Genomic DNA, 114523 nt, shown 5'->3' with positions numbered 1-114523 from the left:
GGCAGCGCGATGCTGACCTTTGGCGGCGATCACTTCATTACTTACCCGCTGCTCAAGGCCCATGCGCGAAAGCACGGGGCATTGTCGCTGATCCACTTCGACGCCCACAGCGACACCTGGCCGGACGAAGAGGGCAAGCGCATCGACCATGGCACCATGTTCTGGCACGCGGCCAGGGAAGGGCTGGTGGACCCGTCGCGCTCGGTACAAATCGGCTTGCGCACCACCAACGATGATCATCAGGGCTTTCAGGTGCTCGACGCACGGCAGGTGCACCGCCGTGGCTGCGAGGCGATCGTCGAGGCGATTCGCGCCCGGGTCGGCGACAACCCGGTGTACCTGACCTTCGACATCGACTGTCTCGATCCGGCATTCGCTCCGGGCACCGGAACACCTGTATGCGGCGGCTTGAGCACGGTGCAGGCGCTGGAGATTCTCGGCGGTTTGCGCGGGATCAATCTGGTGGGCATGGACGTGGTGGAAGTGGCACCGGCCTATGACAGCGCGGAGATCACCTCACTGGCGGCGGCGACGCTGGCGATGGAGATGCTGTGTCTGTATGCGGCAAGGCATAAGGTCGATAAGTAATACGCCTGACCCTGTGGGAGCGAGCTTGCTCGCGATGGCGGTCGATCAGCCGACATGGATGTTGAATGTTCCGCCCTCATCGCGAGCAAGCTCGCTCCCAAAGTTTTGATTTGTGTCAGGCCACCGGAATGATTGGCAGGTCGAGGATCTGACCACCGCTGAACCGTGCGAACGAACCGGAAATGGATTCGTGCGGCACGCCTTTGTCCACGTCACTGACGCCATCCAGTCGTGCCAGTTGTTCGCTGCTCAACTGCACATTCAGCGCGCCCAACGTCGCATCCAGCTGCTCACGGGTCCGGGAACCGAGGATCGGAATCAGCGCCGTGGTCGAGCGTCTGGCTTTTTCCCGCAGCCAGGCGATGGCTACGTGGGTAGGGCTGGCGTCCAGTTCTGCGGCGACATCGATCAAGGTGTCGAGCAGGGCGGTTTCGCGGGCGCTTTTTTCGGCGTGGATCAGCACGCCGAGCTTGTTCGCACGGTTGTCGCCCTCACTGTTGCGGTACTTACCGGTCAGGAAGCCGCCACCCAGCGGCGATCACAAGGTCGCGGCCAGGCCCAGGGCTTCGGCCATTGGTAGTTGTTCACGCTCGGCGGTGCGTTCGGCAAGGCTGTACTCGACCTGGATCGCGGCAATCGGCGCAAAACCGCGTACCTCGGCCAGCAGGTCGGCGCGGGCGATGCGCCAGGCGGGGAAGTTCGAAAGCCCGGCGTAATGAATCTTGCCGGCACTGACCAGATCGTCGAAGCCGCGCAGGATCTCTTCCATGGGCGTGACGCCGTCGCTCATGTGCGCCCAGAACAGGTCGATATGCTCGGTCTTCAGCCGTTTCAGGCTTTCTTCGACGGCGCGCACCATGTTCTTGCGGCTGTTGCCAGTGTGGGAAATGCCGGCTGCCGGTGTAGTCCCGAGGGTGTATTTGGTGGCGATGACCAGGCGATCCCGTTCTGCGGCGATGAATTCGCTGAGCATGGTCTCGGACTGCCCGCCCTGATAGCCATTGGCGGTATCGATGAAATTGCCACCGGCTTCCAGATAACCATCAAAAATCCGTTTGGCTTCGTCACGCTCGGCGCCATGGCCCCAACCGGTACCGAAATTACCCGCGCCCAGCGCCAGTTCGGAAACACGCAAGCCGGTTTTACGACCGAAAACTTTGTAATGCATGGGATGACTCCAGAGGGATGGCGACAAGGTTTAATAGATTATATAAAACATCTATTAAATATGATGCTGGTAATCTAAAGCGTCAAGGGGCTTTTCCTGTCAGCACAAAACTGCCGATCACCGGTCGCGTTATCCATACACAATGGCATACTGCCGCCCATGACTATCGATTCCCCTTTAAGCGCCTGGCAGCATGCCATCGAACAAAAGGGCTTCGTCCAGGACGAGGCCCAGGAACATGCGGTGTGGGCGCTGCAAAAGTGCCACGAAGCGTTGCACGCAGGCCGCGCGCCCATTTCCGGCGTGTACCTGTGGGGGCCGGTGGGGCGGGGCAAGACCTGGTTGATGGACCAGTTCTACCAAAGCCTGCGAGTACCGGCGCGGCGCCAGCACTTTCACCACTTCATGGGCTGGGTGCACCAACGCTCGTTTCAACTGACCGGCACTGCCGATCCGCTCAAGGCGTTGGCCCGTGAATTGGCTGAAGAGGTTCGCGTGCTGTGTTTCGACGAACTGTTCGTCAATGACATCGGCGACGCGATCATTCTCGGGCGCCTGTTCCAGGTGATGTTCGAACAGGGCGTGGTGGTGGTCTGCACGTCCAATCTGCCGCCGGACCAGTTGTACGCCGATGGCTTCAATCGCGACCGTTTCATGCCCGCCATCGCGGCGATCAAGCAGCACATGCAGGTGATTGCGGTGGATGGCGGGGAAGACCATCGCCTGCATCCGGGGGCCGGTTTGCAACGTTATTGGGTGGCCGAGCCCGGTAACCCCTGCGCGCTGGGTGAAGTGTTCCAGTTGTTGAGCGTCGGCCAGTCAGTATCGATCGAGCCGGTCAAGGTCGGTCACCGTTCCCTTGAGGTGGTCAAGGCCAGCCCGACGGTGCTCTGGACCCGTTACGCCGCGCTGTGCGAGCAACCCTTCGCGGCCATGGATTTCATCGCCCTGTGCGATACCTACGGCGCTATCCTGTTGAGTGACGTGCCCAACCTCAGCGCACAGAAACGCGCAGGGCGCATTGCCCGCGGCACCGAGGACGGTGTCGAGCGGGTGGAGGCGGGAGATCGCGAGTTGCCGCAGTTGTCGGTGCATGACGATGGTGTGCGACGGTTCATTGCCCTGGTGGACGAGTGCTACGACCGCAAGGTGCCGCTGTACCTTGAAGCGCAAGTGCCAATGGCATCGCTTTACACCGAGGGTTATCTGGAATTTCCGTTCCGCCGCACCCTCAGTCGATTGCAGGAAATGCAACTGCAGCGGTTTGCCGAAGTTTGATCGGGATTTGATCGGGAGCAGCGAACATGAATCAGCCCCTGTCACACCATTTGCTGACCATGGCCTATCAGAACGCCTGGGCCAATCACCGACTGGCCAAGGCCTGGCGACAGTTGAGCCCGCAGGAACTGAGCGCATCCCGGGTCAGCTTTTTCCCCACGATCCGCGCCACCCTCAACCACATCCTCACCTGTGACTGGTTTTATGTAGACGCCCTGGAGCGCGAACTGCGCGGCGACGATCCGCATCCCGATTGCCGCGTGTTTTTCAAGGAAGACGAACCCTGCCTCATGGCAATGGATCTGGTTGGCGAACAGGCCCACGTCGACCGCCGGTTGATCGCCTACTGCGAGCAGATGCGCGACGCCGACCTGGGCAAAATCGTGACCATCGCCCGCGACACCCCGCAACACGACAGTCGCTTGCGCCTGCTGTCCCATTTGTTTGAACACCAGATCCATCACCGCGGCCAGATTCACGCCATGCTCAGCGGCACCTCGGTCCAGCCACCGCAACTCGACGAGTTTTTCTGCGCCGGTGAGTCGCACTTGCGGGCCGAGGATTTTGCCGAACTGGGGTGGACGGAAGCCTTGATCTGGGGCGCTTGAGGCCAAAGATTTTCTCGGTTGCGATTGTCGTTGGCACATTGCTCGCGCTATGGTCTGCCGGCACTTCAGCGTGAGTACATGCTGGGGGCTACTTCATGTGTGATCGAGGATGGAAATGGACTCCGCAGAAATTCTTGTGCTTCAGGCCAGTTACACCAATCCGGTGCACGCCGAGGCTATTTGCCTGGTGCTGAACCACTACGCCGAGGACCCGATGGGGGGCGGCCAGCCGTTGCCGGCCAATGTACTGGAGCAACTCCCGGGCGAACTTGCCCGGCGCCCCCACGCATTCAGTGTGCTGGCCTTTGTCGGTGGCGAGCCGGCCGGGCTGGTCAATTGCTTCGAGGGGTTCTCGACGTTTGCCTGTCGGCCGCTGGTCAATGTGCATGATGTGTCGGTGGTGAAAAAATTTCGCGGCCTGGGCTTGAGCCAGAAGATGCTGCAAAAGGTCGAAGACATCGCCCGTCAGCGTGGCTGCTGCAAGCTCACCCTGGAAGTGCTGGAAGGCAATGCCGTGGCCCAGGGTTCCTATGAAAAAGCCGGTTTCGCCGCCGGCATGTTCGACCCGGCCCATGGACGGATGCTGTTCTGGACCAAGAGCCTCTGATTCAACAGGCAAAAAAAGGGCGTCCATCAGGACGCCCGACAGTCTTCTACCTAGAACTGCAATCAGACGGCCATGGATCATTTCGGTCTGTAGGTTTCAGTCATTTGTGCGGTTTGATCGTCCGGAACCCGCAGTTCAGTGCTTTGGATGGGGTGGCCCAGGGCTTCTTGCTGGGCCAGTCGCAGGCTTTCGTAGTAATAGCGCATGCGTTCGGCTCCACCTTCGGCAAAAGCACTGGTTGAGCCCAAGGCCATCAGGCCGGCGAGAATCATTGCGGTGCGTTTCATGGTTTGCCTCCCACTACAGATGTCGGATGCCTTTCGTCCATGAATCAATGAAGCAGTGTCGAAATGGCATTATCCGCCGATTCGGTCAATTGGGAATCAACTTCACCAACGACCTGCATGGCTGCAACGGGAGCATGAAAAAGGGGCCGGAACCGGCCCCTGAAAGGATTACTGCTGAACGACAGTCGGTGGCGTTTTAGGCTTCATCAGGCTGAAGTCGATCAGCGCACGCTGTTGACGCTCATACGGGTTGCCGATCATCAATGGCCGGGCCTTGAAGCTGTCGCTGACTAGGCTTTTGCTGCGATCGAGTTCGTCGAAGCTCAGGCCCGCCAGGTCGGCCCAAGTGTGAATCAGGTGCGAGCTGCTGTAAGGGCGCGAGAGATCACCCACGAGGTTCCAGTCATGGGTTGCGCGCCATTTCGGCGATGCCCAGGCCATGAACGGAATGGTGTACATCGGTGCTGTCGGCTTGTTCTCGTTGCGCCCCAAGGTGTTGTGGCCCACGGAATCGAACACGTCCTCGCCATGGTCGGACAGGTACAGCAGGAAGCCGTTCGGATCGGTCCTGGCGTAGTCCTTGATCAGGCTGGACACCACGAAGTCGTTGTACAGCACGGCATTGTCGTAGCTGTTGTACGTCGGCAACTGGTCATCGCGAATGCCGGCAGGCACGCCCTCACGGTCCTGGAACCTGTCGAAGGTCGACGGGTAGCGGTACTGGTAGCTCATGTGCGTGCCGAGCAAATGCACGACGATGAGTTTGCGCGGTGCACCGTCGGCCAGGGCCTTGTTGAAGGGCTCGATCACGTCTCCATCGTACTGGGCGGCGTTCTGGTTGCGGTTGTTGTTCAGGTACACCTGTTCATCGGCCTGTTCGGAAAAGGTCGTGAGCATGGTGTTGCGCTTGGTCATGGTCTGCTGGTTGGTGATCCAGAAGGTCTTGTAACCTGCCTGTTTCATCATGCTGACCAGCGATGGCGTCGACAGGTACAGGTCGGGGTTTTCTTCGTCGGCGAAGGTCAGGACCTGCTGCAGCGCCTCAATGGTGTAGGGGCGCGGCGTAATGACGTTGTCGAAAACGTCCAGTTGATCCTTGAGCTTGTCCAGTTCCGGCGTGGTTGCCCGGGGGTAGCCGTACAGGCTCATGCGCTGACGGTTGGTGGACTCACCGATCACCAGGACCAGGGTCGCAGGCGTGTTGGCCATTGCGTCCTTCAGGTTGTGCAGCGGTGGAATCTTGCTGGCGCTATTGAGCATGTCCTGCATGCCGGCCAGGGTTTCCAGGTAGCGGTGATAGGCCACGGCCATCTGCCATGGCACCGCCGGCTCGATGCGGGTTTCGAACTTGTCGAAGCCTTCGGCGAAACTGCCGGTGCGTGCGGTTTGCTTGATCAGCGGATAACCGACGACCGCCACGACAATGGCCACCGCGGCCACGATTGCCTTGCCACGGGATAGGTACACCGGGCGCAGGCGTGTCCACAGGAACCAGGAAAAAGCGGTGTGGGCCAGGAACGCCGGCACCATCCACCAGGCAAAGTACTGGGTCATGTATTCGCCGGCTTCAGCCACGTTCGACTCAAACATGATGAAGATGACGCTCTGGGAAAACTCCTGCTGATAAATGAAGAAGTAACCCAGGCTCGCCATGGAGCACGCCCACAGTACGACGCCGATCACGGCAGCCATGACGCGGGTTTGCCGGGGGAACAGCAACATCGGCGCCAGCCAGAAGGCGCTCATGACGAAGGCCTGGCGGAATCCGCTAAAGCCGGAGGTGCCAGTCAACTGGATCAGTAGTTGGGTGATGCCGGAAAAGTACCAGAAGAATACAAACAGCCAGACAAATCCGGCCCAATCAAAACCTGCCGCAGTCGTGTTGCTGCGTTTCAACAAAGACATTCAGCGCTCCAGCCGAGAGTTCACTACCACCGCCGCGACTTGGATATCACGGACGACGAACGAGGGCCGCGCGGAATCGGGCGACCTAAACGAGTAATTGTCGTGTAACAATTGTGAAAATTTTGTGAGTTGCCAGGGGTGGCAAGGCGTGAGCCGGTGCGGAAGCAGTGCAGACTGCTCCCGCTTCAAAGGAGGGGGTCAGGCGAATGGGGTGTGTTGCACCACAGCCAGGGGCTGCGCTTGATTGGTTTGCAGCAGCAGTCGCAATTGCGCCAGTTCCTGCTTCAACTGATCGCGTTCGTCTTTCAACTGGCGCAATTCGTCACGACGGATTGTGACGTAAAGGGTTTGTGCTGGCAGTGCGGTATGTACTGTGCCCATTGCTCACCTCGCAAATGGCGTGTCTCAACTGTAGGTACGCCTCGAAATCCGGGGCTGACCTACTATCGGCGCCAATTTTGATTTCTTTTGCCCCAGAAGGGAACTTTTTTATTTTTCATGGTCGTTGTGTCTTCGGTTTGATTCCCGACGTTATCCATCAGGATCGGGCACAATGCCCGGAAACTTCGTGCCAACGCTCTGGACTAACCTCATGAGTCGCGTTGGGCTATAACCTTTGACACACTTTAATTTGTAGTAGGGAGCATCAGCACATGCAACTCGGGATTATTGGACTGGGCCGCATGGGCGGCAATATTGCGCGGCGCCTGATGCTCAACGGGCACACCACCGTTGTTTACGATCGCAATACCGCCTTTGTCGAAGCCTTGGCTACAGAGGGCTCCACGGGCGTCACCGATCTGCCGGCGCTGGTCGCCGGCCTGGCCAGGCCGCGTGCGGTCTGGGTCATGCTGCCAGCTGGCGCGCCGACCGAAGAAACCATCGACACCCTGAGCACCTTGCTCGACGCCGGCGATACCATCATCGACGGCGGCAACACCTTCTATAAAGACGATATCCGCCGGGCGAAGACCCTGTCGGAAAAAGGCCTGCACTACATCGACGTCGGTACCTCCGGCGGTGTCTGGGGCCTGGAGCGCGGTTACTGCATGATGATCGGCGGCGATGCCGAGACTGTTAAGCGCCTCGACCCGCTGTTCGCAACCCTGGCCCCTGGCCTGGGCGACATCCCGCGCACCAAGGACCGCAAGTCCGAAGACGATCGTGCCGAGCGTGGTTACATTCATGCAGGTCCGGCCGGTTCCGGGCATTTCGTGAAGATGATCCACAACGGCATCGAATACGGAATGATGCAGGCGTTCGCAGAAGGCTTCGACATCCTCAAGACCAAAAACAGCGAGAGCCTGCCGCAAGACCAGCGTTTCGATCTGAACGTCGCCGATATCGCCGAAGTGTGGCGCCGTGGCAGCGTGGTGTCCTCGTGGTTGCTGGACCTGACTGCCGACGCCCTGGCCAGCGATCCGAAACTCGACGGTTTCTCCGGGTCCGTGGCCGACAGCGGTGAAGGTCAATGGACCATCGAAGCCGCCATGGAACAAGCGGTGCCGGTGCCGGTGCTTTCGAACTCGCTGTTCTCGCGCTACCGTTCCCGTGGGCAAGGCACCTTTGGTGACAAGATTCTCTCGGCCCAGCGCTTCGGCTTCGGCGGCCATGTGGAGACCTCGAAAAAATGACCCACGCGATCCGCAGGAAATCCAAGGCTGAACCCGCGCCGCCGACCACGCTGTTCCTGTTCGGCGCCCACGGCGATCTGGTCAAGCGCCTGCTGATGCCGGCGCTGTACAATCTCAGCCGTGACGGTTTACTCGGGAATGGACTGCGGATCATCGGCGTTGACCACAACGCCATCAGCGATGAAGGCTTCGCGAAAAAACTCGAAGACTTCATCCGCAACGAGGTGGCCACCAGGACCGGCAAGGGCGATCAAGCCCTTGACCCGGCGCTGTGGGCCAAACTCGCCAAAGGCATCAGCTACGTTCAGGGCGATTTCCTGGACGACAGCACTTATCAAGCGCTGGCGGCAAAAATCGCCGACAGCGGTACTGGCAATGCGGTGTTCTATCTGGCTACCGCGCCGCGTTTCTTCAGTGAAGTGGTGCGCCGTCTTGGCTCGGCCGGCTTGCTGGAAGAAACCCCCGAGGCCTTCAGAAGGGTGGTGGTCGAAAAACCCTTCGGTTCAGACCTGCATACGGCCGAAGCCTTGAACGCTTGCCTGCTCAAGGTGATGACCGAAAAGCAGATCTACCGCATCGACCATTATCTGGGCAAGGAGACCGTACAGAACATCCTGGTCAGCCGGTTCTCCAACAGCCTGTTCGAAGCGTTCTGGAACAATCACTACATCGACCACGTGCAGATCACCGCCGCCGAAACCGTGGGCGTGGAAACCCGTGGCAGTTTCTATGAGCACACCGGCGCGCTGCGGGACATGGTGCCCAATCACCTGTTCCAGTTGCTGGCGATGGTGGCGATGGAACCGCCCGCCGCGTTCGGCGCCGATGCGGTGCGCGGCGAGAAAGCCAAGGTCGTTGGCGCGATCAGGCCCTGGACGGTGGAGGAAGCCCGCGCCAATTCGGTACGCGGCCAATACGCCGCGGGTGAGATCGACGGCAAGGCACTGCCGGGCTACCGCCAGGAAAACAACGTCGCACCCGACAGCAATACCGAAACCTATGTGGCCCTCAAGGTCATGATCGATAACTGGCGATGGGTCGGCGTACCGTTCTATCTGCGAACCGGCAAGCGCATGAGTGTGCGTGACACCGAGATCGTGATCTGTTTCAAGCCGGCGCCCTATGCGCAGTTCCGCGATACCGAGGTCGATGAGCTGCAGCCGACCTATTTGCGCATTCAGATCCAGCCGAACGAAGGCATGTGGTTCGACCTGCTGGCCAAGCGTCCCGGTCAGGCCTTGAAAATGGACAACATCGAGCTGGGGTTCGCCTACAAGGACTTCTTCGAGATGCAGCCTTCCACCGGCTACGAAACCCTGATCTACGATTGCCTGACGGGTGACCAGACGCTGTTCCAGCGCGCCGATAACATCGAAAACGGCTGGCGCGCCGTTCAGCCGTTCCTGGATGCCTGGCAGCAGGATTCCAGCGTGCAGAGCTACGCTGCCGGGGGAAACGGCCCCAAGGCCGGCGAAGAACTGCTCACCCGTGACGGTCGCGTCTGGCACCGCCTCGGATAGCACCTATCTCCAGTGGGAGCGAGCTTTTGTGGCGAGGGGGCTTGCCCCCGTTCGGCTGCGAAGCAGTCGCCATTTCATCACTCGGTGTACCTGCTACAGCGTAGTAGTAGGTTTTGGGGCCGCTGCGCAGCCAACGGGGGCAAGCCCCCTCGCCACAAAGGCTCGGCGGTGTCAGAGCCAGTAACTCACCGCATACCAGCCCAATGTCCCCATCACCACGGTGTACGGCAGCGCCATCCAGACCATCCGCCCGTACGACAGACGCACCAGCGGTGCAATTGCCGAGGTCAGCAGGAACAGAAACGCCGCCTGACCGTTGGGCGTCGCCACGCTCGGCAGGTTGGTACCGGTATTGATCGCAATGGCCAGGGTTTCGAAATGCTCACGGGTCATCTCTCCCGCCATGAACGCGCGCTTCACTTCGGTGATGTAAATGGTTGCCACGAACACGTTGTCGCTGATGGCGGACAGCAGGCCGTTGGCAATGAACAGCATGCCCGGTTGTTGGTCTGCCGGGAGCGTCAGCACCCAGTGGATCAGTGGGGCGAACAGTTGCTGGTCGTGAATCACCGCGACCACGGCGAAAAACACCACCAACAATGAGGTGAACGGCATGGCGTCCTTGAACGCTGTGCCCAGGCGGTGTTCGTCGGTGATGCCGGTAAAGGCGGTAATCAACACGATCACCATCAAACCGATCAAACCCACTTCGGCGATGTGGAACGCCAGCCCGGCAATCAGAATCAATGCGGCAAAGCCTTGCACCAGTAGCGCTGCACCTTGGCGCGTGGTGCGCTCGGCATTGTCTTCGGCGGCGTAGTTGGCCAGCACCGCACGAACGTTATCCGGCAGCAGCGTGCCGTATCCGAACCAGCGTAGCTTTTCCAGGAGGACGCAGGTTACCAGCCCGGCAACCAGTACCGGCAGGGATACCGGCGCAACCCGGGTGAAGAACTCAGCGAAGTGCCAGCCCATTTCATGGCCGATCAGCAGGTTCTGCGGTTCACCGACCAGCGTACAGACACCGCCCAGCGCGGTGCCCACGGCGCCGTGCATCAGCAGGCTGCGCAGGAAGGCGCGGAACTGTTCCAGATCACCGTGATGCAGGGTGGGCAGATGTTGGTCGTCGCTGAACTCGCTGTCCTGGCGCGGATCGTTGCCCGAGGCGACGCGGTGATACACCGAGTAAAAACCTACGGCGGCACTGATGATCACGGCGGTCACAGTCAAGGCATCGAGGAACGCCGACAGAAAGGCCGACAGAAAGCAGAACATCAGGGACAGCAGGGCTTTGGAGCGGACCCCGAGCAGCAGGCGCGAGAACAGGTAAAGCAACAGGTCCTTCATGAAATAGATACCCGCCACCATGAACATCAGCAGCAGGATCACCGGGAAGTTGTGCAGCAACTCGTCGTACAGCGCCTGGGGCGTGGTCATCTTCAGCAGCAGGGCTTCAATCAACAACAGGCCGCCGGGCATCAGCGGATAGCATTTGAGTGCCATGGCCAGGGTGAAGATGAACTCCAGCACCAGTAGCCAGCCGGCAGCCACCGGGCCTGCGGTCCAAAGCACCAGGGCATTGAGGATGAGAAAGCCGACGATGCAGGCCTTGTACCAACGGGGCGAGTGCCCGAGAAAGTTGTGCGCGAACGCCTGGGCCATTGAACCGGACATCGGCTGCTCCTTGTCTTGAGAAGCGCGCAAGTTGCCGCAAGCGCGCGAGAAGATCAAGCGCAGGAAAAATGCCGGTGTTTATCCCTGGAAACGAGCGATGACCGCCTTGTAGTTTCCGTGCAGCGAATAGCCTCCCACTACAATGTTTCCATCGGCGTGCGCGGCGACACAGGTGGCGGTATCCAGGCTGGGGCCCAGGCGCGTACGTGTATAGCCGCTGCCTTTGCCAAAACGGCGATCGGGAAGGCCGTTGGGCAGGTATCGCCCGAGAATGAAGTCTGCTTCGACGCCGCCGATGGTGGCGCCCGCCGTGAGCACACTGCCATCAGGTTGTAACTGTGCGGCGGTCCACTGGCATCCGCTGTAACCGATTTCCCGCCGCTGCGGATGTCCTCCGTTGCAATGACTGTCGGGGCGCCCGTTGCTGTGCATTTTAAATGTCAGGCAGTGCATCGGCTCGCGACTGCTGCCAAAACACAGGATTTCGCCTTCGTTTTGCTGGACCACCCGGCTGACCCGGGCGCCATGCCCTTGCGCCTTGAAGGTCATGAATCCATCCACGGCAAATCGGTCGTCGAGGCGCCCGTCCGGGTGATAGCGTGCCAGTAAGCCTTCCTCGGGAAAATTGATCGATCCACCGACCAGGATTCGGCCATCACGTTGTACCGTCAGGCTGCTGAGCCAGGTATTCATCAGCAGGTGCCTGACCATCACGAAGCCGCGGTCGTTGAACGAGCAGTCCAGCGAGCCTTCGACATCCAGGCGTATCAACATGCCGACGTGATCGGCCAGTTCGTAGTGATGGTTGGCCAGGATCAGGATCCGGCCGTCTTGCTGTATGGCCACATCGCAGGCTTCTGCACCCGGCACACCGAGAGGCAGCCGGATATCGCGCATGCCCAGGGACAGATCGCCAGGCAATCGCACGACACGGCGGCCATTATCGCCAAAGCCTTGCACCAGGCGGCCATCCTGATCCAGCAATGCCAGGGCCGGGAGCGTGCGGTGCGCGTTTTCGTATTGCAGGCCAGCCAACAGGATGTTGCCGTCGGGCAGGATCAGGACCTTGGTGCCCATGGCTTCGAACCCCGGTTCGAATTGCCCGATGACACTGCCTTGTTTACCGAACGTCAGGTCTGCGCAACCATCCGCCAGCAAGCGGGCCAGGCCAAAGCGGGTGCCATCGGCCATGCCGACTTTTGCGGCTACCAGCAAGCGACCTTGCGCATCGATCGCAACGTCATTGGCCAGGCTGAAAAGGCTGTCGGCGAAATAGACCTGGGTTTTGCCGTTGGCGGCAAACGTCGTATCGAGGGCCCCGGCGTTTTTCCGGGCTGCGGAGTAGGCAAAAGCGGACTGGCTTGACATGCACCGCATCTCCTTGCGAGTCGTCCTGATCCGGAAGTTTGGGTGGCGACTTGATAGGAAGATTATTCAATCCCTGAATGAAGGGATGCACAACGGTAAGAACTAACAGACGGAGGGTCGCTGTGTGCCACAACAGTGTCTTTTCGAACCAATGGCGAGCCTGCAAAGTATCAGGCGTATGTGAAGTTCGAATTAAACAGTGTCACGTAGTGTGCGCGGCCAGAAAAAACTGCGAACTAAAGACAGGAAAAAGGCGCGGATTACCCCGGAGTAATCCGCAAAACGATTAGTGCGGCATCGACCACGACTGCAGTGTGTAACCTTCCTCGCTCAATTCGGCGCGAGCCTGTTCCAGCAGCAGTTCGAGTTGCGCGGGATCGGAATAGGCGCTGCTTGGGATCTGCTTGCGGCCAATGCGGGTGCTGGTGCGGTCGATAACGGTCAGGCTGAGTTCGCCATTGCCGTCTTGTGGGGCCCAGGCTACGCATTTGAATGGTTTAAATGCGCGGTCGGCAATCAGAAGTGCTTCGTTGATACGGAGCGGGGCGTTCATAGGGTCTTCTCTCTGTATGCCCAATCAAGTGATAGGCCGACGGTTGGGCTTACCGTTCAGCTGGTTACTTGTACTGATGCCCGCAACCGGGGTTCGGGTCACACACAATCAAAAGAAATTTCCACTTTATTTCACAGATTCAAGGAAGAGCCTGACATTGAAAGCTGAATGAAAGGAAAGAGTCGTTAGGCAACTAACGTAATCGCAACTTATAACTGGTTTTGTGACATCCCTATAGTCAAACAGTACAAGGCCCTGTCAAATTCTTGCTAATGTTACAGCCAGGTCTGCCAAATGACTGTTTTTATTAAATTTTCATAAATTTGGCGCCAAGGATCAGTCATGAGTGATGCGCCTGCCTTACGACGTTTGTTAGTGGTGGACCCCTGTGACGATTGCTATCGCCTGGTCCCTGGATTGCGCGCCATCGGTTGGGACGTTGACAGCTGCACGCTGGAGAACGCCGTTGACCGAACCTGTGACGTGGGCTTGCTGCGCTTGCAGCCTTATCACCTTGAGCACCCGGAGGCCGTCAAAGAGCTGATCAGCCGCAGCGGCACCGAGTGGATAGCCGTACTCAACCAGGAAGTACTGCGGTTGCAAAATGTCGGCGACTTCGTCTGTGAGTGGTTTTTTGACTTTCATACCTTGCCGTTCGATGTGTCCCGGGTTCAGGTAACACTGGGCCGGGCGTTTGGCATGGCGCGTTTGCGCGGGCAGGGCACGGTCTATGTCGACCAGCCCGAGCACGAATTGCTGGGCGACAGCAAACCTATTCGTGAGCTGCGAAAGCTGTTGAGCAAACTGGCTCCGACCGAATCTCCGGTGTTGATTCGCGGTGAAAGCGGCACTGGCAAGGAACTGGTCGCACGAACCCTGCATCGTCAGTCCCAGCGTCACAACAAACCCTTCATTGCGATCAATTGTGGTGCGATTCCCGAGCATTTGATCCAGTCCGAGTTGTTCGGCCATGAGAAAGGCGCATTTACCGGCGCGCACCAACGCAAGGTCGGACGGATAGAAGCCGCCAACGGTGGCACCCTGTTTCTCGACGAGATCGGTGACCTGCCACTGGAGTTGCAGGCCAACCTGTTGCGGTTCCTCCAGGAAAAACACATCGAGCGGGTCGGTGGCAGTCAGCTGATTCCGGTGGATGTGCGGGTTCTGGCGGCAACGCATACCGACCTTGAAGCCGCCATCGAGAAGAAGCGCTTTCGCGAAGATTTGTATTACCGCTTGAACGTACTGCAAGTGGCGACTGTTCCGCTGCGCGAGCGCCATGGCGACCTGGCGGTGTTGGCCAACCATTTCTCCCATTTCTATAGCCATGAAACCGGGCGCCGCCCACGCAGTTTCAGCGAAGACGCGTTGATTGCCATGGGCAAACACGACTGGCCAGGCAATGTTCGCGAACTGGCCAACCGCGTTCGTCGCGGGCTGGTGTTGGCCGAAGGCCGGCAGATCGAGGCCCGTGACCTGGGGTTGATCAGTCAGCATACGCTCGCAGCGCCGATGGGCACCCTCGAAGAATACAAGTCCCGGGCCGAACGCCAGGCGTTGTGCGATGTATTGAGTCGCCACAGCGATAACCTGAGTGTCGCCGCCAAAGTATTGGGTGTGTCGCGACCGACCTTCTACCGGTTGTTGCACAAGCACCAGATTCGCTGAACCCCGGCCGCAAACCAAAACCCCGCTGCGATTGCAGTTGCAGCGGTTTTTTTGTTCGGGTCAGAAGTAGTAGGGGAGTTTCAGGCTGAACTGGAAGTCCGGGGCATCGTCCGTCATGCCGATGGACAGGTTGGGCACGATGGTCAGGCTGTCGGTGGCCGCAATGGTCATGCCGATGTTGAAGTAACCGGCGTTGGCATCGCTGGAGACCACCGCTTGCCAATCCCCGCCATCTTCCTTGAGCTTGCTTTTGCGTTGCACCAGGTCAGAGACCGAGAACGACATACTCATCTTTTCGTTCAAGGCGAACGCAATGCCGGCGCCGATCTGGAAGCTGTCGCCAATGCGGACTTTGCCCGGTGTCTCGACCGCCGGGTTGGAGCTGATGTCGTCGAAAGACTCTTCCATGTTGTACGTGTAGGACAGGCTGCCGAACAGCACCGCCGGGTCGAACGTCTTGACCAGGGAGATCCCCGGCGTAATCGACCAGACGCCGTTACCGGTAGGCAAGGATTCAGGCACGGCCAGGTTTGAGTTATCGGCCACCCGAACCAGCTTGATGCCGAACGGGTCTTTGCCGGTAGGCGCCTTGACGCGCAAGGTCACCACGGCATCCGGCGTGTTGGCCGATTCGTCGAGGAATTTGTAGGCGACACCGAAGTTGACGTCGCCTATGGTCGGGTCTTCCTTGACGGTGTCTTCGGTCGTGACGTTTGCGGCGCCGCTATTGCCGCCACCGGACTGGTACGTGGACTCACGGTAGACAACCGGTACGTTCAGGTCGAACTGCCAGCGATTGTTGAAGTTGTAGCGACCGGTGAGGTCAAGCGTCCAGGTGTCGGCCTTGATCCGGTCCAGGTTGATAGCGCCCAGGAAGATCGAGTCCAGGGCTAGAAAACCGTTGAGGACCAGTTGGCGGGAATCGTAGCGGGAGTAGGTTATCCCGGTTTCGACGCTGAACTTGCCACCGCCGAAAAACCCGCTGGCCTCGTCATACAGGTTCGAAACGCTTTGCGCCGGTTGCGAGTCATTGGCCAGCGATTGTCCATAAGAGCTGCCGCTCCCCCCCGAGGCGGCTGCGGCGCCGGTGCCGACGCCTGGATTGCCCTTGAGATCCGCTGGCGACTTGGCCAGGCGTTTGGGAGCGGGCGAGGCGGGCTGCTCTTCGACCTGGCGGACCCGTTGTTCGAGAACCGCCAGGGCTTTTTGCTGTACTTCGTATCGTTGTTTCAACTCCAGGAGCTCTTGTTTGAGAGCCTCCAGTTCCGGGTCAGGTGCTGCCTGCAACATCGCCGCCGGGAGTAGAGCACTCAAGCATGCAACTGCACGCAGTGATACTGATCGGTACATGAAATATGCCGTCCATTTGTGCCCAATGGTCCAGACTCAGCGTAGTTCAATAGCCCATGGTCCGTAATGCAGCGAGTTGGTTGAGGTTGCAGTCCAATGCCCCCGCACTCGGGCCATTATTGTTGAGCACTACGTTGAGTTGAGTCATGTTGTCGACCACATTGCTGCTGCCCAGCAACCGGGTGTTTTGCAGCAACCCGCCCTGGGCGACTTGTTGCAGGCTGGTGCCCTGGTTGTTGTTGGCGGTAATGGCCATCTGAACGCCGCCGCTGGTCGCGGATACCGCGACACTGCCTGCGGCATTGCTGCCGGTGATGGTTTGACCGGCTATCAGCGCCTGGCCCTGGCCCGCCACCAGTGCCGGGGCCGTGCTGGCCTCTTTGACGTTGATGGCGATGTTGTTGTTTGCGCTGTTGCCATCACCTGCGGCCCGTGTGACCTGGGTTATGCCCCGGGAAGTGCTCAGGGCTGCGCCCCCCGACACGTGACCGCTGCCTGACCTGGACGTACCGCCATGACCCGATTGCTTGATGGTCGAAACATAGAACTCGGGCTTGACCGTTGCGGCTTGAAGCTGCATCGAGGTGGAGGCTCCGATCAGGTCACCACTGGCATTGCGCCAGGTACTGCTCATGACGACACCGAAGCTGATGACCCGCCCCGGCATCACATATCGGCCACGCAACTCGGCCAGTTCCTCGTCCTTGATTTCGATGGGTCTGAACTCATCAGCAAAACCTGAAGTGTTCGCTGCCAGAAAGGCAGCGACCACCCAATACGAGGTTTTCATTTGCTGCTCCCGGAGCATCCTGCCCCCTATCATCTTGTTGGCGATTAAAAGAAGTCGCTCTGTATGAAACCAAAATCCATCAATTCGGCATCTTTGACCGGGTTGAAGTTATCCATCTTGTTCTTGGCTGTCAGCGGTTCCGGTGGACTGCGTAACGCATTGGTCTTGTCGTAACCGGGACCGACGATAGCGAAAATAATGCCATTCCAGCCTTTGACAAAGTCATCATGGGAGTAGCGTTTGTGACCGAGTACCGGATCGCCGATATACACCCAGTTCTTGTCCGCCCGCTGCAACACCACGAAGTGCTTGTAGCCGCGAATTTCCATCAATACCACCACCGGAATCGTCACGGATTCGAGTCTTTCCGGCGGGATCCTGTAGCCCCGGGCGCGCATGCCGATGCGCTCTATGTAGCGCTTCATGTCCAGCATTGAAAAACCCTGGGTACGCACAAGGTCCTGGTCTGCGGTGACCAGCATGCCCTTGATGATGTGCTCCTCATCGACGTCGAGCCAATAGGCCTGGCGCAGTATCGTTGCCAGCGCGGCGGCGCCACAGCTGAAATCGGTTTTTTGTTCGACGATGTCGCTGAACTTGCGCTCGCGCAAACTCTGTACGTGCTTGTACACCAGCACGCCGCCCGGCAGGGCAGCAACCGGCATCTGTGCAGCCTGGGTCAGGCCAGACAGGCAGAGCAGGGCGAAAAGGACAGTCTTACGCATGATCGATACGCCTTGGGACTGTGGAAAATCCCCGTCGCCGGGGCTTTCATTGCAATCGCGATTACAGACAGGACTTGCAGCCCGCGGCGATGGACAGCGAGTTGCTTTGCTGGTTGCCCACACCAGACGATACGTTGGCTCCGCCGTTGCCGGAGAAGTTGTTCATCGAGCCCGTTATCGACGCATTGTTGGTTACAGGGGCTTTCCAGCCCTCTGGCGTGATCACTTGTTGAGTGGTTACACCCGCCAGACCGAGTACACCCACGGTAGCGAAATCAGTCTGGGTGCTGTCGTCATGGTTGGCGTTGTTGGTGACGTTCAGCCCGGACGTGCTTTGGTTGGCCGCCGCCGCCGCTTGCGCTACACGACCGCCCGAAACGGCAATCGCCAGGTTGTTTTTCTGTTGGTTGAAGTCGCCGGTGGTCACGTTGATGCCGATGTTGCCGGAACCGCTGTTACCTGCGTTGTTGAGCGTTGTGTTGTTGGTGCTGGAGTGTTTCCTGGCGGTGTTGCCGGTGCTCTTCTGAGTCGCGCTGGAGGCGGCGACCGCGGTGCCGAAGATGAAGCTTTCGTCAGCCGTGGCAAGGGCGGCGGCGTTGTCTTGCTGGTTGCCGTTACCGGCTGCAACGTTGGCGCCCATGTTGCCGTTGGAGTTGTTCAGGGAGTTATCGACTCTAGCGTCGTTCCTGGTGTCCCGGCTCAATACGCTGCTGTCACTGCTTTCCTGCGAGTCCAGCACGGCGGCCCCGGCGCCTGCTGTAATCTGCAGAATTTGTTCCAGCGTCGGGCCTTTAGGCTGATGGTTGTTGCTCTGGCCGTCGCTCTGGCCGTTGCCTTGATCATCATCAAGGCTGCCTGCTTGTGCTGCGAATGCCATCACTGCTGCCAGAGCGAAAGCCAGAGGTTTGAGAGCAGTTGTCGGGTTCATGGTGTTTCTCCGTGCTCATTAGTTGGTCAGGTGTTGGTACTTCCCTAATCGCACTGTTTCGGGTCAGTCAGCGACCCGGATGCTCAAGGTGTTAGCCATTCGGTTTCCCACCCCGGCACTCTGGTTTACCTGGATCACTCCCCGGCTGCCGGTGAAGGCCTGATCGCTTGTCACGACCTGGCGACTGCCATTTGGGGCGCCAGTTGCTCCCGAGTTCGGTAACAACGCCACGTTCTGTTGAGAAAGGGCACTATCGTCGATGGCTTGCGGTGCGGCGCTGATGCTGATGCGCATGGCGTTGGCCATCTGGTTGTTCGCCCCGGCGCTCTGGTTGACGCCCAGTACGCCGTTGCCATTACTGAAGGAGGAGCCGCCGATAGTGGCCGTCGCGTCCATCGACGGATTGGCGGGCGTAGTGATTTTCTGCCGGACGCTGGTGATCGCACCGGCTTGGGTGCCAATGGCGATCGCGCGGACGTTGGCCTGCTGTTGTTGATCGCCAGCCGCCTGGTTGACGTTGAAGTTGCCGCGGTATTGAGTACCCGAATCCTGGAGGGTGGCGTTGTTCACCGAACTGACGCCCGAGTCGGCCATCACACTGGTGCAGCCGAGCAGGGCAAGTAACAGCAGGGATCGACTCATCTCATTGGCCTCCCGCCATTCTGCCCAGTGAACCGAGGCCGCTGCTCATGGCGCGGTTGATGGTTCCGGAAATGGCGCTGCCACTGCCACCACCGTGACCGACAGACATGCCGGGCATACCGTTGGGGTTGGTGACGGCGTTGAGGCCTTGCAGGCCACCCAGGCTTTGCCCGTTGTTGTGGCGAAGGGCGGTTCCGGTGGTGACCCCGGCGATGTCGGCATCACTGAGTTCGCCGGTGACGCGGGCCGATGGGTTGGCATTGAGGGTGTTGGGGTTTGGATCCCTGCCGCCGCTGCGACCGATGGGCGTCGGGTGAATGGTTCGATCAAGCACGATGACGCCGTTGCCTTCGGCTTGAACGTCAAAACTGATAACCGCGCCTGCAGCGCTCGCGAAAAGCAGCAGGCACGTCAAGGCATGTTTATCGAGTATCCCCACGACGGTCTTTCCTTCTCATGTGGGCTGGCTCTGGTCGGCTTTTTGAAGGAGAGAGCGAAAGCTGTGCCGGTTTTTGAATATCTCGTTGATTCAATGGCTTATGGAAATTGTCCGGATAGCCTTTGCCGAGAATGTTTCAAAGGTGAGACGAAACCCTGCGCAGGCAGCCCTTATTTGCGGATAAATCGCTCTGGAACAAGGGTTTCAGCGGTGCTGTATCAATGACTTAACAAATCCGATGATCCAGCGGTGAAGGGCGCTTAAACAGGCGGTTTGAGGCGGGAAGGGTGTTTCAGGACCGGACACTTTTCCCCCGGGACAGGGGGGGATAGTGGGGAAGTTGCCCCAAAAGGCCGGTCAGGCGCCGAGCAATCGGGTCACGGCGTTCAGTGCCTGGAATCGGCGTTCTGCCCAATCTCCGCGCAGTACTTGAACCGGTTGGGCGTGGTGCTCAAGCCAGGCCAGGGTCTGCTCGAAAAATGCCTGGCGCTCACACAATCGGGGTTGGCAACGCTGGCCATCATCCGTCCATTCGACGTGTTCCGGCGACAGCAGCAAGTGCAAGTCGTAATGCCGGGCCAGTAGCGCTTGTTCGAGCCAGGCGGGGCAGTCGCCAAACAGGGTTTGGCTCCAGAGGATATTGCTCAGCAGGTGCGTGTCGAGGATGAGCAAAGACGGTTGTTGCGCACGGGCTTCGTCTTCCCATGCCAATTGACCGCGGGCGATGTCCGGAATGTCGGCCAAGGTGGTGTCCCGGGGATTGTGCTCGATGAACCAGCGTACATACTCGTCCACCAGGATCCCGCCGAAACGCTGTTGCAACTCGGCCGCCAGCCAGCTTTTACCGCTAGATTCAGGGCCTGTGAGTACCAGGACTTTCATGCGCGCAACGCCGGATCGGCGCGCCATTGGCGCCAGCCCTGCACGGCGATAACGGCGAACAGCCCGTACAGGGTGGCGGTCAGGTACAGGTCCTTATAGATGAACAGCCCGACGAAAATCACATCCAGGGCGATCCATAGCGGCCAGCACTGGACACGTTTTTGCGCCATCCAGACCTGCGCCACCAGGCTGAATCCGGTCAGCGCCGCATCGAGCCAGGGTTGCGCGGCGTCGGTCCAGTGGGCCATGGCCGCCCCCAGCAACAGGCTGCCGAGTGCGCCGATGGCCAGGCTCAACGCCACGGAACGGAAATCGAGCCAACTGACTTCGCGGCCATGGGTCGTTTCGCCACCCCGTGTCCACTGCCACCAGCCGTAAAGCTGCAAGGCGGCATAGACGACTTGCAGCAACATGTCCGAATACAGCTTCACCTCAAAAAAGATCCAGCTATAGAGCAGCACCATGACCAGACCGATGGGCCAGCACCAGGTGTTCTGTTTGACCGTCAGCCAGACGGCAATGACACCGAGGGTGGCGGCAAACAGTTCAAGCCCGGACATGGAGGTTCCTTGGTGAAATCGAAGAGGGGCCGATTGTAACCGGATTGGCGTCGGGAATCCCGTGGAGCAGGGTGTGCTTCGTTGGTGCGCGATAACGCGGCAGCGCCAATCGGACTTGTCTGATAGGATTTCGGCCCCGCGCGGGTAAACCCGGATCAGGATTGTTTTTTCACAGGATTTTGACGGTTCCGTGGTGATCCTTGATGCGCGGGGCTTCAGCTAGGCTGATCGCAATTCAAGCTTTGGAAAAATATTAACGGGGCATGCCGGCGCGCATAGCCTTTTGGGGGATTGATGGATCTTTGGACCGCCTTTCAGGCATTGATACTTGGGGTTGTAGAAGGGCTGACCGAGTTCCTGCCCATTTCCAGTACCGGCCACCAGATTATCGTGGCCGACATGCTCGGCTTCGGGGGCGAGCGGGCGATGGCGTTCAACATCATTATCCAGCTGGGTGCCATCCTGGCGGTGGTATGGGAGTTTCGACGCAAGATCTTCGATGTGGTCATCGGCCTGCCGACCCAGCCGAGCGCTCGGCGGTTTACCGCGAACCTGTTGATTGCGTTCTTCCCGGCCGTGGTGCTGGGCGTGATCTTCGCCGACATGATCCACGAGTACCTGTTCAATCCGATCACCGTGGCAGCGGCGCTGGTCGTGGGCGGGTTCGTCATGTTGTGGGCCGAGCGCCGGCAGCATGAAGTCCACGCCGAAACGGTGGATGACATGACCTGGAAAGATGCCCTGAAAGTCGGCTTCGCCCAATGCCTGGCCATGATTCCGGGCACTTCGCGTTCGGGCTCGACGATCATCGGCGGGTTACTGTTCGGCCTGTCGCGCAAGACCGCTACCGAGTTTTCGTTCTTCCTGGCGATGCCAACCATGGTCGGCGCAGCGGTGTACTCGGGCTATAAGTACCGTCACCTGTTTGTCCCGTCCGATTTCCCGGTGTTCGCGATCGGCTTCGTCACGGCGTTCGTCTTCGCGATGATCGCGGTCCGCGGGCTGCTCAAGTTCATCGCCAACCACAGCTATGCGGCGTTTGCCTGGTATCGCATTGTGTTCGGCCTGATCATCCTGGCGACCTGGCAGTTCGGTTGGGTCGACTGGAGCGCGGTCAAGTCGTGAGTGACTCAAGCTCGCGCAATAACCCCGGGCGCCAGCCCGGGGGACAGATCCGTAATCCACGGCTGAAGTGGCTGCTGTTTGCAATCCTGTGTGCGTTGCCGCTGTCGGGGTCGGTGTCTTCATGGCTGCACGGGGTGTCGCTGATTCCCTTGGCAGCCTACGGCATCGTCAGCGTCGTGACGTTTTTCCTGTACTGGAGCGACAAGCGCAAGGCCCGCGCCGAGCAATGGCGTACGCCGGAGAATGTCCTGCATGCGCTGGAGCTCGCTGGCGGCTGGCCCGGTGCCTTGCTGGCGCAGCAAGCGTTCCGGCACAAAACCCGCAAAATCTCCTACCAGTTGGTGTTCTGGATCATCGTGCTCATGCACCAGGTGTTCTGGATCGACCACCTGTTCCTCGGCGCACACCTGTTCGCCTTGTTCTGATCGACAAGGCCCTAGAGCAACAAGCCGACTTGAGTGCGTTTGGGCAGTTTGCTCACCACCAGCTGGTGGGAGCGCTGCAACAAGCCCTGCAGTTCTTCGCTGGCGAGCGGGTAGGGCGTTTCCATGATGATCCACTGGGCGCGCGCCAGATAAGGCGCCGGATGAATCCCCGGGCGGTCGCAATGACCGAGAAACAGATCCTTGTCGACCTTGAAGGCCAGGGAATCACCCCGCAGGCCCTGCAAGGCGAACATCTTGTTCCCGGCAATCGAAAACACCCGCACGCCGCCCCATTTATAGTCTTCCCGTGCTCCGGGCAGGGTAAGGCAGAATTTCGCGACATCCTCTTCGCTCATCCGTCCGGCTTTCATAACAATCGTTCCCCACAGGCATTGAATGACTCGACCAGATGGTCAATCCAGGCGCGTACCGCCGGCATGACCCCGCGCCGATGAGGATAGACCGCTTGCAGCCAGCCACCGGGCAACGACCAGTCGGGCAACAACTGCACCAGTGCGCCGTTTTCCAGTTCCTGCTCGCAATACATCATGGGCAGCATCGTAAAGCCCAGGCCAGAGAGGGTGCTGGCCTTGCGCACGATAAAGTCATCGATGCCCAGCCGGGCCTCGAGCGCCAGTTCGCAACTTTTGCCTTTTTGATCCAGCATGCGGATGTGCACCATACGGTCGGCCTCGAGGGCGCCGAGCACCGGCAGGTTTTTCAGATCGTCGGGATGGTTGATCTCACGGCCAACGAGGAAGCCGGGACTGGCGACCATCAGCATCTGCGCCTGACGCAGGCGGCGGGTCACCAGCAGCGGGTCTTCGTCGCCCAGCTCCCGCACTCGCAGGGCCACGTCAATGCCTTCGTTCACCAGGTCGACCCGGCGGTTGAGCAGCATGACCTCCAGCTGGACTTGTGGAAACCTTTCCAGAAAATCGCTGATCACCCCCGGCAATATTTCATGGGCCAGCCCAACCGGGCAGGACACCCGCAAACGCCCGCGGGGCTCGCTGGACATGCTGGCCACGGCCTCGTCGGCCATTTCCGCCTCCAGCAGCATCGCCTGACAGTGCCTGAGGTAACGCTCACCGACGGCAGTCAGTTTCAGTTGTCGGGTGGTGCGTTGCAGCAATCTTGCGCCGAGGCGCTCTTCCAGTTCGGCGATGCGCCGTGACAATCGGGACTTGGGGATGCCCAGCAAACGTCCGGCCGCGGCGAACCCCCCGGCTTCCACGACTTTGGCGAAGTAATACAGGTCGTTGAGGTCTTGCATGATGTGAATCCAATTGTCCTATCTGTGGGACGAACTATCGCATTGTTACCGTCTAATCAGCTATTGGTTTCGTGTGTAGGATTAGTCCCATCAGATCGCCCTTGTGGGCGATCCTCACTTGGAGATCCCACATGAAACTGCTGCATATCGATTCGAGCATCCTGGGCGACAACTCGGCTTCCCGTCAGTTGAGCGGTGAAGTCGTCAAAGCCTGGCAAGCCGCCGAGCCAACCGCCGTGGTGACTTACCGCGACCTGGCCGCCGACGCCATCAGCCATTTCTCCGCCACCACCCTGGTCGCCGCCGGCACCACCGCTGAACTGCGCAATGCCGCACAACAGCACGAAGCCGAACTGAGCGCCTCGACCCTGGCCGAATTCCTGGCTGCCGATGCCGTGGTGATTGCCGCACCGATGTACAACTTCACCATCCCGACTCAACTCAAAGCCTGGATCGACCGTATCGCGGTGGCCGGCCAGACCTTCCGCTACACCGAAGCCGGCCCTGAAGGCCTGTGCGGCGGCAAGAAAGTCGTGATCGTTTCGACCTCCGGCGGCATGCACGCCGGTCAGGCAACCGGTGTTGCCCACGAAGAGTATTTGAAGTTGCTGTTCGGTTTCATCGGTATCACCGACATCGAAATCGTCCGTGCCGAAGGCCTGGCTTACGGTGACGACGTGCGCAGCAAGGCCATGAGCGCCGCCCATTCACAAATCAGCGAGCAGTTGTTCGCCGCTGCGTAAGGCTTGGGTAAAAGTAAGCAACCGTTCAGGTAAAGCCCAAAAAACTCTGTATTCTGGCTACGCAAGTACCAGTTACGGAGTTTTTTGTTTCTGGTCGTTTCAGATTGTGGCCCGACTCATGCAGTCCAGGGTGTACGTCTCAAGTCCGGTAACAAGGCGGGGCATCCATGATGCGTCTTTGTGCAACTTTACTGATTTGCCTGCTCAGCAGCTTGAATACAGTGCACGCCGCGCCTGCACCGCATCCTCACTGGAGCGTCGGCTTCCACGAGATGACTTTTCTCGACCCGCTGGACTTGCAGCCGATGCGCGCCATTGCCTTCTATCCTTCCAGTGATCGGGAGCACTCCAGCAAGCTCGAGGGTTACACCGTCGAAGCCGGGGAGGACACCAAGGTCGCCATCGGCCGGTTCCCGATGCTGATGCTGTCCCACGGAAATACCGGTACCCCGCTGGCCCTGCACGACCTTGCCACGTCGCTGGCGCGCAAAGGCTTTGTCGTGGTGGCGGTGATTCACCCCGGTGACAACTCCAGGGACCACAGCCGACTCGGTACTTTGAGTAACCTGTACGGCCGGCCGATCCAGATTTCCGAAGCCATTACCGCGACCTTGGGCGACCGTATGCTGTCGCCGTTCGTCAATGCCGATCAGGTGGGGGTCATTGGCTATTCGGCCGGTGGCGAGACCGCATTGATTCTGTCCGGCGCGACCCCGGACCTGGATCGCCTGCGCCGTTACTGCCAGGAGCGCCCGGATGACCGCGATGCCTGTAACACCCAGGGCGAATTGATTGTCGACCGCGATGACCTGCAACCGGTGGCCGATCCACGCGTCCACGCCTTGATGCTGATGGCACCGTTGAGCCTGAAGTTCGGCCGCCACACCCTGGCCGATGTGCATGTGCCGGTGCTGCTTTACAGCGGCGATGGCGACAAGCTGGTGGCTGTCGACAAGAATGCCGCGGCGCTGGCGCGCAAACTGCCGACCGCGCCCGACTTCAAGTTATTGGCGGGGGCAGGGCACTTTGTTTTCATGGCGCCGTGCAATGACGAGCAGATCGTAATCATGCTTGCGCTGTGCACCGATGCCGATGGCGTCGACCGGCAGGACATTCATCGCAATCTGATCTCCGAAGCCGGACGCTTCTTCACGCGTACCCTGGGCAGGCCGACCCGGGCCGGAATGCAGACCGCCGATCAGTAATGCGCCACATATTCTGTGGGAGCGGGCTTGCTCGCGAATACGGTGTGTCAGTAGACATAAGTACTGCCTGACACGCCGCCTTCGCGAGCAAGCCCGCTCCCACATCAAGCCATCGCGCGGCGCTTGAGCAGCAGCGTCAGCCCCAAACCCGTCACCGACAACAACGCAGCACTGAAGAAAATCCACGCATAACCCAGGTTCAACGCCACTGCGCCCATCAACGGGCCGGCAATCGCCAGCGCCAGATCGAAAAACACCGCATAAGCACTCAAGCCCGCCCCCCGGCTGGAGTTGGGCACCTGTTTGATGGCCTCGACACCCAGCGCCGGATACACCAGAGACAGGCCAAATCCAGTCAGGCCGGCGCCAATGAGCGCATACCCGGTCGAAGGGGCCAGCCACAACAGCACCAGGCCAACCGTCTCAATGCACATGCAGGCAATGGCCGACGTGAACCCGCCAAACCGACCGATGGCGGATATGAACAGCAGCCGCGACAGAATGAAACACACGCCGAACACGGTCAGGCAGTAGGCCGCGCCGGTCCAGCCACGATTGATATAGTACAGAGTGATAAAGGTCGTCAGGGTGCCGTAGCCAATGGACGCCAGGCTCAAGCTCGCGCCGAACGGCGCAATGCGTCCGAACACCGCCCAAAACGGCAGGCGCTCGCCGCGCACCACGGGCACCGAGGGCTTGTTGCGAATCAGCAACAGTGCGGCCAGGGCCAGCAGCGACAGGGCGATACCCAGGCTGGCGAAGCCCAGTTGTTGCACCATGACCACACCCAGCGGTGCGCCAATGGCAATCGCCCCATAGGACGCGATGCCGTTCCAGGAAATCGATCGAGCGGTATGCTCGGCGCCCACCTGGCCCATGCACCAACTGATGGTGCCGACACCGATCAACCCTTGGGCGATCCCCAGTAGCAGGCGCCCGGCGATCAGGATCAGCAGGCTGAGCAAGGGAAAGCCTTGCAACAGGGTCGACAGCAAGGTCAGCACGCCGCTGAGCACAATCCCCGCCAAGCCATAGATGATTGCGCGCTTGGTGCCAACGCTGTCCGACATCCGCCCGGCCATGGGCCGGCTGAGCAGGGTGGCGAGGTATTGCGAGCCGATGGTCAGCCCGGCCACGATGGCGCTGAACCCGAGTTGCTCGTGGACATAACCCGGCAATACCGCAATCGGCAAACCGATGCAGAGGAAGGCAATGAAGGTATAGAAAACGATGGAGACGATCTGCAGGGTGATCGCCAATGAGCTTTGCGGAGCAACTTGCTGCACAGACATGAGGGCTCGTTCGCGGGCGGCGGTGGGAGACCTGCATCATGGCGCGGCGTTGGGATAAAAGAAAGCAGGCTAACTACTTTTGCCGTGACATTATCGTTGTTCCTCATGGCCTCATCGCGAGCAAGCTCGCTCCCACATTTTGAAATGCATCCCCCTGTGGGAGCGAGCTTGCTCGCGATGATTCATGTACCAACAAGAAACCTTGGCCCGGAATGCAAAAAGCCCCGTCACCAGGACAGGGCTTTTCACTTGAAGCTTGTAGCTAAAGGCTTGTAGCTACCTTTAGAACACCACACCCTGGCTACGCAGGTAATCGTCGTAGGTGCCGCTGAAGTCGGTCACGCCGTTAGGGCTCAGCTCGATGATGCGGGTGGCCAGGGACGATACGAACTCACGGTCGTGGCTGACGAAGATCAGCGTGCCCGGGTAGTTCTCCAGCGCCAGGTTCAGCGCTTCGATCGATTCCATGTCCAGGTGGTTGGTCGGTTCGTCCATCACCAGTACGTTCGGCTTTTGCAGGATCAGCTTGCCGAACAGCATGCGGCCTTGCTCACCACCGGAGATGACCTTGACCGACTTGAGGATCTCGTCGTTGGAGAACAGCATGCGGCCCAAAGTGCCGCGAATGATCTGCTCGCCCTGAGTCCACTGGCCCATCCAGTCGAACAGGCTGACGTCGTCTTCGAAGTCGTGGGCGTGGTCCTGGGCGTAGTAGCCCAGCTCCGCGCTTTCGGTCCACTTCACGGAACCGGCGTCCGGGGTCAGTTCGCCCATCAGGGTGCGCAGCAGGGTGGTCTTGCCGATACCGTTCGGGCCGATGATCGCCACGCGCTCGCCGGCTTCTACGGTGAAGCTGAAGTTCTTGAACAGGGTCTTGCCGTCGAAGCCCTTGGACATCTGCTCGATGGTCACGGCCTGGCGGTGCAGCTTCTTGGTCTGTTCGAAGCGGATGAACGGGCTCACGCGGCTCGATGGCTTGACTTCGGCCAACTGGATCTTGTCGATCTGCTTGGCGCGGGAAGTGGCCTGCTTGGCTTTCGAGGCGTTGGCCGAGAAGCGGCTGACGAACGTTTGCAGTTCGGCGATCTGGGCTTTCTTCTTGGCGTTGTCCGACAGCAGTTGCTCGCGGGACTGGGTCGCCGCAGTCATGTACTCGTCGTAGTTGCCCGGGAACAGGCGCAGCTCACCGTAGTCCAAGTCGGCCATGTGGGTGCAGACGCTGTTGAGGAAGTGACGGTCGTGGGAAATGATGATCATGGTGCTGTTACGCACGGTGAGAATCGATTCCAGCCAGCGAATGGTGTTGATGTCCAGGTGGTTGGTCGGTTCGTCGAGCAACAGCACTTCCGGATCGGAGAACAATGCCTGGGCCAGCAATACCCGCAGTTTCCAGCCTGGAGCCACTTCGGACATCGGGCCGAAATGTTGTTCCAGGGGAATACCCAGGCCCAGCAGCAGTTCGCCGGCACGGGATTCGGCGGTGTAGCCGTCCATTTCGGCGAATTCGGTTTCCAGCTCGGCCACGGCCATGCCGTCTGCTTCGCTCATTTCCGGCAGCGAATAGATGCGATCGCGCTCGGCCTTGACCTTCCACAGCTCTTCGTGACCCATGATCACGGTGTCGATCACGGTGAATTCTTCGTAGGCGAACTGGTCCTGGCGCAATTTACCCAGGCGCACGTTCGGCTCCAGCATGACCTGGCCGCCAGACGGCTCGAGGTCACCGCCGAGAATCTTCATGAAGGTCGACTTGCCGCAACCGTTGGCGCCGATCAGGCCGTAACGGTTGCCACCGTTGAACTTGACCGAAACGTTTTCGAAGAGCGGCTTGGCGCCGAACTGCATCGTGATGTTAGCTGTGGAGATCAATTACCTTACCTATCAATGGGTTAGAGCTGGTCTTTATTGCCTGATACCGATTTGATACCAATCTGGAGCTTTTCCAGCTCCGCCCAGTCTGAGCTTGAGTTGAGCCAACGCGCATACGTCGTCAGCAACATTTGGACGCTGTGGCCAAGCTGCTGAGCGATGAATGCGGGGTTCATGTTGGACATTAAGCATATTGTCGCATAAGTATGACGGCAGTTGTACGGCGGTCGATATAACACCGACAGCGCTTTCAGTGCCGGCCCCCACTGTTTGTGCAGATCGGAGGTCTGTTTGACGTACTCGCTGTTCTTCGACGGCGGGAACACGTAGGGCGTGGTCTTCACCTTGCCAATGCCTTTGGCGCGGCGCTCGGCGTACTGGCGCGCGAACTCCAGCGCGTGCAGAGCTCGCTCGTTCAGCAGCACGAACCGATCCTTTCCGGTTTTTGTGCGCTCTTCTACAACACCCAACGCCACTGTGCGGCAGACATGAACCTGACGTTTCACCTGGTCAACGGCATCCCAGCGGAGCGCGGCGACTTCAGACAGGCGAAGCCCGGTGAAGAACGCGAACTCAAAGAAGGCGGCGTAGATACCGCTCGGCCAGTGCGGTGTCTGGTAGAGGTGATCAATGATGCGGTTGGCTTCTTCCAGCGAAAACGGGCTGATCTCCTTTCGCCCGCGCTTGGGGAGGTCGATCATTTTGGCCGGGTTTTTCTTGATCAGCTCTTCAGCAACGGCCGCCTCCAAGATTGTTGAGAGCTTGACCAAGGCGTTGCGCCGGACACCTGGTGACGTCCACTCCGTGGCCGCAATGATGCGGCGTAGGAGGGTGGTGGTGATCAGGTCGATACGTACCAGTGCCAGCGGCGGAATCCAATACAGGTTGAGCGCACCCTTATAATTGTTCCGCGTGCCTTGGGCGATGACTCGGCCATCAAGCCATAACTGCGCGTACTCATGAAAAGTCGGGATGCCGCCGAGCGATACGGTCGAGTTCGGGAACAGCTCGGCGTACTTGGCGTCATCCAAGAGGCCGAGCTTGATCAGGTTGTCTACTTGATCGCGTAATTGGGATGCAGCTTTAATGCCTTTCTGCGTCGTGGGGAAGGGGAGTGTTTCGCTTCGGCGGGTACCGTTCCAAGTAAAACGAATCCTGAGGGATTTGCGGAAGAGTTCAACTCCATCGGGCAAATCCATTGTGCTTCTTCCCATTCGTAATACCTTTTCCTGCTGTACATGATGCGGTGGCCAAATTTATTCCAGACGCCTTCGGGGATCTGTTTACGGGCGCGCCGGGTTGCGAGTGCTCTGAATGAAATGCCCAGGATGTGGGCCATTACTTCTTCCGATACCTTGTCAACTTCGGGTAGCGGCATCGCTCCCAATTCATTGCCGTCCATTACTGGTCTCCATTGCACTCGGGGCAATCGCCACCGGTTGCGAAGCTTGAACACCGACTTTGGTTGTCTGAAACCATGCGCGCGCCTTCATGCCGCCTCCTTGTTAACTTGGCCTAGAAAGCAGCTCGAATGCTGCTGCTGCCACAAGTGGAACCTGTCCATTGCCAATGGCCTTAAGTCGGTCCACCCGATGGGCCACCCCATCAGCCACTCGACCCATTCCGGGTTCAGATGACCACCATCCAATGCCATCACGGCGTGATCGAGACGATCGTTCGAACGATCTGCTCCCGATCGGCGAGTCAGTGCGGCAGGTGAAGATCCCTTCGCCATGCTCGCCACCGGCGTTGGCCACCGCTTGGCGGGTGTCTTCTGCGATGAGCCAGATACGGTCTCGCTGATGAGGTGCACCGAAGTCAGCCGCTCCGATAACACCCCATCGCGCGTCATACCCCATTTCGGCAAGGTCACCGAGCACCACGGCAAGTCCTCGTCCCACAAGCAATGGTGAGTTCTCCAGTTCGAGGTAGCGGGGTCGTACCTCATCGGTAATGCGTGCCATCTGCCGCCACAGCCCGGAGCGGGCGCCTGCGATGCCCAGACCGTTGCCTGCAGCCGAGATGTCCTGGCAAGGAAACCCTCCCGAAACCACGTCAACAAGGCCTCGCCATGGTCGTCCGTCAAAACTGCACACGTCAGACCAAATCGGGAAAGGCGGGAGCAGTCCATCGTTTTGTCGTTGCGCCAGAACTTGTGCGGTGTAGGCATCACGCTCAACGGCGCAGACGGTGTGCCAACCGAGGAGGTGGCCGCCAAGTATTCCGCCACCAGCGCCTGCGAAAAGAGCCAACTCATTCACGCCGCCTCCTGGATAGACGGAAAGTCTGTAAATGGGCATGCTCTGCTCCTTTTTCTGGGTGGGAGCCCTGAGGCATGATGAATTGTAGAGTTCCGGAGAAGATGGTCACTTTGACCTTGTGGGCATTGTGGGTTTTGTTCTTTGGGACTGCCGCATTTTGGCTTTTGGTAGGGTCGGTTGCTTACTGGGTAAAACATGGGTGGCTTCCGCCCGACACATCTGGATGGGTGCAAGGTTTGAGCGCGATCGTGGCTATAGCAATTGCTATCGCTGTTCCTTGGTACCAAAAGCGTCATGATCTGACTCTTAAGGAACGGGAAAAGAGACTTTTGGAGGTGGCTAGGTCTGAACAATTGCTTTGCTTGTGCCAGGAGGTTCAGATATTTGTGGATAGTCAGCCTTATGACGATGCGCATGCTGACTACAAACCGTCTAACGAAATGCGCCGTACGATTCTCACCGATCAATTGGCCCGTTTGACCGAAACCCAGAAAGGAGAACTGAATGCTGAGAGGATGCGGATCGGCCTTAAATTGAGGTTTGAAATTCACGATTGGCTGAAGTATTTCGCAGGAGATGTACCTCCAGCACTGGGTGATTTTTTTGACCGAACATGGAAGCGGCAGCCTCGCCTCGAACGTATTCGAGATGAAGCTGAAAACGAAGTGCGCAAGCTTGATGGAAGGCCATTGATTGAACCTCCCCAGCCAGCCGTTAAGGAAGAGGAAGATCTTCCTTGGTAACGAAGGGGCGAAAAGCAGGATCAGAACGATCAGTGCGCATATCTGAAGTGCGGTCATGTGCTGTGTTCCTAGTGAGAGCCCGCCGCCGGGATTTTTGGTGAGAGGCCGGCGGCAGGGTGTTTTAATGGTTAGATAACCGTTGAATCAGGCCACTTGTACCGCCGCTTGTGCGTCGAGGAAGTCGGCCAGGTCGTGCAGGTAAACCACGCGCTTCGCCCGTTCCGAGTTGTGCAGGCGTTTGACGACAAGTGCGATGCGGCCGGCTTTGATCTCTTCGAGCATGTAGCGGTCGGTGCGGATGTGCGAGAAGTAGTGCTCGCGAACTGCTGCCAGCGTCGGGCATGGTGTTGCGAACTGGCGCCGAAGTTGGTCAAGGGTGTTGCTCATGCCGCGTCCTCCCCGAACCCCTCCGATGGGGGCAGCAACTTGAGGCGGATCAATTCGGCGAGACCTTCTTTGCTTTTGCCCATGGCGGCCGCGCAGACGTTGCCGCGTTGGTCTGCGACGACGGCACCGTAGGGATATTCCGGCGATTTGGTCGGGGTGACGTAGGCGATTTGCCCCTCACCAATGACCGCGTCGACGCAGCGGAATACCTCAGCCAGTTCGGCGCTGACCGGTGGCAGAGACTCCAGAAGCTGTACCGCTTCGGCTGAAGCGCCAATTAGAGTGGCGCGACTGATGACCGTCGGGTGGTTGAGAAACATCGGGACCAGCTTCAGTGCACCGATGGCTTGGGTAATGGCGTTCTGGCTCATGCTGCGGCGTCCTTGTGCGTAATGGTGATGTTTAGTTTTTTGGCGATCCACTCGACGCCTTCTTCTTTCACCATCACTACGGCGTAGTGCCGATAGCGGTTGGTGTTTCCGACCTGAGCGCTGCGCGGATCCGAGAACAGGTAGCCCCGGTCGCGGTGATGGCTGGCCAGATCGCCGTCATTGGTCAGGATGCGAAGTTCTCGCAACCTGGCGCGGAAGGCGCGCGGCTTGAGGCCGAGCACGGCGGCCGTTTGATCCAGAGTGCGATTCACGGCGCTGTCCTCAGGCTGCGAGCAGTTTTCGAACGTTGTTCAGCAGTGCTTCCGACTCAGCCAGCATCTGCTGTATTTGCGCTGCGCTACCGGGTTGCTCTGATGGCGGCGTAGGCTCTGCCGACTCAATGCGACCGTTCGCGATGTCCTGAATGAAATCCCGCAGGTGCAGATGATTGGCGCGATCTGAACGCTTGAGGGTCAGTTCGCCGGTGTGGCCACCGAAGTCCACGCTGATGACTGCGCGGTCGTCGGTGAGCTCCACTTCAAAGCTTGCGTGGATGGTTTGCTCTGGCCGTTGAAGAGGGCATACGGCTGCGCCGCCAACCTGAAGCATGTGATGCAGCAGGTCTTGTTTGGCGAGAGGGATGAAGTAGCTGTTCATGCTGCATCGCCTCCAAACGGCCAGGTGCTGTCGTCGGTCGCAGCGCTGTCGAAAGGCTTGATGGCCTCGGAACGGCCTTTTGGGGTGCTGATTACCAGTAGTCCGGTACGACGCTGGATATCTTCGACGGCTGCTCGACTACTGCACACAGATGGGTGCAGGTAGACCGGGCAGCGTGTGTTGCTGTGCTGTGTGGTTTGCATGGCTCGTACTCTTTGGTGAGAGGTAGATACGAGCGCAAAATTAGTATCACTGATTTAATAAGTCAACAGTAACACTTATAAAAAGGAGTGAAATAAATTTGAAGGCGAAAAAAAAGACCCGGCAGGGTCTCTTTTTGGTGGCGGGGAGTCAGAGCATCACTGAGTACCAAAAAACTTTTCCGATTACGCGGATGTGCTCTTGAACGTAGACGCCGTCATAGCGCTCGTCCGGATGTTCTTCAGTGTTGTAACTGCGCAGGCGTAACCCTCCACTAGGAAGGCGGTAAAGCTGCTTTACGCGAAGCTGCCCATCATGATCAATCGCGTACATTTTTCCGTCTTGAATGCTTGTATTCGCGGTGTCCACGCCAACCGTACTGCCGTCTGGTAGCACCGGTTCCATACTGTTACCGCTGACTGGCACACATCCAGCCGAATCTGGGTCAATATTTTTTCTCTTGAGAGTTCGCTTGCCGAAACGCAGTTTTCGGCCGTTTGTCTCAAGCATTACCTCGGATCCTTTCCCTGCGGACAATTCCACTTCCTTGAAGAACGGCAGCTCCACCTCATCCGGACCGAGGGGAGTGTTGTCATCCCACACCTCAATTGGATGCACAGACAAATTTAGATTTTTATACGATTCAGCCGAGATGCTTTGCTTTGGTCGGAAATGGGTAATTTCAGTGTATGCAGCTAAGCGTGGGCTGACTTCCTGCGGTTCGAAATTAAGCGCGTTTGCGAGCTTAAGCAGTGCACTGAGATTCAGAGGGATGCGGCCGTTTAGGTACTGGCTGACGACGCTTTGACCGGACCAGTCGCACATGTCGGCAATTTTGTCCTGGGTCAGCGTTGGGTCTTTTCGCTTCCGATCTTGATAAATAGCCTTCAAGCGCAATGCTTCGGCTTTTCTGGTCTCGTCGTCGGAGATGGTGGAGTCTGTATTCATGGACCCTAACTTATAAGCAAGGCTTCTTTTGTCAAAATCGCATTGCGACTTTTTTTCTTGCTGTTTAAAAGAAGTATCACTAATATTCATTCCGCAACGCCCATTCGAGGAAGCGTGGATGGCTAACGAAATTGGTATCCCCTTGGAAGATTTCGCCGAGGGAAAAACTCAGCCAGAGCTGGCTTTGCTTATTGGAGTATCGCAAAGCGCTGTCTCACAGATGCTCAACTCGGCTCGAGATATTCGAGTCCGGGTTGATGAAGCAGGGGCGTGTTCGGCGGTGGAGATTCGGCCAGTCGGGTCGCGCCGCAAACCCAAAGCTGCTTAAAAGGTGCCGGGCTGGGGCCTCTCACCAAAGAATCCCCCAGCCCAGCTACGACGACACACAGCACATGCACATCGGTCGTGGTTGTAGGATAAGGTTTGACCCGTCCTATGGCTACACCGTAAACAGGGGATTTACGGTTATGAGTCGAACAGATCTTTTGCCGGACGCGGGTCCGGTCCTTCCTTTGCGCCAGGCGATTTACCGCGCTGGTCGTGACTACAAGGGCGGAATCACCGCCCTTGCCTTTGACATGGTGTTGGAAAACGACACCCTTCAGAAGAAACTCAAACTCGATGAAGAGCGCCGTTGGCTGAATCCCGATGAGCTGGAAGAGCTGATCAGGCTGACTGGCGATTCGCGCTTGCTCGATGCGCTGATGCGCCCGGCAGGGGCTGTCTGGTATCGCCCTGTGCCAGTACCAGCAACGCGGGATGCCTTGAAGGCCGTCGGTAAGTTGCTCGGCGAAACCGGTGAATTCGTGGCCGCGATGCACGATGGTGCTGCCGACCACGTCTGGAAGCTTCAGGAAGTTCTCGATCTTGAAAAACAAGGGATGGATGTAATCCGTGAAGTCCTTGGCATCATGGCGGGTGCCCGTCAGGCGATGGAGGATCGTATCCATGGCTGACGAAATCGACCGCGCCAACGACCAGGCGCAATACCTGCTCGACCTTGCGCTGCAGAGCCGTCGTCGTGCGCCATCAAACCGCGTAAGCGCTGAATTTTGCGATGATTGCGACGATCCTATCCCGTTGCTTCGTCGGCAGACGATTGTAGGTTGCCAAACCTGCGTCGATTGTCAGGGGTTGCGGGAGGCTCGGCGATGACTGAACCGGCAAAAGGAATAGCCATCGCCACTTGGGCAAAGCGTTACATCAATACCTTCGACCTCGCCCTGGTTTCCATTGAGCCAGGTGAGAAAGCCCCAAAGGGACTGGGGTGGAACAAGCCGGGCGGTTACTTCACTGATGCCGCTGCGGCTGAAGCGTTCTGGCAACGAAATCCTAAACACAACCTTGGCGTCGTGCTCGGGCCGAGCCGTGTCTGCTCGTTGGACGTCGATGACGTTCAGTGGACACGGCATGTGCTGTATGAGTTGCTTGGTGTCGATCTGGATGCCATGGCAGTAGTGTACCCGACGATTGTCGGCAACCCTGCGCGCTTCCGGGTGTTGTTCAAGCTCCCGGACGGCGTTGAGCTGACCCGTCATTCTCTTTCCTGGCCAAATGAAAAAGACCCTGACGGTTCGATTCACAGAGGCCTGACGGACAAGGCCAAGGCCGCGAAAGAGCAGGGGGATGCTGCCGGGGAAGCGGCAGCGCGGGCGGAGGCCGAAGAGTACCAGCGCTTCACGGTGTTTGAGCTGCGTGCCGGCCTGGTGCAGGACGTGTTCCCGCCTTCGATTCATCCGGGTACCGGCAAGCCTTACACCTGGAGAACTCCGCCCAATGCTGCGGACGGTTTGCCGACGCTCACCAAAGAGCTGTTTTCAGTCTGGCAAAACTGGGATTTCTTCAAACGTGATGCTGAAGCGGCGTGCCCTTGGGCGATCAAACCCACGGTGGCGCCAGCGAAGGCTGTCAAGCGGCCAGCAGCTGTGGTGGGTCAGCGCCCGTCGGTGATTGATGAGTTTAATCGTTGCCATGACGTTGAAGAACTTTTGCGTACCCACGGTTACATCAAGCGCGGCAGCAAATGGCTTTACCCGCAGAGCAGTACCGGATTGCCGGGGGTAACGATCAGTGAGGGTAAGGTCTATTCGCACCACGGTGCCGACCCGCTCGCGAACGGGCATCAGAACGATGCCTTCGAGGTGTTCTGTTTGCTCGAACATGGCGGCGACCAGTCGAAGGCCGTGAAAGACGCTGCGCGCATGTTGGGTATGCAGCACTCATCGCGTCCTGATCCGCGTGATCTTCCCCCGACCCCATCCGGTGATTCAAGCAGGCCGAACACTGCTGCCGCCGACGCACCCAGCGAGGCTGCTCCTGCATCTGACGGGGGAACGGGGGAGGTAATGACGCTTGACCACTTGCTTCGGCGTTTCGCATTGGTCGAGGGGACCACGCATGTGTGGGACTGCGACCAGTCGCGGGTGATGAAAAAGTCAGCGTTCGAAGCTCGGGTGGGCAAGCCGCTCGCCAAGGCGTGGCTGGATGACACGGGCAAACGGTTGATTGCAGATGATCACGTCCGCGACATCGAGCAGGCACGACGCATGGCGGGCAAGAAGGGCGGTGCGCTGGGCATGCCACCGACTGACCGATACGTGTATATCGATGGCACCAAGGATGTCTGGGATCGGGAAAAGAAGCGGCGTATCGCCGAGGGTGCGGTGAAGATGGCGCTGGGTGACACGTATCCGCTGTGGTTGAACAGTAGCGAGCGGCGCACTGTGGATGTCGAACATATCGTGTTTGATCCGACTATGAGTAAGGATCCTGCGGTGTACATCAACACCTTTGATGGTCTGCCGCTCGAGCCTGTCAGGGATGACGATGCCTGCGCCAACCTGCGTTGGCTGATTTCGTTTTTGTGCAACCACGATGAAGCGGCGGCCCAATGGCTGACCCGCTGGCTGGCGTATCCGTTGCAGCACCTGGGCGCCAAGATGGACACCGCCGTGTTGATGCACTCGATCATGGAAGGCTCAGGCAAAAGCCTGCTGTTCGCCGATGCACTGGGCATGTTGTACGGCCAGTACGCAGCCACGGTCGGTCAGACGCAGTTGGAGAGCAACTTCAACGCTTGGCAAAGCCGCAAATTGTGGTCGGTGTTTGAAGAGGTTGTGAGTCGCGATCAACGATACAACCAGGTGGGCAAGATCAAGCACCTGATCACCGGCAAGACGGTGCGAATGGAATCGAAGTTTATCAACGGGTGGGAGGAAGCCAACCATATGAATGCGGTGTTCCTGAGCAACGAAATTTTGCCGTGGCCGATCAGCGACAGTGACCGCCGGATGTTGGTGATGTGGCCCATGGAAACCTTGCCGGTCGAGCGGCAAAAGGCAATCGGGCGGGAGCTTGAACAGGGTGGTGTTGCAGCGCTGTACGGTTGGTTATTGTCGATCGATCTGGGCGACTTCAACCAGCGGACGCGACCGCCCTCGACTGATGCCCGTGAACGCTTGGTGGCCTTGAGTCGGGCCGGTTGGCAGACGTTCTTGCATCTGTGGCAGACGAGTGAGCTTGGCAATGGTTTATGGGGGCCATGTCTGTCGACGGATTTGTATGCACTGTTCTTGGAGTGGTGTCAGCGAAACAAAGAGCATACGATGAGCCAGACGAAATTCTCCCTCTTTATCAGTTCGGCTGTGGAGAAGACCAGGTCCATCCCGTGGACTGAAGGTAGTAATCGTCGTTTCGGGGCGTTCTTCGTTCCCGATCATCCTGACGCTTCCCTGCTCCCATCATTGAAGGCGGCCGAGCTGGGGAGCACCGTGTCGTTTTGGCGTGCCAAGGCAAAGCTTGCGGGTTGGAATGTGGACGGCTGGGATCACCTCAAGGGGATCGCAGCATGAGTTCACCAAGCATTGTGTTGGGTGTGTTGAGTGTGTGTCGGGTCAATTTCGGCAACTCAACACAGGTCCGAGCCAGCAAATTCAAGGGTTACAGAGAGATGTGTTGGGTGTGTTGGGTTTACGCCCGCGCGCACGCGTGCGCGTGCATTTTTCTCTCTCTCAGTTGTCCTTGCGGCAATAGAAAAAAACTCCATGCGAGGACAGAAAAACCCAACAAACCCAACACACTCAACACAGGTTATTTGAAGCTATTGATTTATAAGGGTTTTATCTGTGTTGGGTTTGTGTCGGGTTGGCTGTTTTTTGTGTCGGGTTCGATTTTCAGGGGAGTGGGGCGATGATCGAGGAAGTTGAAGCGTTGATGCAGCATTGGGGCGTTCAGCACTGCCAGGTTGGCGACGGTGGTGGCTTGGGTAGTCCGATGGCGACGATCATGCAGTATGGCGGATGCGCTCCCCGTGGCACTCCTGGTTCGAGGGATCTGATGATGTCGGCGGGTGGTGGCCTGGACCATGCCAGTGCCGAGGTTGCCGCTGCTGTTGCCCAGCTCGAACGGCAATCAGAGAAGGGCGCCCAACTGGCCCTGTTGGCTCGGAATCGATACTTGGTCCAGCCTCCAATGACCGTGCGTGAGCAGCTGCGGTTGTTGCACCTTGCTGAGGACGCCGACCGAACCTACAGGAACTGGGTTCATCGGTTGCACCAGCAGGTGCTGTTGATTCTGACCGTTCGCAGCGCCACAACGCGTGGACGTGATCGCCGAAGTGGTACGGTGGAAACCAGCTATACGCGTGCTTCGATGAGCAAGCGCACGCAGGTTTGCTGAGTGCCGTTGGTCGGGGTGGTTTGCGCCAAACCAGCGTCAAAGTGGCGTCAATGTTGCGCCGAGTCAAACAACCGAAAATGCCCCCTTTTCGGTTTTTCCGGAGAGGGGTAAAAAGTCCCCACGATATGGAATTTGCGCCTTGGCGCTGACCTCGCACGTGCTGTGCAGCTTCACCCGGCCCCCCCTGAGCCGGTCACCTAACCCCGCTTCGGCGGGGTTTTCTTTTTCGGCTTACGGCGCAACCAATAAGGACAGAAGATGACAAATGAGCAGCAGGCGCTGGCAGAAATGCCGATCTGGTTGGTGATCGTCCTGGCCCTGGTTGGCGGCGTGTCGGGTGAAATGTGGCGGGCCGATAAAGACGGCGCGCGCGGTTGGGCGTTGTTGCGGCGCTTGGCCCTTCGATCTGGCGCCTGCATCGTCTGTGGCGTGTCTGCAATGATGTTGATGATCGGTGCGGGGATGTCGGTTTGGACGGCCGGCGCGATAGGATGCCTCACTGCGATGGCCGGCGCCGATGTCGCGATTGGCTTGTATGAACGGTGGGTGGCAAAGCGTCTTGGTGTCACCGAGTCGTCTGCAACTAGCGGCGAATCAGGGAAATGATGCGCCTTGAGATGCGCGACAACATCGACAAGATCGTGAAAGGCATGCGGGGGTTGAGTCGGTCCAAAGTGCCACTCGCTGCTGCAAAGGCGTTGACCTTCACCGCTGAACGAGTGCAGATCGCGGAGAAAGCCGAGATTGCCCGCGTGTTTGATCGTCCCACCCGCTGGACGCTGAACTCGATCTATAAGCGAAGCGCCACAGCTACCCGGTTGTTCGCTCGCGTATGGGTCAAGGATGAATCCAGCTCGGGAGTTGCGGCCTCGAAGTACCTGCCGGTGCATATGGACGGCGGCAATCGTCCGCACAAGCGGTTCGAAAAGGCGCTGATCCACTATGGCCTGATGCCTGCTGACATGTACGCGGTACCAGGCCGACGGGCTCGAATGGATGGCAACGGCAACATCAGCCGGGGCCAGATCGTCCAGATACTCTCCGCCCTCGGCGCTGCCGAACGTGTGTCAGGCTTCATGGCCAACCGCACGGCACGCAGTAAACGCCGCAATCGCAATGCACCTGACTACTTCGCTGGTCGCCCAGGCAATGGCACTGGTCCACTGGGTATCTGGCAACGCATAGGCAACGGTGCGCGGCCCATCCTGATCTTCGTTAAGCGTCCGACCTATCGTCGTCGCTTCGACTTCTACGGTGTGGCCAATCGCGTCGCCGCTGTGGAGTTCGAACCGCTGTTCCGCCGGGCATTGGCCCGCGAGATGGCTCGCGACTGAAGCCTTCGGCGATTTTTTCCGCGTTTTCGCCCGATTTTTGGGCGACTCGGCAACGGATCGAGGCCTCATCCCCTTTTTCAATGGGTCCTTCCGGCGACCTGAGCGATTGGGGTAATTCGAACCCCGATCTTTTTGCAGATTCAACCTGACATAGGGGGTTCCGCTTCCTAGTCCAGACCTTGGAGGCGGCCATGCCGACGCAACGTGAAATCGCTGATCACCTGGACATGAGTGAGCGCAATGCCCGCGATGTACTGAAGGGAATCGGCATCAGCGATTGGCAGTCGGCCAGCCTGGATGAGATCCGGATTGCTTACATCCGCGACTTGCGTGCGAAAGCAGCTGGGCGCGGAGGCAGCCAACTGGAAGAACTGAATGCGGTGCGGATCGATGAGGGCCGGGTCAAGGCTGCCAATGGCCGGCTGCTGTATCACGAAAAATTGCGGTCGCTGATCCCTAGCATGGAAGCGGAACGCGTGCTGGCCGATTGGGCCGGCTTTGCCAACCGGGAGTATCTGGGCGGCGTCGAACGACTTATTCAGGAAATCGAGAACGTGCAGAAACTCACGGTAGATCGATCTGTGGTGGCCAAAGTTGCTGGACCTACAACCGAGCGAATTGCAGGCTACGCGCGAAAACTTGGCGCGGAGCTTGTTGGCAGCAGCGGGGAAATTCAACCCGCCGCGTGACGTGCCGACAGCGGAGTATTTGAGCACCAAGTTTTACCTGCCTGCTGAAAGCGGGGTGCTGCATGGTCTCTACGACTTCCATTACACGCCGTATTTCCTCGGTGTCGCCGCCGCGCTGGACGATCCTCGTGTCAGTGAAGTGGACCTGATGAAGGCCGCGCAGATCGGCTGGACCTGGTTCCTGATCGGCTACCTGTTCAAGTTCGTCCAGTTCCTGCCTCGGCCAATCATGATCCTGTTCGCCAAGGAGAAGGACGGGAAAAACTTCCACGACGAAAAGCTCAAACACGGGGTGACCGCGAACACTGAGATCAACAAGTTGATGCCGGTCGATACCAGCCGGACCTCCGGCAACCGCTGGGACCACAAAAGCTTCCCCGGTGGCTTCCTCAAGCTGGTGGCGTCGAACTCGCCTGGCAACGTCAAGTCGACTTCGTCGGTTGGGCTGTCGGTGGTTGAGGAGCCCGACGATACCAGCGACGACGTGAAGGGGCAGGGTGATGCGATCGCCTTGCTCGAAGAGCGCGGAAAACGTTACCCAGGCTCGAAGATGTTGGTCGGCGGAACACCCGCGATCAAGGGCGCGAGCAAGACCGAAGCGCGGTTGGCGCAGACAGATTGCCGGGTATTGCCGATCATCTGTCATACCTGCAGTCAGGCCCATGTGCTGGACTTTGCGCACATCAAATACCTCGACATCGCCGAGGGGGTAGAACCACACGAAATCTATGGCCGTGCGGATCCCGGGACTGCCGGTTATGCCTGTCCGCATTGCGGGGAAATTTGGGACGACTACCAGCGCAAAGAGAACATCCGCAACACGGTGTTCAACGCGGTCGAGGCAGGTGATCCGTACTGCGGTTGGGTACCGACCAAACCCTTTGCCGGTCGTGCCGGCTTCATTGAGCTGAACGAACTTTATGCCTGCCTGCCCGGTACCAGCCTGGCGGACATTGTGCGCGAGCAACTCAACGCCGAGCACCAGGCAGCAATGGGCAACCTGTCGCTGCTGATCAAGTTCGTCAACCAGAAACAGGGGCGCGCCTACGAGTACAAATCGGATCTGCCCGAAGCCGACAAACTGGCGGAGCGGGCTGAAGACTATCCCGAGCTGTTTGTTCCCATGGGCGGGCTGGTCCTGACTGCCGGCGTCGACGTTCAGCATGACCGGCTGGCAATCATCATCCGTGCATGGGGCCGAGGCGAGGAGTCTTGGTTGGTCTATTGGGGTGAGATTCACGGTCAAGTGGTGTTGCCGGACCAGGGCGTCTGGCTTGACCTGGAGAAGCTGTTGTTTGCTCCGATTGCCCACGCCTGCGGCGCCAAGCTGAAGGTGCTGGCCGTTTCGTTGGACACCTCCGATGGCACCACCACCCAGGATGCGGCGTATGCGTTTTGCCGTAAACATCAGCAACGTGGAGTGATGGCGATCAAGGGGGCGAGTGAACGAGGCAACACCCGTGACGATGAGCGCAAGGAAATTTTCAGCGCGCCTCGGCAGGGCGTGGATACCGACAAAGAACAAAAGGCCTCGAAGTATGGCCTCCGCCCTTACATCGTCGGCACGTCACGGGCCAAGGATCTGTGGATCGAAGGTCGGCTGCCGCTGACCGGCGATGGCCCTGGTCGGATGCATTTCTACAAGACGGTGCGGCCGGATTACTTCCGGCAGATCACCGCCGAAGTGAAGGCACCCAGCCGGCGACATCACTACCGCAAGGTCTGGCAGAAAAAGGCCGGTGAGCCGAACGAAGGGACGGACTGCGAAACCTATGCGCTGCATGCGGCCCGGTCGTTGAAAACTCACCTGCTGAATGAACACGACTGGGCGGCGTTAGATGCGCAGATCCGGCAGGGCGGTTTGTTTGATTCGCCACCACCGGAGCCTGACGCCGAGCCGGAGCCAGTGCCCGCAATGGCGCCGGAAAATCTGGCACCCACACCACCCGCTGAACCCAACGAGCTCCCGCCTTCTGGCGGGAGAGTTGTTTCTGGGCGCCGCAGCGCAATGCGCGTGCTCTCCCAACGCAGGAATTAGACATGGCCATCACACTGGAACAAGCGCAGAACCAGCTGCAGGCCTGGCTCGACGCGAGCATCAAGGTCAGCCAGAAACAGAGCTACCGCATCGGCACCCGCCAGCTCAATTATGCCGACGCGGCAGAGATCACCCGAATGATCGACTACTGGCAGGGGCAGGTTGATCGCCTGGCCAGTGGCCGGCCTCGCGGCATTGTCCTGCGTGGGATCACACCGTTATGAGTCGCGCGCCGAAGGTACCTGAGCCCACATTGTTGGATCGGGCCATCAGTTGGCTCAGTCCCGAAAGCGGCGCCAAACGAATGCAGGCGCGCATGACCATGACGGCGCTGGGTGGTTACAGCGGTGCCTCCAAACGCAAGCGCTCACTCAGTGCCTGGAATGCGTCGGCGGGTAGTGCTGCGGCAGATCTGCTGCCGGATCTGCCGACGCTGCGGGAGCGCTGCCGCGACCTGGAACGCAATAACCCCATCGGTGGCGGTGCGATCAATACGGTCACCACCAAGACAGTCGGTACCGGCCTAGCACTCAAGTCGGTGGTCAATCGACAGATCCTCGGTTGGGATGAGGACACCGCGCGTGAATGGCAGCGCAACACTGAGTCGTTATTTAAGTCGTGGGCGGAAACCACTGAGTGCGACATCACCCGCGAACAAAATTTCTACGGGCTTCAGGATCTGGCCTGGCGGTCGGTGCTGAGCAGCGGGGACGTGTTTCCATTGCTCACACACAAGGAGCGGCCGGGCCAGCACTATTCGGCCTGTATCCAGTTGATCGAGGCCGACCGGATCTGCAATCCGCAGGGCAAGGCGGACACGGAAACACTCACTGCCGGCATCGAGCGTGACGCTGACGGGGAGCCGATCAAGGCGCACATCCTGCGCAGCCACCCCGGCGCACTGGGCGTGAAAGAACGGGTGTGGGATGAGCGACCGTTCTTCAATGAACGGGGCGGACGGGCGCTGCTGCATCTGTACCGGCGTCGACGTGTGGGCCAACCACGGGGAGTGCCGTACCTGACTCCGGTGATCGAGAAGCTCAAACAACTCGATCGCTACACCGACGCGGAGCTGGAAGCCGCCGTGGTGTCGGCGTTCTTTGCGGTGTTTATCAAGCCTGGGAACGGCGGTCAGCTCAGCCCACTGGCCTCGGCCGCGACCGGTAATACTCCGGTGGGTGGTGATAGTCCAGCCGGTCGCGAGTCGGGTGGGTGGGACGGCTCGCTCAGCGGCGGCATTGTTGCCGAGCTGGACGATGGCGCCTCGATCGACACCGCCTCACCGGGACGGCCTAACCTGGCCTTCGACCCGTTCGTGTTGGCCATGCTGCGGCAAATCGGTATGGCGCTGGAGCTGCCGTATGAGGTGCTGATCAAGCACTTTACCGCCAGTTACACCGCCGCCCGTGCGGCGGTGATGGAGGCCTGGCAGTTCATCCGTGGTTGTCGTGACTTCCTCGGCACCGGGTTCTGTCAGCCGGTGTACGAGCACTGGCTGGAGGAAGCGGTCGCTCAGGGGGATGTCGATGCCCCCGGATTTTTCGACCACCCGTTGCTGCGCTATGCCTACTGCGGCTCGTTGTGGGTGGGTGATGGTCCGGGCACGGTTGACCCATTGAAGGACATCAACGCGGCCAAGGGGCGTGTCGATCTCGGCGTCAGCACCCTGGCCAAGGAATCCATGCTTTACGACGGCAGCGACTGGGAAGAAAACCACGAACAGCGCGCACTGGAAGTGAGGCGCCGCATGGAGGACGGCCTCTCAGCAACGCCGGCCTCACAGCCTGAAGATCAACTGCCGCAAAACCCCGATTTACCTGAACGGACCTGACCATGACCGATAAACCAACCGACGCACCCCCCGTGCATCGGGTGACGGCGTTCGACCTGGTGTCGCGTGAACCCTGGGCCATCACCCCGGACATGCTCAACACCATCGCCGCCATCGCCCGGCGTGAACATGAAGGCCCCGAAGCCGTGGAGGCTCGCCAAGGCCGCCCCCTGCAGAACAGCCGCACGGTCACCCAGCGCGGCAACGTGGCGTTGGTGCCGGTCACTGGTCCGGTCTTTCGCTACGCGAACCTGTTCACCGCCTTGTCCGGTGCGACCTCGTTGGACGTACTGGCGAAGGACTTCACTACGGCGGTGGATGATCCACGTACCGAAAGCATCATTCTGGTGATGGATACCCCGGGCGGGCAAGCCAACGGTATTGCCGAGTTCGCGCAGATGATTCGCGCCTCCCCCAAACGGGTGGTTGCTTATGTGTCGGGCAATGCCGCCAGTGCGGGCTATTGGATGGCATCGGCGGCGCACGAAATCGTCATGAGCCGCACCGGTGGCGTCGGCTCCATCGGCGCCGTGCTCAACATCCGGGCCAACAAAGATGACGGCAGCCTGGAGATTGTCAGCAGCCAGAGCCCCAACAAGCGTCCGGACTTTACGACCGAACAGGGCCGGGCGGTCGTGCAAAGCCATGTCGATCGCTTGGCCGGCATCTTCATCGAAGACGTTGCGAGCTATCGCGGCGTGACCGTCGACGACGTCCTCACCGATTTTGGTCAGGGCGACATGCGGATTGGCTCTGACGCCGTGGCGTTGGGCATGGCCGACCGCGAATCAACCTTGGAAAACCTGATTGCCGAACTCAATGGCAGCACATTTGGAGATCGTTCCATGAGCACCACAACCACCAGCAAGCCCAACGACAGCGACAAGCCGCCGGTCATCGACCGCAACTACTTGGCCACCCACCATGCCGAGCTGCTCGCAACGTTGGAGCACGATGCGCATGCGGCCGGTGCACGCGCCGAGTGCGATCGCATCAAGGGCGTCGAAGCCGCCGCGTTGCCAGGCCATGAAGAGCTGATTGCCAGTCTCAAGTTCGACGGCGTGACCAGTGGCCCTGAGGCTTCCGCCCAGGTAATCGCAGCGGAGCGGGCCAAGCGCACAAATGCCTTGGCCACGCTGCGCAGCGATGCCCCGCCACCTGTGCCGAATGCCCCTGCACCCGCACCGGAACCGGCGGCAAAAACCACTGAGGATCCGGATGCGCCGCTGGAAGATCGCGCCAAGGCGACCTGGGACAGTGACAAGGAAGTGCGGGCCGAATTCGGCACCTTCGAGGCCTATCACGGTTATCGCCGGGCTGAGGACAAAGGCCTGATCAAGGTCTTGAAAAAGTAACTCGCATTTAACCCTCAACCCTCGGCTCTGGAGAACACCCATGCCTCTTACCCTCGACACCCCGCGCTCTAACGAGATCGGGGATATCAATGAATTGCCCGTTGCTGCAGCCGTGCAGATCTTTGAAGGCTCAGCGGTCGGTATCAACTCGGCGAACGGTATGGCCCGGCCGCTGGCCGCCGGTGACCTGTTCGTTGGCTTCGCTGATCGCAATGCCGACAACCGTCTTGGCGGTGCTGGGGCGTTGCGTGTGCGGCTGCGCGAAGCCGGCAAGATCGAGGTGCCTATTGCGGCCCTCGCAGTAACCGATATCGGCAAGCTGGTTTATGCCAGTGACAGCGGCACCTTTTCCCTTTCTGCCGTCGGCAACAGTTTGATCGGCCATATACACCGCTTTGTCAGCGGTGGTGTGGGTGTCGTCAAGTATGCCGCCCAGGCTATCCCGGCCGCGTAATCACGCGCCCATCCGCCACCTTCATCAGGAGAATCACCCATGGGTGCTGAAGTACTTTCCAGCCGTGCCGTCATCGGTACGTTTTACGAACTGCTCGAGCAGAACACCGGGGCCAGCTGGATCGACGTCTTGTCGAACCTGTTCGACTCCGACCAGGCCAAGGAAACCTATCCGTGGATCGGCAGTGTGCCGACCTTGCGTGAGTGGATCGGTGGCCGGCATGCCAAAGGGTTCATCTCTGCCGACCTCGAAATCGAAAACCTGCACTTCGAAGCGACCATCGAAGTACTGGTCAAAGAGTTGCGTCGCGATAAAACCGGGCAGCTGCGCATCCGCCTCGGTGAACTGGCCGACCGCACCAACTCGCACTGGGCGCGCTTGTTGTCGGCGCTGATTCTCAATGGTGAAAGCCAGGTCTGCTACGACGGCCAGTACTTCTTCGATACCGATCATGAGGAAGGTAAAAGCGGGGTGCAGTCGAACAAGATCACCACCGACATCAGCGAGCTGAGCGCCACATTGCATGGCACGCCAAGTCGCCCTAGCCCTGAAGAGTTCCAACAGGCGGTCGCCAAATCGATCACCCAACTGACCAGTCTGAAGGACGATCAGGGCGAGCCGATCAACGAACTGGCGCGTGAGTTCCTGGTGATGGTGCCGTTCAGCCTGCTGAGTGTGGCGCAGTCCGCGCTGACCGTGCCGCGCGGTACCAACATCAGCGAAGTCGTTATGCCGGACAACGTCACGGTCCGTGTCATCGGCAACGTGCGCCTCAATGCCTGGACCGACAAGTTCGTCACCTTCCGCACCGATGGCCGCCTGAAAGCGTTCATTCGTCAGCAGGAAACGGACGTGGTGATGAAGGCCAAGGCCGAGGGCTCGGAGTTCGAGTTTGACAACGATGCTCACCAATACGGCGTCGATACCTGGCGCAACGTTGGGTTCGGCCGCTGGCAGTACGGCGTCCTGAACCAACTGGTGTAAGCCCTCAGGCTTAAATCTCACAGAGGACAACACCATGCCGAAATACCGTGTGGATCAGCCCATCACCTTGTATGGAGGGGAACTGATCCTGACCGATGCACAGGCCAGTGCGCGAGCGCACAGCCTGGAGCAGGTCAAAAAAGGCCGCTACACCATTGTGCAACCGGTGCAGTTCAAGATCGGGGAGGAAATCGTGATCCCCGGCGAACCGGACAAGGCGCTGGCGCAGCGGGTCACTCGGATCGAACGAAAAGCCGGAGACAGCCATGGCGAATAAATCCTACACCGTGCTGTCGGGCTCATTTCGTGACCACAACAACAAAGTGATTGGCGTCGGCGGCACCGTAGTTTTGCCAGATGACGTAGCGGTTCGCTTCCGTAACCAGTTGCTGGAGTTGAAACAGGACTCGGCGCCGGTTGCGCCCACTGCGCCGGCCAAGTCCAGCGGAGCGGCCAAGGAGGGCCGTGATGTTTGATGAAGACCTCTCAGGTTTCCTCGAGGATTTCGATGCCGGTGGCCTAGTCGATGACCAGCCGTTTCTGGCCGTTCGGGATATGCCGGACGAGATTCGGGCCATGGCCGGTATCAATAGCCAGTCCACCTATTACGAGATCCTGGTCATCACTGCCGAGGCCAAGCGCCTGGCCATCGACAACGGAAAATTGATTAAGGTCGGCGGCGTTGCTTTCCGGGTGCGCGACCGACTGATGATCGATGACGGGGCGTTCAGTCTCGTTTCACTCACCGAGATTTAAACATGCCTTCGATTCAGGAACGCATCGTCCAGCGGGCGCAGGCGCTGATTCTGGCCGCCGGTACGTTGGCCGAAGATCGGGTGTTTCGCAGCCGCGCTGAGGCTTTCACGCGCAAGCAGACCCCGGCGATCGTGATCCGCCCGGATCTAGAAACCACCGAGCGGGAGGGTCACACGGTGGATCGCAACCAGTTCGAGCTCTCGGTGGAAATCCTCGCCCGTGAAGACACCGTGACTCAGGCCCCTTGGGATCAGGTCGCTGACCTGGTCAAGGTCGCCGTGCATGCGGTGTTGATGGGGGAGGATGCGTTTCCCGAAGCCGATCGCGTGCAGCGCTTTTACATCGACTGGATTGAAGAGGAGGGCGACAACACCGCAGGCAACTGCATGGTGCGCTACCGCTTCACCTACCTGTGCCATGCCGGCGATCTGACGTCCGGTCCTACTTTCTACTGAGGAACACAACCATGCAAATCGCATTCGGCAGCGGGCTGTTTTATGCCACCCCGCTGATGGACGCCTTCGGTAATTCTATCTCTGCACCGACACCGATCCTGCTGGGCATCATGCAGGAAGCATCGGTCGACCTGTCCTTCGATTCCAAAGAGCTGTTTGGCAGCGAGCAGTTCGCAGTCGACGCTGCACGCGGCTAAGGCAAGCTTACCGGCAAGGCCAAATCGGCACAGATCAGCTTGCTGCAGTGGAACCAACTGGTATTCGGCCAGACGCTGACGACTGGCCAGGTACTGGTCCATCACGCCACGACCCCGACGGATATCCCGGTTGGTGCCAAGATCATCGTGCCCCCACCCGCTGGTGGCTCGCTCTCGGGTGATCTGGGGGTGCGTGGCGCGGGCGCGGTGCCTTTTGTGCGCGTGCTGAGTGCGCCGACCGCTGGCCAGTACACCTTTGATGTGGCGACCGGCACCTACGGTTTCGCTGCGGCTGATGTGGCCACACCGGTGTTCATCGACTATCGCTACACCGTGCAGACCGGCAAGAGCCTCTCAGTGCGTAATTTACCGATGGGTGACATGCCGGTTTTCCAGGGTGAGTTGATCCTGAAGTACAAGGGCAAAAGCATCTATGTCCGGGTACCCAATTTCGTCAGCAACAAGCTGGGCATCGCTACCAAGCAGGATGATTACACCATTCCGGACTTTGAGTTCACCGGCTATGCCGATGAGTTCGGTGAGGTGTGCTACTGGAGTGCGAACGAATGAGCACCGTAAACATCCCCGGCATCAGCTACCCGTTCCCGGGTAAGTCGTTGGTGATTCCGCCGCTGTCGTTGGGTGACTTGGAGCAGTTGCTGGATCGGATCAATGCGATCGTCGCCGGTGGCATGGACCGGAGCAGCATTGCGACGGTGATCGACGCCACCCACTCGGCGCTACGCCGCAATTACCCGGACATGCTCCGTGAGGAGGTGGCGGGGTTGCTGGACCTGCGCAACATGCGCGACGTACTTAACGCCGTGATGAGTGCCTCCGGCATGGAGGCGCAGCCGGTGAACGAACAGGGGGAAGTCCTGGCCCCTTCGACTGGGGCCAACTCTACGCTCACCTGATTGCCAGTACTGGTCAAAGTCCTGCCACGCTGCGGCGTGAGTGGGACATGACGATGGTGGGGCACATGACCGACTACTGGCGTCACCATCCGCCGGTTCATGTGCTCGTCGCCGGCTACATGGGGTACAAACAGGAAACGCATGTAACTGATGCGCCTGATCTTGCGACCAACCTCGCCGCGTTGGCTGAAGACTTACGGGACGAATTGCCAGTGCATCTACGTGGCGCGCTGGAAGCCTTTACTACGAAGAGATGAACCTTACAATGAGAGGGGTTTGTATCGACTCCTCTCATTGTCAAAGAATTTGACGGAGCCTCTATTTCAAAGAAAGCTTGTAGGTTGGGGAATAAAGAGTTGCCGACTCTACTTGGACTGACCCATCAGGAAGTTTTTTTGCTTCTAACGATAACCTGACTAAGGCGTATTTCATGTCGCCATAATAGTAGTTTTCAATTCCATATTGACCAGACCATTTACCATTAGGTTTTTCTTTTAATATGAAATAGGTTGGTGGGCGGTCTGGGAATTCTCTGTCTTCTCTCCAGAACGATAAGACTGGCGCTTCTGCTGAGCCTGATAAGAGCAGGCGATAATGCGGCTTGCTGTCTATGGCATCTTTGCCTAAGTCGGGGCTTCGTGGGTCACTGGCTTCGTTTAGGCTTAACTTAAACCTATTTTCGTAGATTCCGTCTTCTGTTTTTTTGGTTATGGATCTAACTTCGCCTTTGTGCCCAAACCACGGGCGATAAAGTTCTGCGGAAATGTATGATAAACATAGGTTTGGATTTTTAATTGTTACTTTAAGGTTGTCAGGAGATGCGGGGGAAGAACTTACATTTACTTTTGCTATCGCTACTCCGAAAGTGGATGCCAATTTACTTGCATCAACGTCCATGCCTCCAGTGGTTTTGCTCTTAGTTTCAAAAGTGTATTCAGAAAGCATTATGCACTTATAGACGAACTCTTTTTCAAGAGGGGCGCCTCTTGAAAAATTTTTAATCTTCGCGATTGACCATCCTTTAGAAATACTTACATCTGATGTGGTGCTCTCGATACCTGCATTTGCGGTGATTTGTTTAAATGATACTTCAGCCCCGGTTTTAAAGTTTGAGTATGCTTCTGAAGTAACGTCTGAGAATGAAGGCGATGTGGAAATTATGTCGTCTGTAATTTCGAACCCATCTCCTCCAAGTGTTACATTTTTATTGTTTGATATTTCTTCAATGTATTTGCCTAGTGCGTTTTCTTCTGGCGGGTTGAGAGTTCTCCAGCCTATCTCAGTCGAGTCTGGTAGTTTTGTGCTGCAACCCAGTATCGAGGAAGCAGCTACTACAATCGAAGTGGAACGCATTAGATTCATGGAGTGTCCCTACGTTGGTGTTGGCTTTTATGGGGGCGGGATGAAGATATGGCAATTTTTATTTTTGTTATCAAAAAATCTAGCAGAGGAATTTCATGGTCGCCATGTAAGGACCGAAAAATTTTAACTTGTATGAAAAATTGACTATGGGGTCGAAAATTAAATTTCTTTCCTGTTAAAGAAAGTTGAATGTTTTTTAATCAGTTTTCTCTGCTTAGCTCAGTTTTTTTGTGGACTGAATTGATATTGCTTATTTGTCAATTTTGCATTAGCAGATTTTTAATCTGCTACTGAGGTGTTAATGGATAGAAGTATCGCGTACCAGTTCACTGCGGGCACCCAGGGTTTTGATCGGGCGGTGGATAGCATTGAGCGCAACATGCGTGACGCTCGAAGTACCTTCAATCGCGAGCTGAAGGCCATCAACACCGACATGGTCGGCAGTCAGGTGCAGATCAGCCGTCTGGGTATTGCTGCCAATGATGCTTTCGCCTGGGTGGGTTCCAAACTCAAGGGTGACCTGTTGGCCTTGGGCGCTTCGATGGCAGCGGTGTTTTCGGCCGTCGCGATCAAGGATTTTGTGGCTGATAGCAAAGCGGCCGCAATCCAGCAGGAGGCCGCCTATCGAGGTTTGGAGGCTGTGGCCAACCATGCGGGTGTCGGCATCGGCCGGGCTATGCAGGAGGCGCAGAAGTTGTCCGCTGATGGTCTACTCAGCGTAGGGGATGCCGCGAAAGCCCTGCAAAACCTACTGAGCCGTGGGTACAACCTGGACCAGTCGATCGCGGTGATCAATCGCTTGAAGGACGCGGCAGCTTTCAACCGGCAGGCCAATCTCGGTTTGTCCGAAGCGGTGTTGACAGCCACCGAAGGTCTGAAGAACGAAAACTCGGTGCTGGTCGACAACGCTGGCGTGACAAAAAACGTCGCCAAGATGTGGGACGAGTACGCCAAAAGCATCGGCACCACGCGCGACAAATTAACCGAATCGCAGAAGGTCCAGGCTGAATACACCGGCATCCTCAAGGAAACCGAAGCTCAGGTCGGCAATGCGGACAAAGCGGCGAAGGGGCTCACCGGTAGCCAGGCTGAACTGGACGCCAAAAGCAACGAGCTGAAGGTCACCGTCGGTACCATCCTTGAACCCGCGTTCATCAGTCTGAACAAAACCTTGGCCGAGACCGCGAGCTGGTTCAACGGCCTGCTCAAGAGCATGACCGGTGTAGGGGTAACGGTCGACGAGGTCAGAGGCAACATCGCTCGCCTTGAAGCCTCTTTGGCGAACCTCAAGGAGGGTCCGCGTGGTGGTGGCGCCAGGGGACCGCTGGAAGGCACACTGCAAGAGCAGCGTTTGCTCTTGGAGCAGCTGCAGTTGTCATCGGACAAGATCGACGAAGTCGACGCGGGCATGAAGACGCGCCTGGCGCGCATTGAAGAGCAGCGGCGCAAAGTTGCCGCGATGGCCGCGACAGGTGATACCGCCTTATCCACCAAGCAGCAGGCGCAGTTGCGTCCCACGGCCTATGGTCTTGAAGTCAGCCGCCTGACCAAGCTGGAAGAGTCGTATGCCGCCGCCATTGAGCGGCGTAAGGAACTGCAAAAGGGGACCGAACCACCGGTCAAGCCCGAGCCCGAAGTCAGCGGTGGCGGTGCCATCAAGTCCCGGGTGAGTCAGTGGGCCGAGGTGTTGGATGCGCAGAAGGTCGCCCATGCTCAGCAGCAGGCGGAGCAAGGTACCTACTACCAGTTTTCGCTTCAGCAAGAAGTCGAATACTGGCAAGGGATTCTCAAACGCGCCGATCTGAGTGCGTCCGAACGTCTTGGCGTTCAGCGTAACTACCTGGCTGCACTGACGGCCATGCGGCGGCAGGACGAAGGTAAGGCGTTCGCGGATCTACAGGCTCAGGCGCAGCAGTATCGCAACAACATGGATGCGCGTTTGCAGATTGCCCAGCAAGCGTTGGCGCGCAGCCGGCAGCTGTACGGCCAGGACAGTCAGGAGTATCGCCAGGCCGCGGCAGAAGTGGTCGCGATCGAGCGGGAGAAACAACAGCAGATCGCGACGATGAAACAGCAACAACTGGCCGCCGATCAGCAAACCCGCTTGGGCAATATCGCCCATGCCGAACAGATGGCTCAGCTTGACCTGCAAGCCAACCTGATCACCCAAGGTCAATTGCTCCAGGCTCAGGCCGAATTCGAGCAGCAGCGTTACGCCATTGAGGCGGCGGCGTTACAGCAGCGAAAAGCCTTGCTTGATCAAGACCCGGACCGCAACCCCGTTGCCCTGCAGCAGGTTCAGCAACAGATCCTGGCGCTGGAACAGACCCACCGCAACAGCATGGCCGTTATCGGTCGGCAGCAAACCCTGGAGTCACAGAGCAACTGGTCCGGCATGCTCGGCGGCATTCAGTCGAGTTGGAGCAGTGGCCTCAACGGCATCCTGACCGGGACGATGAGCACTCAAGGATTGCTGCAGGGCATCTTCGGCAGCATTGGCACTGCGTTCATCGAGAACATGGTGACCAGGCCGTTGATGGCCTGGATGTTCGGGGAAACCGCTAAGACTGGTGCGACGGTGGCCGGCGTCGGTGTGCGTACCGCCGCCGAGGCGGGTGGTGCGGCCATGTCCGTAGCGATCTGGGGTGCAGCCACGATCAAGAACATCATCGCCAGTGCCTGGCAAGCGATGGCGGGTGCCTTCGCGGCCATGTCGGCGATTCCCATCATCGGTCCCGTGCTGGGTGTCGCTGCCGCAGCGGCGGCTGGTGCCTTCGTGTTTGGCCTGGTGAAAAACGTGGCGTCGGCCGAAGGCGGTTACGACATTCCGGCGGGTACCAACCCGATGACCCAGCTTCACGAACAGGAAATGGTTCTGCCCAAGCAGTACGCCAACGTCATCCGCCAGGCGGCGAATGGCGACGGGCAACTGGGTGGCGGTGGCACGTACCACTACAACGATTACAGCGGCCGGATGACGCCGGCAGACATCCGGCGCAATGCCCGGGCGTTTGCCGAAGAAATGCAAAAAATGCGGCGCAACGGTGCCATCAAGGCATAGGGGGAAATCATGCCATTAGGTCCGTTCTGGCCAGCACGCTGGATAGCCAGTTATCCAGATGTGGGTGAGGTGATCGATGGGGTGTTGCCGCGCCTGCCGGGGCAAACACTGTTGTCGAAAAAGGCACCGGAGTGGAGCACGGGGGTGCAAAAGGCGGCCAGCGGCCGGCGGCGCACTACCGCGTATTACTCGGCGCCCTTGTGGTCGTTTCAGATCAGCTACAACGCGGTGCGCAAACGGCCGAGTCTGGATGAGTGGACGCGGTTGATGGACTTCTTCAACAGCCGCAAAGGCCAGTTCGGCGAGTTCCTGTACTTCGATCGCTCCGACCACCTGGTGAAACTTCAGCGGTTCGGTACCGGCGACGGCACCACCGTCACCTTTCAGCTTTCCCGTGCCATCGGCAGTTGGGTCGAGCCGGTGTATGGCGTCGTCAACATTGATGCGCTGACGGTCGGTGGAGCACCGGTTTCGAGCTACAACGTGGACGAGCTGGGGCGCATCACTTTTGCCGTGCCACCCCCCAACGGGGCGTCACTGGTGTGGAGCGGCGCGTTCTATTTCCGCTGTGCCTTCGAAGCCGACTCGCTGGATGGCACCCAGCCGTTCCGGACGATTTGGGAAATGAAGAACATCGCCTTTACGAGTATCAAACCATGATCGATGCCAGCCCAGAGTTGAAGCAATTCCTGACCACGGCGCGTAGCTTCGTGATGGCCGACCTGTACACGATTGCCTTGGCCAGCGGCCAGGTGCTGCGCTACACCGATGCCGGCCTGCAGATTTACCACGCCGGACAGAACTACTCGGCCAGCGGCCCGCTGATCAAGCGCACTGGCGTGCGTGCGGTGCGCGGCATCGAGGTGGATACCCTGAACGTCACCTTCACCGCCGGACTGAACGACACGGTGTTGGGGGAGTCGGTGCTGCCCTTCATTGCCGGCGGCGGCTTCGATGGCGCGACGTTGATTCTGGCCCGGGCCTTCATGGCGGATTGGGGCCAGCCGGTGATTGGAGCGGTGACGCGCTTCATCGGCCGGGTCGCCGAGGTCGATCCCGTCGATCGTGAGCAGGCAACGGTGACGGTCAAGTCGCCGATGGAGTTGCTGGATACCAAAGTCCCTCGGGGCGTGTATCAGCCGTCGTGTTTGCGCACGGTGTACAGCGCCGATTGCGGGGTGAATCGGGCGTTGTTCCAGACAGCCGGCACCGTCCAGGCCGGCGGTAATACCGCCTTGCGGATCAACTCCAACGTGATGGCGGAGCAGGGCTGGTTCGACCAGGGCGTGATTCGCTTCGTCAACGGGGCGAACGCCGGTGTGGCCCGCACGGTGCGCCGGCAGACTGGAGACGGGGCGGTCACGATGATCCTCGGCGTGCCCGCGGTGCCCGTCCCTGGTGACCAGTTCCTGATTTATCCGGGCTGCCCGCGCACGCTGGATGCCTGCACCCATAAGTTTGGCAACCGCGCACGTTATCGCGGCATGCCCTTCATCCCGGTCGCGGAGACGTCCATATGAATGCGCTTGAAGCTCAACAGCGGGCGGCAGTGGTGGCCGAGGCCGAACGCTGGCTGTGCACGCCGTACCAGCACCGTCAGCACTTGCTGGGTGTTGGGGTCGACTGTGCCTGGCTGCTGATTGAAGTCTACAACGCGGTCGGGTTGATGCCCTTGATTGACCCCGGACCCTATGCCCAGGACTGGCACCTGCATCGCAGCGAGGAACGCTACCTGGACTGGCTCGACCGGTACGGCCACCCGGTGGAGACACCACAACGCGGCGACATGGCGGTGTGGCGTTTCGGCCGCACCTACAGCCACGGCGCGGTGGTGATCGATGAGCACCGGGTCATCCATGCCTACCGCGATATCGGCGTGGAATACGCGGACATGCGCGAAGAACGGCTGGCCAGCCAGCAGGTGCGTTATTACACACTCAATCTATATGGAGTCAGCGATGGGGGGCAGCAGTAGCACCATTTCCACCAGCGCCACGCGCATCAATGCGCTGCAAGTGCAGAGCAGTGCCAGCGGCAAGCCGATCGCCTGGATCGCCGGCCGAAATCGCATCAGTCCCAACCTGATTTACTACACCGACTTCGAAGCCGTGGCGAAGACCACGAAGAAGAAATCGGGCGGCAAGGGCGGCGGCGGGGCGACCCAGAAAGACACCACCTACACCTACTACGCGGCGCTGATCCTTGCGATCGGTCGTGGAACGTTGGGTGCGGTTCACCGCGTTTTTCGTGACAAGGAAGTGTTTACTGAAACGGTCATCAATGGGGTGACACAGTCGGCCTTGGCTCAGGCGGGTTTCAGCTTTGCCCGAGGTGACCGGGACCAACCGGTGTGGGGCTTTCTTCAAACCAAGCATCCCGCCGAGGCCATCGCCTACGCGGACACGGCCTATGTGTATGCCGGTCGGTACCTGCTCAACGACAGCGCCGGGGTGCAGAACCACACGTTCGAGGTGGACGGTCCCTATCAAGTGCCGGGGTTGCCGGACGCCAATCCCGGGGAGTTCTTGCCAGGGTTACTGCTCGATCCTTTGGACGGCATTGGATTCCACCCATGGTGGGTTGCCGACCTGAGCAATTATCGCAATTACTGTTTGGCCGAAAACCTGTTGTTGAGCCCGGTGCTCGATGAGCAGTCACCGGCCAGTGAAGCGATCGCTCGCTGGCTGCAACTGACCAACAGTGAATTGGTCTGGTCGGCCGGTCAGCTCAAGGTCATTCCCTATGGCGATCAGGTCGTGACCGGCAACGGCGTGACCTGGTACCCGGATGTCACGCCAGTGGCCGATCTGACCGATGATGATTTTCTGGCCGAGGAAGGCGAGCCACCGGTCTCACTCAAGATCAAGAGCCAGGCCGACAGCTACAACGAAGTCTCGCTGGAGATCCTCGATCGCGCTCATGAGTACAACACTGACGTGGTGCGCGGCACTGATCAGGCGGCCATCGAGCAGTTCGGCTCGCGACCGATGGAGACAATCAAGGCCTATGAGATCTGCGATGTGGCGATCGGCGCGCATGCCGCGCAATTGCTGGTGCAGCGCAAGCTTTATGTGCGCAATGAATACCAGTTTTCCCTGGGCTGGCAGCATGTGCTGCTGGAGCCGATGGATCTGGTCACCATCACCGAACCAGGCTTAAACCTGCAGCAGCGCTTGGTCCGTTTGATCTCGGTCGAGGAGGACGAAGAGGGCAAGTTGGCGGTGGTCGCCGAGGATGCGTTGTTGGGTGTCGGCAGCGCGCCCAACTACCCGGTGCAAAGCAAGAGCGGCTTTCAGGGCAATCAGAACGCCGCACCCGGTCCGGTCCTGGCACCGATCATGTTCAACCCACCGGAAAGCCTGTTGCTCGCCGGTGAGTTGCAAGTGTGGGGCGCCGTGGCCGGTGCGAGCCCCAACTGGGGTGGCTGCGAGATCTGGATCAGTGCTGACGGTGACAGCTATCGGATGGCTGAAACCATCTATGGTCGGGCGCGTATGGGGCAGCTTTCCGCCGCCCTGGCCGCCGGCAGCGATCCGGACACGGTCCATACCTTGTCCGTGCAACTGGCGGTACCGGACGAACTGACGGCCGCGACTACCGCCGAGGCCGACAGCGGCGCCACCCTGTGCTGGGTGGACGGAGAACTGCTCAGCTATCGCGATGCCACGCTGACCGGCGTGGGGGCCTATCAGTTGGGCTACCTGCGACGCGGGCGGCTGAGCTCGGCGGTGGCCAGTCATCCAAGCGGAGCTCCGTTTGTGCGCCTGGACGACGCGGTCTGGAAATACAGCTATGCCCGGGATCAGATCGGCAGCACGGTGTGGGTCAAGTTTCGCTCCTTCAACGTGTATGGTCGGGCGTTGGAGGATCTGGCGGACGTCACGGCGTACAGCGTCACCTTGTCGCCCGCGCGGGTGGTACCGGCGCCGGCACAGAACCTGGCATTGGTCGGCACATTCGAAGCGCCGTATTTCACCGTCAGCTGGACGGCGGGAGCTCGGGCTGAGGATCGGCTGGTGCGGATTCGCAACGCAGGCAGCAATGCGCTGCTGCGTCAGGTGACGACCACCAGCACGGCCTTCACCTACCAACGCGCGGATGCGCTGGTCGATGGTGCGCTGATTCGCAGCTACCGCGTCGAGATCATCGAGCGCAACGCCGCTGGCAGCGCGCCGCTGGCCTCGCTGTTGGTCACCAACATGGCACCGGCGGCCGTGAGCGGGACAGTGGCCACCGTGAGCGGTACCACGGCTGATGTGAGTTGCGATGCAAGCAACGCGGCAGACGCTGCCGGCTACCTGTTTGTGTACTCAACGGTCGCCGATTTTGATCCGGCCATTGACGGAACGGTTGGCTACCAAGGCATGTCCCGAGCGGGGCAGATCACGGGCTTAACCGCCGGCACGACCTACTACCTTTGCGCCGCCGCTTACGACACCTGGAGCAGCACCCGCAGTCAGCTCAACTTTGCCCCGGCAATTACCTTCAACACTTGATAGAGACTCGATATGCAACCTATTCAATTCTTCGCCGCCAGGGCTGAGGACGGTGCTCTGCTGCCTGGTGCAACGATAAACGTGTACATCAGCGGTACCTCGACTCTGGCGCATTTGTACAGTGACGAGAACACGTATGTGCCGCTGGCGAATCCCGTGTATGCCGATGGCAATGCGGGAGTGTTCTTCTACACGAAAGAGCGAAAGATTGACGTTGCGATCAGTCGCGGTGGTTATGTGGCGCCTTTGTTGCGGGGGATTGTCACCACCGATCCCGGCGACGTGTTGAACGCGGCGGTCTCTGCTGCCGACCGTGCAGAGGCTGCCCGGGATGCGGCCCAGCTTTCGTCGGGGATCTACCCCAATACCTCAGCGGGCATCAGCAACACCGCATCCGGTCGCTATTTCAGCGTGCCAAGCCCTGAGTGGAGTCAATCGCTGATCCTGTACTTGAACAACGGCGGCGTGCCGCTTGAAATCAAGCGGTATCCCAGCAGCGCCATTCTGGACATTGCCCGGCGGAGTAACTACCAGCTGTCCGGGCGCACGACGAAGGTCGAGAAGGGGGCCTCGAGTCTGGATTTCACGGTGAGCTGGGGCCGGCTCTACTTCTTTACCGGCACGGGCAAGGCGCGGGCCAACGTTCAAGCTGTGACTGACCTGGTGGTGCCGGACGGTAAATGTGCTTATGTGGATCTGGCCGAGCCCTTGGTCGGCGGCGAGTACCTTGTGCATGTGTCGTCGCTCCCGCTGACGGCGATTGCTAACCCGCCAGGGTCCTACATCGAAGACAGCAAAATTATTCTGTTCACCTGCCTGAACGGCATCGTCGGTGGGGCGCTGTATCCCCAGTACCACTCCGTGGGTGATGGGGTGGTGTCGCGTGCGGCCTTGACCGGTTCGTTGCAGAACACCGTGGACCGGGCCGGCTGGCACGTGGTCGGCCGGGCCACCAAACTGCAGCGCAACGTGGGTACGCCAAGCACCTACGCGATCAGTTTTTCGGAACTGACGGTCACCGGTGGTTTGACCTTTGCGTCGAAAAAGGTCGCCCCCGTCAGTGGCCAGAATGTGCCGTTCGGCGAAGCGATCTATGTCGATCTCGACAGCGCACCCAATGAGAGCGGTCAGCTGGTTCCGCAAGTCACGACCGGTGGTTTTACGGCCGGGATGCTGGCCTCCGGTGCGTTCGTCACGGATCGCAAGGTGTATCTGCTCATCAACGGCACCTCCGGGCTTGGTGGCCCACTGGCCCGGCAGGAAGCCTCCGTTGATTCCATTGATCAAACGTTGAAGAACCGCACGGTGCGTGCGGCCTATCAGGTGATTGGCGACATTAGCCGGTTCCTTCTCAGCGGAACGGCGTGCGTCATGTCGTTCGGCGATCTTCGTGTTGCGCGGGGGGTGGGCAACACTACGCTGGTGATCGCGGGTCTTACGGATGTGGCGGTGCCCCAAGGCCAGGCGCTTTACGTCGATCTTGGCGCCGAGCTGGTCGGCGGGAAGTTGGTGGCCGAGGTCACCACCGCCGGCTATTCGAGTGTCGGCGGCAGCATCGCTTCCGGCGCATTCGTCGATGACAACAAGCTCTACCTGTTTATCAATGATTCGACCGGGTATGGCGGTGCGCTGGCCAATCGAAGGCCGCTGAACACGTACCTGGGCGAGGTCTGGCTGAAACAGGCGCCGATCAAAATCACCTTTGACCCGGCTACCCGAACGCTGGCCTGGGACAACTATTTGATTCTGCCCACTAACAGTGGGCAGGGGCGCATCAAGGTCGCCCCCGGCTCGTTTTCTTTCACTAGCACCGGCTTCAACGTTGCCTACCTTGACCTGTCGGCCACGGTAACGACCGGCGACACCCCGGCTACGGCAGTGAAGGGCGGGGTGTATTACGAGTCTCCCAGCCCTGACCGCTTTCGAGGCCTGCCCAATCAACTGCCGATGTTCTACTGGAACGGCGCTAACGACTTCGGGTCGCTCTGTGGTTTTCCGCGTGCATCCGAGCCGGGCGCGACGGTGGTTACGACGCTGGCGCCAGATGATGTCGTGGTCAAGGTCGGGGCGACTCTGGTCAGCACTTTTATCAAAGGCAGCAAGGCCACCTCGAAAAAGTACTTAGAGTTCACTCTGGGCTATGAGTACAAGCCGTTTGACCCTACCGGGGCGGATGCCTATGGCAATGCGGATTTGTGGCGGTTGAAGCACGCCTACGAGGCCGACTTGGACCCGGTGGCGATCTCGTTCGTCCGCTCGCGTTCGGGCAAGGCGCTGCTCAATGGTGGCGAGATTACTTGCGCGATCAAGGAGCAGGGTGCGCTGGACTACATCGGTGGCTTTCACGGCGATGAGGTCAAGAGCACGGCAATATTGCTGCTCGATGGCGTCGAAATCCCGATGGGCACGGTGGCGACCTACGTCGGCAAGAAGTTGCAGTATGTCCAGCGCTCGACGCTGTTCAAGTGCAACACCCAAACGGCGGTGGCCACAAGGTCGCAGAGCTTGGTGCTCAGTCATGAAAATGGCCACGCGAAGATCGACATGTCGCAAAAGGTCGTGTGGTCGCAATCGCTGGTGCTGGAGGCCGCAATGCTCACCATGCTGCCGATCAAGCGTCTACTGGATGACTCGACGGGTGAGGTGATTACCAATACCGCGCTGCGCTCGCCCTACGTTGGCAAAGAGGATGTGTCTGTCGAGGGCTTTCCGCAGGTAGCCACTTTGGGGTGGTTGCCTGATTCCCAGATTTGGGGGCCTACCGGGATCTCCGCGAGCGTTCAGATCTTGAAGCATCCTGGGTATGCCGATTGCGGTTTCTATGTGGCCAACGCGCCGTTCTACAACAAAGACTATTACAGCGTTGCCGGCAGCGCAGTCAGCACCATGGGCGGCGTCACGCACACGACTCAGCCCGGAGAAACCTGGAACGTGGACAGCGTCATCAAGATGACTACCAATCTCTGATCTAGCGCCAGACAGGGACGGAAATCCGTCCGGCAGTACCGTTTCGTAGAAGAGCCATGCCCGCCGAATGCGGGTTTTTTTTTCGCCTGGAGAAAAGTGATGACTACAACAGAGAGAGACCGCGACATCCTTGCACGCACGCTGTGGGGTGAGGCCCGTGGTGAAAGCCTCGCCGGCCAGATCGCGGTGGCCTGGACCATCCGCAACCGGGTGAACGATGGCAAGACCAAGTCGTGGTGGGGTGAGGGCTATGCCGGTGTGTGCCAAAAACCCTACCAGTTCAGTTGCTGGAACAGGAACGACCCGAACTTCGCTTACCTGAGTGGCGCGAATCAGATTCCTTTCCGCGAGTTTGCTCAGGCGCAGATCGCTGCCGACCAGGTGCTGGCGGGCAAGGTGTCAGATCCGACCGGTGGGGCGACCCATTACTACGCGACCACCATGCCAAAACCGCCTATGTGGATTAAGGGCGCCAAGCAGACGCTGAAGCTCGGGCACCACATTTTCTTCAAGGATGTGCCGTGAGCCCCACGGCACTGATGTTTGCGTATTACCAGGTCGCGCTGAAGACGCTGGCCTGAACCTTTCCCAACACCTGAGGCAACAAAATATGCAACTGATTAGTAATTGGAAAGATGCTTTGAAGATGTCCAGCGTTCAGACTGGCGGTGCGATTGCAGCGCTGGGTATTGCTGAGCAGATGCTACCTCAGCTGCAGGCGGTACTACCGCCTGCAGCCTACGGCGTGCTGGGCATTTTGGTGATGCTGGCACGGGTGATCTTGCAGCCCAAGCTGAGATAGTATGTTCGAGGGCAATAGAGTCTTCGTCGGAAGGATTGAACGGGGCGGGGCTAAGATCTTCTGACATCGCGCTTCCTCCTTACACAGGAAAAGCGTGGCCCAAGAGATGCTCCAACCGTAAAGGGTACGCAAAAAAAGCATGGGCGGGCTTAAAGGGGGCGAACAAAATTTCTTTCGGTCGCCTCCCAGATTGTTGCAGCTTCGATGAAAGCCTTCAGCGTTTCCTGAATGCAGTGGTATAGGGCTTCAGTTTTTCTGTCTAAAGTTTGTGCGAGCGATACTTCTTCTATCTTGTGCGAGTTGAGGTCTTCACCTCCGCCTAGCAGAAAAACCCCTCTGGAACTGACATTAAAGAAGCCCCCTGAGACAAACTCATAGTGGGCAATTCTATCGCGAACAGAGGGGGCCGCGCGGTCCTCTGAAAGAACGAATTTAAAAGCATCAAGATATTTTTCGTGAACCGTGCTAATAGCCTTGGCGACTTCTTGAGGTTTTTTACTTTCGAGGAATTTTGGAAGAGTCCTAAAGGAAGTGCACGCATTTTTGAAGTAGGCTGCGATGGCTCTAGCGAATTGATCCAGACATCTCCGATATGAAAGTACATATGCTTGATACTCAAAATCTAAAGTGGAAGGGCTGCCTACTCCAGTTTGCATCCTACCCATTATTTTAGGTAGGTCGTATTGTTTGAAAATATTAAGTATGTTGTTCTCGATGCTCTCAAGTTGTTTTTGATGGTAAAGAAGGCATGAAAATGAATACTTTACGTTACTTTGTATTCCGTTTACTAATAAGAGATACCAATGATTTTTTTTGGGGTCTCTTCTAAGTTCTGAAATGAATTCAGATGAATGCGCATAGATAAAAAATTCGTGAAAAGGGTCGTTGTATTTTCCCTCAAGCTCTCTGATGGAGGTGCTTTTTACGGCTTCAAAGCAAGCTTGATAGTCTGGGTTTGATTTGCATGCATCTACATCTTCAAGAAATTTCAGAAAATCTGCATCCATAGTCACTGCACACCTTAAATCTAGTTAAATTGCCAAACGAACATACTCTGAGCGAGGATTCCTCGGTCGCTTCTCACCACTATTCACTTCTGTATTGCTATAGTAATGGCTTAGTTTCCGAGTTCGCGATTTGCTTGCTCATATGTGTCATATAATTTTTTGACTTTATCGCTAAGTTTGATTCCGCCTTTTGTTCCTCTGTCAGTCCAGTAATGTCCTTGGAGTTCATATGCGGGTGAACCATGAATTTCCAATGCGAAAGAACCGTGGTGTATTTCACTGCGTACTCCTTGTAGCTCAATTTTTGGCTCGTTCCTGTATACCCCAACCAGCTTAAATAAATCCTCATCTTCTTGCTGTTCAATACTGTGAGCTACAAGTACTGAGCGGGACTCTTCAGTCATTAATCGGAAGCTGAGTGAAGTTAGTGATTGCCGGATTACTGCATAGCCATATATGGGTTTTACGGCTTGCCCTGTTTCGGGGTTTGTCCAGTTGCTCTTTAGCTCAACTTTCCAAGTTCCTCTGAGGTCGGGGCGTTTAACATACCATCCTTTGAAAATTCTCCACGACCATAGGTATTTGTTAAATATCGTTACAATGAACGTAATTAAGCCAACTACGGTGCCGAATGGTTTCACGAAGTCAGCTTCAAGTACTGGCATCCCTTGATACCAGAGAGCTAGCAGCCAAACTGCAATCGTTAGCCCTATGAATGATGAAATATGAAGTCGAGTCAACATTTACTCATATCCTATATGGTCCCAAGCATCACTTATAAATTTGTGGGCTCCCTGTCTTGTCCAAGGTTGGGATGTTCTGAATAGATACTTAAGTTCGGACACTTCACCCCACTCGGAACACGTTGAATCAGTGATGGTATTGTTGAATAGTTCAGCAAGTACCGCGCGAACTATTTGTTTGTATGTCGTGAACGAAAAGCATTGTTGCGAGGCGTTGAATACTAAGCATTCGATCAAAAAGCTAGGTGTGTTCTTTGCTGATTGCACTCCTTGTTTGGCCATTTCACTTGAAAGATTTTTCAGAATCCGCACTATTCTTTTGAAGTTTCTTGATGTGTCGGTATTTTTTTTAACCCCGTTTTCGTAATGCTGCTCAGGCCAGTTTCGTATTCTTGGTGGTTTATGGTTGTCTGTGATCATTTCTACACCAGATAGGTATCGAGATGTAGATGTGTATCTTCTGTGCTCAAAAAATGGGGTTACATCTGAGTCGATGCGATATGTATTTTCTTTTATGTCAAATGATTTGGTTCCTCTCCTCACTGCTTCTCTGCCGAATTTCTGTACTAACGCCTCTTCTAGTTCGTTCTTAAACGTAAAAAAGGTATAGGTGGCGTCGGAGAAGCTTTTAGAGATGTTGGCCTTTACATTGTCGTCCGGGTAGTCGGGGAAAAATGCGTCGTAGCAGACAACTCCAATGTCAACATCGCTATCTTTTCGAATATTGACCCTGTTGCGATATGAGCCTTGGGTAAAAACGGTAATGGATCTATTCTGCAGTTTTAGGCTTGCGTGTATCGCTTCCCGGATCATTCGTTCTGCATTTTCGGCCCTGTCCTGCTCAGTTTTGCCAGGTCCCTGCGCCCAAGTCGTAAAAATGGACTCCCAGTCTCGACTCATTTGAATTCCCTAAGTGTAATGGTAGAAATAAATCGATTGAACAGGATCGGCGTGTGCGAGTGAAAATGTCAACCCTGTCCGCGATGTCGCGATGCTCTGAATTTCTATGGGGCAAAAATGGGGCAAGCCGTATGCCAATCAATGCCAAACGAACAAGAATACCGAGATGTCAATCAAGCCCTACAGCCCTTTGTTTAAGGGGGTGTAGGGCTTTTTTTCGTTAGTACTCCAACACAATCGGGGTGTGATACTGGGGGGCCGAGCTATGCTCTCGATCACATTTCTAAAGGCGGGAGGGAAAGCTTATGGCCTATGTGACTTTCTATGATCGGCAAGGCCGTGCGGTGGCTTGGTTCGATGACGAGCAGGAAAGTCCTGCCATTTATCTTTATAGCGGTAGGCCGGTTGCCTGGATCTCAGATGAGTCCGTCTATGCTTATTCGGGAGCACATCTCGGGTGGTTCATTGACGGTTGGATTCGAGACTCGCATGGTCGTGCCGTGTTCTTCACTCCAAACTGCGGCGGTGGACCAGTCCGACCTGCGCGCCATGCCTGCCCTGCGAGGGGGGCACGACAAGCGCGACCTGCACGCAGTGCTCGTCATGCTCGCCCGGCTAGGCCAGTTAGGACGACATCTTGGTCTCCGCTGAGTGGTGACGCTTTCTTTTTATGATTAGGCTTTAGGGCATATTTTGGGCAAATCAAGGGCCGTATTAGACCGCAATAGGCCGAGAGTGCATCGAGAAAACCGAGATTTTGTTGGCCTGTAGCGGCTTACGTAAATGGCCGAAGGGGTTCGAATCCCTATCCACAACTCGACTTCTAAAAGGCAACCCTTTGGCTGTTTTCGACCCATAGCTGCCGGTCAGCATCGGCAGAAATTGGCCGATTGCTGCCTGTCGCGAAGGGCAGCAACCGACCCATAGCAGCCAGTTGTGACAGGCCTCAACCGGCCAATTACTGACTCTCTGTGCGTCTACAAAACTAGGGAAACTCAAGTTAACAAGTCCACTCTAGTTGAGAGGGATCCGCTCCATCTGCAATGCGTCACTATTGTCGTTGAGGTAGCGTGCAAGCCAGTACACTTTGGACTTCACGCCGAGGTCGTTGCTATTTTCCAATGTCGAGATTATCTCGCTGCGCGCCAGCGACAAGATGGGCTCTCTGGGGGAAGGAGGGCCGAGAATTAGCGGCCCCTGCGCCAGGTAATCCATAAAGTACAAACCGTCTAAATCCTGTTTAGCCTTCCAGAGATTGTTTGCCGGTACATTGCAAGCAACGCTGATTACCGAATCGTCGAAAATCACCCTGGGGTAGATTGCAGTTCGACTTTCCAGCTCATAGGCTCTTACCAGTCCCTCGCCGAGCACCACGCTACCAGTATGATGCAGTCTTCCAACGGTAATGGCCCCCCGTGCGTATACTCCTTGCGTCAGGAGTCTTGCACATAATGTAGCGCATACAGTCGTAACAATCGTAAAACCCATGGGGTCAAGCTGGCCTGAAATTACGATATTGTCTGAGAACGTAGATACTCGAAGCATATTTTCAAAGCCTTGGGTTGCGGCCATGCTTTGGCTTAATGCTGGGTAGTGCGTAGCCATCTCATTCAAAATTTCAAGAAGTTTCTCTAGCTTTTCAGGGTTAGTGTTGATCGACCTGATGTGCTCGCGGAAACCTAAAATGTCGACGAAGGCGACATACCGCTCGTTGTAGTCAGTCACTTAATCTTTTTCCTTAAAGTGTTTTACTTTTGGGTGGCATGGATAAGTTGTCTGTTATTTTCAGTGCGGCCGTCGCGGTATTGTAGTGGTCAACAGTTCGAACGTCAGCTATTGCCGTTTGCTGCCCGTCACGAAGGGCAGCAGTCGATCCAAAGTTGCCGGTGGTGGACGGTAACTTCCGGCCAGCTGATGATCATCACTGCCAAAACCTGTTGGCATCAAAGTCCAGTTTTGCGGCTTTGAGCTCACCCACCAGTTTGGCTTTCCATCCATCCGCAGGATCCATGTCGGTATAGATGACGCCGTACAGGTCTGAAGGGATTTCCACATGACCTTTGCGCAACAGGCAAACACGGCCTCGGCCGAGCTTTGCAGCAAAGTAGCCCAGCTCAAAAATCACGTTCTGCCGCGCTCGGGCGTCCGAGGTCTCAGCCTTCACCGAAGCACCTAGATCGTCAGGCGTCAGCAACACCACCGCAAAACCAATATCGTCAGCGGTTTCCTCAAATTTCTCGATAATGGTGCGGCCCTGATCAGGCTGCTCCTTGAGAATAATGGCTTCCAATCCAAGCTTTTCGAGAAACCGCGCAAGGCCCTGGAGTGCAGCCTCATCATGCCCATGCACGACAAAAACCCGATTGGATGGCATTACCGCTGCCTTCTCGGCTGACGAGTCGATTTCAATCGACTGCTCATGATCGACAAGGTCTTCTTCCAGGGCCGCTTTAGCCTGTTTAAGCAACGCGACAGCATTGTCGATATTTCGCCGGGTAGGTGTGCTGTAGTCCACTGGACCGCGTCTAAGCGACCCCCCGTAATAGTGAAGAGTTGCCGCCCGTTCATAAAGGATAAAGGTCGCTGGTTTGTGCCCAAAGCACCTGTTTAGAGTGTCCGTGATCGCGACTTCCAACGCCGTGAGCGCTGGGCTTCTACCGTTAACCAAAACACCGATATCAAATGCTTCAAGCTCCGCGATCCGCGCGTCAAGACGTTCGATGTTTTTTTGAATAGCGGCTGGAGGGAAGGTAGGTTGAGCCATCGGGTGAGTCCCTTCTATATGCGATAAAGGACATTATCAAACAATTGGTGACCACAAGTTAAGCGAACTGAACTCTCGCCGTTTCCGGACAACCGTGAGTGGTAGCTCCTGACGATAGCCGTTACTCTGGCGTCATCATCACCGCGAGTGTCATCTTGATGAATTCCTCATTGCGGTCGATCGCCTCCAGGGCACCGCGCACGTTGTCGGCGACCTCCGCGGCTCCCCGCTGCTCGACCCAATTTGTGAGTTCCAGAATGGCCGCTTCCAGGGCGAGTTGGTTTTCATTGATCTTGAACAGAAGGGAAGGGAGCAGGTCAGCATGCGGCATCGCGAATCCTCAGTGAAGCATTCAGCGTAGCAGTCGAAGGGTGAGAGGGTGACCTGCTGCCCCCTTTCCTAAGCAAGGTTCAACTTCCCCCAAACAAAGAACCGGTAGTGCCCGTGACAGGCCTGTCTAACAGACTGCTTAAAACTTGCTACAAGGAGCAGCAATAAAATGGGATGGGCTAGGCGGGCCGGGGCGATTCATGTGGTGGATGGCTACATCCAATCCATCATTGGACCTCATCGTAGAGGTTCGCCGTATTGGAGTTTAGGGGGGGGGGGCTGATACCAATTCTGATACCAAACGGCGTTATTTAAGGTGTTTTGATGTGATTCGATGCGGCTCAAACCCTTGATTTTCCTACGCTTGACGCTACATCACGACGCCCAAAAGATCGCATAACATCCGTTGATCTCGCAAGCGACGACTTCCGGCCAGAAGCGGTCATAGCCTAACGATTACTCTAAGGGTCTGGCTTTAGCCCGGGCCAGCAGGTGAAACGAGCGTGCTTGATCACCTTATTATGTGGCGTTAAACCAAGCTGCATTATCAGGTTGTTTTAAAAGTAATTTCTTTAACAAATAGCTCGCGTTAACCGTGGCGAAAAGTCTGTTCTGGAAATGATTTTTGATATCTCTTATTTGATCTTCAAGTATATTGGACATCCTGTCGCGATTAATCTGTGCAGCACCTTTACCTTGCTGATTGTACGGCATTTGAATTCGAAATACAGTACAGCCACTACTTTGTACCATTGAGTCACGAAGTTTATCTTTTCTAACTTGCTCATCACTAAGGTGTGCTGGGCCATCGAATTCCACTACAACACTTGCTATTGGAATAAATTCAGATTTTCTCTTTTGTTGTTCTGTTTTTTGATTTGAGAGATCGTAGAAAGCTGATATACCCAAATCTATTTTCAAATCAAGCTCGAACGAGCCATTGGACTCTGAAAACTCTCTCAGCGTCTGCTTTGAAATTCTATACTCTGGCGTGAAACAAAATCCCACAAACGCATGACTTCTTTCCCCAAGCGCTAGATTTATGGGCTCAAATAATTCTTTAAGGAAGCCATCGGTGGCCAGTGTAAAATTAAATGGTCTAGATTGATTTGACCCATAATCTAAGCAGCCGACTGATACAGGATGATTTTCGGCAATACCTGCAATCACTTCAATAAGGCAATTAACACCAAATAAGCTGCACTTAGGCTGGCTACTCAGCATTGCACAGAGCAGGAGGCTTGGTCTCTCCCCGATACGCTTAGATAACTCTTGAACATCAAGAGGTTTTTTTGTTTCAAAACTAATACCGTAGCGTTCTTTTATTTGTTTCTCTAAAGGCTGTAACTGAAAAACATCACAACCATCAAGCCCTTTAATTAAGGTTGGCATAAAACTATCCTATTAAATTAATTATGCATGTGTTAATTAAAATTTTGCCCCGCACGGTACCGCCGTTCGCTTTAAGCAGATTACTAGGCACGGTGAAACGCGACATGGGCCTGCACGAAGGTTACGAAGTAACCAGCAGCGTGTCCATGGCCTTTTGAGCCGGTTGCTGCTGCTCGTAACAAGGCACTAGACAGTTTCCCCGACGGGCCGCTTCTGGCCGATTTCTGCCTGTCGCAATGTCAGATGAAATGGCAGCGTTTCTGATACCAATTCTGATACCAATCGATGCATTTTCGGGTGTTTTGGTGCGCTATGGTGAGAGGCAAGTCCCTGATTTCACTACGCTTTGAGTAACACCACAATGCCGTTTAGATCGCATCGTGATGTTAGCTGTAGAAATCAAAGGTTTTTCCTGCGAAGCATTCAGAGTAGCTAGGGTTGCGGCAGTACCGGTTCAGTACCTGTTTCCACTGTTGGGCCCCCGGGACATTCATCCCGATCGGCAGTGGAAGATCCATCTGGCATCAAGTGGACAGCAGCATGTGGCGCGCCTGGCCCGAGACAACGTGCGCTGAAAGGGGATTTTCCCGCTCTCAACCTGGGGGCGCGTAAAGTTTGGCGGCGATTGTACTGGTCTGGCTCTTTAAACGATAGGGCGATGGAGGCCTCTGTAACGCTTTGGCGGTTTTTGCGGACACATTTTCACAGTTGCGGGTTAACTATTGGTTACAAACTGTGGCTAAAATGCCATCCATCAGCTGAAGGCCGACCATCGGCGTGGTTCGATGGCATTACGGGGCCGCTGTTTCGCATTCAGTCGCTGCACAAGACCCGGGGACCGGCATGCCGGTAAAGGGCGCAGTTTGTTTATTTCCAACCTGTGACGATTTCCGTGAAACTGATCATTGCCGTTATCTACGTTGTCTCTATTGCGTACGTTCACCTGCGTGGTCGAGTGCGCCACAAGCTGGGGCGCCAGTTGAGTGATCACTCGACATTCCTGGCGCCGATCAATTGCTTTCTTTATCTGTTTTCGAAAATCCCCAACAAACCGTATCTCGATCCGGCTGATTTTCCCGACCTGAGCCCGCTGCAGGCGCATTGGGAAGAAATTCGTGCCGAAGGCCAGAATTTGCTTCACGCCGGCGAGATCAAACGTTCGAACCAATACGATGACGTCGGTTTCAACTCGTTTTTCAAGACCGGCTGGAAGCGCTTCTATCTCAAGTGGTATGGCGATAGCCACCCGTCGGCCATGAAGCTCTGCCCGCGTACCACCGAACTGGTACAGGGCATTGGCTCGATCAAGGCGGCGATGTTCGCCGAGTTGCCACCGGGCTCCAGACTGGTGCGCCACCGCGACCCGTATGCCGGTTCGTACCGTTATCACCTCGGACTGGACACACCCAACGCTGAAGGTTGCTACATCAATGTCGATGGCCAGAACTACCATTGGCGCGATGGCGAAGCGGTGATGTTCGATGAGACCTTCATTCATTACGCAGAGAACACCACGCCACGCAACCGCATCATCCTGTTCTGCGACGTCGAGCGGCCGATGAAGTATCGATGGGCAGCGGCATTCAATCGCTGGTTCAGCCGCACTGTCATGTCGGCGGCAGGTGCACCGAACGAGGACGGAGACCGCACCGGCGGAATCAACCGACTGTTCAGTAAGGTCTACAAGGTTCGCCTGCGCGCCAAGGAACTGAAAAAGCGCAACCGCAAGCTTTACTACCTCCAAAAATGGTCGATCTTTGCCGGGTTGCTGGCGGTCTTCATTCTGATCTGATTTTTTCGGTGTAGCGTACCAAGGCTTCGCGAGCAGGCCGGGATATCCAACGGATCACTTGCTGACTTTCTTCCTGGCAACCGGTTTGCTGCCCGCCTTCGGCCTGGACGCTGCTTTACCGCTGCCGAGGCTGCGCTTGAGCAGTTCGGTCAGGTCAATGACATCCGCCGTTTTGCGCTCCTCTTCACCAGTAGCGGTTTCGACGTCTTCGATCTTGCCTTCACGGGCCTTCTTGTCCACCAGGGCCATGATCTTGTCTTCGAAGCCGTCCCGATAGTCGTCCGGCGTCCACTCGGCACTCATGTCCTCCACCAGGCGTTTGGCCATGTCCCGTTCGCCCTTGGCCAGTTCGGGGTTGGTCACTTCGCTGCCCAGCGCCAGTTCATCGAGACTTCGCACCTCGGCCGGCCAGCGCAGCATCACCAGGACCAGTGCCGATTCCAGCGGCATCAATGCGGCCAGGTGCTGGCGGGTATGCAAGACCACGCGGGCGAGGGCGACCTTGCCGGTTTTGCTCAGGGTTTCGCGCAGCAGCGCATAGACCTTTCCGCCACGTTTGTCGGGAGCCAGGTAGTAAGGCGTGTCGATGTTCTGCAAGGGAATCTGCTTGCCGTCGACAAAGGAGAAAATGTCGATGGTCTGGGTCGAGAGCGGATGAGCGGAACGGATCTCCTCTTCACTGAGCACCACGTACCGGCCCTTTTCGTATTGCACGCCCTTGACGATGTGCTCCTTGGTGACTTCCTTGCCCGTCACCTTGTTGACACGCTTGTAGCCCACCGGGTCCATGCTGCGGCTGTCGAGCCAGTCGAAATCGACGCCTCGGGAGGACGTTGCGGAGACCAGCGCCACGGGGATGTGCACCAGTCCGAAGCTGATTGCGCCTTTCCAGATTGCCCGTGCCATGGTCGTCTACTCGCGAGTGATGTTCAGGTGACCTGCGGTCCTGGGCAAAAGTTTCTGTGGTCTGCGCGCCGGTTCCCCCGCCGGATCAACCGGGTGCCAGATCGTGCCGGGGAGTTTTTGGTTAACAAATCCGAACCTCGGGCGTAGCGTGGTATCGAAGTCCTTACTTACGCGGACGCAGAGAGGCACCCCCATGAACCGATACGTGTTTGGCGCCATTGCACTGGCCTTGAGTGGCGTACTTGGCTCCTTGGTCCAGGCCGACGTCTCTGCTTCGTTGCAGTTGGCCCAGAACCTGCCGGGCAGCACCAACAACAACCCTTATAACAGTCCGATTCGCCGGGCCAATCCCAACAGCATGCAAGGCACCCAACCCGGCACCCCGGCCATACGAGGACCCAATACCGTGCCGGTCCCGCGCCCGCCGACACTGGACAACGGTGGCATTGGTAATCGCTACCCCGACCGGACAGCGCCCGCCAGCCCACCGAAATTCATTCCCAATCCACCGCCTCGAGACACTGGTAGCAGCAACCGTTGAGTGGCAGGCATGACGTCTGCCCGCTACTTTTCACCAAGCCCCATTTCCATCAGAAAAGGAATCCTGCATGTTGCGTAAAAGCCTGTTGGCAACCCTCTGTGCCGGCGTATTGATCAGCGCCGCTGTCCCTGTGCTTGCCGCTGTCCCTGTGCTTGCCGCACCGGCCCAGACGATGAAAAGCGAAGATGGCACCCTTGAGGTCACCCCCATCGTGACGGGGCTGGAGCACCCCTGGGCCCTGGCATTCCTGCCGGATAGCAAAGGCATGCTGGTGACCGAACGGCCCGGCAACCTGCGACTGGTGACCGCCGAAGGCAAGTTGTCCGCACCGCTCAATGGCGTACCCACGGTCTGGGCCAAGGGGCAGGGTGGATTGCTCGACGTGGCGCTGTCGCCCGACTTCAAGCAGGACCGGATGGTCTATCTGTCCTATGCCGAAGGTGGCGGTCAGGGCGGCAAGGCCGGCACGGCGGTGGGCCGCGGCCGGCTCTCCGACGATATGACAGCGCTCAAGGATTTCCAGGTGATCCTGCGTCAGGAACCCAAGCTCTCGGTGGGCAACCATTTTGGCTCGCGGCTGGTGTTTGATCGCGACGGCTATCTGTTCGTGACCCTGGGGGAAAACAACGACCGCCCGACCGCCCAGGACCTCGACAAGCTGCAAGGCAAAGTGGTGCGAATCTACCCGGATGGCACTGTGCCCAAGGACAACCCCTTTGTCGGCCAGGCCAACGTGCGCCCGGAGATCTGGTCCTACGGGCAGCGTAACCCGCAAGGCGCCGCGCTCAACCCGTGGAACGGCACGCTGTGGGAAAACGAACACGGCCCTCAGGGCGGCGATGAAATCAACATCATCGAGCGCGGCAAGAATTACGGCTGGCCGCTGGCGACCCATGGCATCAACTACTCCGGTCAACCGATTCCCGAAGCCAAGGGTGAAATCGCCGAAGGCACCCTTGTCCCGAATCATGTCTGGGAAAAGTCCCCGGGCCTTAGTGGCATGGCGTTCTACGATGCCGATCGTTTCAAGGTCTGGCAGCGCAACGTGTTTGTCGGCGCGCTGATTAGCCAGGAACTGATCCGCCTGGAGTTCGATGGCGACAAGGTGATCCACGAGGAGCGCTTGCTCGGGGAGCTGAAAAAACGCATTCGCGACGTACGGCAGGGGCCGGACGGATACTTGTATGTTTTGACCGATGAGGAGAACGGTGGCGTTTACAAAGTGGGTTTGAAGTTGCCGGCTGACTAAGGTACCTAAAAACTTGCCATTGACTTGCCATCAACGTCCGGCTAATTTCGAGCCATGACTTCCACCGTATTGCGCTGCCAGCCAAGCATTATTACCGCCATTCCTCATTTGGCGGGCTAGCTCACGACTGCAGCACCCAACCCGCCCTCGAGGCGGGTTTTTACTTTCTGTCTCCCGGGCCCCGATCAATGTCAGGAGACGACGATGAGTTTCACAACCGATCAACAGGCCTTGCTTGAAGGCTACGTGAAAAAAATCCTTGCCGCGCCGGTCTATGAGTTGGCCGTGCGCACGCCTTTGCAACCGGCACTGGCCTTGTCCGAAGCCTTGGGCAACCAGATCCTGCTCAAGCGCGAAGACTTGCAGCCGACCTTTTCTTTCAAGATCCGCGGTGCCTACAACAAGCTGGTGCAACTGAGCGAGGCGCAAAAGGCTCGCGGCGTGGTCACGGCTTCTGCGGGCAATCATGCGCAGGGCGTGGCACTGGCGGCGCGGGAGTTGGGGATCAACGCCACCATCGTCATGCCTTGCACGACGCCGCAGTTGAAGGTCATCGGCGTGCGCAGTCGCGGCGCCGATGCGGTGTTGCACGGTGAAAGCTTTCCGTTCGCACTGGCCTGTGCGCTGGATTTGGCCCGGGAAACCGGTCGCACCTTTGTTTCACCCTTCGACGATCCGGAGGTGATCGCGGGGCAAGGCACGGTGGCAATGGAAATCCTGCGCCAGCATCAGGGGCCTCTGGATGCGATCTTCGTGCCGGTGGGTGGCGGGGGGCTGATCGCGGGTATCGCCGCCTACGTCAAATACTTGCGGCCGGAAGTTCGCGTCATTGGCGTCGAGTCGGAACATTCCGCGTGTCTGCAAGCGGCGATGCATGCCGGCGAACGGGTCGTGTTGCCGAGCGTCGGCACCTTCGCCGATGGGGTGGCGGTGGCGCAGATCGGCGCTTACGGTTTTGAGGTCTGCCGGTTTTGCGTCGATGACGTGGTGACGGTCAGTAACGATGAACTTTGCGCCGCAATCAAGAATATCTACGATGATACCCGCTCGATCACCGAACCTTCCGGTGCGCTGGCCGTGGCCGGGATCAAGAGGTACGTCGCGCAGACCGGTGCCTTGGGGCAGACCCTGGTGGCGATCGACTCGGGTGCCAACATCAATTTCGATAGTCTGGGGCACGTGGCCGAGCGCGCCGCGTTGAGTGGCGCCCCGGCATGATGCCTGGGCAGGTCGACAGCGGACGCCGCAAACGGGCGCCGCGAGGGGCCGCCGGATGGCCGGGTTATTCCTGAATGGCTTTCTCGACCTTGGTCGACGCCGACCAGATCCGATAGCGCACTTCGATGTCCTTGGGTACGTACAGCACGAGCGGCAGCTTGCTGTTGTAACGCAGCAGGAAGCCGTCACCGACCACCGGTACAAAACCCTGTTTGCTCGTGCCGCCCGGGCAGGCCATCAGCGTGCTCATCGGTCCGATGACTTTTTCCAGGCGATAGAACGGATAGCCCCAACCCTCGAGGTTCTTCTCCTCGAGAATACCGCCCAGGCGCGGGTTGTTGCAGTCGACGGTCATCGTCTTGCCGGCCAGGATCTCGACCTGGAAGTCGCTTTCCCGGGTCTGTGGCGCGAGGTGAATCACCTGGCGGGTGAACCCGCTTTCGGCCTTCGGATAGGGTGCGGTGTCTTCGAGTTTGGCGGCGTGAGCAACGCCGGCAAGCCCCAGTGCGAACAACGCTGTGCAAGCGTTAACGGTCAAAGAATTCATGATGCCTCCTTGCTTGAAGTGAAGGGCGGCATTTTCACTGTCGTGTGCAGTGAATGCAAACCCGGGATCCCCCCGTGCAAATTGCAGGGTCGCCAGGGGCGTTCATTGCAAACCGCATGGCAGGTTTAAGGTGATTCGTCTAAATCCTTGAAGTGCCGATGAACTGCACCACGAAAATCAAGGTATGTTTTATGCTGTAGGTGCCCTTGAAGCTTGCCGGGATTTCAAATGAGCAAGCATTGATCGTCGGGCCGTTTCACAAAGGAGGGAGTTGCCATGTTTCTTTCTGCCTTGGAAATTCGCAATATCATCGAAAGCAGTTTTCTGCCCAAGCGCTGCCAGTGCACGCTGTCACCGGACCTGTCGATGACCGTCAAGGTCTATGCAGACGGGCAAACCGATCAGCTCGATCTATTGGTCACCGGCATCGATGCTTCCGGGCTCAATGGTTGTCGGGAAATCAACGAGCTGATTGCCCAACTGCGTTCCAGGCAGCATCACGTAGAGGTCGAACCGCACTCTATGCTGGGCAAAGCACTCTAGTCTGCTGTTTCGGGTTCCAGGGACACGCGCCGGGTCTGGAAGAACGCCAGGCCCAGCGCCAGTTCAAACCCGACCGCCAGTAAAATGCCCGGCCCGACATGGCCGTTGAGCCATTCGGCAAAACCCAGCACGGCCAATCCCCAGCAGCCGACGACGAAGCCGAGGCTCAGCGCATTGCGGGTTGCGCAAGGAGGGGCGTTGCGAACCAGAAAAGAGAACACGCTTAACGCCCCAAACAGCACGGCGGTGCGTCGCGCGACCAACCCCACCGCGAATGAAAACTCGATATCCCAGAACGACAATAACCATTGCGGTGTCAGACCCCAGACCAGACTGAGCAAAAGACATAGGGCGGCGCAAAACAACGACAGCGTGCGAAACGACAACTGCATGGCGAATCCTTGCGGGCAGAGAGGGAGGCGCTAGAGCATAGCGCCGCAACCCTCAAAGGAATACTGCCAAGTACCAAATCAGATTTTTCGGTCAGCCCTGGTTCTCGCAAGCGTCGGAAAGTTTACGGTAGGAAATTTCTGCGGTTTTTCCCGTGTCATCGATGTACTTCATCTCGGCCTTCACCACCTTGCACTCCAGGGTGTCCGGCTCGGTCAGTGAAATCACTTTGCTGACATGCAATGGCATGCCGTAGTGATAGGGCACGGCTTGAGAGGTCGTGGTGTCATTGGCCTGAGCCAGGCCGGCAAACGCGGTGCAGGTGAGGGCGGCGGTAACCAGCAGGGTGCGAGTGTTCATCAGCGATCTCCGGTGCGGACGGAATGTCAGTTCGATGTGTCGCTTGTCGAACTTGCCGCACTGGGCGTCAGAACAGTCTGAGGGCGTGCGGTCCAGTGAAGTGTTGGATCGCACGGTTAAGCGAGGGTTAACCCGGCTGAACACCGCCTGTCGCGGATGCGCGATCCTGTATATCAGTTAAGACCATCGGGCGCCTGATAGAAAGTCATCGCGAGCAAGCTCCCACAATGCCCGAGCGTCGACACAAATGTTGTGAACGACCCGCAACCCTGTAGGAGCGAGCCTGCTCGCGAAGAGGCCCTCGAATTCAGCGCAAATCCAGTTGCTTGCGATAAGGCAAATCCGGCCCGGTCTTACTGCACGTCAGTGCCGCCGCCCGCACCGCGAACTTAAGCATGCGGTCGATCTGCTCGCGGCCCAGTTGCTTCACGCCCTCCACCGAATCCAGCTGCTGTTCGGTCAGCCAGGTAATCAGCGCCGCCTGAAAGGTATCGCCCGCGCCCACGGTGTCGGCGATTTTTACCGAACAGGCGGGGGCCGACCACGAACCATGTGCCCGACTGAACACGGTCGCGCCTTCGCCACCCCGGGTCAGGAATACCAGCTGACAGCGGTGCTGCAACCAGCCCTGGATCACCTGGGCCGGGTCCTGGCCGGGGTACAGCAGATGCAGGTCCTCGTCGCTGACCTTGATCAGGTCGGCCAGTTCCACCAGCGTTGCGATCCGTTCACGCCACAGTTCAATGTCCGGCTCCGGATTCAGGCGCACGTTCGGATCGAGGCTGATCAGGCGCTTGCCGCTTTCCCGGCGCACCAATGCCAATAGCGTGTCGGCAATCGGCTGCACCACCAGGGAAAACGAGCCGATATGCAGGCCGCGTACCTCAGGCCCGAGTGTCGGCAGGTGCTCCGGTTGCAATTGTCGATCCGCGCAACCTTCGCCACGGAAGCTGTACTGCGGCGAGCCATTGGCGCCCACGGCGACCATTGCCAGGGTGGTCGGCGCGGCAAACTCCAGCAGGTAGTCCAGGCACACGCCCTCATCTTGCAGCACTTGCAGCAGGCGCCGGCCCAAATAGTCGGTGGACAACCCGGCCAACAGCGCCGCGTCCACGCCCAAGCGGCGCAAGCCCACCGCCACGTTGAACGGCGAGCCACCGGCAATGGCCTTGAAATTCACTTTGGACGCCAGCCCACTGGCGTCGTTTTCACTGAAAAAATCGAACAGCGCTTCGCCACACACCAGGTACATAGTTGTTCACTCTTCAAAGGGTTGCGACATGCTGTTGATAGCGTTCATACGCCTGCTGACAGGCTTGCACATTGTCGGCGACCGGCAGGGTTTCACTGGCCGGGTCGAGTTTTACGCAGCGCTCGCACAGTTGCGCCAGGCTGTCTTCGTGCCCGTTCGCCCGGGATACGCACCAGGCCGCCTGAATCGCCGCACCCAAGGCTGCGGCCTCGCTTTGTTCGGTGCAGATCACCGGTGTATTCATGGTGTCGGCGACGATTTGCCGCCAGACCGCACTTTTTGACCCGCCCCCAATCAGCCGAATGCTGCTGCTTTGTAAGCCATTGCGGCGTAGCAGGTCCAGTCCGTAACGCAAACCGAACGTCGTGCCTTCGACCACCGCGCGACACAGGTTGGCCCGGGTCAGGTTGGTCATGGTCAGGCCCGACAGGCTGGCGCTGGCATGGGGCAGGTCGGGCACACGTTCGCCATTGAAGAACGGCAGCATGCACACACCGTCGGCACCGATTGGCGCCTGGGCAACGAGGTCGTTGAATTGATCGATGTCGAGGTCCAGCAGTTCGCGAATCAGGCTGGTGGCATTGGTCAGGTTCATGGTGCAGATCAAAGGCAGCCAGCCGCCACTGGAGGAACAGAACGTGGCAACCGCGGCATCCGTGGCGACGTTCGGCTGATCGGCGTAGGCGTACACCGTGCCTGACGAGCCGAGGCTCATGGTGATTGCGCCAGGCTGGATGTTGCCGGTGCCGATGGCGCCCATCATGTTGTCGCCACCGCCACTGGACACCAGTGCCCGAGGGTTGATGCCCAGGTGTTCGGCGATGCCTGGCAGAATCGTGCCGACCGCCTGATGGGGGGCGATCAATTCCGGCAGCGCCGCTTGCAGGCGTCCGCTGGGGTCGATGTCACGCAACAATTGCGAATCCCACTGACGCGTACGCACATTGAAATACCCGGTGCCCGAGGCATCGCCGTATTCGCTGCAACTGCGGCCAGTGAGCCAATGGTTGAGGTAGTCGTGGGGCAGCAAGATGCGGGCGATCCGGGAGAACACGTCGGGATGCTGCTCTTTGGTCCATAACAGCTTGGACAGGGTGTAGCCCGGCGCGATGACGACGCCAAGGCGTTTCAGCGAACCCTTTTCGCCACCCAGGTGGGCCAGCAGTCGGTCATTCTCCGGGGTGGTTTCGGTGTCGCACCAGAGTTTAGCCGCACGCAACACCTTGCCCTGATCGTCGAGCAGCACCAGGCCGTGTTGCTGGCCGGACACGCCAATGCCGAGGATCGACTGGCCATTGGCTTTGGCCGCGAGCAATGCGCGGCGAGTGGCGGTGGCGAAGGCTTCCAGCCACTGCTGGGTGTCCTGTTCGCGGCGGCCATTGGGGCCGCTGATCAGGCTGTGGCTGGCGGTTCCCTGGCCGAGTACTTCACCATTGGCCGAGTCGAGGATGATGGCTTTGGTGCCTTGGGTTCCGCAGTCGATGCCGAGGAAGAGTTGTCGGGTTGTCATGCAGTATTCCTGGTCGTCAGCTAGATACAAGTCTGGATTCACTATCCCCGGTGCCTGTCAGGCCGCCTTCGCGAGCAAGCTCGCTCCCACAGGGCACAAAACTCCTTGTGGGAGCGGGCTTGCTCGCGAAGGCGGCAGCAGGGCCACCGCAGGACTTACGCCAGCACCCGTTCCAACGTCCGCGACACCCCAACCTCGCGCAAACTGTTGCAGCACCACTCAAACGCCGCGACAAACTCCGGCGAGCGCGCAATGGCCGTACCAAAAATCTCCTCGACCGCCAGCAAGCGCTGGGTAATCAGCACATCATCGGCCACCAGTGCCTGGCAGAACGCCGCCCGCGGATCCGCAATCGTGTAGGTCTCGCCCTGTTCATCCACACCTTTGAGATACAGCGCCCAGGCCGCCACCACCAACGCAGCGCGCCGGGTCTCGCGGCCATCGGCGATCAGGCGGTTGATGGTCGGTACGGTGAATTTCGGAAACTTCGACGAACCGTCCGAACACACCCGTTCAAGCTGATCGGCAATCGCCTGATTGGAGAACCGCGCCACCAGGGTGTTCTTGTACTCGGTCAGGTCGATTCCCGGCACCGCCGGCAGCTGTGGCGTCACGTCCAGGTCCATGTAGGCGCGCATGTAGCGCACGAACAGCGGGTCGTTCATGGTTTCGTGGACGAAGCGGTAACCCTTCAGGAATCCCAGGTACGTCAGCGCCAGATGACTGCCGTTGAGCAGCTTGATCTTCATTTCTTCGTAGGGCGTGACGTCGTCGGTGAATTGCACGCCGACTTTTTCCCAGGCCGGGCGACCGTTGACGAACCTGTCTTCCAGCACCCATTGCGCGAAGGGTTCGCAGACCACCGGCCAGGCATCGTCCACGCCATGCCGGTCCGCCAGTTGCAGGCGATGGAGGGTGCTGGTCATCGGTGTAATGCGGTCGACCATGGCGTTGGGGAAACTGACGTTGGCGTCGATCCAGTCGCGCAACTGGCTGTCGTGCAAGGCGGCAAAGGCCAACAGGGCCTTGCGGGTGACGGCGCCGTTGTGCGGCAGGTTATCGCAGGACATCAGGGTGAAGGCCGCTGTGCCAGCGGCGCGGCGCTTGGCCAGTGCGGCACACAGGAAGCCGAACACGGTTTTCGGTGCGCCAGGGTGCGCCAGGTCATGCTGGATCTGCGGCAAGTGCGCCATGAACTCGCCGGTGCTGTCGTCGATGCAGTACCCGCCTTCGGTGATGGTCAGCGAGACGATGCGGATCTCGGGGCTGGCCAGTTTGTCGATCAATGCCTGGGCACTGTCCTCGGCCAGCAGCATGTCACGAAGGGCGCCGATCACCCGCACTTCGGTGTCGTCGCTATCGCCGAGTTCGAACAGGGTGAACAGATAATCCTGATCCTTGAGATCGTCACGGGCGCGACGGTCCTCAGCGCGCAGGCCGACACCGCAGATGGCCCAGTCCAGGCCTTCACCGGTATTCATCAAGGCGTCGGTGTAGTACGCCTGATGGGCACGGTGGAAACCGCCGACCCCGATGTGCGCGATACCTTGGCGGGTCTCGCCCAGAGCGTAGGCGGGCAGGACCACTTCAGGGGCGAGGCGGTTGAGGTTGAGTTGGTTCAATTTCATCGCAGGCTCTCTGAAATCAGGCAGCGACGCGCAACGGGCGGGTCAACGCCACGCCGTCGGCATCGAATAAATGGCAGTGTTGCGCATCCAGATGCAGGCTCAGGGTTTCACCGTAGCGGCTGGCCAGATCGCCGCGAACGCGCATGGTCAGGGCTTCGCCGGATGCCGTCCGGACGTGGCAGAAGGTGTCGCTGCCCAGGCGCTCGCTGACATCGGCGGTGACCTGCAAGGCGCAGTCGCCGGGTTTGGCTAGTTCCAGGTGCTCTGGGCGAATACCCAGCGTCACCGCACTCCCGACGCTCAGATGCCTGCCGCCCAAGGGCAGGCTGACGCGGGTTCCGGCGTCAAGTTGCACTTCACAGCCCTGGCTGTCGACGCCGGTGACCTTGCCCTTGAGCAAGCCCATTTTCGGTGTGCCAAGGAAACCGGCGACGAACAGGTTGGCCGGCTGGTGATAGAGATCCAGCGGCGAGCCGACTTGCTCGATCTTGCCGCCATTGAGTACGACCACTTTGTCGGCCATGGTCATCGCTTCGACCTGATCGTGAGTCACGTAGATCATCGTGGCTTGCAGTTCTTTGTGCAGGCGCAACAGTTCCAGGCGCATCTGCACCCGCAGGGCGGCATCGAGGTTGGACAACGGTTCGTCGAACAGGAAGATTTTCGGGTTGCGCACGATGGCCCGGCCAATCGCCACGCGCTGGCGCTGTCCGCCGGACAGTTGCTTGGGTTTGCGCTCCAGCATCGGCCCCAGTTCGAGGATGCGCGCCGCTTCGCTGACCTTCTTCTCTACTTCGGCTTTCGCCACGCCGGCCAGGTCGAGGGCGAACGACATGTTCTTGCGTACGCTCATGTGCGGGTACAGGGCGTAGGTCTGGAACACCATCGCCAGGTCGCGCTTGGCCGGGCTCACTTCGGTGATGTCGCGGCCGTCGAGTTCGATGGTGCCGCCGCTGACTTCCTCCAGCCCGGCGATCAGCCGCAGCAGCGTGGATTTACCGCAGCCCGACGGGCCGACGAATACCACGAACTCCTTGTCGTTCACCTCCAGGTCGATGCCCTTGATGATGGAAAAGCCTTCGAAGCCTTTTTGCAGATTCTTGATTTTCAGGTTGGCCATGGTGATGGGCCTCCGTTTGTTTTTATTCAGTTGAATAGGGCATGCCTTTCTGTAGGAGCGAGCCTGCTCGCGATGGGCTCACAGGCGACGCGTTTATTCAGGCCGCACACGTTATCGTTGACGTCCATCGCGAGCAGGCTCGCTCCTACAAGGGTTCATTTCACGGCGCCGAACGACAGGCCGCGCACCAGTTGTTTCTGGCTGACCCAGCCGAAGATCAGGATCGGCGCACAGGCCAGGGTCGAGACGGCCGACAATTTGGCCCAGAACAGCCCTTCGGGGCTTGAGTACGAGGCGATCAATGCGGTCAGTGGTGCGGCTTTCGACGAGGTCAGGTTCAGCGACCAGAACGCCTCGTTCCAGCACAGGATCAACGACAGCAGCACCGTGGATGCCAGGCCGCCCTTGGCGATGGGCAGCAACACCCGGAGCATCTCCTGAGCCAGCGTTGCGCCGTCCAGCCGCGCGGCTTCGAGGATGTCCCTGGGGATGTCCTTGAAGTAGGTGTAAATCATCCAGACCACGATCGGCAGGTTGATCAGCGTGTAGATGACGATCAGCGCGATCCGCGTATCGAGCAGGCCGAAACTCTTGGCCAGCAGATAGATCGGCATCAGCACGCCCACCGGCGGCAGCATCTTGGTGGAGAGCATCCACAGCAGCGTGCCTCTGGTGCGTTGGGTTTCGTAGAAAGCCATGGAGTAGGCCGCCGGCACCGCGATCAGCAGGCTCAGCGCGGTGGCGCTGAAGGAGATCACCACCGAGTTCCAGGCGAAACTGAAATAGTCGCTGCGCTCGTTGATGTGCAGGTAGTTCTCCAGCGTCGGCATGAAGATGAACTGTGGCGGCGTGGCGAAGGCATCGATTTCGGTTTTGAAACTGGTCAGTACCATCCAGAAGATCGGAAAGAAGATCAGGATCGCGATGGCCCAGGCCAACGTACCGAGCAGCAGGCTTTGCAAACGACGGGATTGTTGAAGAGTCATGGCAGGCCTCAGGCTTTGTCGGTCAGGTTTTTGCCGATCATCCGCACCAGGATGATCGCGGCGATGTTGGCGATGACGACGGCGATCAGGCCGCCCGCCGAGGCCATGCCGACATCGAACTGCACCAGCGCCTGGTTGTAGATCAGGTAGGCGAGGTTGGTCGAGGCGTAGCCGGGACCGCCGTTGGTGGTGGTGAAGATTTCGGCGAACACCGAGAGCAGGAAGATGGTTTCGATCATCACCACCACCGCAATCGGCCGCGCCAGGTGTGGCAAGGTCAGGTGCCAGAAAATCGCGATGGGCCCGGCACCGTCCAGGCGCGCGGCTTCTTTCTGTTCCTGGTCGAGGGACTGCATGGCGGTCATCAGGATCAGGATTGCGAAGGGCAGCCATTGCCACGAGACAATGATGATGATCGACAGCAGCGGGTAGTGCGCCAGCCAGTCCACCGGTTGCGCGCCGAACAGCTTCCAGACGTAGGCGAGAATCCCCGACACCGGATGGAAAATCAGGTTCTTCCAGATCAGTGCGCCCACCGTGGGCATGATGAAAAACGGCGAGATCAGCATCACCCGTACGATGCCGCGACCGAAAAACTCACTGGCCTCCAGCAGGGCACTGATCAGCACGCCGAGTACCACACTGATCAGCAGCACGCTGCCCACCAGCAACAGCGTGTTGGTGGCGCCGGGCAGAAAGCCGGAGTCGGTGAGGAAGTAGGTGAAGTTTTCCAGGCCGACGAACTCGTTCTCGCCGGGGTTGAGCAAGTTGTAGCGAATCGTCGAGAAGTAGACGGTCATACCCAGCGGTACGATCATCCACAACAGTAGCAATGCCACCGAAGGGCTGACCAGAAACCAGCCGGGATTGGCCACGCTGCTTTTGCGCTGCGGCTGGGCAATATCCATGTGAGCTTTTGCAGTTGATGTATTCATGGTGTTAAACCGAATGGGTACAGGCAATGAAGATCAACTGTGGGAGCGAGCTTGCTCGCGATAGCAATCTGTCAGCCGACATCACTGTTGAATGTCATGGACTCATCGCGAGCAAGCTCGCTCCCACAGGGAACAGGGGCAGGCTACTGCCGGTTACTTGGGATAACCCGCGCGCTTCATCTCGCGCTCGGTGGTTTGCTGGGCCGCCGCCAACGCCTGGTCGACCGTGGTCTGGCCGATCAGCGCCGCCGAGAAGGATTTGCCGACCTGGGTGCCGATGCCCTGGAACTCGGGAATGGTCACCAACTGGATGCCGATGTACGGCACAGGTCTGGCGCCTGGCTTGCTCGGGTCCGCGGCCTTGAGCGATTCCAGCGTGACCCTGGCGAACGGCGCGGCACTCATGTACGCCTCGCTGTAGGTCGAGGCTCGGGTGCCCGGCGGCACGTTGGCGATGCCGTCTTTTTCCGCAACCAGTGCGCCGTATTCTTTGGACGTGGCCCAGGCGCTGAAGGTTTTCGCTGCGTCCTTGGCCTTGGAACTGGTCGGAATGGCCAGCGCCCAGGAGTACAACCAGGCCGAGCCCTTGTCAGTGACCTGATGCGGCGCATAGGTGAAGCCGACGTGATCGGTGACCTTGCTCTGGGACTTGTCGGTGACGAACGAGCCGGCGACGCTGGCATCGACCCAGATCGCGCATTTGCCACTATTGAACAGCGCCAGGTTTTCATTGAAACCGTTGCTCGACGCCCCCGGCGGGCCGGATTTCTTCATGGTGTCGACATAGAAGTTCAGCGCGTTTTTCCATTCGGGACCGTTGAATTCCGGCTGCCACTTTTCATCGAACCAGCGCGCGCCATAGGCGTTGGCCACGGTGCTGATCAGCGCGATGTTCTCGCCCCAGCCGGCCTTGCCGCGCAGGCAGATGCCGTACTGTTCCTGTTCGGGTTTGTTCAGTTTGGCGGCGAACTCACCGATCTGCTCCCAGGTCGGGCGCTCGGGCATGGTCAGGCCGGCGTCCTTGAACAGGTCGGTGCGGTAATAGGTGATCGAGCTTTCGGCGTAGAACGGCAGGGCGTACAGCTGGCCTTTGACCGACAGGCCTTCGCGCACCGACGCAAACACGTCGTCGAGGGCATAACCAGCCGGCAAATCCTTCATCGGCTCCAGCCAGCCCTTGGCGCCCCAGAGTGCGGCTTCGTACATGCCGATGGTCAGCACGTCGAATTGCCCACCCTGGGTGGCGATGTCGGTGGTCAGGCGCTGGCGCAGGACGTTTTCTTCGAGGACCACCCAATTGAGCTTGATGTCCGGATGCTCGGCCTCGAAGGTTTTCGAGAGCTTTTGCATGCGGATCATGTCGCTGTTGTTGACGGTGGCGATGGTCAGGGTCTGTGCGCCAAGGCTGACGCTGCTGAGGGTCATGCAGGTGAGGGCAAGCAGGGCTTTTACCGAAGGTTGCATCGTGCACTCCTTTTCTGCACCCGGCGGGCTACAGAAGGACAGTTATTGTTTTTGTGTCTTCCGAAGGCAGGAAGAATGTGCGCTGATTACATCCTTCAATCGAGGGCGAGACAAATCATCCATCGCACTTCAATCGATACTTTTTTGCACTGAAGTTTTGAGGGGTAGACGCAGGGAAGGGCTTTTCAGCGAAGGAGGGGTATTGAATCCGTACAGGTTTTAGGGGGTAACGCTGTACCTGTGGAAGCGAGCTTGGTCCGGGCGGCGATCCGACGATGGCGGTGTATCAGGTTAATAAATGTCGACTGACACGGCCTCATCGCGAGCAAGCTCGCTCCCACAGGAATTTGAGGCGTGTCTTCAACCCAGGTTTTGCTCGGTCAACCGCTGCACCACCAGCCGCCGGTAATGCGAAGGCGTCATGCCCTTGAGCTGCTGGAAGCGCCGGTTGAAGTTGGAAATATTGTTGAAGCCCGATTCGAAGCAGACGTCAGTCACCGGCTTGTCGCCATCGGCCAGCAACTCGCAGGACTTGCTGATGCGCAGGCGATTGACGAATTCGATGAAATTGCGCCCGGTGGCCTGCTTGAATACCCGGCTGAAATACGTCGGCTTCATACCCAGGTGCTCGGCGACCTCTTCCAGCGTCAAGTCCCGGGCGTAGTGGGCAAAAATGTAATCCACCGCGCGGTTGGTGCGATCGATATTGTGCTCGTCCGCCAGTTGCGGGGTTGTGGCACCAGAGAGCAATTGGTAGTCGTCGGTGGCCGCAAGCAACTCCAGCAGAATGAAAAAGTGCCCGAGCCGGGTCATACCGGTGGTATCGGCGATGCGCTGCATCAGGTCCATCGCCTTGTCGATGGTGTGCTTGCAGCGAAACTCGATGCCGTACTGCGCGCGCTCCAGCAGCGGTGCCAGGGCCTTGAGTTCGGCGAACACCTGATAGCCACTATCGAACAACTCATCGGTGAAGTTGACCAGCATGTCGCGCTTGGGCACCACTTCATCCTCGGCCACCTGGCTGATCCAGTTGTGGGGCAGGTTGGGGCCGGTGAGAAACAGTGTCCGGGGATAGAAGTTGCCGATGTAGTCGCCGATGAACACCTTGCCGGAACTGGCGACGATCAGGTGCAGTTCGTATTCCTTGTGGAAATGCCAGCGCACCAGAGGGCAGGGGAAACCGTGCTGGCGATAGATGATGGACAAGCCGTTGTGGTCGTCCATCAACTCATAGGAAGGATCGGTGACTCTGGCGGTACGGGTCATGTCAGGGCGCTTGTGTAGTTATCCCGCCCCGATCATGCCTCTTGCCGGATGGATAGCGCTACTACCGCCGGTGCGTCTGTTCGTGCAAGGCACGGCCGTAAACCGCTTTCATGCTGGTGGCGCTCCAGCAATAACGAACGATGTCGGACTCGTCGAAAAAATCGGTGCTGATGATGCTGCAACGCGTGACCCAGTTTCTCGTGGTGTCGAACCAGTCGTTGATCTGCCGCTTGATATGTCCGGGCCCGCCGAGCAGCGAGTAGGTGGTCGCGGACAGTGACCAGAGGAAGGTTTCGTAGGGCGCATCTTCCAGGGTTTGCGCGATGTAGCGTTGCAGCTCGGCGGGGGCGGAGAACGCGTTGTCGCGCCATTTGTGCGGGATGCGAGGCCAGAAGTACTCGCCATCGAGCGCCGACAGGGCGGGTGCCGCCATGATCACCCGGCGATGTGGGCTCGCACTTTTGAGTTCTCCAACCGTTTTGAATCTGTCGCCTGGAAGGACGGCCCGCAGCCCTAGACGTCGCACGAGCCAGTCACTGAACCTTTCATGATCGAAAGGTTTATTGCCATCAGCCAGTTGATGGAAGTCCAGCACGATAAATTCGTCCGGGTTTCGATCAAGGAACAGCAGTACCGCGTCGATCAGATCGTCCAGGGCGCGGTGCGAGCGAAAGCCGTTGTGGTGAAAGTAGAAGCCCGATCGAGCCGCACCGGCGGTGTAGCCAAGACGGATATCAAAGGCGCGGGCGCCGTTGGCCAGTTGCCAGGAAAAAGTGTCGTTCTGACAAATCGTCCAATGGCCGAGCACCGCATCGTGGTTGGGCGCTTTTTTGTCCATTCCGGCGTTATGCACGCCAGGCCAGACGATATCGGTGAGTTTGAGTTGATTGATTTCGAGGGTGCTGCTCATCCAGGTTTGCTTGTCGAGCAAACCACGCGTATTGCTGGTCATGGCCATTCCTTGTGCGAATCACCCCATCCATTGGGTGTGAAGCGGTCAGATTAACCGGTCGGGCACAGCAATGGCGGTAACTATGTATTGCACAAGAAAAGTGGGCTACTCCTGATTCAGTCGGTTCTTCGCCTCAATCCATTGCGCCATGTATTGAGTGCTCTTGTGCTGGTGATGACGCAGCATGCTGCCGGTAAAGTTATCTCGTCTTATGTTTGCCAGATTCTGCTGGCAATCGACCAGCCGCTGGATCAAGGCTGGGCCATGAACGGATTTTCGGTAGCGACTGGCAAGCAGGGTTTTCCCGTGCGCCTGGGCGTCCAGCCAGCGCGTCTTGTCGTTGTGCAGTTGCACGGCATGATCGGCGAACTCGCGTGCCGAACGGGTCACTGCACCGGGCCATGCCTCTTGATCATGCATCGCCTCGGCACCCACTGGCGTCGTCACATTCGGCGTGCCACAGAGCATCGCATCGACAATCTTGCCTTTGATTCCCGCGCCAAAACGCAACGGTGCCATACAGACCCGCGCCGACGACATGACTTGCAGGGCGTCTTCTGCCCAGTTCATCACATGAAAACCCTGGGCCGGGTTGTGCAGGGCAGTCGCCTTGGGTGGTGTGTAGGCACCATAGATATGCAATTGAGCGCTGGGTATCTGCTCGCGAATCAACGGCCAGATAGCGCTTTTCAACCAGAGCACCGCATCCCAGTTGGGCGCATGGCGAAAGTTACCGATATGAAGAAAGTGTGCCCGCTCTTCGAACGGTACCGATGCACGGGACGGAACATCGACCATCAACGGGCACCAGTGCAGCAGGTTGCGGGGAAACCTGAACTGCTCGACCAGCAATTCGACTTCCACTTCGGAAACCATCAGCGTCAAATCACAACGATAAAATGAGGCGATCTCGCGCTTCGCCAGATCGGTATCAGCCATGTGTTCGAACTCTTCGCGCGCCGCCGGGGCGAACAGTTCGTTGAAGTCATTGTTGTCGTCACTGGCCTTCAAACGCTCCTTGAGGCGTTGATGCCGACCCAGCCTCAGGCTTTGCAGGTCGCAACTTTCGAGCACGCGCAAGGCATCGGGGCAATGCTTCTCGACCCGCCAGCCGAACTGTTCCTCCATCATGAATTGATCGAACAACACGATGTCAGGCGCCAGTTCGCTGATGAATGCGTCGAAACTGCTGTTGTTCAGCTCGATAGGTACTTCGTCAATACCCAACGCTGTCAGGTCCGCACGTTGCTCGCCGAAGCCTGCCGGGCTGCTGAACGTGATGTCCCAGCCCTGGTCCAGGAAAACGTCGAGAATCTGCATGACATGCCCGCTGGCCGCGGAAGAGCGGGGCTCGGGCCAGACGTAACCAATGACCAGGACTTTGGTTGCGCGGGGTTGAGTCATGAACGGGAATTCCTAGGACCGGCAGAAGGTTGAAAAAGCGCGGGTATTAAACCACAGCAGACCGCCTGGCGCTGTGGCACTCGGTCTGAGAGCGGTGAGTGATGGCTTTCACCGCTCTCAGTGCCTGCTGGATGTTTCGGGTTACACCCGTTCAAATTCTCCCGCCTGTATTATTTCCTTGTAATCGGTGACTTTTCCGCCTCTCACCTTGCAACTGTTCAGGTCAAGTTCAAACCAGTCGTTTGCTCTTTTGAATAGCAGAACATCGACTGACTGAGATAGTTCGCTGATACCTTCCACGCGCGCCAATTTCATATCGATGCAATTCAAGGACCTTGCCGCGGTATAGGTATCGAGTGCTCCGGAGAGGGATTGAAGTTGCTTCACGGCCTTGCCGCTGACTTTGGAACCAACCCCTGTAACCAGCACGACTCCGTTTTTGGTAATGGTCGCTCCCTTCTTCAAAAGACTTGGCACACCATCGAGCGGGTTGACCAAACTCAGGGCAAAACTGCTGCTGACCCTGGCGAGTGTTAAAGATCTGGAAAGGAGGCTGCCGGATTTGAACGCGATGGAAGCGAATTTTGGCGCGACACCCAGTACAGCTCCGACAATCGACAGCGCGTCCAATGCGCATCCAAAGATGGCCCCCCGCTCACGGTCACGGTCACCGGAACTCAGGTCTTCGATGCAACTCTTGAACGGGATAATCAGGTTAAGAACCAGGTCTATTCTGTCCTTGGTGTTCTGTCTTGCCGCTTCCAGGGGCGCTATACCGTAACCAGCGTTGTACAGTTCATCGTAGGTAGCAGGCGGGAAGTACTCAAGTACTCGGTTGACTGTGTCTGATGTCGCCTCAGAAAAAAACATCTCGACCTGACTTCTGTTTTGTGGGGCTACGCGCTCCACGCCTTCCTGTTCGTAGGCTTGCCAAAGCTTTTCGACAACCACTTTATTGCTGATATTTTTTATGGGGGGCGTTCCCTTGAGGTATGCATCGATATCCAATGGCCAGTCAAGCCCTTGAGCCTGCCATTGTTTTTCATCTTTATCATGCCAAACACTGGCTTCCGTGAAGTGCAGGTTGGTTGAACCGAACATCGCATGAAGGTCCTGGCGGCGATGACACTCGGCTCGCAATGTGAACAGTTCGTAGTAATAAAATCGTGAATTGTATTCGGACGAGATGATTACACCAAAGCGCCCCCTGTACTTATCCCTGTCACGCTGTGTTTCCTTGGCCGCTCCAACGTGGAATTGTTTGCGAACAGTAAAGAAACTGAGATTGCCATACTCCAGGCGCTTTCGATCAGCTTCAGGCATTTTCGACATGGCGAGCTTCAATGCGGTGGCGGTTCCCAGCCTTAGCTGATCAAAATAATGGTTGAACTTGTCTGTGTAGATTTTTTTAATGTCCTGCAGTCGCCCTAGGTAGGGTAATGTTCTTGGAAGTTCATACGCTTCAAAGGTTGACATGATTTTGTGCGACAGGGTAAGCCCGGTCCATCCTTCATTCATGAGGTCGCCAGACATGAATAGTTCATGTGCTGATATTGTTTCGCCCAAGGGCAGGTCGGTGTGCATGTAGTTTCTGTTTGTCAGATAGTCTCCGTCGGGCATGGCTCTCTTCAGTTCATTCAAGGCCATCTCATGTCGCGTACGCAGTGGGGTATTGATGGCGTTCCTGCATTGCTCAAGTGCCTCGGTGTAATCGGTGTAAAGTGCTTCAGCCGCTCGGTAGTCATCACTGTTGTACTCGCCTCGTTCGCTATAGGGGATGAGGCGATTCATTGCGCCCCAGTTCAGCATCGACGTCAGCGCATTTAGCCCGAACAATTGCTCAAGGTTGTCATCGAATGGCTCCAGATCAGCGTAAGCCTGGACTTCATCGAAAGTCATCGCGGCCGAGGCACCTGGTGCAATGTGCTCGATTTTTTCGACGGCGACGCTATGCACCACCCACGCAGGCGAGTTTATCGTCATGTCGTCCGGGATTTGTTTTACAACGAGTTCAGGCGCAGCAGCGCATGCGAGCAAGTACGCTGCCAGAGGAACTACTGTTGCATCAACGATATTGTTATCGACAAGATGCTTTTCGAACATCAGCAGTACTTTGGCAGGATGAACTTCGGCATTGACCGGGTTGTAAAATCCATAGCCCAGTGCCCGACCTTTGTTTTGAGTCAGGCCAGCCTCTGGTTCAAGGTTCAGGATGATCGCGGTAATGAGCAATTGCTCAAGATCCTTCGTGGATGGTGAGGCACCTGAGGTAGCGCCATACCAGTTCAATGCATCCAGATAACCCCGCGCCCAAATTTTTCCAATCGTGCTTTCCAGGAGATTGCTAATGTATTGGTTGGGGGCAGCTCTCAATATATCAGTTGGTAGGCTGATGACTTGCTCGACCAGTGTTTTTAGCAATTGACCTTTTTTAGTTGCTCCGAATGATTTTGTTACTTTTTCAATTTTTCGCCGCTCTATCAAAGGCAGTGCTGTCGGGAAAAATTCAGGGTCTTTGAGTATTCTGTAATAGGCTATTGCTGTCGGAAGTTTTGGCCGTTCCTTGTTGAAAAACTCAATGAGGTTCACAAGCTGTCTGGCGGTTGACGGAATCGGGTACCCGTAGAACCGTAACCATTGCTCGAAATTGAACTCATCAGAGCTGTAGATGAAATCGCCCGCGCTGCTCGCATAGTTGCTCAACTGTTTCAGGCGCTCGTGAAGCACTTCATTTTCTTTGAGCAAGTCGTCAATGTGCATCTTTTCATCGTCAATCAATACATGCATATTCATATTGGCGTCGCATACGTATGTAGTGGCGCCTGAAAGGCTGGATAGCTCCTCCAGGCCAAGAAACTCTTCGCTAGCCAGTAAATCTTTCAGCATTGACTGTCCCGCTCGATGGGCTATTTGTAACGAACTGTCATGAGTGAAGGCGATAATCCAGTCGCTGAGGATGAATTGGTTGTTGCTGTCGATAAGGCTGGAAAGGTTTCTCTGTAAAGTTGAAGTGACGTGAGCCTTTTCAAGATTGTTTATCTGCTTCAAATTTTGAATGTCCCGCTGCAGGGTTTCAAAAGTTGATGGTTTTCTATAGTCATATTGGGTGCTGTTCATCAACAAATCCTTTTTTTGATGGGGTGTGTGTTTTTCGGTCGAGAAACACATCTCGATTATTGAAATTTAGTTGCCCTGTTATTTTAGTGGAGAGTATGTTTTCTGATGCTCGGTTGCCCAGTTCATATACTGTGCTTTTTGTTTCGGGCGACAGTTTTCATCGAGTCTGGCTCAGAAGGCCGGCTCGACAGGGCTATGTTGTCTTTTATGTAAGTAGGGCTTGAGCTGTTAATTAATTGGCTGGCAGCATCTCGCGTATTTTCTGCCGCAACTGATCAATGGAGAAGGGTTTGCCGATCAAGTGCATGCCTGGAGGTACTTCAATGCTTTCGGCATAACCGCTGGCGAACAGGATGGGCAGGTCAGGGCGTAACGTGCGGGCGAGGGTGGCCAGTTCGCGACCGTCCATGACCGGCAGGCCAACATCAGTCATCATCAGGTCAATGTGTCGGTTCAAGTCCTTGAGCAAATCCTGTGCCTGTTCGCTGCCATCGGCTTCCAGAACCTTGAATTCCAGTTCTTCCAGGACGTCGACGATCAGCATGCGCACGATGGCATCGTCTTCGACGACAAGGATGGTGGAGGCGTTGGCAGATGACATGGTCGAATTCCCGAAAAAGATTGGCATTGCCGGTCGCTGGAAATCACCGGCCTCTTGCATGAGTAAGTGGCGGATCCCGACAAGTTCCCTGCGCGATGGAAAAAGGATTGGCGGTACAGGCCAGGCAAGGATAACGCGGGAGCAGCGCAATGTAGGACCTTGCGCGCAAACATGTCAGATAATTGGATCAATTTGCCAGTTTTGGGGCAAACTCCTTGCATTCTGACAGTTCGACAAGGCCTGCCCCATGACCTCAGCGTCCTCGGTTGATGAGCAACGATTTCGTAAACTCCTGAGCCGTAACATCAGCCTGCCGTTGGGTCTGGGTCTTATCAGCGCTGTGTTTTTCGTGTCGCTGATCAGCTATTTACTGTCGACCATCCAGTGGGTTGAGCACACCGACCGGGTGATCAATAACGCCAATGAAGCGGTCAAGCTGACCGTGGATCTGGAAACCGGGATGCGCGGTTTCCTGCTCAGTGGCGACGAGCATTTCCTCGATCCCTACGAAACCGCCAAGCCGCGCATCGCCGTAGCGCTCGACACCTTGCTTGAACTAACCGCCGACAACCCGGTGCAGACTGATCGCTTGCTACGGTTGCGAGCCTTGCAGCTGGAGTGGACCAACTACGCGCAATCGATGATCGATTTGCAGCGCAGCAGCGGTGATTATCGCGCCATCGTCAAGGCCGGACGCGGTAAACGCCTGACCGATGAAATTCGCAAGCAGTTCGAGGCAGTGATCGACACCGAGCAACAGTTGCGCGCATCGCGCAATGACGAAGTGCGCGGCACCACCATCATGAGCATCAGCCTCTACCTGTTGTTCATAGCCGGGGTCAGTGGGTTGCTGGCGTACGTCGGGCGCCGCGACTTGTTGACCCTGTCGCAGAACTACAGCGTCAACCTCGCCGCCCAACAGGCCAGCGCCCATCGTCTGGAGCAACAGGCCTGGCTGCGCAACGGCCAGACCGAGCTGGCCGAGCAGGTGCTGGGACAATTGAGCCTGAGCATGCTGGGTCGCAATATCCTGCAATTCTGCGCGCAGTACCTGGGCACCGCCGTGGCGGCTATTTATGTGCGCGAAGACCATGGTGGCCTCAAGCGCATCGCCACTTATGGTTTTTCCCGTGAACAGGAAGGGCGTGAACAGCAGATCTACAGCGAAGAAGGCATTGTCGGCCAGGTGGCGCAACAGGCACGGCTGATTCGCCTGGACGAGGTGCCGGGAGATTACTTCAAGGTCAGCTCCGGCCTCGGTGACGGTTTGCCGTGCAGTGTGCTGGTGGTGCCAACCAGCGACGACGAGCGGGTCAATGGCGTGATCGAGTTGGGCTTTCTGCGTCCACTGACCGACCGTGACGTTGAATTGCTTGAGCTGATTGCCGGCAACATCGGCACCTCGATCGAGGCGGCACGTTATCGCCAGCGTTTGCAGGAGGTGTTGGCCGAAACCCAGCAACTCAACGAAGAACTGCAGGTTCAGCAGGAAGAACTCAAGACCGCCAACGAAGAGCTCGAAGAGCAGTCGCGGATTCTCAAGGAGTCCCAGGCGCACCTGGAAACCCAGCAGGTGGAGCTGGAGCAGACCAACGAACAACTCGCCGAGCAGGCAGAAGTACTGGCCGAGCAGCGCGACGCCATGGACCTGAAGAATACCGAACTCAATCAGGCCCAGATCCAGCTCGAAGAACGCGCGGTAGAATTGCAGCGCTCGAGCAAGTACAAGTCCGAATTCCTCGCCAACATGTCCCATGAACTGCGCACGCCGCTGAACAGCTCGTTGATCCTGGCCAAGCTGCTGGCGGAAAACCCGGAAGAGAACCTCACTGCCGAGCAAGTCCAATTCGCCGAGTCGATCTACTCCGCCGGCAACGACTTGCTCAACCTGATCAACGACATTCTGGATATTTCCAAAGTCGAGGCCGGCAAGCTGGAAATCCGTCCGGAGAACACCAGCTTGGCGCGACTGGTGGATGGCCTGCACGGCCTGTTCCAGCCATTGGCCACGGACAAGCAACTGGATTTCCGGGTGGATATGCAGGACGGTGCGCCGTTGATGCTGTTCACCGACCGCCAGCGTCTGGAGCAAGTGCTCAAGAACCTGCTGTCCAACGCGGTGAAATTCACGCAAAGCGGCAGCGTCAGCCTGTCCGTCGCCACGGCGCCGAATGACGGCATCGCGTTCAGCATCCGCGATTCCGGGATCGGCATCGAGGTGGATCAGCACGAAAGCATCTTCGAAGCGTTCCGTCAGGCCGACGGCACCACCAATCGGCGTTACGGCGGCACCGGGCTGGGGTTGTCGATCTCCCGTGACCTGGCGGCCTTGCTCGGCGGCTCCATCAGCGTGACCAGCACGTCGGGGCAGGGCAGTGTGTTTACCCTGGTCTTGCCACAGCAGTACGTGGAACCGGGCGAAGTGCCTGTCGAACCGATGCGAGCGGCTCCTGTGGCGGCTGTGTCGAGTGTATTGCCGCCCACGTTGTCGCCATTGGTGGCCGAAGTCGACATTCCGCGCTTCGACGACGACCGCAACAAAGGGCCGTTCACCAAACGCTGCATTCTGGTGGTGGAGGATGAGCCGAACTTTGCGCACATCCTCTACGACCTGGCCCATGAACTGGGTTATCAATGCCTGGTGGCTCACGGCGCCGACGAAGGCTACGACCTGGCCAAGGCGTTCATCCCCGATGCGATCCTGCTGGACATGCGCCTGCCGGATCATTCCGGCCTGAGTGTGCTGCAACGTTTGAAGGAACACGCCGAAACCCGGCACATCCCGGTGCATGTGATTTCGGTCGAAGACCGGGTCGAGGCGGCGATGCACATGGGCGCCATCGGCTACGTGGTCAAACCGACCACCCGCGAGGAACTCAAGGACGTGTTTGCACGCCTTGAGGCCAAGTTGACCCAGAAGGTCAAGCGCGTGCTGCTGGTCGAGGACGACGACGTGCAGCGCGACAGCATTGCCCGCCTGATCGGCGACGATGACATCGAGATCACCGCCGTTGGCCTGGCGCAGGAGGCGCTGGACCTGCTGCGCTCATCCGTCTTCGATTGCATGATCATCGACCTCAAGCTGCCCGACATGCTCGGCAATGACCTGCTCAAGCGCATGTCCACCGAAGACATCTGTTCCTTTCCGCCCGTCATCGTCTATACCGGGCGCAACCTGACCCGGGATGAAGAGGCCGAACTGCGCAAGTATTCGCGTTCGATCATCATCAAGGGCGCGCGCTCGCCGGAGCGGTTGCTGGATGAGGTGACGCTTTTTCTGCACAAAGTCGAATCACGGTTGTCCCATGAACGGCAGAAGATGCTCAAGGTCGCCCGCAGTCGCGACAAGGTCTTCGAAGGCCGCAAGGTGCTGCTGGTGGATGACGATGTGCGCAACATTTTCGCCCTCACCAGCGCGCTGGAGCAAAAGGGCGCAGTCGTGGTCATTGGCCGCAACGGCCGCGAAGCGATTGAACGATTGAATGAGGTGCAAGACATCGATCTGGTGTTGATGGACGTGATGATGCCGCAAATGGATGGTTATGAAGCCACCGTTGAAATCCGCAAGAATCTGCGCTGGCGCAAGCTGCCGATCATCGCCGTGACGGCCAAGGCCATGAAGGACGATCAGGAGCGCTGCCTGCAGGCCGGCGCCAACGATTACCTGGCCAAGCCCATCGATCTCGATCGCCTGTTTTCGCTGATTCGTGTGTGGTTACCGAAGATGGAACGTATCTAGTGGAGCGCAATTTTTCAGTGGATCGAAACAGCGAAATCGAACTGAGGTTGTTGATCGAGGCGATCTATCTCAAGTACAGCTACGATTTTCGCGATTACTCCGGCGCTTCGATCAAACGCCGGGTCGACCATGCGTTGAGTCAGTTCGAGTGCAACACCATCTCGGCGTTGCAGGAAAAGGTCCTGCACGATCCCGCCGCGTTCATGCAACTGCTGCAGTTGCTGACCATTCCGGTCAGCGAAATGTTTCGCGATCCCTCGCACTTCCTGGCCATCCGCAAGGAAGTGGTGCCGCTGCTGCGAACCTACCCTTCGATCAAGATCTGGATCGCCGGATGCAGCACCGGTGAAGAGGTGTATTCGATGGCCATTGTGCTGCGCGAAGAAGGCCTGCTGGACCGTACCATCATCTACGCCACCGACATCAATCCGCGCTCGCTGGAAAAGGCCAGGCAAGGGATTTTCTCGATGGAGAACGTCCGCGCCTACACTGCTAATTACCAGCAGGCCGGTGGCCAGAGTTCGTTTGCCGACTACTATACGGCGGCCTATGGGTACGCGATTTTCGACAAGACCCTGCGCGAGAACGTGACCTTCGCCGATCACAGCCTGGCGACGGACAGCGTATTCTCCGAAACTCAATTAATTTCATGCCGTAACGTACTGATTTATTTTAATAAAAGTCTTCAGGGTCGAGCGTTCGGGCTGTTTCATGAGTCCCTCTGCCATCGCGGTTTCCTGGTGCTGGGCAGTAAGGAAACCCCGGATTTCTCAGCCTTCGGCGATCAGTTCGAGCCGCTGGTCAAACAAGAACGGATCTATCGAAAATCATGAAAAGTGCAACGAAAATGCCGGCTATCGAAGCGATCGTGATCGGTGCCTGCGCCGGTGGCGTCGAGGCGCTGTTGAACATCCCCGGCCCGCTGCGCGAAGGCTATGCACTTCCGATCATTCCTGTACGCGGCATCGGCCGTCTGCTTGTCGAGCTGGAACGAATCGCATGCTGAGTAATATCCAGGCCAAACTGCTGATCGTGGACGATCTGCCGGAGAATCTGCTGGCGCTCGAAGCGCTGATCAAGCGTGAGGACCGCATTGTGTACAAGGCGCTGTCCGCCGACGAGGCCTTGTCCCTGCTGTTGCAACACGAATTCGCCTTGGCCATCCTCGATGTGCAGATGCCCGGCATGAATGGCTTCGAGCTGGCCGAGTTGATGCGCGGCACGGAAAAAACCAGGAACATCCCGATTGTTTTCGTCAGCGCCGCCGGGCGTGAACTCAATTACGCCTTCAAGGGCTATGAAAGCGGTGCCGTGGACTTCCTGTACAAACCGCTGGACCTCCAGGCGGTCAAGAGCAAGGTCAATGTGTTCGTCGACCTCTATCGCCAGAGCAAGGCGATGAAGGAACAAGTGCTGGCCCTTGAGCAAAGTCGCCGCGAACAGGAGACCCTGCTCAAGCGATTGCAAAGCACTCAACTGGAACTGGAGCAGGCGGTACGCATGCGCGATGACTTCATGTCCATCGTCGCCCACGAAGTGCGCACGCCGCTCAACGGCCTGATCCTTGAAACCCAGTTGCGCAAGATGCACCTGGCCCGGGACAACTCCGCCGCCTTCACCCTGGACAAGATGCACGCGATGGTCGACCGCGACGAGCGGCAGATCAAAAGTCTGATTCGATTGATTGAAGACATGCTCGATGTCTCGCGCATTCGCACCGGAAAGTTGTCGATCCGGCCCAAGCGCTTTGACCTTTCAACGCTGGTTGGCGAGCTGTTGCACAACTTTTCCCAGCAGATCGACGCCGCCGAAGCGTCGGTCTCGCTCGATGCCACGCAACCGGTGATCGGAAACTGGGACGAGTTTCGAATTGAACAGGTCATTTCCAACCTGCTGACCAACGCCTTGCGCTACGGGGCCAAGAGCCCGATCTCGGTGAAGGTCTACTGTGAAGGTGGCCAGGCGCTGGTGGACGTGCAGGATCGAGGGATTGGCATCAGCGAGGAAAACCAGAAGCGGATCTTCCAGCAGTTCGAGCGGGTATCGGCCAGGCACGCCGTCGCCGGGCTGGGCCTGGGATTGTTTATTTCAGAGCAGATTGTGGCCGCCCATGGCGGTACTATTACCGTCCAGAGCAGGATCGGCGAAGGCGCCTTGTTTCGCGTTTGTCTGCCGCTGTAGGAAAACAACCGGATAAACGCAACCTCTGGTCGACCCCACGGTCTATCAGCAGCAATTGACCGAGCAAAGGCTTCCCATGAGCGAAGATGCACAAGATGTAGTACTCGTCGTCGAGGACGATCCCTCGATTCTGATGGTGCTGTCCGCTTATCTGTCGGGCGAGGGTTACCGCGTATTGCAGGCCGAAAACGGCGAGCAGGCTTTCGAAATCCTGGCGAGCAAACCGCACCTGGACATGATGATCACCGACTTCCGCCTGCCCGGAGGAATCTCCGGCGTGCAGATCGCCGAGCCCGCCGTGAAACTGCGACCGGAACTCAAGGTGATCTTCATCAGCGGCTATGCCCAGGAAATCCGCGAGACCGACAGCCCGATTACGCACAAGGCACCGATCCTGGAAAAACCTTTCGATCTGGATAAATTGCAGGAATTGATGCAGGACATGCTTTCGTAAGCCTTCAGGCCCTGATCATCTCCCTGACCTTCGCCGTCAACAGGTCGAAGGTAAACGGCTTGGTGATCATCTGCATGCCCGGATCGAGGAACCCGCCACGCACCGCGGCGTGCTCGGCGTAGCCGGTGATGAACAGCACCCTCAGCTCGGGACGCAACTGCCGGCCGATTTCCGCCAGTTGCCGGCCATTCATACCGGGCAAGCCGACATCGCTGATCAGCAGGTCGATGCGCTGGGCCGAATCGAGTATCGGCACCGCGCTATCGCCATCACAAGCCTCGACGTAGGCATAACCCAGGTCGCTCAACACCGTGCTGACCAGCACCCGCACCGCCGGATCGTCCTCGACAATCAACACCGTCTCGCCACTCCTGGCCAAAGGTGAATGTTCGACGTCCGATGGATGGTCCCGAGGCAGGTCTCCACCGAAGCGTGGCAGGAACAGGCTCACCGTGGTGCCCTCGCCCACGACGCTTTGGATGGCGACGTGACCTCCCGATTGTTTGCTGAAACCATAGATCATTGATAACCCCAGCCCGGTGCCCTGGCCGATAGGCTTGGTGGTGAAGAAGGGGTCGAAGGCGCGGTTGATGGTGCTTTGCGGCATGCCACAGCCGGTGTCCGTCACGCTGAGCACCACATAGTCACCCGCATCGAGATTGCTCTGGCCTTGGGTGAAATCCTCGTCAAAGTGCTGGTTCGAAGTCGAGACCACCAGACTGCCGCCATTGGGCATGGCATCGCGGGCATTGATCACCAGGTTGAGCAGGGCGCTTTCCAGTTGATTGGGGTCGGCTTCCGCCACCCACAGGTGCTCGTCCAGTTGCATGTCCAGACGAATGGTTTCGTTGATGCTGCGTTGCAGCAGTTCATCCATGGAGATCACCAGGGTGTTCATCTCCACGGGTTTCGAATCCAGCGACTGGCGCCGGGAAAACGCCAGCAGGCGGTGGGTCAGGCCCGCTGCGCGGTTGGCCGAAGTCACCCCCAGATCGATCAGGCTGTCCAGGTCTTCGGTTCGCCCCCGGGCCAGGCGTCGACGCAACAACTCCAGGCTGCCGATGATACCGGTCAGCATGTTGTTGAAATCATGGGCGATGCCGCCGGTGAGTTGGCCGACGGCTTCCATTTTCTGCGACTGGCGCAACGCTTCCTCGTTGTGACGCAGTTGCGCGGTGCGCTCTTGCACCTGCTGTTCAAGGGTTTCGAGGGTGTTCTGAAGGCGCAACTCACTCTGGCTCAGGTCGATCAACCGATCCCTGGCTTCGTACTGTCGTCGCCGTCCGCGCAGGGCCGTGGTGACCAGGCTGATCAGTGTGACCGGGTGAAATGGCCGTTCGAGGAAGGTCACGTTGCCCAATTGCGGGCCGAAGCGCGATGCCGGGTTCTGTTGCGGGCCGCCATGGTGTGTCATCAACACGATCGGCAGATCCGACCACGCGGGCTGCTGTTCGATCAGGCGGATCAGCGGTTCCAGATCAGCGCCCAACAGCGCCTCGCAAGAGATCAGCAGCAGGCCGGCACCCTGTTCAAGTTCGGCACACAATTCGGGCAGGTCGGGGCTGATCACCCCGTGAAACCCGGCCTCGTTGAGCATCATCAAGGCTATCTGGCCGTCGCGCCCTCGCGGCGCAAGGATGATTGCGCGCTCGGACGTCGCTTGCATGTCCGTCACGGGATTTCGTCCGCGAGCAATGGATTGCTGGCGCCGAGATACGTGGGTACGCCGCGCAATACGCCCTGAAAGGCTTCCAGGGGCTCACCGATGGTCATGCCCTGGGCGCTGATGCGGTATTCACGGATGGTCGACTCATGGCTGCCGGTACGTTTCTTGATGATCGAAATGGCCCGGCGCACCTTGCCCAGGGCTTCGAAGTAACGCAGCAGAATGACTGTGTCGGCCAGGTAGGTGATGTCGACCGGCGCCTGCATGTCGCCGACCAGGCCGTGCTGAGCGACCGTCATGAAGGTCGCGGCGCCTTGGCGATTGAGGTACAGCAGTAGCTCGTGCATGTGCAGCACCAAGGCGTTTTCTTCCGGCATCGCCGCCTGATAGCCGTTGATGCTGTCGATCACCACGGTCTTTATATTGCCTTCGTCCACGCAGCGCCGGACCCGGTGGGAGAACTCGCCGGGGGACAGCTCGGCCGCGTCCACTTGTTCGACCAGCAAATTGCCGCTGTCTTGCATTGCCTGCAAATCGATGCCGATGTTCTTCATGCGCTCGAACAACAACCCCAACTCTTCATCGAAAATGAATAACGCGGCTTTTTCGCCCCGGGCCACGGCCGCGGCGGCGAACACCATGGCGATCAGCGATTTGCCGGTCCCCGCCGGGCCGAGAATCAAGGTGCTGGAACCCGTCTCGATACCGCCGCCCAGCAGCGCATCCATTTCCCGGATGCCGCTGGTCAATTGCTGACGCAGGTATTGACCGCGATGTTCGGCGGCCACCAGGCGCGGGAATACACGCACGCCATCGCCCGTGATGGTGAAGTCATGGAAGCCGCCGCGGTACTTCTGGCCGCGGTACTTGACCACGCGGATGCGACGTCGCTCGGCGCCGTAGTTCGGGGTCAATTCTTCCAGGCGAATCACGCCGTGGGCCACGCTGTGCACGGTTTTGTCCAGGGACTCGGCGGTCAGGTCATCGAGCAGCAACACCGTGGCGTCGTAACGCACGAAATAATGCTTGATGGCCAGAATCTGCCGACGGTAGCGCAGCGAGCTTTGCGCCAGCAGGCGAATCTCGGAAAGGCTGTCCAGGACAACGCGGGTCGGCTTGACCCGCTCGACCACCTCGAAGATCTGGCGGGTGGCTTCGCCCAGTTCCAGGTCGGAGGAATAGAGCAGTGTCTGCTGCTGTTCGACATTGAGCAGGCTTTCCGGGGGCGTCAGTTCGAAGATATGGACGTTTTCGTCCATCTCCCAGCCATGGGACAAGGCGCCCTGGCGCAGCTCGCGTTCGGTTTCAGAGAGGGTGATGTACAAGGAGCGTTCGCCGGCTTGCGCGCCTGCCAACAGGAAGTGCAGCGCCACGGTGGTCTTGCCGGTGCCCGGCTCGCCTTCGAGCAAAAACACATGTCCGCGGGACAGTCCGCCATCGAGGATATCGTCCAGACCTTCGATACCGGTGGCGGCCTTGTCTCGGTTCAAATCGTTGGATAGAGACAAACAAGCGTCCTCATATGGCCAGGGTCAACGAGGCAGCCGCTGCGAAGCGCCATAACGGGCTGCCTGTTCACTTGACCCCTGGCCAGGACGACGGTTCAACGAAATTTCAGTCGGGGTCAAAGCCCTTGTTGCAACGCCGGATCATCGGGGTTCATCTGTTCGAGTTGGGCCAACAGGATCTGCACATTTTGCAGCTGTCCGCTTTCCTTCCAGTAGTTGATCAGCAGCACCCGGGCCTTGCGATCGTTCGGGTGGCGTTGAACGATTTCCTGCAACTGTTTCTGCGCCGCTTCGAGCTCCTGCTCACCGTGCAACGTGGTGGCCAGGTCGTAGCGGTAGTCCCGGTTATTGGGCTCAAGTTCAACGGCCTTGGACAGGCCGAGCAGGGCGAATTCGCTTTGCTCGTGATGCAGCAGCCAGAGCCCCAACGCGTGTTGCAGGTAGGCCGAGTTGGGTTGTGCCTGCAGTTGCCTGGCCAACAGTTGCCGGGCAGCGTCGTTCTGGCCCTGTTTATCCAGCACTTCGATTTGCAGTACCAGCGCCGGCAGGTTGTCCGGCGCCAGGCGCAGGGTGTTGTCCAGCGCCTGTTGCGCTTGCTTGAGCTCTGCGTTGTGCAAGTGCAGTCGGGCCAGTTGGTATTGGTTTTCGGCGCTTTGCGGCGCGCTCTTGAGCACTTGCTCCCAGGCATCGATGGCTTGCTCCAGCGGCCCGAAATACAAACCCAGTTCATCCGGGGACAATCCCAGCAGCGCGTTGATCGCCGCCAGCCGCACGCTTTGTTCGCTGTCATCGAGCAATGGCCCCAGCAGCAGACTGCGCTGGCCGTTCGGTACCAGGCCGCTGATGCTTCTGATCGCCGCGATACGTACCTCGGGCGACTCGTTCTGCAGGTCGGCATCCGCCAGCTTCAGGGCCACCGAGCTTGGATAGTTGGGCAGCTCGGCATGCAACCCGATACGACGTTTGGGGGACAGGTCCGGACGGGCCAATTGCTGATAGAGCACCCGCGCCGCACCCGGTTGGCCGGCCCGGGCAGCCGCCAGCGCTTCGCTGTAGCCGTGCAGGATGGCTTCGGGAACCACCGGGGTGGTATCGCGCAGGGAAAACCAGACACCGCCGATGACGAGCAGGGCGAAGAGGCTGATAAACAGAAGGCGGCGGTACTTGGGCATGCAGGAATCCGGAAGCTGGCAAGCTTTTGCAAAGGCGCAAGCTTCGGTCAGGCCAGGCTTTGAGTCAAACCTTGACGCCGTTCTCGCTCGATTCAAACCGTTGAACAGCCCTTCAGCCGACAATCCACGGGCCGGCAAGCTGCGTCGATGGCAAAACCTCTCGAGGCACCGCAGCAGTGACTACGCTTGCTGGAGGTGTCTCGACGAGTGTTCCCATGCAAGCGTTGTTGCAATACTTCAAGGCGATTTTCAACCCCGGCCCCGGGGTGTTGCTGTTTGCCTTGCGAACCATCGCGGCCGGGTTGTTGACCCTGTACCTGGCGTTTTTGTTCGATCTGGACCAGCCCAAGTGGTCGATCATGGCCGTGGTCATCATCAGCCAGCCACTGGCTGGCATGGTGCTGGCCCGCAGTTTTGGCCAGGTGATCGGCACCACGCTGGGGGCGGCCGTGGCGGTGTTGATCATGGCGATCTTTCCCCAGGCACCGCTGCCGTTCATCACCACCCTGGCGTTGTGGCTGGCGCTGTGCACCGCCGGTGGCACGCTGTTGCGCTACACCAGTTCCGGGGCATTCGTGCTCAGTGGCTACACCGCCGTGGTCATCGCGTTGCTGGCGATTCCCGATCAGGACGGCACCTTTTTGCTGGCAGTGACCCGCCTCACCGAAACCTTGCTGGCGGTTGCCTGCGTGTGCGTGGTCAGCCTGCTCACCGCCAGGCCGGAAGCCGTGGCCCGTGATTACTTCGCCAAAATCGATCAGATCACCCGGTTGCTGGCCACCCATGCCAGCGCCGTCATCCGCACCGAAGAGAGCGAAGCCGAATTCCAGCAGCGGCAAATGCAGCTGCTGGGCCAGATCAGTGGCCTGGAGGGTGTGCGCAGGCACATGTACTACGATGCGCCCCGGTTACGCAGCGCCAACGGCCTGGTGCAACTGCTGGGCAACCAATTGGTGTTGTTGACCGCGCGGCTGACCGCCCTGCGCCACCAGCGGCTGTTGTTGACCGAGCGCTGGGAGGGCGAGTTGCCTGAAGAGATTCAACGGCTGCGTGCCGAAGAGCTGGCCTTTCTCGATGAATTGGCGCGGGAGGGGCGTTCGCTGTCCAGTGAAAAGCGCCATCATTTCACATCGCTGCAACAACGCTTTGATGAGCTGGCCTACAGGGCCGAACAATTGACCGAGCCGCTGCCGGCCACCTTGCGTTCGCTGGCCTGGTCGCTGCGCTGGGAGCAGGCGCGCCTGTTGCAGCAGCTTGAGCAGATTCTGGAGCTGAGCGATGCCATCCAGAGCGGGCGACCCGCCAGCAGCGTGTTTCGCGGGCGGGAAAATCCGCTGCATCTGGACTTCACCCTGGCGACGATGAATGCCGTCCGGGCCTTTTGCGCGCTGTTGATCGCCGGCCTGATCTGGATCGAAACCGGCTGGGACGGTGCGCGAGCCGGGATGGTGCTGGTGGGCATCCTTTGCTCGCTGATGTCGACGTTTCCCCGACCGCTACTGGCTGTTCAAAGCTATGCCAGGGGGTTCGGGCTGGCACTGGTGGTCTCGGCGCTCCTTCAGTTCATGTTTGTGCCGATGATCAGCAATTTCGAGATGCTTGCCTTGCTGCTGGCGCCCTTGCTCTACGCCGTAGCGGTGGGGCTGGCCAGTCCACCCACTACAGGTACCGGGATTGGCCTGGGGCTCACGACGTTTTTGTTGCTTGGCCCGTTGAACGTGGGGATTGGTCAAAACACTGCCAGCCAGTGGTTCGAGTTTGCCGGAGCCTATACCTGTGCGACCGTGCTGGCTTTGAGTGTCTATGCGCTGATCTTTCCGTTCAGGCCGGATTTTCGCATGCGCCGGCTCTACAAAGAGAACTGCGAGCAGGTGTACGCCTTGCTGAAAACGTCGGCGAGCGATGAACAGCAGTTTGCGTTCGAGAGCCGTATGGTTGACCGCCTGACCATGATGTTGGGGCTACTGCCGGCGACCCGGGAGCCACAATCGCGCGAGCTGTTTCAAGTCAGCCTGGCCTGCATGGCATTGGGTATCGCCTTGAATCAGCTGCGGCAGCAAGGGCAGAACAACGCACTGCTGAGTCCGGATCTGCAACGTCGCCTGTTTTCGACAGTCCGGGAAACGGGCAGGCTGGTTGCCGGTCGGCCCGGGGTCGAAGGGGTGCAGGTGCTTGATAGCCTCCACACCTTGGGCGACGACCTGGATGCCCTGCACACCGATGTTCACGAGCACCTGTGGTCGGTGTTCCGCATGCGTGTGGCGCTGCTGATCGTGGTGTCGTTCGTGGAACGCTATCGCGGCCACTTTCAACCCTCAGGCCTTGAAGGAGACCCTGTCCTTGCCCATTGATCTGGAAGTGGGTGGTGCCTATCTGCCCCCGATTGCCCAGGCGCTGCTGCTGGGCTTGCCGATTTTCCTGTTGCTGGACTGGACATTGCGGCGCCTTGGCGTGCTGCAGTTTGTCTGGCACGAGGCGTTGTTCGAAGGCGCGTTGTACGCCTGCGTCTGCGCCACGTTGATTCTGGTCATGGGAGCCTGAAGCCTTGAAGAACATCCTTTCCCGACTCACGACGGTGGCGGTGGTATTGCTGGCCCTCATTCTGGGCTGGTTCGCCTGGGAGCATTACACCCGCGCACCCTGGACCCGGGATGCCCGGGTGCGTGCCGATGTGGTGACCTTGTCCGCCGACGTTTCGGGGCGAATCGTCAGCCTGGCCGTGCAGGACAACCAACATGTGAGCAAGGGCCAGGCGCTGCTGGAGATCGATCCGGCGCGCTACACCCTGGCGGTGGAGCATGCCAGACGCGCGGTGGAGGTGGCGAAAGCCTCGCTCGGGCAGGCCCAGGCGGCGATTATCTCCAGCGAAGCATTGCTCAAACAACGTCAGAGCGAGGAGCAGCGCCGGCGCACGCTCAAGGATCGTTCAGCGATTTCCGGTGAAGAGTGGGAGAAAGCCAGCACCGACGTGTCGGTGGCCCAGGCCGACTTGATGCGTAATCAGGCCAGTCTGGTGTTGGCCCAGGCCAACGTGCAACTGGCCATCGCGGCATTGACCCAGTCCGAGCTCGACTTGCAGCGTACCCATGTCGTCTCCCCGGTGACCGGTTATGTCACCAATCTGCTGACCCGGGAGGGTGATTACGCCTCGGCTGGTGGCCCATTGTTGGCGCTGGTGGACAGCGAGTCGTTCTATGTCAGCGGTTACTTCGAAGAAACCAAGTTGCCGCGGATCGGCGAGGGCGACCGGGTCAGGATCGAGTTGATGAGTGGCGAAACGTTCGGCGGCAAAGTGCAGAGTATTGCCTTCGCCATTGCCGACCGGGAAAACCTGCCGGGCGGCCGTCTGCTGGCCAGCATCAACCCCAGCTACACCTGGATCAAACTGGCGCAACGGGTGCCGGTGCGGATCGAGATCGATGCCGACTATGCCGGTAAAGACAAATTGCGGGCGGGGACCACGGCTACCGTGACCGTCCAGGAAACCCGCAAATCCAAAGACCAGCACTAACCCCCCCTGTGGGAGCGAGCTTGCTCGCGATAGCGGTGGATCAGTCAACATCATTGGTGAAGGTGCTTGCGTCATCGCGAGCAAGCTCGCTCCCACAGGGGGGTGTACTGCCTTTTTCAGGGCAAAAAAAGCCCCGCGACCGAATGAGACGCAGGGCAAGGAAATTGGTTGGTTGCGGCCAAGCAAAGGAGCGCTTTAAAAACCGTATTACTTGCTCGCGACCGTCTCCGGCTGCCAGCCACCACCGAGGGCCTTGTAGATCGCGACGATGCCGCGATACAGGTCAACCTCGGCCTGGGCCTGGGTGTCTTCGGCCGCCAGGCGTTCACGCTGGGCGTCAAGCAGTACGAGGAAATCGGACGTACCTTCGCGGTAGCGGATTTGCGCCAGGTCGGCAGCCGAGCGGCTGGACTCGCTCTGGCGAATCAGCGAGATCAGGCGCTGTTGGCGTTTGCCGTAGTCGCTGAAAGCGTTTTCCGATTCTTCCAGGGCCAGCAACACTTGCTGCTCGTAAGTCGCCAGGGCGCCTTCGGCATCGGCGTCGGCGCCACGTATGCGGGCTTTTACGCTACCCAGATCAAACGCGGCCCAGGTGATGCTCGGGCCCAGCGCCCAGGCGTTGGCCGCCGAAGAACCGATCTGCGAACCACGTCCGGCAGTCCAGCCGAGGAAGCCGCTGAGGCTGACCCGAGGGAACAGATCCGCCTTGGCCACGCCGATACGCGCGGTGGCCGAGGCCAGTTGGCGTTCGGCACTGAGGATGTCCGGACGGCGTTGCAGCAGTTCACCCGGATCGCCGATCGGCAGGGCCTTGGCAATCGCCGGCAAGTCTTTCGGGCTCAGGTCCACGGTCAGCTTGTCCGGACGTTCACCCAGCAGGGTGGCGATGCGGTTTTTCTGCCGAACCTGTTCGGCCTGCAGCTGCGGCACGCTGGCCTCAACCGACGCCAGTCGCGCATCGGCGCGCTCCACATCGAGCTGGTCGCCGACGCCGGCATCACGCAGGCTGATGGTGATCTTGCGCGACTCCTGCTGGTTCTCCAGGTTGGCCAGGGCGATTTTCTCCCGCAACTGCGCACCGCGCAGTTGCCCGTAGGAGTCCACCAGTTCGGCAATCATGGTGACTTGCAGTTGGTACAGATCGGCCTCGAATGCCTGTTGCTCGGCGTTGGCCGACTCCAGGTTGCGCTGGATGCGACCGAACAAGTCAATCTCCCAGGCCATGTCCAGGCCCAGGTCATAGCGTTCGCTGTTGACCCGGTCGGTGGTCTGGCCCGGAATCTGGCCTTTGCCCAGGTCACTGCTGACGCGGCTGGTGATGGTCGGCATGGCGTCGTTGCTGACGTCATCGCGGATCGCCCGCGTCGCTTTCCAGCGGGCGAAGGCGACGCGCAGATCACGGTTGCCTTGCAGGGATTGCGTCACCAGCTGGTTGAGGGTCGGGTCTTCGAACTGCTGCCACCAGATGCCTTCGAAACGCGAACGGTCAAAGTTCTTCTGGCCGGCGGCGCCATCGGTGGCGGCCGTGATGTTGGCCGCCTCGGTGGTTGGCGTCTTGTAGTCCGGGCCCACGGCACAGGCACTCAGGGCCAGTACCAGCAGGCTCGGCAGGAAGGCTTTCAAACTCATCAGTGCGACTCCAGCTTCAGGGTGGCCTTGGCAGCTTTGCGTGCCTGGCCGCGCTCGACAAAGTTACGGATCAGTACGTAGAACACCGGCGTCAGCAACAGACCGAAGAAGGTCACCCCAAGCATCCCGGAGAACACCGCGACACCCATGGCGTGGCGCATTTCGGCACCGGCGCCGCTGGAGAACACCAGGGGCACCACACCCATGATGAACGCGAAGGAGGTCATCAGGATCGGCCGCAGACGCAGACGGCACGCTTCCAGGACCGCAGCCAGCGGGCTCAAGCCTTCCTCCTGTTTATCCTTGGCGAACTCGACGATCAGGATCGCGTTCTTGCAGGCAAGCCCCACCAATACGATCAAACCGATCTGGGTAAAGATGTTGTTGTCACCGCCGGAGGCGATCACACCGGTGATGGCCGACAGCAGGGTCATCGGTACGATCAGGATCACCGCCAGTGGCAGGCTCCAGCTTTCGTATTGAGCCGCCAGTACCAGGAATGCCAGCAGCACACAGAGCGGGAACACGAACAGTGCGGTGTTACCGGACAGGATCTGCTGGTAGGTCAGGTCGGTCCATTCGTAGGTCATGCCGTTGGGCAGTTCTTCCTTGAGCAGTTTCTCGATGGCTTTTTCGGCCTGGCCGGAGCTGTAGCCGGGAGCTGCCGCACCGTTGATTTCAGCGGTGATGAAGCCGTTGTAGTGCATCACGCGGTCCGGGCCCGAGGTATCGCTGACCTTGATGAAGGTCGCCAGCGGGATCATCTCGCCCTTGTTGTTACGCACTTTCAACTGGCCGATCTGGTCGGATTCGAGGCGGAACTGTTGTTCGGCCTGAACGTTGACCTGATAGGTGCGACCAAAGCGGTTGAAGTCGTTGGCATACAGCGAACCCAGATAGATCTGCAGGGTGTCGAAGATGTCGCTGACGGCCACGCCGTGGGTCTTGGCTTTTTCCCGGTCGATGGCGGCATCGACCTGGGGCACGTTCACCGTGTAGCTGGTGAACAGGCCGGCCAGTTCCGGCACGTTGTGGCTCTTGTTGATGATGTTCATGGTTTCCTTGTACAGCTCTTCGTAGCCCAGGTTGCCCCGGTCTTCGATCTGCAGGCGGAAACCACCGATGGTGCCCAGGCCTTGTACCGGCGGCGGCGGGAAGATCGCCATGTAGGCTTCCTGGATATTCGCGTACTGGCCGTTCAAGGCACCGGCAATCGCACCGGCGGACATGCTCGGGTCTTTACGTTCGTCGAACGGTTTGAGGGTCACGAACACGATGCCGGCGTTCGGACTGTTGGTGAAACCGTTGATCGACAGGCCCGGGAAGGCCACGGCGCTTTCCACGCCGGGCTGTTTCAGCGCCAGCTCGGACATGCGCTTGATCACGTCTTCGGTACGGTCCAGGCTCGAGGCATCCGGCAGTTGCGCGAAGGCCACCAGGTATTGCTTGTCCTGGCCGGGGACGAAACCGGTCGGGGTGCTGGAGAAACCGAAGAAGGTCAGGACCATCAGGCCGGCGTACAGCAGCAGGGCGATACCGCTTGAGCGGATCACGCGGGCAACGGTGCCGACATAACCATGGCTGGCCTTTTCAAAGAAGCGGTTGAACGGACGGAACAACCAGCCACCGAAAATCTTGTCCAGCACCTTGGAGAAACGGTCCTTCGGCGCGTCATGGCCCTTGAGCAACACCGCGGCGAGCGCCGGCGACAGGGTCAGGGAGTTGAAGGCCGAGATCACCGTGGAAATCGCGATGGTCAGGGCGAACTGTTTGTAGAACTGGCCGGTCAGGCCGGAAATGAACGCCGCCGGAACGAATACCGCACACAGCACCAGCGCCGTGGCGATGATCGGGCCGGTTACCTCGCCCATGGCTTTTTTGGTCGCTTCAACCGGGGTCAATCCGAGTTCGATGTTCCGCTCGACGTTCTCCACCACCACGATGGCGTCGTCCACCACGATACCGATCGCCAATACCAGGCCGAACAGCGACAAGGCGTTGAGCGAGAAGCCAAACAGATGCATCACGGCAAAGGTACCGATCAGCGATACCGGCACAGCGACCAGCGGAATGATCGAGGCGCGCCAGGTTTGCAGGAACAGGATCACCACGAGTACCACGAGGATCAGTGCTTCGAAGAGGGTGTGAACCACCGCCTCGATGGAGCCGCGCACGAAGATCGTCGGGTCATAGACGATGCTGAAGTCCATGCCTTCGGGGAAGCTCTTCTTCAGTTCGGCCATTTTCGACCGCACTTCGTTGGAGATTTCGATGGCGTTGGAACCCGGACGCTGGAAGATCGGGATCGCCACCGCCGGCTGGTTGTTCAACAACGAACGCAGGGCGTACTGGCTGGAGCCCAGTTCGACGCGAGCGATGTCTTTGAGGCGAGTGATTTCACCGTTGTCGCCAGAGCGAATGATGATGTTCTCGAACTCTTCCTCGGAAACCAGTCGGCCCTGGGTGTTGACCGACAACTGGAAGGCCGTGGCATTCGGTGCAGGAGGCGCACCCAAGGCACCAGCCGCCACTTGACGGTTCTGCTCACGAATCGCCGTGACCACATCGGTGGCGGTCAGGTTGCGCGAAGCGGTCTTGTTCGGGTCGAGCCAGACACGCAGGGAGTAATCGCCCATGCCAAACAACTGCACATCACCGACACCACCCAGACGCGCCAGCTCATCCTTGATGTTGAGCAAGGCGTAGTTGGACAGGTAGAGCATGTCGTAGCGTTTGTCCGGCGAGGTCAAGTGCACAACCATGGTCAGGTCGGGCGAAGCCTTGTCCACGGTGATACCGATGCGCGTCACTTCCTCGGGAAGTTTTGGCTCGGTCCGCGTCACACGGTTCTGCACCTGCACCTGTGCGTTGTCCAGGTCAGTGCCCAGCGCAAAGGTGATGGTCAGGGTGATCTTGCCGTCAGCGGTGGACTGCGAGGACATGTACAGCATGTTCTCGACACCGGTGATGGCTTGCTCCAGTGGAGCGGCCACGGTTTCACCGATGACTTTTGGGTTGGCACCCGGGAAGTTGGCACGAACCACAACGGTCGGCGGTACCACTTCCGGGTATTCGCTGATCGGCAGCTGGAACAGCGAGATGGCGCCGGCGATCAGGATCAGCAGCGAAAGCACCGCTGCAAAGATCGGCCGTGAAATGAAGAATTGGGAAAAATTCATCGTAAAAATCCCTTAACCGCGTGGGGTCGTGGCAGCCAGTTTCACAGCCGTGCCCGGCGCAACCCTGGCAGGCGCGACTTGGGGCAGGTTGCTGGCTTCCAGCGCTTGGCGTTGTTGTGCGAGTGCCGCGAGGGTTTGTTCGCTGGCCATCGGAATCACTTCAGGGGTGACCGGTGAGCCAGGGCGCACCCGTTGCAGGCCCTTGACGATGATGGTGTCGTCCTTGTTCAGGCCATTGCGCACAATGCGCAGACCTTCGATCTTCGGACCCAGCTCCACCGCGCGGTAGGCGGTCTTGTTATCGGCATCCATCACCAGCACGAACTTCTTGCCCAGGTCGGTGCCGACCGCTTCGTCATTGATCAGCATGGCGCTGTAAGTGCCGCTGCCCACCAGTTTCAGGCGTGCATACAGGCCCGGGGTGTAGCTGCCATCGCTGTTGTCGAACACGGCGCGCCCACGAATGGTGCCGGTCTTCGGGTTGACCTGGTTGTCGACGAAGTTCATCACGCCCTGGTGCGGGTTGCCGTCCTCGTTGGACAGGCCCATGTAGACCGGGGTGGTGGCGCCGCGCTTGCCCTGGCGAGCGAGCTCGGTGTACTTGAGGAACACACGCTCGTCCGCGTCGAAGTAGGCGTACACCTTGTCAGTGGAGACCACGCTGGTCAGCGGGGTGGTGTCGGCAGTCACCAGGTTGCCGGCGGTGATTTCCGCACGGCTGACGCGGCCGCTGATTGGAGCAGTCACACGAGTAAAGCTCAGGTTCAGCCTGGCCAGATCCAGCTGCGCTTGCAAGGCGCCGACCGCGGCGCGGGCTTCCTGGGCGGCGCTGGTCCGCGAGTCGGCCAGTTCGGCGGAAATCGCGTTGCTGGTGCGCAGACGCTCACCACGCTGGGCTTCGTTTTCGCTGCGGGTGGCATTGGCGCGCGATTGTGCAACCAGTGCTTCGAGGCGGCGGACCTCAGCCTGGAACGGACGCGGGTCGATCTGGAACAGCAGGTCGCCTTTCTTGACCAGGGCGCCTTCCGTGAACGCCACTTCATCGATCTGGCCGGAGACCCGTGGACGAATCTCGACGGTTTCCGGCGCTTCGAGACGGCCGGTGAATTCGTCCCATTCGTTGACCGGCTGTTCCAGCACCTTGGCCACGCTGACCTTGGCCGCTGGCATGCTGGCGGCGGTTTCCGGGGCCTTGCCGCAAGCGCTGATCACCACTACGGCCAACAAAGCCAACGGGAAGCGCAAATGTTTGAGTGACTGTTCCATGGATGCATCCGCCAATGTGTTGAGATTGGCGAATGATGCGCGGCGGGTTTGTATCTCACGAATCGAATGGGGCGAAGGTAACTATCATCCGGAATGATATAAGACCCAAGCCAGCCCTCTAGCCTGCACCTTGTGTTCGGTCGTCATCAACTGGATTGATGACAATTGTGTGTTGCATTGGATGCAATGGTCAGATTTGGAACCGTGTTGCGGCCATCGCGAGCAAGCTCGCTCCCACATTGGATCTTC

General features: G+C 58.4%; 112 protein-coding genes and 2 pseudogenes (1 of these 114 only partly in view). 57 read left to right on the top strand and 57 right to left on the bottom strand.

What is annotated here, in order from left to right:
* A protein-coding gene (gene speB, locus ABIE16_RS10415; RefSeq protein ID WP_090455377.1) for an agmatinase crosses the window boundary here: on the top strand, nt 1–588 show its 3' portion. 372 nt of this gene lie to the left of the window's left edge; the window shows 588 of its 960 coding nt (coding positions 373–960); its start codon lies beyond the left edge, outside the window; its stop codon occupies nt 586–588.
* A 115-nt stretch (nt 589–703) separates the two neighbouring features.
* On the opposite strand, the pseudogene ABIE16_RS10410 reads toward speB, so the two are convergent.
* Nucleotides 704–1756, bottom strand: a pseudogene (locus ABIE16_RS10410) (aldo/keto reductase).
* 159 nt (nt 1757–1915) lie between these two features.
* Between ABIE16_RS10410 and zapE the strand changes: the two are divergent.
* The 3 genes from zapE to ABIE16_RS10395 all read left to right on the top strand — a co-directional run bounded on the left by zapE (nt 1916) and on the right by ABIE16_RS10395 (nt 4249).
* Complete coding sequence (gene zapE / locus ABIE16_RS10405) at nt 1916–3034, top strand: cell division protein ZapE (RefSeq protein ID WP_407515527.1); 1119 nt, start codon at nt 1916–1918, stop codon at nt 3032–3034.
* Nucleotides 3035–3060: 26 nt separating this feature from the next.
* Nucleotides 3061–3642 (top strand): DinB family protein, encoded by a 582-nt coding sequence (locus ABIE16_RS10400; RefSeq protein WP_429521065.1) that lies wholly within the window; start codon nt 3061–3063, stop codon nt 3640–3642.
* 115 nt (nt 3643–3757) lie between these two features.
* Nucleotides 3758–4249, top strand: coding sequence for a GNAT family N-acetyltransferase (locus ABIE16_RS10395; RefSeq protein WP_154859879.1), 492 nt, complete (start codon nt 3758–3760; stop codon nt 4247–4249).
* 77 nt (nt 4250–4326) lie between these two features.
* Here ABIE16_RS10395 and ABIE16_RS10390 read toward each other — a convergent pair whose 3' ends face one another.
* The 3 genes from ABIE16_RS10390 to ABIE16_RS10380 form a co-directional block, all read right to left on the bottom strand.
* Nucleotides 4327–4536, bottom strand: coding sequence for a hypothetical protein (locus tag ABIE16_RS10390; protein WP_008053741.1), 210 nt, complete (start codon nt 4534–4536; stop codon nt 4327–4329).
* A 168-nt stretch (nt 4537–4704) separates the two neighbouring features.
* Complete coding sequence (locus ABIE16_RS10385; protein WP_429521064.1) at nt 4705–6441, bottom strand: phosphoethanolamine transferase CptA; 1737 nt, start codon at nt 6439–6441, stop codon at nt 4705–4707.
* A 198-nt stretch (nt 6442–6639) separates the two neighbouring features.
* Entirely contained in the window at nt 6640–6822 is a 183-nt protein-coding gene (locus ABIE16_RS10380) for a DUF6026 family protein (RefSeq protein ID WP_340312014.1), read from the bottom strand.
* A 272-nt stretch (nt 6823–7094) separates the two neighbouring features.
* Between ABIE16_RS10380 and gnd the strand changes: the two genes are divergently transcribed.
* Nucleotides 7095–8075, top strand: a complete 981-nt coding sequence (gene gnd, locus ABIE16_RS10375; protein WP_218495579.1) for a phosphogluconate dehydrogenase (NAD(+)-dependent, decarboxylating) — start codon at nt 7095–7097, stop codon at nt 8073–8075.
* Nucleotides 8072–9595, top strand: coding sequence for a glucose-6-phosphate dehydrogenase (zwf, locus tag ABIE16_RS10370; RefSeq protein WP_429521063.1), 1524 nt, complete (start codon nt 8072–8074; stop codon nt 9593–9595). The genes gnd and zwf overlap by 4 nt, the downstream gene beginning before the upstream one ends.
* Nucleotides 9596–9766: 171 nt before the next feature.
* Here the strand turns inward: zwf and nhaB are convergent, their stop codons facing one another.
* The 3 genes from nhaB to ABIE16_RS10355 form a co-directional block, all read right to left on the bottom strand.
* On the bottom strand, nt 9767–11269 hold the full coding sequence (nhaB, locus tag ABIE16_RS10365) for a sodium/proton antiporter NhaB (RefSeq protein WP_159390027.1): 1503 nt from the start codon (nt 11267–11269) through the stop codon (nt 9767–9769).
* A 78-nt stretch (nt 11270–11347) separates the two neighbouring features.
* Nucleotides 11348–12637 carry a hypothetical protein gene (locus ABIE16_RS10360; RefSeq protein WP_429521062.1) on the bottom strand — a complete coding sequence of 430 codons (1290 nt, stop codon included), beginning with the start codon at nt 12635–12637 and terminating at the stop codon, nt 11348–11350.
* A 286-nt stretch (nt 12638–12923) separates the two neighbouring features.
* Nucleotides 12924–13190, bottom strand: a complete 267-nt coding sequence (locus ABIE16_RS10355) for a hypothetical protein (protein ID WP_057714735.1) — start codon at nt 13188–13190, stop codon at nt 12924–12926.
* 342 nt (nt 13191–13532) lie between these two features.
* Here ABIE16_RS10355 and ABIE16_RS10350 point away from each other — a divergent pair, with 342 nt between their 5' ends.
* On the top strand, nt 13533–14858 hold the full coding sequence (locus ABIE16_RS10350; RefSeq protein WP_057714736.1) for a sigma-54 dependent transcriptional regulator: 1326 nt from the start codon (nt 13533–13535) through the stop codon (nt 14856–14858).
* A 60-nt stretch (nt 14859–14918) separates the two neighbouring features.
* On the opposite strand, the gene ABIE16_RS10345 is transcribed toward ABIE16_RS10350, so the two are convergent.
* The 6 genes from ABIE16_RS10345 to ABIE16_RS10320 all read right to left on the bottom strand — a co-directional run bounded on the left by ABIE16_RS10345 (nt 14919) and on the right by ABIE16_RS10320 (nt 19726).
* Nucleotides 14919–16208, bottom strand: coding sequence for a hypothetical protein (locus tag ABIE16_RS10345; RefSeq protein WP_057714737.1), 1290 nt, complete (start codon nt 16206–16208; stop codon nt 14919–14921).
* Nucleotides 16209–16254: 46 nt separating this feature from the next.
* Nucleotides 16255–17016 carry a hypothetical protein gene (locus ABIE16_RS10340; protein WP_090455356.1) on the bottom strand — a complete coding sequence of 254 codons (762 nt, stop codon included), beginning with the start codon at nt 17014–17016 and terminating at the stop codon, nt 16255–16257.
* A 26-nt stretch (nt 17017–17042) separates the two neighbouring features.
* Complete coding sequence (locus ABIE16_RS10335; RefSeq protein ID WP_057714739.1) at nt 17043–17723, bottom strand: C39 family peptidase; 681 nt, start codon at nt 17721–17723, stop codon at nt 17043–17045.
* 61 nt (nt 17724–17784) lie between these two features.
* Entirely contained in the window at nt 17785–18651 is an 867-nt protein-coding gene (locus ABIE16_RS10330; protein WP_057714740.1) for a hypothetical protein, read from the bottom strand.
* A 63-nt stretch (nt 18652–18714) separates the two neighbouring features.
* Complete coding sequence (locus ABIE16_RS10325) at nt 18715–19293, bottom strand: adhesin (protein ID WP_090455350.1); 579 nt, start codon at nt 19291–19293, stop codon at nt 18715–18717.
* Nucleotide 19294: 1 nt separating this feature from the next.
* Nucleotides 19295–19726, bottom strand: a complete 432-nt coding sequence (locus ABIE16_RS10320) for a hypothetical protein (RefSeq protein WP_224795400.1) — start codon at nt 19724–19726, stop codon at nt 19295–19297.
* On the opposite strand from ABIE16_RS10320, the gene ABIE16_RS10315 reads away from it, so the two are divergent.
* Nucleotides 19607–19957 carry a hypothetical protein gene (locus ABIE16_RS10315; RefSeq protein ID WP_429521172.1) on the top strand — a complete coding sequence of 117 codons (351 nt, stop codon included), beginning with the start codon at nt 19607–19609 and terminating at the stop codon, nt 19955–19957. The genes ABIE16_RS10320 and ABIE16_RS10315 overlap by 120 nt on opposite strands.
* Before the next feature lie 132 nt (nt 19958–20089).
* Here ABIE16_RS10315 and ABIE16_RS10310 read toward each other — a convergent pair whose 3' ends face one another.
* Entirely contained in the window at nt 20090–20614 is a 525-nt protein-coding gene (locus ABIE16_RS10310; RefSeq protein ID WP_057714743.1) for an AAA family ATPase, read from the bottom strand.
* Nucleotides 20611–21174 (bottom strand): nicotinamide riboside transporter PnuC, encoded by a 564-nt coding sequence (gene pnuC, locus ABIE16_RS10305; RefSeq protein ID WP_429521061.1) that lies wholly within the window; start codon nt 21172–21174, stop codon nt 20611–20613. The genes ABIE16_RS10310 and pnuC overlap by 4 nt, the downstream gene beginning before the upstream one ends.
* Before the next feature lie 294 nt (nt 21175–21468).
* On the opposite strand from pnuC, the gene ABIE16_RS10300 reads away from it, so the two are divergent.
* The gene (locus ABIE16_RS10300) at nt 21469–22299 is read left to right on the top strand and encodes an undecaprenyl-diphosphate phosphatase (protein ID WP_429521060.1); all 831 of its coding nucleotides are present in this window, start codon (nt 21469–21471) and stop codon (nt 22297–22299) included.
* Complete coding sequence (locus ABIE16_RS10295) at nt 22296–22724, top strand: DUF1294 domain-containing protein (protein WP_429521059.1); 429 nt, start codon at nt 22296–22298, stop codon at nt 22722–22724. Before ABIE16_RS10300 ends, ABIE16_RS10295 begins: the two co-directional genes overlap by 4 nt.
* Before the next feature lie 11 nt (nt 22725–22735).
* Here the strand turns inward: ABIE16_RS10295 and ABIE16_RS10290 are convergent, their stop codons facing one another.
* The gene (locus ABIE16_RS10290) at nt 22736–23095 is read right to left on the bottom strand and encodes an MmcQ/YjbR family DNA-binding protein (RefSeq protein ID WP_429521058.1); all 360 of its coding nucleotides are present in this window, start codon (nt 23093–23095) and stop codon (nt 22736–22738) included.
* Nucleotides 23092–24000 carry a LysR substrate-binding domain-containing protein gene (locus tag ABIE16_RS10285; protein WP_090455344.1) on the bottom strand — a complete coding sequence of 303 codons (909 nt, stop codon included), beginning with the start codon at nt 23998–24000 and terminating at the stop codon, nt 23092–23094. The genes ABIE16_RS10290 and ABIE16_RS10285 overlap by 4 nt, the downstream gene beginning before the upstream one ends.
* 131 nt (nt 24001–24131) lie before the next feature.
* Between ABIE16_RS10285 and ABIE16_RS10280 the strand changes: the two genes are divergently transcribed.
* Both ABIE16_RS10280 and ABIE16_RS10275 read left to right on the top strand, forming a co-directional pair.
* Entirely contained in the window at nt 24132–24743 is a 612-nt protein-coding gene (locus tag ABIE16_RS10280; protein ID WP_057714749.1) for an FMN-dependent NADH-azoreductase, read from the top strand.
* Between the two features lie 167 nt (nt 24744–24910).
* The gene (locus ABIE16_RS10275) at nt 24911–25948 is read left to right on the top strand and encodes an alpha/beta hydrolase family protein (RefSeq protein ID WP_429521057.1); all 1038 of its coding nucleotides are present in this window, start codon (nt 24911–24913) and stop codon (nt 25946–25948) included.
* Between the two features lie 104 nt (nt 25949–26052).
* On the opposite strand, the gene ABIE16_RS10270 is transcribed toward ABIE16_RS10275, so the two are convergent.
* The 4 genes from ABIE16_RS10270 to ABIE16_RS10255 form a co-directional block, all read right to left on the bottom strand.
* Entirely contained in the window at nt 26053–27240 is a 1188-nt protein-coding gene (locus ABIE16_RS10270; RefSeq protein WP_429521056.1) for an MFS transporter, read from the bottom strand.
* Between the two features lie 282 nt (nt 27241–27522).
* A complete protein-coding gene (locus ABIE16_RS10265) occupies nt 27523–29109 on the bottom strand; it encodes an ABC-F family ATPase (RefSeq protein ID WP_033052720.1) in 1587 nt (528 codons plus the stop codon).
* Nucleotides 29110–29129: 20 nt separating this feature from the next.
* Nucleotides 29130–30323, bottom strand: coding sequence for a tyrosine-type recombinase/integrase (locus ABIE16_RS10260; protein WP_429521055.1), 1194 nt, complete (start codon nt 30321–30323; stop codon nt 29130–29132).
* A 291-nt stretch (nt 30324–30614) separates the two neighbouring features.
* Nucleotides 30615–31370 (bottom strand): DNA cytosine methyltransferase, encoded by a 756-nt coding sequence (locus ABIE16_RS10255; protein WP_429521167.1) that lies wholly within the window; start codon nt 31368–31370, stop codon nt 30615–30617.
* A gap of 101 nt (nt 31371–31471) precedes the next feature.
* Here ABIE16_RS10255 and ABIE16_RS10250 point away from each other — a divergent pair, with 101 nt between their 5' ends.
* Nucleotides 31472–32113 carry a hypothetical protein gene (locus ABIE16_RS10250; RefSeq protein ID WP_429521054.1) on the top strand — a complete coding sequence of 214 codons (642 nt, stop codon included), beginning with the start codon at nt 31472–31474 and terminating at the stop codon, nt 32111–32113.
* A gap of 144 nt (nt 32114–32257) precedes the next feature.
* On the opposite strand, the gene ABIE16_RS10245 is transcribed toward ABIE16_RS10250, so the two are convergent.
* From ABIE16_RS10245 to ABIE16_RS10220, 6 genes are all read right to left on the bottom strand, one after another.
* Complete coding sequence (locus ABIE16_RS10245; protein WP_429521053.1) at nt 32258–32500, bottom strand: pyocin activator PrtN family protein; 243 nt, start codon at nt 32498–32500, stop codon at nt 32258–32260.
* Nucleotides 32497–32871 (bottom strand): hypothetical protein, encoded by a 375-nt coding sequence (locus ABIE16_RS10240; protein ID WP_154947123.1) that lies wholly within the window; start codon nt 32869–32871, stop codon nt 32497–32499. Before ABIE16_RS10240 ends, ABIE16_RS10245 begins: the two co-directional genes overlap by 4 nt.
* Nucleotides 32868–33143 (bottom strand): hypothetical protein, encoded by a 276-nt coding sequence (locus ABIE16_RS10235; RefSeq protein WP_429521052.1) that lies wholly within the window; start codon nt 33141–33143, stop codon nt 32868–32870. Before ABIE16_RS10235 ends, ABIE16_RS10240 begins: the two co-directional genes overlap by 4 nt.
* 10 nt (nt 33144–33153) lie before the next feature.
* On the bottom strand, nt 33154–33528 hold the full coding sequence (locus ABIE16_RS10230) for a hypothetical protein (RefSeq protein WP_429521051.1): 375 nt from the start codon (nt 33526–33528) through the stop codon (nt 33154–33156).
* Complete coding sequence (locus ABIE16_RS10225) at nt 33525–33731, bottom strand: hypothetical protein (protein WP_429521050.1); 207 nt, start codon at nt 33729–33731, stop codon at nt 33525–33527. The genes ABIE16_RS10230 and ABIE16_RS10225 overlap by 4 nt, the downstream gene beginning before the upstream one ends.
* Before the next feature lie 148 nt (nt 33732–33879).
* Nucleotides 33880–34677 carry a LexA family transcriptional regulator gene (locus ABIE16_RS10220; protein WP_429521166.1) on the bottom strand — a complete coding sequence of 266 codons (798 nt, stop codon included), beginning with the start codon at nt 34675–34677 and terminating at the stop codon, nt 33880–33882.
* A 118-nt stretch (nt 34678–34795) separates the two neighbouring features.
* On the opposite strand from ABIE16_RS10220, the gene ABIE16_RS10215 reads away from it, so the two are divergent.
* The 22 genes from ABIE16_RS10215 to ABIE16_RS10110 all read left to right on the top strand — a co-directional run bounded on the left by ABIE16_RS10215 (nt 34796) and on the right by ABIE16_RS10110 (nt 50621).
* A complete protein-coding gene (locus ABIE16_RS10215) occupies nt 34796–35005 on the top strand; it encodes a Cro/CI family transcriptional regulator (RefSeq protein ID WP_429521049.1) in 210 nt (69 codons plus the stop codon).
* A gap of 139 nt (nt 35006–35144) precedes the next feature.
* Nucleotides 35145–35633, top strand: coding sequence for a phage regulatory CII family protein (locus ABIE16_RS10210; RefSeq protein WP_429521165.1), 489 nt, complete (start codon nt 35145–35147; stop codon nt 35631–35633).
* Entirely contained in the window at nt 35626–35832 is a 207-nt protein-coding gene (locus ABIE16_RS10205; RefSeq protein ID WP_429521048.1) for a TraR/DksA family transcriptional regulator, read from the top strand. Before ABIE16_RS10210 ends, ABIE16_RS10205 begins: the two co-directional genes overlap by 8 nt.
* The gene (locus tag ABIE16_RS10200) at nt 35829–38528 is read left to right on the top strand and encodes a bifunctional DNA primase/polymerase (RefSeq protein WP_429521047.1); all 2700 of its coding nucleotides are present in this window, start codon (nt 35829–35831) and stop codon (nt 38526–38528) included. Before ABIE16_RS10205 ends, ABIE16_RS10200 begins: the two co-directional genes overlap by 4 nt.
* A gap of 337 nt (nt 38529–38865) precedes the next feature.
* Nucleotides 38866–39354 (top strand): hypothetical protein, encoded by a 489-nt coding sequence (locus tag ABIE16_RS10195; RefSeq protein WP_429521046.1) that lies wholly within the window; start codon nt 38866–38868, stop codon nt 39352–39354.
* A gap of 258 nt (nt 39355–39612) precedes the next feature.
* Nucleotides 39613–39960 (top strand): phage holin family protein, encoded by a 348-nt coding sequence (locus ABIE16_RS10190; protein ID WP_429521045.1) that lies wholly within the window; start codon nt 39613–39615, stop codon nt 39958–39960.
* On the top strand, nt 39957–40688 hold the full coding sequence (locus tag ABIE16_RS10185; RefSeq protein ID WP_429521044.1) for a hypothetical protein: 732 nt from the start codon (nt 39957–39959) through the stop codon (nt 40686–40688). Before ABIE16_RS10190 ends, ABIE16_RS10185 begins: the two co-directional genes overlap by 4 nt.
* 191 nt (nt 40689–40879) lie before the next feature.
* Complete coding sequence (locus ABIE16_RS10180) at nt 40880–41377, top strand: hypothetical protein (protein WP_429521043.1); 498 nt, start codon at nt 40880–40882, stop codon at nt 41375–41377.
* A 19-nt stretch (nt 41378–41396) separates the two neighbouring features.
* A complete protein-coding gene (locus ABIE16_RS10175; protein WP_429521042.1) occupies nt 41397–43415 on the top strand; it encodes a phage terminase large subunit family protein in 2019 nt (672 codons plus the stop codon).
* A gap of 2 nt (nt 43416–43417) precedes the next feature.
* A complete protein-coding gene (locus tag ABIE16_RS10170) occupies nt 43418–43639 on the top strand; it encodes a DUF6148 family protein (protein ID WP_429521041.1) in 222 nt (73 codons plus the stop codon).
* Entirely contained in the window at nt 43636–45246 is a 1611-nt protein-coding gene (locus ABIE16_RS10165) for a phage portal protein (protein ID WP_429521040.1), read from the top strand. The genes ABIE16_RS10170 and ABIE16_RS10165 overlap by 4 nt, the downstream gene beginning before the upstream one ends.
* Nucleotides 45247–45248: 2 nt before the next feature.
* Entirely contained in the window at nt 45249–46601 is a 1353-nt protein-coding gene (locus tag ABIE16_RS10160) for a S49 family peptidase (RefSeq protein ID WP_429521039.1), read from the top strand.
* A gap of 40 nt (nt 46602–46641) precedes the next feature.
* A complete protein-coding gene (locus tag ABIE16_RS10155; protein ID WP_429521038.1) occupies nt 46642–47055 on the top strand; it encodes a hypothetical protein in 414 nt (137 codons plus the stop codon).
* A 39-nt stretch (nt 47056–47094) separates the two neighbouring features.
* Complete coding sequence (locus ABIE16_RS10150) at nt 47095–48039, top strand: Mu-like prophage major head subunit gpT family protein (RefSeq protein ID WP_429521037.1); 945 nt, start codon at nt 47095–47097, stop codon at nt 48037–48039.
* A 34-nt stretch (nt 48040–48073) separates the two neighbouring features.
* Entirely contained in the window at nt 48074–48316 is a 243-nt protein-coding gene (locus tag ABIE16_RS10145) for a hypothetical protein (RefSeq protein ID WP_429521036.1), read from the top strand.
* Nucleotides 48306–48515, top strand: coding sequence for a hypothetical protein (locus ABIE16_RS10140; RefSeq protein ID WP_429521035.1), 210 nt, complete (start codon nt 48306–48308; stop codon nt 48513–48515). The genes ABIE16_RS10145 and ABIE16_RS10140 overlap by 11 nt, the downstream gene beginning before the upstream one ends.
* The gene (locus tag ABIE16_RS10135; RefSeq protein WP_429521034.1) at nt 48508–48795 is read left to right on the top strand and encodes a hypothetical protein; all 288 of its coding nucleotides are present in this window, start codon (nt 48508–48510) and stop codon (nt 48793–48795) included. The genes ABIE16_RS10140 and ABIE16_RS10135 overlap by 8 nt, the downstream gene beginning before the upstream one ends.
* A gap of 2 nt (nt 48796–48797) precedes the next feature.
* The gene (locus ABIE16_RS10130; protein ID WP_429521033.1) at nt 48798–49250 is read left to right on the top strand and encodes a hypothetical protein; all 453 of its coding nucleotides are present in this window, start codon (nt 48798–48800) and stop codon (nt 49248–49250) included.
* An 11-nt stretch (nt 49251–49261) separates the two neighbouring features.
* Nucleotides 49262–49447: a hypothetical protein gene (locus ABIE16_RS10125; protein WP_429521032.1), complete on the top strand. Its 186-nt coding sequence runs from the start codon at nt 49262–49264 to the stop codon at nt 49445–49447.
* 39 nt (nt 49448–49486) lie between these two features.
* Nucleotides 49487–50017, top strand: coding sequence for a hypothetical protein (locus ABIE16_RS10120; RefSeq protein ID WP_429521031.1), 531 nt, complete (start codon nt 49487–49489; stop codon nt 50015–50017).
* Nucleotides 50014–50364, top strand: coding sequence for a hypothetical protein (locus ABIE16_RS10115; RefSeq protein WP_429521030.1), 351 nt, complete (start codon nt 50014–50016; stop codon nt 50362–50364). The genes ABIE16_RS10120 and ABIE16_RS10115 overlap by 4 nt, the downstream gene beginning before the upstream one ends.
* A 65-nt stretch (nt 50365–50429) precedes the next feature.
* Complete coding sequence (locus ABIE16_RS10110; protein WP_429521029.1) at nt 50430–50621, top strand: hypothetical protein; 192 nt, start codon at nt 50430–50432, stop codon at nt 50619–50621.
* A 61-nt stretch (nt 50622–50682) separates the two neighbouring features.
* Here the strand turns inward: ABIE16_RS10110 and ABIE16_RS10105 are convergent, their stop codons facing one another.
* Nucleotides 50683–51726 carry a hypothetical protein gene (locus ABIE16_RS10105; RefSeq protein WP_429521028.1) on the bottom strand — a complete coding sequence of 348 codons (1044 nt, stop codon included), beginning with the start codon at nt 51724–51726 and terminating at the stop codon, nt 50683–50685.
* Nucleotides 51727–52027: 301 nt separating this feature from the next.
* Here ABIE16_RS10105 and ABIE16_RS10100 point away from each other — a divergent pair, with 301 nt between their 5' ends.
* From ABIE16_RS10100 to ABIE16_RS10065, 8 genes are all read left to right on the top strand, one after another.
* The gene (locus ABIE16_RS10100) at nt 52028–54787 is read left to right on the top strand and encodes a hypothetical protein (protein ID WP_429521027.1); all 2760 of its coding nucleotides are present in this window, start codon (nt 52028–52030) and stop codon (nt 54785–54787) included.
* A 9-nt stretch (nt 54788–54796) separates the two neighbouring features.
* Entirely contained in the window at nt 54797–55447 is a 651-nt protein-coding gene (locus ABIE16_RS10095; RefSeq protein ID WP_429521026.1) for a DUF2460 domain-containing protein, read from the top strand.
* Nucleotides 55405–56307, top strand: coding sequence for a DUF2163 domain-containing protein (locus ABIE16_RS10090; protein ID WP_429521025.1), 903 nt, complete (start codon nt 55405–55407; stop codon nt 56305–56307). Before ABIE16_RS10095 ends, ABIE16_RS10090 begins: the two co-directional genes overlap by 43 nt.
* The gene (locus ABIE16_RS10085; RefSeq protein ID WP_429521024.1) at nt 56304–56762 is read left to right on the top strand and encodes an NlpC/P60 family protein; all 459 of its coding nucleotides are present in this window, start codon (nt 56304–56306) and stop codon (nt 56760–56762) included. The genes ABIE16_RS10090 and ABIE16_RS10085 overlap by 4 nt, the downstream gene beginning before the upstream one ends.
* The gene (locus tag ABIE16_RS10080) at nt 56746–59283 is read left to right on the top strand and encodes a phage tail protein (RefSeq protein ID WP_429521023.1); all 2538 of its coding nucleotides are present in this window, start codon (nt 56746–56748) and stop codon (nt 59281–59283) included. Before ABIE16_RS10085 ends, ABIE16_RS10080 begins: the two co-directional genes overlap by 17 nt.
* A gap of 12 nt (nt 59284–59295) precedes the next feature.
* Nucleotides 59296–62250 (top strand): hypothetical protein, encoded by a 2955-nt coding sequence (locus tag ABIE16_RS10075; protein ID WP_429521022.1) that lies wholly within the window; start codon nt 59296–59298, stop codon nt 62248–62250.
* Nucleotides 62251–62349: 99 nt separating this feature from the next.
* A complete protein-coding gene (locus ABIE16_RS10070; RefSeq protein WP_429521021.1) occupies nt 62350–62775 on the top strand; it encodes a cell wall hydrolase in 426 nt (141 codons plus the stop codon).
* 85 nt (nt 62776–62860) lie between these two features.
* On the top strand, nt 62861–63052 hold the full coding sequence (locus ABIE16_RS10065) for a hypothetical protein (RefSeq protein ID WP_429521020.1): 192 nt from the start codon (nt 62861–62863) through the stop codon (nt 63050–63052).
* Nucleotides 63053–63201: 149 nt separating this feature from the next.
* Here ABIE16_RS10065 and ABIE16_RS10060 read toward each other — a convergent pair whose 3' ends face one another.
* The 3 genes from ABIE16_RS10060 to ABIE16_RS10050 all read right to left on the bottom strand — a co-directional run bounded on the left by ABIE16_RS10060 (nt 63202) and on the right by ABIE16_RS10050 (nt 65702).
* Entirely contained in the window at nt 63202–64059 is an 858-nt protein-coding gene (locus ABIE16_RS10060) for a hypothetical protein (protein WP_429521019.1), read from the bottom strand.
* A gap of 110 nt (nt 64060–64169) precedes the next feature.
* Complete coding sequence (locus ABIE16_RS10055; RefSeq protein ID WP_429521018.1) at nt 64170–64802, bottom strand: hypothetical protein; 633 nt, start codon at nt 64800–64802, stop codon at nt 64170–64172.
* Entirely contained in the window at nt 64803–65702 is a 900-nt protein-coding gene (locus tag ABIE16_RS10050; RefSeq protein ID WP_429521017.1) for a nucleotidyltransferase domain-containing protein, read from the bottom strand.
* Nucleotides 65703–66007: 305 nt separating this feature from the next.
* Between ABIE16_RS10050 and ABIE16_RS10045 the strand changes: the two genes are divergently transcribed.
* The gene (locus ABIE16_RS10045) at nt 66008–66376 is read left to right on the top strand and encodes a 4-fold beta flower protein (protein WP_429521016.1); all 369 of its coding nucleotides are present in this window, start codon (nt 66008–66010) and stop codon (nt 66374–66376) included.
* Between the two features lie 340 nt (nt 66377–66716).
* On the opposite strand, the gene ABIE16_RS10040 is transcribed toward ABIE16_RS10045, so the two are convergent.
* The 4 genes from ABIE16_RS10040 to ABIE16_RS10025 all read right to left on the bottom strand — a co-directional run bounded on the left by ABIE16_RS10040 (nt 66717) and on the right by ABIE16_RS10025 (nt 70188).
* Nucleotides 66717–67427 carry a hypothetical protein gene (locus ABIE16_RS10040; RefSeq protein WP_429521015.1) on the bottom strand — a complete coding sequence of 237 codons (711 nt, stop codon included), beginning with the start codon at nt 67425–67427 and terminating at the stop codon, nt 66717–66719.
* 196 nt (nt 67428–67623) lie between these two features.
* Nucleotides 67624–68466 carry a TIR domain-containing protein gene (locus ABIE16_RS10035; protein ID WP_429521014.1) on the bottom strand — a complete coding sequence of 281 codons (843 nt, stop codon included), beginning with the start codon at nt 68464–68466 and terminating at the stop codon, nt 67624–67626.
* A gap of 121 nt (nt 68467–68587) precedes the next feature.
* Nucleotides 68588–68797 (bottom strand): hypothetical protein, encoded by a 210-nt coding sequence (locus ABIE16_RS10030; RefSeq protein ID WP_429521013.1) that lies wholly within the window; start codon nt 68795–68797, stop codon nt 68588–68590.
* A gap of 518 nt (nt 68798–69315) precedes the next feature.
* A complete protein-coding gene (locus ABIE16_RS10025) occupies nt 69316–70188 on the bottom strand; it encodes a hypothetical protein (RefSeq protein WP_429521012.1) in 873 nt (290 codons plus the stop codon).
* Nucleotides 70189–71080: 892 nt separating this feature from the next.
* Between ABIE16_RS10025 and lpxO the strand changes: the two genes are divergently transcribed.
* On the top strand, nt 71081–71980 hold the full coding sequence (lpxO, locus tag ABIE16_RS10020) for a lipid A hydroxylase LpxO (RefSeq protein ID WP_090455335.1): 900 nt from the start codon (nt 71081–71083) through the stop codon (nt 71978–71980).
* 54 nt (nt 71981–72034) lie between these two features.
* Here the strand turns inward: lpxO and ABIE16_RS10015 are convergent, their stop codons facing one another.
* Complete coding sequence (locus ABIE16_RS10015) at nt 72035–72886, bottom strand: Ku protein (RefSeq protein WP_429521011.1); 852 nt, start codon at nt 72884–72886, stop codon at nt 72035–72037.
* A gap of 193 nt (nt 72887–73079) precedes the next feature.
* Between ABIE16_RS10015 and ABIE16_RS10010 the strand changes: the two genes are divergently transcribed.
* The 3 genes from ABIE16_RS10010 (at nt 73080) to ilvA (ending at nt 75894) form a co-directional block, all read left to right on the top strand.
* On the top strand, nt 73080–73427 hold the full coding sequence (locus tag ABIE16_RS10010; RefSeq protein WP_090455332.1) for a hypothetical protein: 348 nt from the start codon (nt 73080–73082) through the stop codon (nt 73425–73427).
* A 67-nt stretch (nt 73428–73494) separates the two neighbouring features.
* Complete coding sequence (locus ABIE16_RS10005) at nt 73495–74676, top strand: PQQ-dependent sugar dehydrogenase (protein ID WP_429521010.1); 1182 nt, start codon at nt 73495–73497, stop codon at nt 74674–74676.
* A gap of 204 nt (nt 74677–74880) precedes the next feature.
* A complete protein-coding gene (ilvA, locus tag ABIE16_RS10000) occupies nt 74881–75894 on the top strand; it encodes a threonine ammonia-lyase, biosynthetic (RefSeq protein ID WP_429521009.1) in 1014 nt (337 codons plus the stop codon).
* Nucleotides 75895–75958: 64 nt separating this feature from the next.
* Here ilvA and eco read toward each other — a convergent pair whose 3' ends face one another.
* Nucleotides 75959–76441 carry a serine protease inhibitor ecotin gene (eco, locus tag ABIE16_RS09995; RefSeq protein ID WP_090455325.1) on the bottom strand — a complete coding sequence of 161 codons (483 nt, stop codon included), beginning with the start codon at nt 76439–76441 and terminating at the stop codon, nt 75959–75961.
* A gap of 276 nt (nt 76442–76717) precedes the next feature.
* Here eco and ABIE16_RS09990 point away from each other — a divergent pair, with 276 nt between their 5' ends.
* Complete coding sequence (locus ABIE16_RS09990) at nt 76718–76984, top strand: DUF1652 domain-containing protein (protein ID WP_057714758.1); 267 nt, start codon at nt 76718–76720, stop codon at nt 76982–76984.
* Here the strand turns inward: ABIE16_RS09990 and ABIE16_RS09985 are convergent.
* From ABIE16_RS09985 to ABIE16_RS09920, 14 genes are all read right to left on the bottom strand, one after another.
* Nucleotides 76981–77376 (bottom strand): hypothetical protein, encoded by a 396-nt coding sequence (locus tag ABIE16_RS09985; RefSeq protein ID WP_057714759.1) that lies wholly within the window; start codon nt 77374–77376, stop codon nt 76981–76983. The genes ABIE16_RS09990 and ABIE16_RS09985 overlap by 4 nt on opposite strands.
* Nucleotides 77377–77467: 91 nt before the next feature.
* Nucleotides 77468–77734 carry a DUF2790 domain-containing protein gene (locus tag ABIE16_RS09980; protein WP_218495713.1) on the bottom strand — a complete coding sequence of 89 codons (267 nt, stop codon included), beginning with the start codon at nt 77732–77734 and terminating at the stop codon, nt 77468–77470.
* Nucleotides 77735–78041: 307 nt separating this feature from the next.
* Nucleotides 78042–78986 (bottom strand): carbohydrate kinase family protein, encoded by a 945-nt coding sequence (locus tag ABIE16_RS09975; protein WP_429521008.1) that lies wholly within the window; start codon nt 78984–78986, stop codon nt 78042–78044.
* Nucleotides 78987–78999: 13 nt separating this feature from the next.
* Nucleotides 79000–80496: a xylulokinase gene (gene xylB, locus ABIE16_RS09970; protein ID WP_429521007.1), complete on the bottom strand. Its 1497-nt coding sequence runs from the start codon at nt 80494–80496 to the stop codon at nt 79000–79002.
* A 155-nt stretch (nt 80497–80651) separates the two neighbouring features.
* Entirely contained in the window at nt 80652–82124 is a 1473-nt protein-coding gene (locus ABIE16_RS09965) for a mannitol dehydrogenase family protein (RefSeq protein WP_429521006.1), read from the bottom strand.
* Between the two features lie 16 nt (nt 82125–82140).
* Entirely contained in the window at nt 82141–83244 is a 1104-nt protein-coding gene (locus ABIE16_RS09960; protein ID WP_340311975.1) for an ABC transporter ATP-binding protein, read from the bottom strand.
* 155 nt (nt 83245–83399) lie between these two features.
* A complete protein-coding gene (locus ABIE16_RS09955) occupies nt 83400–84230 on the bottom strand; it encodes a carbohydrate ABC transporter permease (RefSeq protein WP_429521005.1) in 831 nt (276 codons plus the stop codon).
* An 8-nt stretch (nt 84231–84238) separates the two neighbouring features.
* Nucleotides 84239–85165 (bottom strand): carbohydrate ABC transporter permease, encoded by a 927-nt coding sequence (locus ABIE16_RS09950; RefSeq protein WP_218495725.1) that lies wholly within the window; start codon nt 85163–85165, stop codon nt 84239–84241.
* Nucleotides 85166–85318: 153 nt separating this feature from the next.
* Complete coding sequence (locus ABIE16_RS09945; protein ID WP_429521004.1) at nt 85319–86629, bottom strand: ABC transporter substrate-binding protein; 1311 nt, start codon at nt 86627–86629, stop codon at nt 85319–85321.
* 360 nt (nt 86630–86989) lie between these two features.
* The gene (locus ABIE16_RS09940) at nt 86990–87895 is read right to left on the bottom strand and encodes an AraC family transcriptional regulator (RefSeq protein WP_090455307.1); all 906 of its coding nucleotides are present in this window, start codon (nt 87893–87895) and stop codon (nt 86990–86992) included.
* 61 nt (nt 87896–87956) lie between these two features.
* Complete coding sequence (locus ABIE16_RS09935) at nt 87957–88847, bottom strand: phospholipase (RefSeq protein WP_429521003.1); 891 nt, start codon at nt 88845–88847, stop codon at nt 87957–87959.
* Between the two features lie 105 nt (nt 88848–88952).
* A complete protein-coding gene (locus ABIE16_RS09930) occupies nt 88953–90251 on the bottom strand; it encodes a glycosyltransferase (RefSeq protein ID WP_218495733.1) in 1299 nt (432 codons plus the stop codon).
* Nucleotides 90252–90392: 141 nt separating this feature from the next.
* Entirely contained in the window at nt 90393–93368 is a 2976-nt protein-coding gene (locus tag ABIE16_RS09925; RefSeq protein ID WP_429521002.1) for a hypothetical protein, read from the bottom strand.
* Between the two features lie 232 nt (nt 93369–93600).
* Nucleotides 93601–93969 (bottom strand): response regulator, encoded by a 369-nt coding sequence (locus ABIE16_RS09920; RefSeq protein WP_218495738.1) that lies wholly within the window; start codon nt 93967–93969, stop codon nt 93601–93603.
* 247 nt (nt 93970–94216) lie between these two features.
* Between ABIE16_RS09920 and ABIE16_RS09915 the strand changes: the two genes are divergently transcribed.
* From ABIE16_RS09915 to ABIE16_RS09895, 5 genes and pseudogenes are all read left to right on the top strand, one after another.
* Nucleotides 94217–97708, top strand: a complete 3492-nt coding sequence (locus tag ABIE16_RS09915) for a response regulator (protein WP_429521001.1) — start codon at nt 94217–94219, stop codon at nt 97706–97708.
* Nucleotides 97708–98541, top strand: a complete 834-nt coding sequence (locus ABIE16_RS09910; RefSeq protein ID WP_057714771.1) for a CheR family methyltransferase — start codon at nt 97708–97710, stop codon at nt 98539–98541. The genes ABIE16_RS09915 and ABIE16_RS09910 overlap by 1 nt, the downstream gene beginning before the upstream one ends.
* Nucleotides 98538–98666, top strand: a pseudogene (locus ABIE16_RS09905) (chemotaxis protein CheB); the annotation flags it as partial. The gene ABIE16_RS09910 and the pseudogene ABIE16_RS09905, both read left to right, overlap by 4 nt.
* Nucleotides 98667–98707: 41 nt before the next feature.
* Nucleotides 98708–99889: a hybrid sensor histidine kinase/response regulator gene (locus ABIE16_RS09900; protein WP_090455300.1), complete on the top strand. Its 1182-nt coding sequence runs from the start codon at nt 98708–98710 to the stop codon at nt 99887–99889.
* A gap of 76 nt (nt 99890–99965) precedes the next feature.
* Nucleotides 99966–100343 carry a response regulator gene (locus ABIE16_RS09895; RefSeq protein ID WP_057714773.1) on the top strand — a complete coding sequence of 126 codons (378 nt, stop codon included), beginning with the start codon at nt 99966–99968 and terminating at the stop codon, nt 100341–100343.
* A gap of 4 nt (nt 100344–100347) precedes the next feature.
* On the opposite strand, the gene ABIE16_RS09890 is transcribed toward ABIE16_RS09895, so the two are convergent.
* From ABIE16_RS09890 to ABIE16_RS09880, 3 genes are all read right to left on the bottom strand, one after another.
* The gene (locus tag ABIE16_RS09890) at nt 100348–102018 is read right to left on the bottom strand and encodes a response regulator (RefSeq protein WP_218495745.1); all 1671 of its coding nucleotides are present in this window, start codon (nt 102016–102018) and stop codon (nt 100348–100350) included.
* Nucleotides 102015–103517 (bottom strand): ATPase domain-containing protein, encoded by a 1503-nt coding sequence (locus tag ABIE16_RS09885; protein WP_218495747.1) that lies wholly within the window; start codon nt 103515–103517, stop codon nt 102015–102017. Before ABIE16_RS09885 ends, ABIE16_RS09890 begins: the two co-directional genes overlap by 4 nt.
* 116 nt (nt 103518–103633) lie before the next feature.
* The gene (locus ABIE16_RS09880) at nt 103634–104689 is read right to left on the bottom strand and encodes a tetratricopeptide repeat protein (RefSeq protein WP_429521000.1); all 1056 of its coding nucleotides are present in this window, start codon (nt 104687–104689) and stop codon (nt 103634–103636) included.
* A 215-nt stretch (nt 104690–104904) separates the two neighbouring features.
* On the opposite strand from ABIE16_RS09880, the gene ABIE16_RS09875 reads away from it, so the two are divergent.
* The 3 genes from ABIE16_RS09875 to ABIE16_RS09865 are packed head-to-tail and all read left to right on the top strand — an operon-like array spanning nt 104905 to nt 108200.
* Complete coding sequence (locus tag ABIE16_RS09875; RefSeq protein ID WP_429520999.1) at nt 104905–107040, top strand: FUSC family protein; 2136 nt, start codon at nt 104905–104907, stop codon at nt 107038–107040.
* Nucleotides 107030–107230, top strand: a complete 201-nt coding sequence (locus ABIE16_RS09870) for a DUF1656 domain-containing protein (RefSeq protein ID WP_032829912.1) — start codon at nt 107030–107032, stop codon at nt 107228–107230. The genes ABIE16_RS09875 and ABIE16_RS09870 overlap by 11 nt, the downstream gene beginning before the upstream one ends.
* A 4-nt stretch (nt 107231–107234) precedes the next feature.
* A complete protein-coding gene (locus ABIE16_RS09865) occupies nt 107235–108200 on the top strand; it encodes an HlyD family secretion protein (RefSeq protein WP_429520998.1) in 966 nt (321 codons plus the stop codon).
* 207 nt (nt 108201–108407) lie between these two features.
* Here ABIE16_RS09865 and ABIE16_RS09860 read toward each other — a convergent pair whose 3' ends face one another.
* The 3 genes from ABIE16_RS09860 to mexE are packed head-to-tail and all read right to left on the bottom strand — an operon-like array spanning nt 108408 to nt 114274.
* The gene (locus ABIE16_RS09860) at nt 108408–109829 is read right to left on the bottom strand and encodes an efflux transporter outer membrane subunit (RefSeq protein WP_429520997.1); all 1422 of its coding nucleotides are present in this window, start codon (nt 109827–109829) and stop codon (nt 108408–108410) included.
* On the bottom strand, nt 109829–113008 hold the full coding sequence (locus ABIE16_RS09855; protein ID WP_150812992.1) for an efflux RND transporter permease subunit: 3180 nt from the start codon (nt 113006–113008) through the stop codon (nt 109829–109831). Before ABIE16_RS09855 ends, ABIE16_RS09860 begins: the two co-directional genes overlap by 1 nt.
* A 12-nt stretch (nt 113009–113020) precedes the next feature.
* Nucleotides 113021–114274: a multidrug efflux RND transporter periplasmic adaptor subunit MexE gene (gene mexE / locus ABIE16_RS09850; protein WP_057714781.1), complete on the bottom strand. Its 1254-nt coding sequence runs from the start codon at nt 114272–114274 to the stop codon at nt 113021–113023.
* Nucleotides 114275–114523: the final 249 nt, after the last annotated feature.

Origin of the sequence: Pseudomonas sp. 2725 (genome assembly GCF_050434585.1) — a bacterium.
GTDB classification, from domain to species: Bacteria; Pseudomonadota; Gammaproteobacteria; order Pseudomonadales; family Pseudomonadaceae; genus Aquipseudomonas; species Aquipseudomonas jessenii.
The sequence above is the reverse complement of the archived record's forward strand: the minus strand, read 5'-3'. Positions and strand labels throughout refer to the sequence as shown.

Coding starts and splice junctions, on each gene's coding strand:
- zapE (WP_407515527.1), top strand. CDS start 1,916: ATGACTATCGATTCCCCTTTAAGCGCCTGGCAGCATGCCATCGAACAA.
- ABIE16_RS10400 (WP_429521065.1), top strand. CDS start 3,061: ATGAATCAGCCCCTGTCACACCATTTGCTGACCATGGCCTATCAGAAC.
- ABIE16_RS10395 (WP_154859879.1), top strand. CDS start 3,758: ATGGACTCCGCAGAAATTCTTGTGCTTCAGGCCAGTTACACCAATCCG.
- ABIE16_RS10390 (WP_008053741.1), bottom strand. CDS start 4,536: ATGAAACGCACCGCAATGATTCTCGCCGGCCTGATGGCCTTGGGCTCA.
- ABIE16_RS10385 (WP_429521064.1), bottom strand. CDS start 6,441: ATGTCTTTGTTGAAACGCAGCAACACGACTGCGGCAGGTTTTGATTGG.
- ABIE16_RS10380 (WP_340312014.1), bottom strand. CDS start 6,822: ATGGGCACAGTACATACCGCACTGCCAGCACAAACCCTTTACGTCACA.
- gnd (WP_218495579.1), top strand. CDS start 7,095: ATGCAACTCGGGATTATTGGACTGGGCCGCATGGGCGGCAATATTGCG.
- zwf (WP_429521063.1), top strand. CDS start 8,072: ATGACCCACGCGATCCGCAGGAAATCCAAGGCTGAACCCGCGCCGCCG.
- nhaB (WP_159390027.1), bottom strand. CDS start 11,269: ATGTCCGGTTCAATGGCCCAGGCGTTCGCGCACAACTTTCTCGGGCAC.
- ABIE16_RS10360 (WP_429521062.1), bottom strand. CDS start 12,637: ATGTCAAGCCAGTCCGCTTTTGCCTACTCCGCAGCCCGGAAAAACGCC.
- ABIE16_RS10355 (WP_057714735.1), bottom strand. CDS start 13,190: ATGAACGCCCCGCTCCGTATCAACGAAGCACTTCTGATTGCCGACCGC.
- ABIE16_RS10350 (WP_057714736.1), top strand. CDS start 13,533: ATGAGTGATGCGCCTGCCTTACGACGTTTGTTAGTGGTGGACCCCTGT.
- ABIE16_RS10345 (WP_057714737.1), bottom strand. CDS start 16,208: ATGTACCGATCAGTATCACTGCGTGCAGTTGCATGCTTGAGTGCTCTA.
- ABIE16_RS10340 (WP_090455356.1), bottom strand. CDS start 17,016: ATGCTCCGGGAGCAGCAAATGAAAACCTCGTATTGGGTGGTCGCTGCC.
- ABIE16_RS10335 (WP_057714739.1), bottom strand. CDS start 17,723: ATGCGTAAGACTGTCCTTTTCGCCCTGCTCTGCCTGTCTGGCCTGACC.
- ABIE16_RS10330 (WP_057714740.1), bottom strand. CDS start 18,651: ATGAACCCGACAACTGCTCTCAAACCTCTGGCTTTCGCTCTGGCAGCA.
- ABIE16_RS10325 (WP_090455350.1), bottom strand. CDS start 19,293: ATGAGTCGATCCCTGCTGTTACTTGCCCTGCTCGGCTGCACCAGTGTG.
- ABIE16_RS10310 (WP_057714743.1), bottom strand. CDS start 20,614: ATGAAAGTCCTGGTACTCACAGGCCCTGAATCTAGCGGTAAAAGCTGG.
- pnuC (WP_429521061.1), bottom strand. CDS start 21,174: ATGTCCGGGCTTGAACTGTTTGCCGCCACCCTCGGTGTCATTGCCGTC.
- ABIE16_RS10300 (WP_429521060.1), top strand. CDS start 21,469: ATGGATCTTTGGACCGCCTTTCAGGCATTGATACTTGGGGTTGTAGAA.
- ABIE16_RS10290 (WP_429521058.1), bottom strand. CDS start 23,095: ATGAAAGCCGGACGGATGAGCGAAGAGGATGTCGCGAAATTCTGCCTT.
- ABIE16_RS10285 (WP_090455344.1), bottom strand. CDS start 24,000: ATGCAAGACCTCAACGACCTGTATTACTTCGCCAAAGTCGTGGAAGCC.
- ABIE16_RS10280 (WP_057714749.1), top strand. CDS start 24,132: ATGAAACTGCTGCATATCGATTCGAGCATCCTGGGCGACAACTCGGCT.
- ABIE16_RS10275 (WP_429521057.1), top strand. CDS start 24,911: ATGATGCGTCTTTGTGCAACTTTACTGATTTGCCTGCTCAGCAGCTTG.
- ABIE16_RS10270 (WP_429521056.1), bottom strand. CDS start 27,240: ATGTCTGTGCAGCAAGTTGCTCCGCAAAGCTCATTGGCGATCACCCTG.
- ABIE16_RS10260 (WP_429521055.1), bottom strand. CDS start 30,323: ATGGGAAGAAGCACAATGGATTTGCCCGATGGAGTTGAACTCTTCCGC.
- ABIE16_RS10250 (WP_429521054.1), top strand. CDS start 31,472: ATGGTCACTTTGACCTTGTGGGCATTGTGGGTTTTGTTCTTTGGGACT.
- ABIE16_RS10245 (WP_429521053.1), bottom strand. CDS start 32,500: ATGAGCAACACCCTTGACCAACTTCGGCGCCAGTTCGCAACACCATGC.
- ABIE16_RS10240 (WP_154947123.1), bottom strand. CDS start 32,871: ATGAGCCAGAACGCCATTACCCAAGCCATCGGTGCACTGAAGCTGGTC.
- ABIE16_RS10230 (WP_429521051.1), bottom strand. CDS start 33,528: ATGAACAGCTACTTCATCCCTCTCGCCAAACAAGACCTGCTGCATCAC.
- ABIE16_RS10225 (WP_429521050.1), bottom strand. CDS start 33,731: ATGCAAACCACACAGCACAGCAACACACGCTGCCCGGTCTACCTGCAC.
- ABIE16_RS10220 (WP_429521166.1), bottom strand. CDS start 34,677: ATGAATACAGACTCCACCATCTCCGACGACGAGACCAGAAAAGCCGAA.
- ABIE16_RS10215 (WP_429521049.1), top strand. CDS start 34,796: ATGGCTAACGAAATTGGTATCCCCTTGGAAGATTTCGCCGAGGGAAAA.
- ABIE16_RS10210 (WP_429521165.1), top strand. CDS start 35,145: ATGAGTCGAACAGATCTTTTGCCGGACGCGGGTCCGGTCCTTCCTTTG.
- ABIE16_RS10205 (WP_429521048.1), top strand. CDS start 35,626: ATGGCTGACGAAATCGACCGCGCCAACGACCAGGCGCAATACCTGCTC.
- ABIE16_RS10200 (WP_429521047.1), top strand. CDS start 35,829: ATGACTGAACCGGCAAAAGGAATAGCCATCGCCACTTGGGCAAAGCGT.
- ABIE16_RS10195 (WP_429521046.1), top strand. CDS start 38,866: ATGATCGAGGAAGTTGAAGCGTTGATGCAGCATTGGGGCGTTCAGCAC.
- ABIE16_RS10190 (WP_429521045.1), top strand. CDS start 39,613: ATGACAAATGAGCAGCAGGCGCTGGCAGAAATGCCGATCTGGTTGGTG.
- ABIE16_RS10185 (WP_429521044.1), top strand. CDS start 39,957: ATGATGCGCCTTGAGATGCGCGACAACATCGACAAGATCGTGAAAGGC.
- ABIE16_RS10180 (WP_429521043.1), top strand. CDS start 40,880: ATGCCGACGCAACGTGAAATCGCTGATCACCTGGACATGAGTGAGCGC.
- ABIE16_RS10170 (WP_429521041.1), top strand. CDS start 43,418: ATGGCCATCACACTGGAACAAGCGCAGAACCAGCTGCAGGCCTGGCTC.
- ABIE16_RS10165 (WP_429521040.1), top strand. CDS start 43,636: ATGAGTCGCGCGCCGAAGGTACCTGAGCCCACATTGTTGGATCGGGCC.
- ABIE16_RS10160 (WP_429521039.1), top strand. CDS start 45,249: ATGACCGATAAACCAACCGACGCACCCCCCGTGCATCGGGTGACGGCG.
- ABIE16_RS10155 (WP_429521038.1), top strand. CDS start 46,642: ATGCCTCTTACCCTCGACACCCCGCGCTCTAACGAGATCGGGGATATC.
- ABIE16_RS10150 (WP_429521037.1), top strand. CDS start 47,095: ATGGGTGCTGAAGTACTTTCCAGCCGTGCCGTCATCGGTACGTTTTAC.
- ABIE16_RS10145 (WP_429521036.1), top strand. CDS start 48,074: ATGCCGAAATACCGTGTGGATCAGCCCATCACCTTGTATGGAGGGGAA.
- ABIE16_RS10140 (WP_429521035.1), top strand. CDS start 48,306: ATGGCGAATAAATCCTACACCGTGCTGTCGGGCTCATTTCGTGACCAC.
- ABIE16_RS10135 (WP_429521034.1), top strand. CDS start 48,508: ATGTTTGATGAAGACCTCTCAGGTTTCCTCGAGGATTTCGATGCCGGT.
- ABIE16_RS10130 (WP_429521033.1), top strand. CDS start 48,798: ATGCCTTCGATTCAGGAACGCATCGTCCAGCGGGCGCAGGCGCTGATT.
- ABIE16_RS10125 (WP_429521032.1), top strand. CDS start 49,262: ATGCAAATCGCATTCGGCAGCGGGCTGTTTTATGCCACCCCGCTGATG.
- ABIE16_RS10115 (WP_429521030.1), top strand. CDS start 50,014: ATGAGCACCGTAAACATCCCCGGCATCAGCTACCCGTTCCCGGGTAAG.
- ABIE16_RS10110 (WP_429521029.1), top strand. CDS start 50,430: ATGACCGACTACTGGCGTCACCATCCGCCGGTTCATGTGCTCGTCGCC.
- ABIE16_RS10105 (WP_429521028.1), bottom strand. CDS start 51,726: ATGAATCTAATGCGTTCCACTTCGATTGTAGTAGCTGCTTCCTCGATA.
- ABIE16_RS10100 (WP_429521027.1), top strand. CDS start 52,028: ATGGATAGAAGTATCGCGTACCAGTTCACTGCGGGCACCCAGGGTTTT.
- ABIE16_RS10095 (WP_429521026.1), top strand. CDS start 54,797: ATGCCATTAGGTCCGTTCTGGCCAGCACGCTGGATAGCCAGTTATCCA.
- ABIE16_RS10085 (WP_429521024.1), top strand. CDS start 56,304: ATGAATGCGCTTGAAGCTCAACAGCGGGCGGCAGTGGTGGCCGAGGCC.
- ABIE16_RS10080 (WP_429521023.1), top strand. CDS start 56,746: ATGGGGGGCAGCAGTAGCACCATTTCCACCAGCGCCACGCGCATCAAT.
- ABIE16_RS10075 (WP_429521022.1), top strand. CDS start 59,296: ATGCAACCTATTCAATTCTTCGCCGCCAGGGCTGAGGACGGTGCTCTG.
- ABIE16_RS10070 (WP_429521021.1), top strand. CDS start 62,350: ATGACTACAACAGAGAGAGACCGCGACATCCTTGCACGCACGCTGTGG.
- ABIE16_RS10065 (WP_429521020.1), top strand. CDS start 62,861: ATGCAACTGATTAGTAATTGGAAAGATGCTTTGAAGATGTCCAGCGTT.
- ABIE16_RS10060 (WP_429521019.1), bottom strand. CDS start 64,059: ATGGATGCAGATTTTCTGAAATTTCTTGAAGATGTAGATGCATGCAAA.
- ABIE16_RS10055 (WP_429521018.1), bottom strand. CDS start 64,802: ATGTTGACTCGACTTCATATTTCATCATTCATAGGGCTAACGATTGCA.
- ABIE16_RS10050 (WP_429521017.1), bottom strand. CDS start 65,702: ATGAGTCGAGACTGGGAGTCCATTTTTACGACTTGGGCGCAGGGACCT.
- ABIE16_RS10045 (WP_429521016.1), top strand. CDS start 66,008: ATGGCCTATGTGACTTTCTATGATCGGCAAGGCCGTGCGGTGGCTTGG.
- ABIE16_RS10035 (WP_429521014.1), bottom strand. CDS start 68,466: ATGGCTCAACCTACCTTCCCTCCAGCCGCTATTCAAAAAAACATCGAA.
- ABIE16_RS10030 (WP_429521013.1), bottom strand. CDS start 68,797: ATGCCGCATGCTGACCTGCTCCCTTCCCTTCTGTTCAAGATCAATGAA.
- ABIE16_RS10025 (WP_429521012.1), bottom strand. CDS start 70,188: ATGCCAACCTTAATTAAAGGGCTTGATGGTTGTGATGTTTTTCAGTTA.
- ABIE16_RS10015 (WP_429521011.1), bottom strand. CDS start 72,886: ATGGCACGGGCAATCTGGAAAGGCGCAATCAGCTTCGGACTGGTGCAC.
- ABIE16_RS10010 (WP_090455332.1), top strand. CDS start 73,080: ATGAACCGATACGTGTTTGGCGCCATTGCACTGGCCTTGAGTGGCGTA.
- ABIE16_RS10005 (WP_429521010.1), top strand. CDS start 73,495: ATGTTGCGTAAAAGCCTGTTGGCAACCCTCTGTGCCGGCGTATTGATC.
- ilvA (WP_429521009.1), top strand. CDS start 74,881: ATGAGTTTCACAACCGATCAACAGGCCTTGCTTGAAGGCTACGTGAAA.
- eco (WP_090455325.1), bottom strand. CDS start 76,441: ATGAATTCTTTGACCGTTAACGCTTGCACAGCGTTGTTCGCACTGGGG.
- ABIE16_RS09990 (WP_057714758.1), top strand. CDS start 76,718: ATGTTTCTTTCTGCCTTGGAAATTCGCAATATCATCGAAAGCAGTTTT.
- ABIE16_RS09985 (WP_057714759.1), bottom strand. CDS start 77,376: ATGCAGTTGTCGTTTCGCACGCTGTCGTTGTTTTGCGCCGCCCTATGT.
- ABIE16_RS09980 (WP_218495713.1), bottom strand. CDS start 77,734: ATGAACACTCGCACCCTGCTGGTTACCGCCGCCCTCACCTGCACCGCG.
- ABIE16_RS09975 (WP_429521008.1), bottom strand. CDS start 78,986: ATGTACCTGGTGTGTGGCGAAGCGCTGTTCGATTTTTTCAGTGAAAAC.
- xylB (WP_429521007.1), bottom strand. CDS start 80,496: ATGACAACCCGACAACTCTTCCTCGGCATCGACTGCGGAACCCAAGGC.
- ABIE16_RS09965 (WP_429521006.1), bottom strand. CDS start 82,124: ATGAAATTGAACCAACTCAACCTCAACCGCCTCGCCCCTGAAGTGGTC.
- ABIE16_RS09960 (WP_340311975.1), bottom strand. CDS start 83,244: ATGGCCAACCTGAAAATCAAGAATCTGCAAAAAGGCTTCGAAGGCTTT.
- ABIE16_RS09955 (WP_429521005.1), bottom strand. CDS start 84,230: ATGACTCTTCAACAATCCCGTCGTTTGCAAAGCCTGCTGCTCGGTACG.
- ABIE16_RS09950 (WP_218495725.1), bottom strand. CDS start 85,165: ATGAATACATCAACTGCAAAAGCTCACATGGATATTGCCCAGCCGCAG.
- ABIE16_RS09945 (WP_429521004.1), bottom strand. CDS start 86,629: ATGCAACCTTCGGTAAAAGCCCTGCTTGCCCTCACCTGCATGACCCTC.
- ABIE16_RS09940 (WP_090455307.1), bottom strand. CDS start 87,895: ATGACCCGTACCGCCAGAGTCACCGATCCTTCCTATGAGTTGATGGAC.
- ABIE16_RS09935 (WP_429521003.1), bottom strand. CDS start 88,847: ATGACCAGCAATACGCGTGGTTTGCTCGACAAGCAAACCTGGATGAGC.
- ABIE16_RS09930 (WP_218495733.1), bottom strand. CDS start 90,251: ATGACTCAACCCCGCGCAACCAAAGTCCTGGTCATTGGTTACGTCTGG.
- ABIE16_RS09925 (WP_429521002.1), bottom strand. CDS start 93,368: ATGAACAGCACCCAATATGACTATAGAAAACCATCAACTTTTGAAACC.
- ABIE16_RS09920 (WP_218495738.1), bottom strand. CDS start 93,969: ATGTCATCTGCCAACGCCTCCACCATCCTTGTCGTCGAAGACGATGCC.
- ABIE16_RS09915 (WP_429521001.1), top strand. CDS start 94,217: ATGACCTCAGCGTCCTCGGTTGATGAGCAACGATTTCGTAAACTCCTG.
- ABIE16_RS09900 (WP_090455300.1), top strand. CDS start 98,708: ATGCTGAGTAATATCCAGGCCAAACTGCTGATCGTGGACGATCTGCCG.
- ABIE16_RS09895 (WP_057714773.1), top strand. CDS start 99,966: ATGAGCGAAGATGCACAAGATGTAGTACTCGTCGTCGAGGACGATCCC.
- ABIE16_RS09880 (WP_429521000.1), bottom strand. CDS start 104,689: ATGCCCAAGTACCGCCGCCTTCTGTTTATCAGCCTCTTCGCCCTGCTC.
- ABIE16_RS09875 (WP_429520999.1), top strand. CDS start 104,905: ATGCAAGCGTTGTTGCAATACTTCAAGGCGATTTTCAACCCCGGCCCC.
- ABIE16_RS09860 (WP_429520997.1), bottom strand. CDS start 109,829: ATGAGTTTGAAAGCCTTCCTGCCGAGCCTGCTGGTACTGGCCCTGAGT.
- ABIE16_RS09855 (WP_150812992.1), bottom strand. CDS start 113,008: ATGAATTTTTCCCAATTCTTCATTTCACGGCCGATCTTTGCAGCGGTG.
- mexE (WP_057714781.1), bottom strand. CDS start 114,274: ATGGAACAGTCACTCAAACATTTGCGCTTCCCGTTGGCTTTGTTGGCC.